We start from the raw sequence: 98,374 nt of genomic DNA, 5'->3' as shown, positions 1-98,374 counted from the left end.
CCGTTAGCCCGTGCTCGCGGCCCACCGCCCCCCCCCGCCCCCCCCCCGCGCCCCCCGGGGAGCTGTCCGATCAGAACGATCATGAGACCCTCACTCTCGGGTCGATGAAGCCGTAGGAGACATCCACGGCGAGGTTGATCAGCGCGTAGCCGATGGCGATGAAGATGATGAATCCCTGCAGGACGGCGTAGTCGCGCTCGAAGATGGCGTCGGCCATGAACTGCCCGATGCCCGGGTAGGCGAAGACCTTCTCGGTCAGCACCGCCCCCGAGATCAGCAGACCGGTCTGCAGGCCCACCGTGGTGACGACCGGGAGCATCGCGTTGCGCAGGATGAAGCGGTTGCGGATGGTGCCCAGCGAGACGCCCTTGGCGCGGCCGGTGCGCACATAGTCGGCGTTCTGCACCTCCAGCACGGATGCGCGGGTGATGCGCACGATGATCGCCAGCGGGATGGTGCCGAGGGCGATCGCCGGCAGGATCAGGTGCAGGATGGCATCCCACGCGGCATCGAACTCACCGGTCAGCAGTCCGTCCAGCACGTAGAAGCCGGTGGGGTGGGTCGCATCGATCCGCGGGTCCTGTCGCCCGTCGGAGGGCAGCCAGCCGAGCTGGACCGCGAAGACGTACTTGAGGATGAACGCGAGGAAGAACACCGGGATCGTGATGCCGATGAGGCTCGAGGCGACGGCGACGTGGTCGGTGGCCTTGCCGTGACGGCGGGCGGCCCAGTATCCCAGCGGGATGCCGATGCCGACGGCGAAGATGAGCGCCGCGATGGACAGTTCCAGCGTCGCCGGGAAACGGCGGCCGAACTCCTCCAGCACGAGCCGGCTGGTCATGATCGAGGCGCCGAAATCGCCCTGCAGCAGCCTGCCGATCCAGACGAAGTACTGCTCGATGATGGGCCGGTTGAACCCGTACAGCTCGTTGATCCGCTCGATCGCCTCCGGCGTCGCCTTCTCTCCGAGCAGTGCCACGGCCGGCCCGCCGGGCAGGGACCGGACCCACAGGAACAGCAGGATCGACAGACCCAGGAGCGTGGGGATCAGGTACAGAAGACGTTTGCCGATGACGCGCAGCACTGAGGGGAACTCCGGAGGATCAGGGGGCGGGTGCAGGCGGTGCGACCAAGCCCGGCGAGAAGGGATGACGCGGATGCCGCGGGCAGGCTGTGTGGCCGGTCCGCGGCATCCGCTCGATCGTTGCTACTCGCTGAGCTCGATCGTGTTGAACACCTCGTCGTTGACCGGGCTGGCCGGGTACGACGTCACGCGCGGGTCGAACGCCAGCGAAGGCGCCGGGTGCGCGAGCGGGATGCCGGGGTTGAACTCGGCGATCATCTCGTTGATCTGCTTGTACAGCTCGGTCTGCTCGTCGATGTCCGCGATGCCGCGGGCCTCGGTGAGCGCGGTGAACAGCTCCTGGTTGTCGAAGCCCCATTCGTTGGAGGCCTGGCCGAAGAACACGCCCACGAAGTTGTCCGTGTCGTTGTAGTCACCGGTCCAGCCCAGCAGGTGCAGACCGTGATCCGCGCCACCCTGGATGCGGTCCAGGTACGCCGGGTTCCACTCGTTGCCCGTCGGGGTGACGGTGATCCCGACCGCCTCCAGCTGCGAGGCCAGGTTCGTGAAGATCTGCTCCGGGTTGGGCATGTACGGCCGCGACACGTTCGTCGGGTAGTTGAACATCAGCGTCAGGCCGTTCGGGTACCCCGCTTGGGCGAGCAGCTGCTTGGCCAGGTCGGGGTCGTAGTCGTACGTGGTGACATCCTCGTTCCAGCCGGTGACCACCGGCGGGATGAACTGCGAAGCCACCTCGGTGCCTTCGGGCAGCACCTGCGTGACCAGGGCCTCCTTGTCGATCGCGTGCGCGATCGCCTCGCGCACCAGCGGGTTCGCCAGCTCGGGGACGGCCTGGTTCATGCCGAGGTACAGGATCGTGAACGGGTCACGCTGCATCACGTTGTAACCGGCCTCTTCGAGGGCGGCGGTGTCGGCCGGAGCCACGAGGTCGTAGCCGTCGATGTCGCCGGCTTCGAGGGCCTGACGGCGGGCGGTCGGGTCGCCGATGGTGCGGAAGATGATCTCCTGCACCTGACCCTGCTCGCCCCAGTAGTCCGGGTAGGCCTCGAGGGTGACCTGCTCGCCGGGCTCCCACGAGTCGAACATGAACGGTCCGGTGCCGACCGGGTGGCCGTTCGCGTATTCGCTCAGGGTGGGAGCCTCTTCGGTGCCGCCGACGGCATCGGCGTCGAACTCGGCCAGAGCGGTCGGGCTCTGCATCGAGAAGGCCGGCAGCGACAGCGCCGCGATGAAGCCGGCGAACGGCTGGGTCAGCGTGACGGTCGCGTGCGCGTCGTCATCGACGGAGCACGAGTCGTAGACCGCGGTCTCGGGGGTGTCAGCGAAGCCCCTGAAAAGCGACCCGTAGTAGTACGAGAGGCTCTCCGACTGTGCCAGACCGGTCCAGTTGTACCAGCGGTCGAAGTTGGTGCACACGGCCTCGGCGTTGAAGTCGGTGCCGTCCTGGAACGTGACACCCTCCTTCAGCGTGAAGGTGTAGGACAGGCCGTCCTCGGACTGTTCCCAGCTCTCGGCGAGCAGGGGCGCGGGATCGGCTGTTCCGGGCTCCACCCCGACCAGACCCTCGAAGATCTGACGCGAGACGCGGAAGGTCTCGCCGTCGCTGGCGAATGCGGGGTCCAGGCCGGACGGGTCGTTGGACGCGGCGAAGACGAACGTGCTGTCGACGTCGGAGGAATCGTCCGCACTGCCGCCATCACGCTCGCTCGCGCACGCCGTGAGCACCAGCGCGCCCAGGGCGACGACCGCGGCGCCGGTCATCCAGCGCTTTCTCGAACTGTGGAGCATCTGTTGTGCACCTTCCATGAATCTGCGGGCGGCGGGAGCGCGGGATTTCGCGCGGCTTCGCCCGCAAGGGGTGTGATGCTACGACGCTACCCGGGCGGGACTCCGGCGGCCATTACGCCTGGGTCTCGATTGTGTTTCGGCTCGGCGGGGCCGGGTTCGCCCCGCGGACGGGCTTTTCCTGCGCACCGGGCCGTGCGCGGGATACCGTTGGGTCATGGCCCGCGCCCGGTTCGAGGAACCTCCCGCGTCCGTGCGGCTGTCGAACGGCACCCTCGCGCACGTGGTCCGCTCGGCGTACGCCGGCGGCTGGGAGCTGGCCGTCGACGGCACCCCGCAGTCCCACGTCGACCTGGACGACCCGACGCACCTGCACTTCGAGTACGTGGCGCGCATGGGGGCGGTCATCGACCAGCTCCGGATGCCGGGGCAGCCGCTCACGGCCGTGCACCTCGGCGCCGGTGCCATGACTCTGCCGCGGTATGTCGAGGCGACCCGGCCCGGATCGCGCCAGCAGGTTCTCGAGCTGGAGCCGGCGCTGGTGGAGCTGGTGCGCAGCGAACTGCCCCTGCCGCGCGGCGCGTCGATCCGGGTGCGGATCGGGGACGCTCGCGAGGGGCTCGCCCGCCTGCCCGCCGGTCTGCTGGGCAACGTCGACCTGCTCATCTCCGACGTGTTCGCCGGAGCGCAGACGCCCGCGCACCTGACGACGGTCGAGTTCTACACCGCCGCCGAGCGGCTGCTCGCCCCCGAGGGAGTGCTCCTGGTCAACGTCGCCGACGGCGCCGGACTGGCCTTCGCGCGTCGGCAGATCGCGACGGTGCGGGCGGTGTTCCCGCACGTGCTGGTCCTGGCCGAGGTGCAGGTGCTGAAGGGCCGGCGTTTCGGCAACCTGGTGATCGCGGCATCCCGCTCGCCCCTGCCGGACCAGTGGCTGCCGCGGCTGATGGCGGCCGGTCCGCACCCGGCGAAGGTCGCACAGGGCGCGGAGCTGGACGAGCTGGTGCGCAGCTCGCGCGTGGCGACGGATGCCGATTCCACGCCGTCACCGAAACCCGCGGACTCGGTCTTCCAGCGCTGATCGGCTCGGCCGCCGCCTGCGCGAGTCCGGAACGCGGCGTGTCGCGGTCATCAACGGCGTGCCCCCGGCGCGAGTCCGCGGACCCGGGGCACACTGGAGGAGCGAGCCTGGTCGCGCGGAGAGGAGTCGAAGTGAGCTACATCCACGGGTATGACCCCGACACCCTGCGTGAGCGGGTCGATCCGCGCGAATGCAAGGAGAGGCTGGACGAGATCGGCGAGCAGCGGAGCCTTCCCGCGCTGCTGGAACGGGTCTGGCTGCTGAAGGTCCTGGACCGCCTCGAAGACTCCCTCGTGCTCTCGGAGCAGTCGGTGCGCGTGGCGCGCATGGCCGGCACCCGCAAGGATCTGCTGCGCGCGCGCGTCCTGCACGCGTCGGTGCTGCACTTCCGTGGCGCGTATGCCGCGGCCGAGCAGGAGCTGACCTCCTGCGCCTACGAAGCCGAGGGCAAGGAGTGGAACGCGATCGCCGCGTTCGCCTACCAGCACCGCGGCAAGGTCCACTACGACGCCGGCGACTTCGCGGCCGCCCGCTCGGACTTCAAGCGCGCGCTGTTCCTGCGCCAGGAGTCCGGCGCCACCGACGACCAGCTCGAGTCGACCCTGCTCGCGATCGATGCCGCCGACCGCCGCCGTTCCAGCGCGTCCGTCGCGAGCTGAGCCCGCTTCCCCGCACGTGTCGTAAGCACGTTCTACTCTTCCCCCCATGTCGGAACTGTCCCGTGTGCGCGTCTGGGCCGACGCGCTGATCGTCCGCCACCTGGACCCCTCGTGGTCCTTCGGGTTCGACAACGCCAAGCGCCGGGCGGGTCTGTGCGACTTCACCCGTCAGCGCATCAGCGTGTCGCGCTACCTTGCCGCGCGGTACGACGACGACACCAATCACCAGACGCTGCTGCACGAGGTCGCGCATGCCCTCGCCGGCGCCGCGGCGGGGCACGGCCCGAAGTGGAAGGCCGTCGCGCGCGATCTCGGCTACGTCGGGGGCACCACCCACCACGGCGAGACGGCGGTCGAACTGGCGCCGTGGATCGGAGTCTGCCCCTCGGGGCACCTGGCCTATCGGCACCGCAGGGTGACGCGGCCGACGTCGTGCGCGAAATGCGCACCGCGCTTCGACGAGCGCTTCGTCTTCTCCTGGACGCGGCGCGAGATCAGCCCCGCCGCCCGCCTGGCTGCGATGACACCGCGCTCGTAGGGCGCATCCTGCGGCGTGCGACGCGCGGCCTGCGGCGTGCGTCGCGCGGCCTGCGCGTCGCCGGGCATTCGGCTGCCGAGCCCGCCTGACCCGCCGCGGGCATCGCGTCAGACCGCGCGGAACTCCCCCGCACGCAGGATCGGAACGACGGATGCCGCATCCACCGCGGCCGCGGCATCCACCTCGTCGCCGCGACCGCGCCCGGTCAGTTCACGGCCGGAACCGCTCGCGGTGAGCAGGTGCCGGGTCGCGCGCCGGAGCGCGTGGAACGCCTCGCCCGCGACCGCAGCCTCCGGCGACGAGTGGTCCAGGCCGAGGGCTGCGAGCGCGTCGATGACGGCGCCCGCACCGAGGTGATCCTCGACGGCGAACCGCACCGTCGACCCGGCCCCGCGTCCGGTCCGCTCGCCGGCTGCGAGGATGTTGACGCTCGTGCGTCCGCCGCGCCGCTGCTGGTCCGCGTACACGGCAGCGGCCACCGCGGAGGCGTTGCGCAGGGCGCCGAGCAGCACGACCGCGCCGCTGGGCGCGGCGGCCGCAGCGACCGCGGCGCCGTTGATCGAGGTCGCTGTGGTCGCGGCATCCAGCCGGAAGGCCGCCTCGGTCTCGAGGGTCCGGATGACCGTGGTCGAGAAGCGCAGCACGTCCACCACCACGACGATGTCGGCGGGCGCAAGGCGGGCAAGGCCCTCGAGGCCCCAGTCCAGGCGCACCTGGTACGTCGACTGGTCGAAAGGGGGCATCGGTCCAGCGTAGAGCGGCGGGTGCGAGACTGGGGCGATGCGCATCCTGCTGAAGATCGTGATCGACTGCGATGCGGATGCCGCGTGGCGCGCCGTGCACTCACCCCGCGCGGTGGCGGAGCTCTACGGCCCGCTGATGGAGCTCGATCCGGTCGTTCCGGCCGGGCTGCCGACGGTCTGGGAACCGGGCGGCGACGTGCCCGTCCAGTTGTCGTTCGGCGGCGTCGTGCCGCTGGGCCGGCAGCTCATCCAGGTCAGCGACCGGTACGTCGAGGACGCGAACGGGTCGGTGCGGATCTTCCGGGACAGCGGCATCCCGCTCAGCGGCCCGCTGGCGAGCCTGGACGTATGGGACCACCAGATGGCGATCGCGCCGGCGCCCGGAGACCCGACCAAGACGCTGTGGCGCGAGCGGCTGGTGATCGGCGGGCCGACCGCCCTGGCCCTGTGGCCGGTGCTGTGGACGACGTGGCAGTGGCGGGCCGCCCGCATCCGGGCGATGGCGCCGACCTGGGCGCACGACCCGGAGTCCCGCGACGCGGGCTGACTCCGAAGCCCGCGGCGCGGCTCGCCCCGCCCGCCACTCCCCCGAGAGTGCACGTCCCCGCCCCCGAGAGTGCACGTCCCCGCCCGCGAGAGTGCACCTCCCCGCGAGAGTGCACGTCGCGGACCGCGAGAGTGCACGTCCCCGCCCACGAGAGTGCACCCGCCGAGCAACACGCACTCTCGGCAGCCGCAACACGCACCCTCGGCAGCACCAACACGCACTCTCGACAGCACCAACACGCACTCTCGGCAGCACCAACACGCACTCCCGGCAGCCGGGCTACTCGGCGAGCGCCTCCACCGGCGCGACCCGCGTGGCCAGGCGGGTGGGGACCACTGCGGCGACGAGCGTCAGCACCGCCGTCGCGACCACGATGATCGCCACCGGCGCCCACGGGATCGCCGGGGCGACGAACGTCGGCGCCTGCCAGGCCGGGGGCATCGCGACCGATCCGAGCAGCGACTGCGCGCCCGCCCAGCCGTACGCGGTTCCCAGGACGAGACCGGTGGCGACGGCGGCGATGGTGATGTGTGCCGCCTCCAGGAGCACCATCAGGCGCACCTGGCCTGTGGAGACGCCGAGCGCGCGCAGCAGCCCCAGCTCGCGCCGCCGCTGCACGATGCCGATGGTCAGCAGATTCACCAGCCCCACCCCGGCGATCACCGCGGAGACCGCGACCAGCCCCATCATGACCGCAGAGAACGTGTCGATGATGGCGGCGAACTCCGGATCGAGCGCACCACCGGCGGATGCCGCGATGACCGCTTTCACGCTCTCCAGCGCGACCGCGAACATCGTCACCAGCGTGACTCCGATCACCACGCCGATCGCCATCCGGCTGGATCGCTCCGGATTCCGCAGCGCGTTCTCCGCCGCCAGCCGGGCGGTCGCCGAAGGACCGAACAGCCGGCCCACCAGCCGCAGCACCGGTGGCATGACCAGGGTGGCACCGAGGGCGAGGCCGGAGAAGGACAGGATGCCGCCGACGAAGGCGACGACCACCCCGAGCGGTGTGAGCAGTCCGAGCAGGATGCCGGCGGCCAGGAGTGCGCCACCGGCGACGAACAGGACGATCGCACCGGCGTTGCGGCGGGTGCGCGCCGCGATCTGGTCCCGCGATTCCTCCACCGACCCGCCCAGCGCCTGCAGCGGGGTGACCGTCAGCACGCCCCGCGAACCGACCCATGCCCCCGCCCACGTCGTCAGGGTCACGACCGCGGCGGGGATGAGCAGGGCGCCGTGCACCAGGTCGTAGCGCACACCGTCGGGCTCGAGCAGAGCCTGCGCGAGCGCGACGCCGCCGGCGGACAGTGCCGTCCCGCCCACGAGGCCGAGCAGCGCGCCGATGGCTCCGACGACCAGTCCCTGGCGTGCGACCTCCGTGCGCTGCGACCGGGCCGAGGCGCCGATGAGCCGCAGCAGCGCGATGCGGCGGGTGCGCCCCGCGATGACCGTGGCGAACGTGTTCGACGTCACGATCGCGGCGACGTACACCGCGACCCCGATCAGCAGGACGCTGAGGATCGAGATCACGATCGCGAGTGTCTCGCTCTCCTCGAGGAAGGCAGATGCGCGCAGCAGTTCCGCGATGTAGCCGGTGGCGGTGAGCAGCACCACCCCGAATGCGCTGGAGATGGCGGCGACCAGGATGCTGGCACCCATCCCCCGCTCGCGCAGCCAGTCGAGCGTGCCGGGGCCGGCAGGGGCCGGCATCCGCTCGCTCGCGGTTTTCGCCAGTACTGCGGTCATGATGCGACCGCCGCGCCGCCGAGCTCGGTGGCCAGCATGTAGGCGGAGATCTCCTCGGCGCTCTGGCGCGGCTTGTCCGCGACGACTCGGCCGTCGGCGAGGAAGATGACGCGGTCGGCGTGCGCCGCGGCGATCGGGTCGTGCGTGACCATGGCGATCGACTGCCCGTGCTCACGGCTGGCCGCGGCGAGCAGGCCGAGCACCTCACGGCCGCTGCGCGAGTCCAGGTTGCCCGTCGGCTCGTCGGCGAACACGAGATCCGGCGCCGTGGCCAGCGCCCGGGCGATCGCCACACGCTGCTGCTGACCGCCGCTCAGCTGGTGCGGCCGGTGCCGGAGCCGCGGACCGAGACCGAGCGTCTCGATCAGTCCGTCGATGCGCGCCTTCTCGGGCGCGCTCGGGCGCCGCCCGTCCAGATCGAACGGCAGAAGGATGTTGCTCACCGCATCGAGGGTGGGCACGAGGTTGAAGGCCTGGAAGATGAACCCGACCCGTCGCCGCCGCAGGATCGTGAGCTCCAGGTCGTTGAGGGCGGTGATGTCGGTGTCGCCGATCCAGGCGCGACCCGAGGTCGCCGCATCCAGTCCCGCCATGATGTGCATCAGCGTGGACTTGCCGGAGCCGGAGGGTCCCATGATCGCCGTGAATTCGCCCTGCCGGATGCCGACGCTGACGTCGTCGAGCGCGCGCACGGCGCTCTCCCCGTGTCCGAAGGTCTTGGTGAGGTTCTGCACCCGGGCGGCCAGCCCGAGATCTGTCGACGAGAGGTTCATGCCTCCACGCTACGAATCGACGGTCGGCACCGCGTCGGCCCGGAGGGGCATCCGCGTACATCGCTGGGATGACCCGTGCGGTCACCCTTGTTCGGGCGGCGGAACCTCCCGCGGGGCGTACACCCGCAGCGCTCGCGGAAGGATCCGGCAGGTCAGCGTGTAGCGACCATCGGGGCCGACGGCGGGGCGCCGTTCCAGCTCGCCGTCGTGCACGTAGAACGTCGCCGAACCGGCGCGCGCCTGCACCGAGACGGTGATCTCGGTGGCGGTGATGTGCTCGATGTCGGATGCCGGTGGCAGCAGGCGCAGCGCACGCAGCACGGCCCGCGTCCGCCGGCCGAACGAGAGCGCCGCGACGGCCTGCACGCGCGATCCGCGGGCGTGCAGCACCCGCACGTCCAGGACGTCGTCCGACAGCGTGCGCCGCTGCATCGTCGCGACCTGCCCGGGCGTGTTGCGTCCGATGCTGGCGAAGACCGACCAGACGCGGGCCCGTTTGCCGGCGATGACGATGTCGATCGCCTCGCCGCGCCGCAGTTCGCGCCAGATCGCGACGGCACCCGCGACCCACTTGCCCAGGCGCCGCCTGCGGCGGCTGCGCTCGGCGACGAAGTCCGGATAGATGCCGATGGATGCCGCGTTCAGAACGGTCGACGTGCGGCCACCGGCGGCCAGCTCGCCCACGGTCGCCGCCACGCCCTCACCGGCCTGCAGCGCATCGATGGCGATCTCGACGCTGTCGATTCCCGCTGCGCGGGCGAAGTGGTTGAAGGTCCCCCCGGGAAGCGCGAGGACCGGAAGGTCCCGCTCGAGCGCGACGTGCGCCGTCTGCGCGATGGTCCCGTCGCCGCCGTACGCGCCGATCACGCGCGGCGGATCCTGCCCCGCCATCGCCTCCGCCACGGCGTCGGCCACCGTCTCGCCCTGCTCGAGTTCGCGCACGACGGCTCGCGGCAGTCGCTCCGCGATCAGGGGCCGCGGGTCGGCGCGCACCACGGCGGTCCCGGCATCCTTGTTCATCACGATGAGCACACCGGCGCCATCTGGCGATGCCGGCAGTGCGATGCGCTCGACGACGTCTGGGACCTCTTGGTCGCCTTCCGTCGTGTCGGCGGAGAGCGGGTCGGTCGTCGGCATGGTGCCGAGGCTACTTCAGTACGGCGGCAGGCAACCGGAAGCGAGCGAACCCGAACCGAACGCGCCCCGGGGCGCCCGCCGAACCGAACTCGCCCCGGGGTCTTCCGCGTGTCGCCTCGGCGGGTCTATCGTCGCGACCGACACCGAGAGACAACCACAGAGACAGGAGGCGCGATGTCCGCGACCCCCCTGCCGCCCAGCGGCGACGTACCGGCTCCGAAGACGTGCGATGCGAGCGGGATGATCGACATCCATCGGATGTTCCGGCGCGGTTTCGGCGAGGGGCCCGCGCTGGTGCGGCTCGTCGCCGATGGCGACACCGGCCACGCCGCGGCTGTGGCCACGCAGCTGGAGACGCTGTCGCTGGGCCTGCATGCCCACCACGAAGGAGAGGACGCCAGGCTCTGGGACGCGCTCGATGAGCGCGCACCCTCGTGCGCCGTGCACGTGGAGCGGATGAAGGCACAGCACGCTGTGCTTCTGGAACACCTGAGGGCTCTGGACGGATCGCTGCCCGCGTGGCGGACATCGGCCGGGAGAGCGGATGCCGAGCCCGTGCTGGCCGCGCTCCAGGGGGTCAACGCCGCGATCGCCGTGCACCTTCCCGACGAGGAGGCGAACATCGTGCCGGTGATGGAGCACACGATCACCGAAGCGGAGGTGCAGTGGTTCTCCGACCACGGGCGCCGGTCGATCCCCAAGGGGCAGACCTGGCAGCAGCTCGGGGAGATCCTCGCATCGCAGCCCGACGGCGGCGACGAGTGGCTGCACACGCACATGCCGGCGCCGGCCCGGCTGGCGTGGCGGTGGATCGGCAGACGCAGGTACGCGCAGCACCGAGCACGGCTGGAGGGGCGCTGACTGCTACGCCAGCCCGTGCTCGAAGGCGAAGACGACCAGCTGCACGCGGTCGCGCAGCGCGAGCTTGGCGAGGATGCGGCTGATGTGCGTCTTGACGGTGGCCTCGGACAGGAACTCGCGGCCGGCGATCTCGGCGTTGGAGAGCCCGCGCGCGGCGAGGGCGAAGATCTCGCGCTCCCGGTCGGTCAGGGTGGCGTAGGCCTGCGGAACGGGCCGGGGCGCGGCGCTGGCGAAGTGGGCGAACAGCTCGCGGGTGGCGGATGCCGCGATCACGGCCGATCCGGAGTGCACCGTGCGGATCGCGGCGAGGAGGAACTCGGGGTCGGCATCCTTGAGCAGGAAGCCGCTGGCACCCTGACGGATCGCGCGCGCCGCGGCCTCATCCAGATCGAACGTGGTCAGCATCACCACTCGGGGCGCCGCGGCGCCGAACGAGTCGTCGCGCAGCAGCTCGGCAGTCGCCTCCAGACCGTCCATGACCGGCATCCGGATATCCATCAGCACGACATCCGGCCGGGTGGCGCGCACGACAGCGAGCGCCTCACGTCCGTTGGCCGCTTCGCCGACCACCTCCAGGTCCGGTTGCGAGTCCACCAGCATGCGGATGCCGGCGCGGAACAGCGCCTGATCATCCACCAGGACCACCGTGATCGGCGTCATCGCTCACCCCTCGCTCGGCATCGCCCCATCGACGCGGTCCTCATCGGGCCGCCCCGGCCCGGATCGGCAGGGTGGCCTCGACGACGAACCAGCCGTCCCGGTCGGCGGCGTTCAGCCGGCCTCCGACCAGACTCGCACGCTCGCCCATCCCGATCAGTCCGTGCCCGGACTCCTTCGGCCGCTCTCCCGTCTTGAGCCGGTTGCGCACCTCGAGGGCGACATGGTCGGGGTGCCATCCCAGCGTGACATCCACCGGGCTCCCGCCGCCGTGCCGCAGCCCGTTGGTCAGGGCTTCCTGCAGGATCCGATACACCGCCAGCTGCACCGCCGCGGACGGCTGCTCCACCGGTGCGGGATCGACCTCCACGCGCAGCGTGACGCCCGTCGCCCGGACCTGGGCATACAGTTCCTCGAGTTCGGCGAGGGTCGGCTGCGGCCCGCCGGTCTCGCTGTGCCGCAGCCGGGTCAGCAGCAGCCGCACATCCGCCAGCGCCGCGCGAGCGGTCGTCGATATGGTGCCCAGCGCTTGGGTGGCCGCCGCAGGATCCGCTGCCGCCGCGTAGCGCGCCCCGTCGGCCTGGGCGATCACCACGGCGAGCGAGTGCGCGACCACGTCGTGCATGTCGCGCGCGATCTGCAGCCGCTCCTGTTCGACGGCGGCCTCCGCCTCGGCCCGCTCCTGCGCGACGCGATTCTCGCGGGCACGGATCGCCATGCGCACCAGCGCGCCCACCGTCCAGGCCAGCAGCAGCGCGAAAGCGGCGGCGACCAGCACCGCGACCGCCGCCGAGATCGTGCGCACCGACAGGCCCTCTGTACTCAGGGCGGACGCGAACAGGTACACCGTGATGACCAGGGCACCCGACAGCGCCGACGCGAAACCGGCCCAGTACACCCGCTGCGTGCCGTATGCCGCGGTGGCGTACAGGACGCCGAAGATGGCCACATCCGCCACCGACGGCGGCCGTGCCAGGGACATCTGCACCACCGCGCCCGCCCACGCCAGCCCGAGGGCGAGGGCCGGCGACCAGCGACGGACGGCGAGGGCGGCGCTGAAGATCAGACTGATCGCCACGGCCCCGGACACGAGCACGGCCGCGTTCTCCGGCGCGGTGCCCGATCCGAGGGCCAGCACGATCTCCACCGGCAACGCGACGGACAGAAACGCCGCTGAGACGACGAGATCGACCACGACCTGATATGTCTTGAGCGGGCGGAACACGGTTTCACGCTACGGGAGACGCAGTGCCGCGGCATCCGCCTGCAGATGTATCCGCGAAACCCTTGCCGGGATCGTCCACAGGCTTTACTGTCCGGACACAGGCTGAAACCGACGGGAAATGTGCGGGCACCAAGATCGAACAGCGGGCAGATCCCACCGGCACCCGAACCGGACCCGAGGGCATCAGTGCGAAGTGAATCAGTCACGGACGGACGGAGACCGGCATGACGACGGTACGCGCGGCGATCACCCAGACCACCTGGACAGGCGACAAGGAGTCGATGCTCGACAAGCACGAGCAGTTCGCGCGGGAGGCCGCAGCCCAGGGGGCGCAGGTCATCTGCTTCCAGGAACTGTTCTACGGGCCCTACTTCGGGATCACCGAGGACAAGAAGTACTACCGCTACGCCGAGCCCGCGGACGGCCCGATCGTGCAGCGGTTCGCCGCCCTGGCCGCCGAGCTGAACATGGTCATGATCCTCCCGATCTACGAGGAGGACATCACCGGCGTGTACTACAACACCGCGGTCGTCGTCGATGCCGACGGCACGATCCTCGGCAAGTACCGCAAGCACCACCTGCCTCATCTGGACCGCTTCTGGGAGAAGTTCTACTTCCGTCCCGGCAATCTCGGGTATCCCGTGTTCGACACCGCGGTCGGCAAGGTCGGCGTCTACATCTGCTACGACCGCCACTTCCCCGAAGGCTGGCGCGAGCTCGGCCTGAACGGCGCGCACATGGTCTTCAACCCCAACGCCACCAAGCCGGGGCTGTCCAACCGGCTCTGGGAGGTGGAGGGACCGGCCGCGGCCGTCGCGAACGGCTACTTCGTCCTACAGCCCAACCGGGTGGGACGCGAGGACAACGAGTACGGCGAGCTCGCGGTCGACTTCTACGGCACCAGCCAGGCGATCGACCCGCGCGGCGATTTCATCGGCGAACGCGGCTCGGGAACCTCCGAAGAGGTCCTCATCCGCGACCTCGAACTGAACATGGTCCAGGAGATGCGCGACGACTGGCAGTTCTACCGGGACCGCCGGCCCGACTCGTACACGATGATCGCGAAGCCGTGACCGTGGGAACCACACTGATCACCGGCGGGACCGTGGTCTCGGCGACCGGGCGGTCCCAGGCCGACGTCCTCATCGACGGCGAGACGATCGTCGCCCTCCTGCGTCCCGGCTCCGAGCTGCTCGGGACGGATGTCGCGGCATCCGTGGATACCGTCCTGGACGCCACCGGCAAGTACGTGATCCCCGGCGGCATCGACGCGCACACGCACATGGAGCTGCCGTTCGGCGGCACCGCCGCGATCGACACGTTCGAGACCGGCACCCGGGCGGCCGCGTGGGGCGGGACCACGAGCATCATCGACTTCGCGGTGCAGCGCTACGGCGAGCGCATCCAGGACGGCCTGGCCGCGTGGCACGCGAAGGCCGCAGGCAACTGCGCCATCGACTACGGGTTCCACCAGATCATCGGCGGCGTGGACGAGGACGCCCTCGCCGCGATGCCGGGTCTGATCGACGAGGGCATCACCAGCTTCAAGCTGTTCATGGCCTACCCGGGCGTGTTCTATTCGGATGACGCGCAGGTGCTGCGCGCGATGCAGGTCTCGCGCGAGACCGGGCTGCTGACCATGATGCACGCCGAGAACGGACCGGTGATCGACGTGCTCGCCGCGCAGCTGGTCGCCGAGGGCAAGACCGACCCGTACTTCCACGGCATCGCCCGCGCGTGGCAGATGGAGGAGGAGGCCACGCACCGCTCGATCATGATCGCGAACCTCACCGGCGCACCGCTGTACGTGGTGCACGTGAGCGCCAAGCAGGCCGTCGCCCAGATCGCCACTGCGCGCGATCGCGGACAGAACGTGTTCGGCGAGACGTGCCCGCAGTACCTGTACCTCTCCCTCGAGGAGCAGCTGGGCGCGTCCAGCCCGGAGTGGGGGCGGTTCGAGGGCGCGAAGTGGGTGTGCTCGACGCCGCTGCGCTCCCGCGCCGAAGGCCACCAGGATCACATGTGGCAGGCCCTGCGCACGAACGACCTGCAGATGGTCTCCACCGACCACTGCCCGTTCTGCATGAAGGACCAGAAGGAGCTCGGGCGGAACGACTTCCGCGCGATCCCGAACGGCATCGGGTCCGTCGAGCACCGGATGGACCTGATGTACCAGGGCGTCGTGACCGGCCAGATCACCCTGGAACGGTGGGTGGAGCTGACCTCGACCACGCCGGCGCGCATGTTCGGCCTGTACGGCCGCAAGGGTGTGCTCCAACCCGGCGCCGACGCCGACATCGTGATCTACGACCCGAACGGGCACACCTCGATCGGGGTGGACAAGACCCACCACATGAACATGGACCACTCCGCGTGGGAGGGGTTCGAGATCGACGGCCACGTCGACACCGTCCTGTCCCGGGGCAAGGTCGTCGTGGACGGCAACGATTACATCGGAGCCAAGGGAGACGGGCGATTCCTCAAGCGGGGTCTCAGCCAGTACCTGACCTGATCCGCACCCCTTTCATGTCCCACTTCTGGTCGGCTGAGACCTCCTCAGGCAACACCAAGTGGGACACGCTCTGATCAACTGACAGGAACCACTGACATGGACTTCGGCGTCGTTCTGCAGACCAACCCGCCCGCGGCCCGCACCATCCAGCTCGCCAAGCTGGCCGAGGCGCACGGGTTCAGCCACGTGTGGACCTTCGACTCGCACCTGCTGTGGGAGGAGCCGTACGTCATCCACTCGGCGATCCTCGCCGAGACCAACCGGGTCACCGTCGGACCGTTCGTGACCAATCCCGCCACGCGCGACTGGACGGTCACGGCATCCGTCTTCGCCACCCTGAACGAGATGTACGGCAACCGCACCATCTGCGGCATCGGGCGCGGCGACTCGGCGGTGCGCGTCACCAACGGCAAGCCGGTGTCGATGCGCGAGCTGCGCGAATCGATCCACGTGATCCGTGAGCTCGGCAACTCGCGGGCGGTCGAGTACAACGGCTCGACGCTGCGGTTCCCGTGGAGCCACGGCTCCACGCTGGACGTGTGGGTCGCGGCGTACGGCCCGCTCGCCCTCACACTGACCGGCGAGGTCGGCGACGGCTTCATCCTGCAGCTCGCCGACCTGGATGTCGCGGCATGGATGATCAAGACGGTCCGGGATGCCGCGGCCAATGTCGGCCGCGACCCCGACTCGATCGCGTTCTGCGTCGCCGCCCCGATGTACATCGGCCAGGACCGACCGTACATGCGCGATCAGTGCCGGTGGTTCGGCGGGATGGTCGGCAACCACGTCGCCGACATCGTCGCCAAGTACGGTCACCACGCCGACGAGAGCGGCGTGCCGGCCGAGCTGATCGACTACATCGAGGGACGCGTCGGCTACGACTACAACACCCACGGCAAGGCGGACAACGACCACGTCGACTTCGTGCCGGACGAGATCATCGACCGCTTCTGCATCCTCGGCACGGCCGAGGAGCACATCGCCAAGCTCGAGGCGCTGCGAGCGATCGGAGTGACGCAGTTCGCGGGCTACCTGCAGCACGACAACAAGGAGGAGACGCTCCGCGTCTACGGTGAGACCGTCATCCCGGCTCTGTCCGAGCACCTGATCGCCAAGCAGTGACATGACCACGACCCTCGAGCCCCTCCGCGAACAGCCGGTGCCGCCGACGCCGGCGCGTGCGGCGCGCACCGGTCGAGCGCGCGCGCTGTCCGCGTGGGGCTGGGGCGCCGTCGGGATCCTGTTCGTCGCCGTCGTCTGGGAGCTCTACAAGCTGCTGGGGCCGGCGGATGGCGTGGTGCTGTTCGGCATGCGGGTGCTCCCCCGCACCACGGATCTGGCCATGCCGCACATCTGGGACATGATCGCGCGTCTGATCGCGCCGGTCACCCGCGCGGAGGGCTCGCCGCCGCTGTGGGGCGTCATCGCGATCGCCGCGCTGACCACCCTGGGAATCGCGGCGGTCGGCTGGGTCGTCGGGGTCGTCGTGGGCATCGGTCTGGCTCTGGTCATGCAGCGCTGGCGCCTGGTGGAGTGGGGCCTGCTGCCGTGGATCATCCTCAGCCAGACCGTGCCGCTGATCGCGTTCGCGCCGATCGTGAAGAGCTGGGGCTCGCGGGTGCAGATCGGCCCGATCGAATGGCAGGACTGGATGTCCGTCGCGCTGATCGCGTCATACCTGGCCTTCTTCCCGGTCGCGGTCGGCGCGCTGCGCGGACTGCAGTCACCCGACCGCATCCACACCGAGCTGATGCGCACCTACGCCGCCGGCTACTGGCAGACGCTGCTGCGACTGCGGCTGCCGGCATCCGTCCCCTACCTGCTGCCCGCCCTCCGCCTGGGCGCCGCCAACGCCGTGATCGGCGCGGTCGTCGCGGAGGTCTCCACCGGCCTGCAGGGCGGGATCGGGCGGCTGCTGATCCAGTTCGCCGGGCAGGCCTCCGGGGACCCGTCCAAGGCGTGGGGGCCGATCTTCGGTTCCATCGCCCTCGGGCTGGTCGCGGCCGGTGCGGTGGCGATGCTCGGACTGCTGTTGAAGGACTACCGACGAGGAGAAGCGACCTGATGGCCGTTGGACACGCGCAGCACGGCTCGAACGACGCCCCCGGCAGCGACTCCGTCGTCGTCCGCGACGTCGCCAAGACGTTCGCCACCAAGACCGGCGACGTCAGCGCGCTGCAGGGCATCGACCTGACCGTCGCGGACGGCGAGTTCGTGGCGCTGATCGGCCCCTCCGGATGCGGCAAGTCCACACTGCTGCGCCTGATCGCCGACCTCGATCCGCCCACGGCCGGCACGATCGAGGTCTTCGGCAAGCCCGCGAACCGGGCACGCCGGGATCAGGACTACGGCATCGCGTTCCAGCAGGCCGGCCTGCTGCCCTGGCGGACGGTGGCGGCCAACATCTCGCTCCCGCTCGAGCTGCACGGCGTCGGCGCCGCGGAGCGCAAGGCCCGCGTGGCGGAGCTTGCCGAGCTGGTGGGGCTGACCGACTTCGCCGACCGGCATCCCGACCAGCTCTCCGGCGGCATGCAGCAGCGGGTGGCGATCGCGCGATCGCTCGCCGCGCGGCCGAAGCTGCTGCTGATGGACGAGCCGTTCGGGGCGCTGGATGAGATGACCCGCGAGCACATGCAGACCGAACTGTCGCGCATCGCCGCCGAGACCGGAGCGGCCGTCGTGTTCGTGACGCACTCCATCCCCGAGGCGGTCTTCCTCTCCGACCGTGTCGTGGTGATGTCCCCCCGTCCCGGCCGGATCACGCACATCATCGAGACCGGATTCGGCAAGGATGCCGCGCGCGACGAGTCGTTGCGCGAGTCGCCCGCGTTCTTCTCCCGGGTGACGGCGGTACGCGAAGCCCTGCACGGCACCTCGGTGCCCACCGGCGGCCGGGAGCAGCGATGACCACCGTGCGTCAGCCGCAGCCCACCCGGCAGAGCCCGGCGGGCTGGAGCCCGGCGACCGAGCGCCGCCTGCGGGTGATCGCCCCCATCACGGTCGGGCTGATCGGATTGGTCACCTGGCAGTTCCTGGTCAGCGTCGTCGGGGTCTCCGACTACCTGCTGCCCAGCCCGGCCGCGATCGCCCAGCAGTTCGCCGAGTTCGGCGGCGCCATCTGGCAGGCGGCGCTGATCACCGGGACGAACGCGCTGCTCGGCCTGGTGGTCGGGACGGTCCTGGCGATCCTGCTCGCCGCCCTCGCATCCCGCTGGCGGGCCGTCGACGGGATGTCCGCGCCGATCGTGGCATCCCTGGCGGTGGTGCCCATCGTGGCGCTCGCACCGGTGCTGAACTCGATGTTCGGTGCCGACAGCCAGTTCGGTCGGCAGGCCATCGCGGCTCTGGCATCGTTCGTCCCGGTCTTCTTGAACACCCTCCGCGGACTGCGCCAGACCCGGCCCGTGCACCGCGACCTGATGCGCAGCTACGCCGCCACCGGCGCGCAGGCGTTCCGCACCGTCACCCTCCCGACCGCGCTGCCGTACCTGCTCACCGGCGTCCGGATCGCCAGCTCGCTCGCGGTGATCTCCGCGCTGGTCGCGGAGTACTTCGGCGGCCCGCGCGGCGGGCTGGGCAGTGCGATCTCCACCTCGGCGGCCACCAGCGCGTACGCGCGGGCCTGGGCGTACGTGGTGGCGGCGATCGTGGTCGGTCTGATCTTCTACCTGGCAACCGCGCTCGCCGAGCGCATCGTGCTGCGCCGCATCCCCGTCGGAGGAGTCCGATGACGCACCGTCCGCAGGATGCCGCGCCCCGTCGTCCTCGCCCGGCGAGGTCGGTTCCGCACCACCGCAGCACCTCCCAAGAGAACCCGAAAGGAACGACATGAGACACAGCACACGTCGCGGCCTCACCAGGCGCGCAGCAACCGCGGGCGCGTTCGCGCTGTCGGCCGCACTCATCCTGACCGCGTGCTCGGGCGGGGGCGGCGCGTCGCCGACCTCCGACGACGGCGGAGAGCTCACCCAGGTCAAGCTTCAGCTCCAGTGGCTGCCGCAGGCTCAGTTCGCCGGCTACTTCGCCGCCGCCGACCAGGGCTTCTTCAAGGACGAGGGCCTCGAGGTGGAGATCATCCCCTCCGGCGGCGACATCGTCCCGCAGGACGCCCTCGCCAACGGCGACGTCGACTTCGCCATCGCGTGGGTGCCGAAGGTGCTCGGATCGATCGAGGCCGGCGCCAACCTCACCGATATCGCGCAGATCTTCCAGCGCTCCGGCACGCTCCAGGTGTCCTGGGCGGACTCGGGCATCGACTCGGTGGCCGACTTCGAGGGCAAGAAGATCGGATCGTGGGGCTTCGGCAACGAGTGGGAGATCTTCGCAGCCATGGCAGCGGAGGGACTGGACGCGAGCACCGTCGAGATCATCACGCAGGACTTCAACATGAACGCGTTCCTGCAGAACGACATCGACGCGGCGCAGGCGATGACCTACAACGAGTACGCGCAGCTGCTCGAGACGGAGGACCCGGAGACCGGCGAGCTGTACCAGCCGGATGACTTCAACGTCATCAGCTACCAGGACACCGTGGGCGCGATGCTGCAGGACGCCATCTGGGCCGACACCGAACGGCTCGAATCGGACCAGGAGTACGCCGACACGGCAGTGAAGTTCCTCAAGGCCGTGATCAAGGGCTGGGTGTACGCGCGCGACAACGCCGAAGAGGCCGCGGCGATCACGATCGCTTCGGGCTCGGCCTGGGGCCCGAGCCACGAGCTGTGGATGATGAACGAGACGAACAAACTCATCTGGCCGGCCGCCGAGGGCATCGGCATCATCGACGAGTCCGCGTGGACGCAGACCGTGGAGGGAGCCCTCGCCGCCGTCAACGAGACCGGCGCGCACCTGATCACCAAGGAGCCGCCTGCCAGCGCGTGGAGCAACGAGTACATCCAGAAGGCGCTGGATGAGCTCGAGGCCGAAGGCGGCATCGACTTGACCGGCGAAGGTTTCACGCCCATCGAGGTCGAGCTGCAGGCGGGCGGCAACTAGCCCGACCGAAGCCGGATGCCGGCCGCTGGGCGCGTGCACTGCGCCCGACGGCCGGCATCCGAGTTGCCATCCGCCCGCCGAGCGAGGAGCCTAGCGGCAGGCCGGCGCACCCCCGACCCGCAGACCGGAAGAGGACCCGCATCGCGGGAACCGGGAAGATCACCGGTAGAACGAAGGACACGACGATGACGACGACATCCGCCACCGACCTGGACGAGACGACCAAGCGTCTTGACCGCGAGCACGTCTTCCACTCCTGGTCGGCCCAGGCCGCCCTCGACCCGATGGTCATCGCCGGCGGCGAGGGAACTGTCGTGTGGGACCACGCCGGCAACCGGTACCTGGACTTCTCCAGCCAGCTGGTCAACGTCAACATAGGGCACCAGCATCCGGCGGTGGTCCGAGCCATCCAGGAGCAGGCGGCTGTCCTGACCACGATCGGGCCGGCCACCGCCAACCTCACCCGCGGCCAGGCCGCTCAGCGCATCCTGGCGCGCGCCGGTGCGCCCTTCTCGAAGGTCTTCTTCACCAACGGCGGTGCGGACGCGATCGAGAACGCGATCCGGATGGCCAGGCTGCACACCGGTCGCGACAAGGTGCTGTCCACCTACCGGTCCTACCACGGCAACACCGGGGCGGCGATCGTCTCGACCGGCGACTGGCGTCGCATCCCCAACGAGTACGCGCGCGGCCACGTCCACTTCTTCGGGCCATACCTGTACCGGAGCGAGTTCTGGTCCGACAGCCCCGAGCAGGAGAGCGTGCGCGCCCTGCACCACCTCGAGCGGGTGATCCAGTCCGAGGGCCCGGCCGGGATCGCCGCCATCCTGCTGGAATCCGTGCCCGGCACCGCGGGCATCCTGATCCCGCCGCCGGGTTACCTGGCCGGCGTGCGCGCCCTCGCCGACAAGTACGGGATCGTGCTGATCCTGGACGAGGTGATGGCCGGCTTCGGGCGCACCGGCCGGTGGTTCGCGTTCCAGGGCCACGACGTCGTGCCCGACCTGATCGCCTTCGCGAAGGGCGTCAACTCGGGGTATGTGCCGGTCGGCGGCGTCGCGATCTCGGCGGAGATCGCGGCGACCTTCGATGAACGGGTCTTCCCCGGGGGGCTGACTTACAGCGGGCACCCCCTCGCCGCGGCATCCATCATCGGAGCTCTCGACGCGATGGAGGACGAGGGCATCGTCGAGAACGCCCGGCGGGTGGGTGCGGACGCGATCGGGCCGGCCCTCGCGCAGCTGCAGGAGCGGCATCCGCTCATCGGCGAGGTCCGCGGCGAGGGCGTGTTCTGGGCGATCGAGCTGGTGGCCGACCGCACGACGCGCGAGCCGGTCGGGGCCGACGTGATCGGGCGGCTGAAGAAGGAGCTGGTGTCGCGGGGTCTGCTGCCGTTCTCGGCCGAGAACCGCATCCACGTCGTGCCGCCGTGCGTGGTGACCGACGACGAGGTCGGGCAGGCGATGTCCATCTACGATGAAGCGCTGACCGTCCTCGAGAGCGCCTGACCCGCGCCCGCGGAGCGGGCGAAACTACCGAGACCACCGACCGCGACCTACGCTGGTCGTGCACCCGTGGCCCATCGGGCCAGGAAGAGAAGGAAACACACCATGACCGACACCACGACGCTCGAGCAGACGACGCCGTCCGCCACCACGATCCTCGACCACTGGGTCGACGGAAAGACGTGGACGGGCGCCTCCAGCCGCACCGCACCGGTGTTCAACCCCGCGTTGGGCACGGTGCAGCGCGAGGTGCGCCTGGCCTCGACCGCGGACGTCGACCAGGCCGTCGCCTCGGCGGCCGCGGCATGGGAGCAGTGGCGCGACGCCTCGATCTCCAAGCGGCAGACTGTGCTGTTCGCGTTCCGCGAGCTGCTGAACGCACGCAAGCAGGAGCTCGCCGAGATCCTCACGTCCGAGCACGGCAAGGTGCTCTCGGACGCGCTCGGCGAGATCGCGCGCGGCATGGAGGTCGTGGAGTTCGCGTGCGGGCTGGGGCACCTCACCAAGGGCGCGTACTCCGAGAACGTCTCGACGGGCATCGACGTCTACACGCTGCGCCAGCCGATCGGGGTCGTCGGGATCATCAGCCCGTTCAACTTCCCGGCGATGGTGCCGCTGTGGTTCTTCTCCGTCGCCCTGGCCGCGGGCAACGCCGTGATCCTCAAGCCCTCGGAGAAGGACCCGAGCGCCGCGAACTGGATGGCCGCGCTGCTGAAGGAAGCAGGACTGCCCGACGGCGTCCTGAACGTCGTGCACGGCGACAAGGAGGCCGTCGACGCGCTGCTGGAGCACCCGGATGTGCGCGCGATCTCGTTCGTCGGCTCCACGCCGATCGCGAAGTACGTCTACGAGACCGCTACCGGGCACGGCAAGCGCGTGCAGGCGCTGGGCGGCGCGAAGAACCACATGCTCGTCCTGCCGGATGCCGACCTCGACCTGGCCGCGGACGCCGCCGTCAACGCGGGCTTCGGCTCGGCCGGTGAACGCTGCATGGCGATCTCGGTGGTTCTGGCCGTGGACACGATCGCCGACGAGTTCGTCGCGAAGGTCTCCGAGCGGATGGCCACGCTGCGCACCGGCGACGGCACTCGCGGATGCGACATGGGACCGCTGATCACGGGGGTGCACCGCGACAAGGTCGCCTCCTACATCGACGTCGCCACCACCGACGGCGCGTCGGTGGTCGTGGACGGGCGCGATGTCGAGCCCGACGGCGACCCGGACGGCTTCTGGCTCGGACCGACCCTGATCGACAACGTGCCGACCGACTCGTCGGTCTACCTGGACGAGATCTTCGGTCCGGTGCTGTCGGTCGTGCGCATCGACGGCTACGAAGAGGGCCTGGGCATCATCAACGGCAGCCAGTACGGCAACGGCACGGCGATCTTCACGAACGACGGCGGCGCCGCGCGCCGCTTCCAGCGCGAGGTGCACGTCGGCATGATCGGCATCAACGTCCCGATCCCCGTTCCGGTCGCCTACCACTCGTTCGGCGGCTGGAAGGCGTCGCTGTTCGGCGACGCGAAGGCGTACGGCCCGCACGGGTTCGACTTCTACACGCAGGAGAAGGCCGTGACGAGCCGGTGGCTGGACCCGTCGCACGGCGGCCTGAACCTCGGCTTCCCTCAGCACGACTGACCGCGCGCGCCGCGCTGCCCGCGAATCCGGATGGGCGTCACGAGACGGGGTCCGGCGACCTCCGTCTCGTGGCGCCCATCCTGTTCGCGGTTAGAGGGAGATCGGCCGGTTCTCGTAGAACGTCTGCAGGACCACGGTCGTGCGTGTGCTCACCGATGCCGCCAGGCGGATGTCGCGGATCAGGGTCTCCAGATCCCGGGGCGTCGCGACCCGGACGAACAGCAGGTACGCCGCGTCGCCCGCGATCGAATGGCACGCCTCGATCGCGGCCAGGTGCTCGAGCATCTCGGGCGCGTTGTCCGGCTGGGATGGATCCAGCGGGGTGATCTCGATGAAGGCCGACAGGGATTTGCCGACCGCCTCGGGGTTCAGGAGCGCCCGGTACCCGACGATGACACCGGTGCTCTCCAGGCGCCGCAGCCGCGCCTGCACCGCGGACACGCCCAGGCCGACGTGCTCGGACAACTGAGCGAGCGTCGCCCGCGGGTCCCGTGAGACCTCAGCGAGGATCAACAAGTCGACAGGATCGGTCATGGGATGAAAGAATATCGGCACATCCCGCGATCTGCCGGAATGTTTCCGCCTCTCCTCGGATCGGAGGTTTCCGTGTCCCTCAGCCAGACCCACCACACCGGTGTGATCCAGGCCGTCGTCGGCGAACCCGAGGTCCTCGAGGACGCGCCTTTCCGGCTGCCCGCCCACCGCGTCGCCGACGACCCCGACCTGGCCGGCGACGTGGAGGGCTCGGCCGCCTGGCTGAGCCTGAAGGCGTCGGCCACGGCGCTGCAATCCCTGCAGGCCCAGGACGGCTGTGTTCCGGATGCCGCGCACCACGCATCCGCCCGCGCCCACGTCGAGGCGATCATCGCCGCGATCGTCGACCTCACGCCGCGATTCCCGCACGACCACTCGTACCTGACGGCATCGGTGACGGATTTCCGGCGCTGGGCCGACGAGGGCTTCGGCGTTCCCGACTTCTACGATTCGCTCGTCGCGTTCCAGCCGCAGGAACACCGCGTGGACGGCATCCGTCACCTGGTCGTGTTCCCCATGTACACGCAGAACGGCTCGTCGCGGCGTCACGTCGAGGCGCTGATCGTCGAGGTGATCTGGCCCGAGTTCATCGCCCAGCTGGAGACCGAGTACAGCAACCGGCTGTTCGTCTCGCTGCGGCTGGTGGATTTCACGCCCGGATACGACACGAACTCGGCGGTGCTGTTCCCCGAGACCGTGGCGATGCGCGAGATTCCGACGTTCACGTGGGGCGGGATCTTCCAGGACCGCGAAGCGGCACGCTACCGTCGCGTCGTGCGCGCGGCATCCGGGATCACCAAGCTCGATCTGCCTGCCGAGGCGGAGCGGATGCTGGAGGATCAGGCGCTGACCGAGAAGACGTTCGTGATGTGGGACATCATCCACGACCGCACCCACATGCGCGGCGACCTGCCCTTCGACCCGTTCATGATCAAGCAGCGGATGCCGTTCTTCCTGTACTCGCTCGAGGAACTGCGCTGCGACCTCACCGCGTTCCGGGAGGTCGTCGCCATCCAGAAGCGCCTGAGCGACCGCGTCGGATCGGGTGCGGCGCTGTCGCCGGCGGAGTCCGAGATGCTCGAGCACGCGCGGCTGGTGCAGTACGCGGTGATCTTCGACCGGATCTTCCGATTCGCGATCACCGGAACGCGCGTGCGCAACTACGACGCCGTGGGCGGTCAGCTGCTGTTCGCCTGGCTGCACCAGCGCGGCGTCCTGCACTGGACCGACACCTCGCTCGCGTTCGAGTGGTCCGGAGTACCCGCCGCGGTCATGGCGCTCGGGGACGCGATCGACGAGCTGTACTGGCGTTCGATCGACCGGCCCAAGACCGCGCACTGGCTGGCCGCGTATGAGCTGGTGCGGGGCACGCTCACCCCCAGCCCCGCGTCGCGGTGGGCGCGCGGTCTGCCCGACGAGGTGCTGGCCGGGCCGGCGAAGGCGTACACGGACGCGGTGCTGGACGACGAGTTCCCGCTGTCGATGTTCTTCGAAGCGCTGGAGAAGAAGATGCGTCCGGTGATCGACTCCACGGCCGGAATCCGTGGCGGAGCCGATGACCCGAGGCTCCGCGCGCCGGGTAGCGGCGCCGGGGGAAGGTGGGGATGATGCCTGATGTCAGCGGACGCCTCGTGCTGATCGCGGGTGCGACCAGCACGAGCGGACTGGTCTGCGCCCGCGCCCTGGCATCGGCCGGCGCCCGGGTCGTCGCGGTGGGGCGGGATCCCGGAAAGCTCGAGGCGCTGGCCGTCGAGGTGCCCGGCATCGCGGTGCGCGCCTGCGACCTCACCGACGAGTCGGCGGTCCGAGCGCTGGCCGAAGGGGTGCACCGCACGGACGGGCGCGTGGACGGTGTCGTGCACCTGGTCGGGGGCTGGCGCGGCGGCGGCGGACTGGCCGGCCAGAGCGACGAGGACTACCGGTTCCTGGAACGCTCGTTCACGGCCCTGCGCCACGTGAGCCGCGCCTTCGACGCCGATCTGCGCGCATCCGCGGCCGGACGCCTCGCGATCGTGTCCTCGACCGCGGTGGCCCGGCCGCTGGCGGGCGGGGCGAACTACGCCGCCGTCAAGGCCGCCAGCGAGGCTTGGACCCGTGCCGTCGCACAGGGCTTCAGTAAGGGCGCGCGGGATGCCGGTGACGACCTGTCCGCTGCGGCGGTGATCTTCCGGGTGAAGGTGCTGGAGGGCCGGGAGGACGCGCTCGCCGCGCACGTGGTCGGCCTGTGGCGTGTCGAGGCGGCATCCGTCAACGACACCGTCGTCACGCTCGCCGACGAGAGCTGAGCGGATCGAGCGATCAGGACACCTGGTCGGCCTGGACCGGGTCCGGCGCCCGCTCGTACTCCTTGGACAGCGTGCGGTAGCTGCGGGTCGTGAACGCGAGCAGCGCGACGGCGACCATCACCAGGCCGCTGACCAGGAACACCAGCGCGATTCCGCGCGCCTCCCCGTCGCCGAGGAGCCACCCCCACGCCTGCAGACCGGCATCCGAGTTCATGTACGGGATGATCCAGAACTGCGCGATCGGCGCGATCAGGAACGCGGTGATCGGAGCGGCGGCGGACTCGAACGCCGCCGCGAAGCCGAAGACCCGTCCCTGCGTGCGGAACGGCACGACCTTCTGGATGACGGTCTGCTCGGATGCCTCGACCGCCGGCACCAGCGCCATGTACACCCAGATGCCCACGGCGTACAGCCACCACCACTCGCGGATCGTGAAGATCGCGCCCAGCACCCCCATCGCCAGGACGACGAGCAGCATCGTGCGGATGGGGTTGCGGCCGAGCCCCCGCGCGGAGATCACGATCCCGCCGATGATGAACCCCGTCGAGGCGACCCCGAGCACCACGCCCCACCACTCGACGGGGAACAGCGTCAGTCCGTACGGGTCCATCAGCGCCATGTAGACACCGCCGATGAGGTTGTTGAAGGTGGCGAAGATGATCAGGGCGAACAGGCCCGGTGCAGAGCGGATGGCGCGGATGCTGCCCCGCACGTCCATGACCGGCTGCCGCTCGCCCTCCCGAGCGGGCTTGTCCTCGGGGATCCGCAGGAAAGCGACGTGAAGCAGCGCGAGCAGGGTGAACGCGATCGCGATGACCAGTGTCCAGCCCATGCCGAGCAGGCCGATCGCCAACCCGCTGAACACGCTCGTGACCGTGAAGGCGATCCCCTGCACGGTGCCGACCATGCCGTTGGCGTTGGCGTGCCGCTCGACCGGGACCAGCAGCGTGACCGTGGTGGACAGCGCGATGTTGCGCATGTTCTCGATCACTCCGCCGAACAGGATGATGCCCGAGAACAGCCAGAACCACGGCCCGCCGATGTCCAGGAGCGCCGATTCCGGCTGGGCGAGGTAGAGCGCGCCGGCGATGAGGAACGATGCCAGCGTGACCAGGCTGGAGAGCACCATCACGACATGCTTGCGATACCGGTCGACGATCGTGCCGAACACCATGGAGAAGATCGCGACGAACAGCATGTACGCGCCGCCGATGATGCCCGTGGCCAGCACCGACTGCGTCTCGATGTAGACCCAGAACGTGAGGGCGAACCACAGGAAGCTGGTCGTGATGTTCGCGATCGCCGTGTTCACCAGCACCTGGATGAATGTGCGCATGCCCCCAGGCGGCGCCGTCGTGCCGCGGTGCTCCGCGGTGCCGCCCTGCTCCGCGGTGCCGCTCGCCGGGGCCGCCATCGCGCCCGAGTCGCCTGGGGAGGTCATTTCGCGAGGATACCGAGGGCCCCGGACATCCGGAACCCCGCTCGCGCGCCCCGCACCCGGGTGCGATCGCCCCCCACGAGTGCAGCCCTCTTGTCCAGGCACTGGACCAGTCCGCCGCGGGACATGAGGATGCCGCCGGCGCCGCCGTCAGCACCTTCCTGCGCGACGGGGCAGCACGTGACGGCGGCCGTAGGCTTGAGGATGTGACTCCGCTTCATGACACCGCCGTGCGCGGCTTCGCCTCGGACAACTACTCCGGCATCCACCCCGAGGTGCTCGCGGCCATCGCCGCTGCGAACGACGGCCACCAGATCGCCTACGGCGAGGACGAATACACCGCGCGGCTGCAACAGGTCTTCACCCACCACTTCGGCGACGGCGTCGAGGCCTTCCCCGTCTTCAACGGCACCGGCGCGAACGTCGTCGGCCTGCAGTCGATGCTGCCGCGATGGGGCGCGGTCATCGCGGCATCCACCGCGCACATCAACGTCGACGAGGGGGGTGCGCCGGAACGGGTCGCCGGCATCAAGCTCCTCACCGTCCCCACGGACGACGGCAAGCTCACTCCCGAGCTGATCGACCGTGAGGCGTGGGGATGGGGCGACGAGCACCGCACGCAGCCGCTGGTGGTCTCGGTCACCCAGTCCACCGAGCTGGGCACGGTGTACTCCGTCGACGAGCTGCGGGCGATCGCCGATCACACCCACGCGCTGGGGATGCGACTGCACATGGACGGCGCACGCGTCTCGAACGCGGCAGCCTCGCTGGGCCTGCCGTTGCGCGCCTTCACGCGGGACGTGGGCGTGGACGTCCTGAGCTTCGGCGGCACGAAGAACGGCGCGATGCTGGGCGAGGCGATCGTCGTCCTGGATCCCGAGGCCTCCGCCGGTCTGACCTTCCTGCGCAAACTGAACATGCAGCTCTCCTCGAAGATGCGGTTCGTCTCCGCTCAGCTGATCGCGCTGCTGGAGGGCGACCTCTGGCTGCGCAACGCCTCCCACGCGAATGCCATGGCGGCTCGCCTGCGCGCCGCCGTCGAGGCCGGGGTGGCCGACGGTTCCCTCCGCGGAGTGGCCTTCACCCAGCCGACTCAGGCCAACGGGGTGTTCGCGACCCTCCCCGCCGGCGTGGCCGACCGGCTGCGCGAGGCGTTCCGCTTCTACGACTGGGATGCGGCCACGCGCGAAGTGCGCTGGATGTGCTCGTTCGACACCGACGAAGCCGACGTCGACGCGTTCGTCGCCGAGCTGGCCCGCCTGGCCGGATAGTCGCCTCTCGGCCCACGACACCGCCCGCGCGGCAGGCCGGGGAACCGTCAGGACAGCACGTCCCGGGTGACGAACCGTGCGATCGCGGCCGCACCGAAGACCAGCACGTAACCGGCCTGCAGCAGAGCATTCGCCGCGAACGAGTCCCACACCACCGGCGCGCGCAGCAGATCGGCGAAGTCCAGCCAGCGGTCGGTGAACAGCAGCGGATGCAGCGCCTCCAGCTGCGGGATCGCCCCGACGATCTGCGCGGTGACCGCGAGGATCGCCGTGGCCGCCATCGCCCCGACCGGGACGGTGGTCAGCGCGGAGAAGAACAGACCGATCGCGGACAGCCCGAGCAGCGACACGGACGCATACCCGGCGATCGCGAGCAGCCGGATCAGGCCCTCCACGACCGAGACCTGCACGCCGGACAGCAGCGTCACCGGTCCCACCGGGAACAGCAGCCAGCCGGCGAGCGTGCCGACGACGACGAGCGTGAGCGTGCCGGCGACGCAGAACGCCGCCGCGAACAGATACTTCACGACCAGCAGCCGCACCCGCCCGGCCGGCGCGACCAGGAGGTAGCGCAGCGTTCCGTGAGCGGCCTCACCGGCGATCGCGTCGCCGGCGGCGACGCTGACGGTGAGCGGCAGAAACAGCGGGATGGCCACCGTCAGCGCAGCAAGTCCGACGAACAGGCCGTTGCCGGCGATCTGATCGAGGAACGCCGGCCCGCGTCCCGGTCGGGAGCCGCCCACCAGACGGATGGCGACCGCGACGAGAACGGGGATCAGCGCGAGCGCACCGAGCATCGCCCACGTGCGCCGGCGGCCGAACTGGGTGGCCATCTCGTTCCCGAGCAGCTGCAGGGTGCCCCCCACCGGGCGCCGGGCAGCGACCCCGCCCGCGCGCACGCCCGCGTCGGCCCGCTCAGGGGAGGACATCGAATCCCTCGCCGGTCAGTTCCACGAAACGCTGCTCGAGGCTCGCACCGGCGACCTCGAAGCCCCGCACGCGCACGCCCGCCGTGACGAGGGCGCGGACGACCTCCTCCGGCTCCACGCCGTCGGGGATCGTGCCGGAGACACGCTCGCGGTCGGATGCCGATCCGGCCGGGTCGGTCTGCACCCCGAGGCCGGCGAGCACGCCGCGCGCCCGCTCCAGGTCGGGCGTGCGGACGTGCACGCGGCCGGGCCCGCCGGAGCGGCGGAAATCCTCCAGCGTGCCCTGCGCGATCAGGCGCCCGGCGCTCATGACGCCGACGTGCGTGCACAGCTGCTCGACCTCGGCGAGGAGGTGGCTGGAGACGAAGACGGTGGTGCCTTCCGCGGCGAACGAGCGGATCAGCGCCCGCACCTCGCGGGTTCCCTGCGGGTCCAGGCCGTTGGTGGGCTCGTCCAGCACGAGCAGCTCCCGCGGCATGAGCAGGGCGTTGGCCAGTCCCAGCCGCTGTTTCATGCCGAGGGAATAGGCGTGGGCCTTCTTCCGCGCGGCGTGCGAGAGCCCCACCCGATCCAGTGCGGCGGCCACCCGGGCCGGCCGGGTGCGCGGCGACGAGTGCCGGTCGGCCGCATCGAAGCGCCGCAGATTCTGCTCACCGGTCAGGAACGGCGAGAACGCGGGTCCCTCCACAAGCGCGCCCACGCGCGGGAGCACGTCATCCAGCGCCCGTGGCATCGACGATCCCAGCACACGCGCGTTGCCGCTGGTGGCCCGCAGCAGACCGAGCAGCATGCGGATCGTGGTGGTCTTGCCCGAGCCGTTCGGCCCGAGGAAGCCGAAGACGGCGCCGCGCGGCACGATCAGATCGACCGCGTCGACGGCTGTCTGCGCTCCGAACCGCTTGGTCAGGCCGGACGTCTCGATCGCCGGCTGGGCGGCGGGGTTCGCGCTCGCCACTGGGTCAACGGCCGGTCTGGGCGGCTTCGACCAGACGCGATGCGGGAACAGCCCCGGCCAGCATCCGGCCGTCGTCGGTGATGAGCACGCTGATCAGCGATGTCTGCAGCACCCGTCCGCCCTCCACTGCAGTGGTGACGGCCTCCAGCTGCGCGCGCTGCCCGGAGCTGAGCCCACCCCCCGCTGCCGTCTCCGGCAGCTGGACCACGGCCGACCAGCCCCGGCCGTACACCGTCGGCGCGTCCGGGTCGCCCCTGCCGTGCCGCGCAGCCCAGTCCTCAGGCGAGGGCAGCGCGAGCACCTCATCCACGACGGCGATGCCATCGGCCGGGGTGAAGGCGAGCGCCGCAGGATCCGGCGCCTCGAAGCCGACGCGCGTGAAGGCGATCTGGAACGCGGGCTCGTCCGAGCCCCGAGCGGTGATCGAGGCTGCCAGCGCGGCGCCGTTCTGGCCGTCGATGGCGAAGCGGATGTCCCCGATGAGCGTGTCCTCGGCGCGCGGGGTGAGGATCAGCTCGTACACGTCGCGGCCGGCAACGCGGGCGTCCGTTCCGACGGTGACCTCGGTGCTCTCGTCGAGTCGCGCCAGAGCCTCTTCCAGCAGCCGCTGCGGAGTCGGCACCGCAGCGTCCTCCGGCGGGCCCGGCAGCCGGCTGCGCCACTGCTCGAGGTCGGAATCGGACGGCAGAGTCAGGCGCGTGGCGGTCTGGGACTCGCTGTCGACGTACCAGGCGATGTCGGCGTCACCGTCGACGTACACGTTGCGTTCGGCAAGCCGATCCAGAACCTGCAGACGCGCGCGTTCCCCGTCGAGGTAGACGTTCGCCGTATGGGTTCCGGCGATCAGCCCGAGGACGTCGTCGAGACCGGCCGCGGCAGCTGCGGAGTCGTCCGCGCCGGACGCGCCGGTCAGTGCGTCCAGGTCGGGAAGCCCGAGCTCGGATGCCTGCTCGATCGTGCCGGTGAGGGTGTCGACCTCGCTCGCACCGGCGAACTCGATCAGTTCCTGGACGCTCTTGTCCGGCAGGTCGACCGCGCCGCTGGCCGCGATCGGCACCAGGATGCCGGCACCCACCAGGATCGGGACGGCCAGCGCACCGGTCCACGCGAGGGCTCGGCGGTCCCGGATCCGGCCTGCGGAGCTCATGCGCCCCAGGCTACGCCGGTCGCGGCATCCCGTCCCCGGTCACAGTGAACACTCAGGATGCCGGGTCAGCGCAGCGCGCCGACGCTGGCCAGACCGAGCCGGATGAGGGTGCCCCGGCCGCCCTCCATCTCGGCGGCCAGGCTGTCCGAGGCCGCCTCGCTGGGCGGCATCCAGGTCACCTCGAGCGCATCCTGGCGCGGCTCGCAGGTGCCCGTGACCGGAACGACGAACGCCAGCGACACCGCGTGCTGCCGGTCGTCGTGGAATGCGGAGATGCCGGGCATCGGGAAGTACTCCGCAACGGTGAACGGCACCGGCTGCAGCGGCAGGAGCGGAAACGCCATCGGCCCCAGATCGTTCTCCAGGTGCCGGAACAGCGCGTCCCGCACGGTCTCGCCGTAGCGGACGCGCCCGCTGACGATCGTCCGGGTCATCTCTCCCAGTGGCGTGGCGCGCAGCAGGATCCCGACCTCGGTGACCGCGCCGAGACCGTCGGTGCGCACCGGGATCGCCTCGACGTAGAGGATCGGAAGTCGACGCCGCGCCTCGGCGAGCTCGATCTCGGACAGCCAGCCCGGGTTGGCGGCGCTGCTCGGAGTCGGCGATCCGAACGACCCGTTGCCGAGCGAGCGGGGATCGCCGCCGAACCCCTGGCCGCGGAGCGGGTCGTCCGCGCCGCCCGCGTCGTCGCGGTCGTCCGGGTCGGGATCGGGAGTTCGCACTGCCATGTCTCCTGTATACCCCAGCAGTCCCGTGCGTGCCGCACGGCGGCGCCGACTGGAATGATAGGCGCATGGCCGTGCCCCCCGCCCTCGACGATTCCGCCGCCCTGTGGTCCGCCCAGACTGCGGAGCGAGCCGGTCGACCGCTGCTGGTCCTGCTGCACGGGTACGGCGCCGATGAACGCGACCTGTTCGGGTTGGTCCCGCACCTTCCGCCGCAGTTCGTCGTTGCGGCCCTGCGTGCGCCGCTCGCACCGCCCTTCCCCGCGCCGGGCTATTCCTGGTATCCCATCGAGGGCATGGAGGGACGCGATGCCCGGCACGTGACCGGTGCCGCGTCCCTGGTGGTCGACTGGGTGGACGCGGTCACCGCCGACGCCCCCGTCGGACTGCTCGGCTTCTCTCAGGGCGCCGCCGTCGCCCTGCAGGCGCTGCGACTGCAGCCGGAGCGATTCGCGTTCGCGGTGAACCTCAGCGGCTACGCCACGCCGGGCGAGCTGCCGGGAGATGCGGCGCTCGCCGAGCGACGCCCGCCCGTCTTCTGGGGACGGGGAACGCACGACGACGTGATCCCGCAGTTCCTGGTCGAGCACACGGTGACCTGGCTGCCTGAGCACGCCGACCTCAGCGGTCGCGTCTACCAGGGGCTGACCCACAGCGTCTCGGAGCCGGAATTGGACGACGTTCGGGTCTTCCTGCACAAACAGCTCGAGATCCTCGAGCCGGATCCGCAATCCTGAACGCCGACCGGATGCCGCGCCTGCGGCATCCGGGTATCATGATCGTTCCTGCCCCCGACGTGAGGAACCTCCGGTGAGACTGATCGACGCCTCCGCGCCCGCATCCGCGCGCTGACCCGTCGACGCTCACCGTCTGGGGCTTCCTCCAGCGAGCATCGCCCCTTCGATCCGATCGAGGCCGGGCGACCGGTGTCAGCGCATCCCTGAGAGATCAGGCCTGACAACCCGGGAGGCTTCATGCCCATGCACTCCCCCACCGCCTCCGTTCGGCACAGCATCGTCCTGGACCACGTGTCGTTCCGCTGGCCGGACGGCACGCCGGCGCTTCGCGACGTCTCCGGCGCGTTCGGAACCGGCCGCACCGGACTGGTCGGCCGCAACGGCTCCGGCAAGTCCACGCTGCTGCGCCTGATCGCGGGCGAGCTCACCCCCTCGGCCGGGCACGTCTGGACGACGGCGGACGCCGCGTACCTGCCGCAGCGACTCACCCTGGATGTCGGACGGACCGTCGCCGAGCTTCTGGGTGTGGCCCCGACGCTGACCGCGCTGCGGGCGATCGAGTCCGGCGACGTCGACCAGCGTCACTTCGACGTGGTCGGCGACGACTGGGACATCGAATCACGCGCGCACGCCGCCCTGGCCGATGCCGGCCTCCAGCCGGACATGCTCGACCGCAGCGTCGGGGAACTCTCCGGTGGGGAGTCGGTGCTCGCCGCGATCGCGGGCATCCGGCTCGGCACGCCGTCGATCACGCTGCTGGACGAGCCGACGAACAACCTCGACCGCGACGCCCGCGCACGCCTGGCGGCCATGGTCCGCGGCTGGCCGGGCGCGCTGATCGTGGTCAGCCACGACCTGTCATTGCTGGAGCTCATGGACGACACCGCGGAGCTGTACGACAGTGCGCTGTCGACTTTCGGCGGGCCGTACTCGCAGTGGCGTGCCTGGCTGGATGCCGAACAGGACGCCGCCCGGCAGGCGGAGCGAGCGGCTGTGCAGGTCGTGCGCCGAGAGAAGCGGGAGCGGATCGAGGCGGAGACGACGATCGCGCGGCGTGAGCGGACCGGTCGCAAGGCCTCCGCGGAGAAGCGGCTGCCGAAGATCGTCATGAACGCGCGCAAGCGGGAGGCGCAGGTCTCGGCCGGCAGGCTGCGCGGCGAGAAGGCGGAGCGGGAGGCGACGGCGCGCGCTGCGTTGGAGACCGCTGAGCGCCGTGTCCGCGACGACGATGCCGTCCGCATCGATCTGCCCGATCCCGGGGTTCCGGCCGGCAGGCGCATCACGACCATCGGCGACGGCGAACGCTCCTGGTACATCCGGGGACCGGAGCGGGTCGCGCTGGTCGGCGCGAACGGCGTGGGCAAGACGACCCTTCTCGAGTGTCTGGTCGGCGGCGGGTGCGAGCGCGCCGCCGCGCAGACAGACCGCATCGGCTACCTGCCGCAGCGTGTCGACACGCTCGACGAGGCGGCGTCCGTCCTGGCGAACGTGCGCTCCGCGGCACCGGCGGTGCCGGATCGCGAACTGCGCAACCGGCTCGCGCGCTTCCTGTTGCGCGGCGACGCGGTCGAACGGCAGGTGGGCACCCTGTCCGGCGGTGAGCGCTTCCGGGTGGCCCTCGCCCGTTTGCTGCTGGCCGATCCTCCCCCGCAGCTGCTCGTGCTGGACGAGCCGACGAACAACCTCGACCAGGACACCGTGGACCAGTTCGTCCAGGCGCTCACGGTGTATCGCGGTGCGGTGCTGGTCGTCAGTCACGACGACGCGTTCCTGGACCGGCTCGGCATCGATCTGACCCTCGAACTGAGCACCGACGGTCGGATCACGCAGCAGCGGTGACGGTACCGACGTGCACCGGCGGGGGGCTCAGAGCCCGTTCGCGACCAGCGACCCCAGTGCGCCGAGGACCTCCGCGCTGCTCCACGGTGCGTCGCGGGCGACTTCGGCCGAGAGCACGTTCACGCCATCGGTGAGTTCGAACATCGTGCCGGCGATGTATCCGCCGCCCGGCCGCGTATAGGCCTCCACGGCGTGCGCGCCGGTGTCCACCGGCGCCCCTTCACCCGCCCACGGAACGTCCCACCCCAGTCCCGCCGTCGAGGACAGGATGAGACGGTTGGCCGCCGTCGCGGCATCGTCCAGCAGGCACATCCGATACGCTACGGCGGTGTCGGCGAGCGCTGTCCCGGCGGAAGGCGTGTCATGGTGGCCCAGCCACGTTCCGGTCAATTCGGCACCGAGGAGCGTGCCGACCGATGCTGCCAGCTGCGCACAGTCCGGCGCGCTCCACCACCGGCTCCGGTCCTGTTGCCACGTCGGCTGCCCGTACACGTCCGCGCGCGCGGCGATCTTGCTTCCCAGCAGATCGCCCAGGGAGTCCACTCGCTCTCGGGTCATGGCGGGCAGGCCTTGGAACGACCCGACGATCCGCAACCCCTCCGTCTCCCACTGCCACGCGCAGACCCAGTCGGGATTGCACTCCTGGAAGTACAGCTCATCCTGGTCGGGCGTGAACTCCGCGCTTCCCAATCCGGCCCTGGGCAGGATCTCGAAGCCGCCCCTGACCGCTTCGCCCTCCCACTCGCAGCTGAGCCCGCCCACTCCGTTGAGGGATCGCGTCCAGCGCTCGTCGCGACGGAAGACCCGCGTGACGGGTTCGCCGATGGTGTGCGACAGCTCTTCGGGGGTGAGGGCCGCCACGCAGTCGCCGTCCATCACGGTCGGAGGCCGCTCACCGGGAGCGACCACGAGCGCCTGCGGTGCGGGTGACGACGGGGTTACCGGCGCCGGCGTCGAGGTCGGTGTCGGCGGCGGGACGGGCGTCGCCGCGCAGCCCGCGAGCAGGGCGAGCACCAGCAGCGGGACGACGGTGAGGGGGCGGCGCATCGTCTGTCCAATCCGTGGGCTTACGTGACAGTAGCGCGCCGAACCTTCTGCCCGGCGCGGACCGATCCGTCTCTCGCGGCTCCTGGCACGCGCGACGGCGACACGGCCCGAATGTCGCCTCCACCAGGGAGGATGGGAAGGTGCCCAACGTGCTCGAGCGGTTCGGTCCTGCCACGCAGGACTGGTTCCGCGGCGCGTTCGCGGCACCCACTCCCGCGCAGCTCGGTGCCTGGGATGCGATCTCGCACGGCAAGCACGCGCTCGTGGTCGCGCCCACGGGATCGGGCAAGACGCTGTCGGCGTTCTTGTGGGCCATCGACCGGATCTTCCACGAGAAGGATGCCGCTCCGGTCGCGCCCGCCAGACGCCGGGGTCGCGCGGCACCGCCTCCGGCATCCCCCACCCGCGTTCTCTACATCTCGCCGCTGAAGGCTCTCGGGGTCGACGTGGAGCGCAACCTCCGCTCGCCGCTTGTCGGAATCGGCCAGTCGGCGCGGCGCCTCGGAATCACCGTTCCGGCAGTGACGGTGGGGGTGCGCTCGGGCGATACCACCTCATCGGACCGTCGCAAACTCGTCACCGCACCCCCGGACATCCTCATCACGACACCGGAGTCGCTGTACCTGATGCTGACCAGCCAGGCCGGCGAGACCCTGCGCGGCGTGCACACCGTGATCATCGACGAGGTGCACGCGGTGGCAGCCACCAAGCGCGGCGCCCACCTCGCGGTCAGTCTGGAGCGCCTCGACGACCTGCGACGGGCCGACGATCCGGCCGCGGCGCCCGCCCAGCGCATCGGCCTGTCCGCGACCGTCCGCCCCATCGACGAGGTCGCCCGCTTCCTGGGCGGCTCGGCGCCGGTCGAGATCGTCGCGCCGCGGGCGACGAAGACGTTCGACCTGACGGTCGTGGTCCCCGTGGACGACATGCTCAACCCGCCTCCCCCGCCGGGGGCGGAGACACCGGATGCCGCGCCCGACGGTTCGGCCGACCAGGACTGGTTCTCGGACGGATCGGGCACGCGCCCCGAATCGACCGAGATGACCGGTTCGCTGTGGCCCCACGTCGAGGAGGCGATCGTCGACCGCATCCTGCAGCACCGCTCCACCATCGTGTTCTCCAACTCGCGCCGGCTCGCGGAACGGCTGACCGGGCGACTGAACGAGATCTACACGGAGCGGCTCGGCCTGGAGCTTCCGGATGCCGCGATCCCGGCCGCGATGATGGCTCAGGCCGGCATCAGCTCAGGGGCGGACCCGGTGCTGGCCAAAGCGCACCACGGGTCGGTGTCCAAGGAGCAGCGCGCGCAGGTGGAGGAGGAGCTGAAGGCCGGCATCCTGCGCTGCGTCGTGGCGACCAGCAGCCTGGAGCTGGGCATCGACATGGGCGCCGTCGATCTCGTCATCCAGGTGGAGGCCCCGCCCAGCGCGGCGTCGGGTCTGCAGCGCATCGGGCGCGCCGGTCACCAGGTCGGCGAGGTGAGCCGGGCCGCACTCTTCCCGAAGCATCGCGGTGACGTGCTGCACACCGCGATCGTGACCGAGCGGATGCTGGCCGGGCAGATCGAGGCGATCTCGATCCCGCAGAATCCCCTGGACATCCTCGCGCAGCAGACGGTGGCGGCATCCGCCCTCGGCCCGATCGATGTGGAGGGCTGGTTCGAGACGGTCAAGCGCAGCGCCCCGTTCCGCACACTTCCGCGGTCGGCGTACGAGGCGACGCTGGATCTGCTGGCCGGCCGGTTCCCGTCCGACGAGTTCGCCGAGCTGCGGCCCCGGCTGGTGTGGGACCGCGACCAGGGCACGCTGACCGGCCGGCCCGGGGCACAGCGCATCGCGGTCACCAGCGGCGGCACCATCCCCGACCGCGGACTGTTCGGCGTCTTCGTAGCGGGTGAGTCGCAGAACGCGCGGGTCGGCGAACTGGACGAGGAGATGGTCTACGAGTCGCGCGTGAACGACGTGTTCACGCTGGGCACCACGAGCTGGCGGATCGTGGAGATCACGCACGACCGGGTCAACGTGCTGCCGGCCTATGGGCAACCCGGAAAGCTCCCGTTCTGGCACGGGGACGGCCTGGGACGACCGGCTGAGCTCGGGGAGGCGCTCGGAAAGTTCTCGCGCGAGGTGTCCGCGGCCACTCCCGCCAAGGCGCGCGATCGCCTCACCGAGGCCGGTCTCGACCAGAACGCGTCCACGAACCTGCTCGCCTACCTCGCCGAGCAGCGCGAAGCCACCGGCACCCTCCCGACCGACAAGTCGCTCACCGTCGAGCGCGGACGCGACGAGGTGGGCGACTGGCGGATCATCCTGCATTCCCCGTACGGCATGAAGGTGCACGGGCCGTGGGCGCTCGCGGTGAACGCCCGGATCCGCGAACGCCTCGGGGTGGAAGGATCGGCGGTGGCCAGCGACGACGGCATCATCGCCCGGGTTCCGGATGCCGCGGCCGAACCGCCCGGTGCGGAGCTGTTCGTGTTCGAACCCGATGAGCTCGAGCAGATCGTGATCGACGAGGTCGGCGGCTCTGCGCTGTTCGCGTCCCGGTTCCGGGAATGCGCGGCGCGCGCTCTGCTGATGCCGCGGATGAACCCCAACCGCCGCTCTCCGCTGTGGCAGCAGCGCCAGCGCTCGGCGCAACTGCTCGAGGTGGCACGCCGCTACCCCACGTTCCCGATCATCCTGGAGACGCTGCGCGAGGTGCTGCAGGACGTCTACGACGTTCCCGCGCTGCTGCGGATCGCCCGCCGGATCGGCGATCGCAGCATCCGGCTGGTCGAGACGACGACGACCCAGCCCTCGCCGTTCGCCCGCGACCTGCTCTTCGGGTATGTCGGCGCGTTCATGTACGAGGGCGACTCGCCGCTGGCGGAACGCCGGGCCGCAGCGCTGTCGGTCGATCCTGCGCTGCTGAGCGAACTGCTCGGCAAGGTCGAGATGCGCGAGCTGCTCGATCCCGAGATCATGGCGCAGTTCGAACGCGAGGCGCAGCGGCTCGCTCCGGACCGCCATGCCCGGGGCCTGGAAGGCGTGGCTGACCTCCTGCGGATGCTGGGCCCGCTGGATGCCGCGGAGGTGGCGGCACGACTGGAGGGCGCCGAGCCGGGAACCGATGCGGTGACCGCGGCATCCGCTCATCTGGACGAGCTGATCCTCACCCGCCGGGCGATTCCGGTGACGATCGCGGGGGTGCCCCGGGTGGCGGCCATCGAGGACGCGGGGCGCCTGCGCGATGCCCTCGGCGCCGCCCTGCCCGTCGGCATCCCGAACGCATTCCTGGAACCGGTCGCCGATCCGCTCGGCGACCTGGTCGCCCGCTTCGCGCGCACGCACGGGCCCTTCCCCACGAGCGCCGTGGCCACCCGACTCGGGGTCGGCGTCGCGGTCGCGCGGCTCACCCTGCAGCGGCTGGAGAGCCAGGGTCGCATCGCGAGCGGGTTCTTCCTGCCGCAGACGGACGCGACCGGAGACGAGAACGAGTGGTGCGACGCGGAGGTGCTGCGACGGCTGCGGATGCGCTCGCTCGCCGCGATCCGGGGAACCGTCGAACCGGTCTCGCCCGAGGCCTTCGCGCGATTCCTGCCGGTCTGGCAGCACATAGCGCGTCCGCTGGAGGGGATCGATGGGGTCGCCGCGGTCATCGAGCAGCTGGCCGGCGTTCCCATCCCGGCCAGCGCATGGGAGTCCCTGGTGCTGCCGTCCCGGGTGGCCGACTACGCCCCGGCGATGCTGGACGAGCTCACCGCCACGGGTGAGGTGATCTGGTCCGGACATGGCGCGCTGCCCGGCCGGGACGGGTGGATCGCCCTGCATCCGGCCGACACCGCTGCGCTGACCCTGCCGTCCCCGGAGGACGAGCTGGTCGCCGGGTCGCTGGAGGAGCGGCTCGTGGACGCGCTCGCCTCGGGCGGCGCCTACTTCGCCGCCCAGCTGCGGCAGCTCGCCGGCGCCGAGAACGAGCAGTCGGTCGTCGAGGCGCTGTGGAACCTGACGTGGTCCGGCCGGGTCACCAACGACACCTTCGCCCCCATCCGGATGCTCATCGGCGGGGGGTCGCAGGCGCACCGCACCGCGCGCAAGGCACCTCGCGCTCGGCTGTATCGGGGCGCGACGATCCCGCGGACCAGCACGCCGCCGCGGCCTCCCGCGATCGGCGGTCGCTGGTCGCTCCTGCCCGGGCCGGAGCCGGAGCCGACGCTGCGCGCGACGGCGGCAGCGAGCCTCCTGCTGGATCGCTACGGGGTGGTCACCCGCGGCTCCGTGCAGGCCGAAGGGCTGCCCGGCGGCTTCGCGCAGGCGTACCGCGTGCTCGCCGGGTTCGAGCAGGCCGGGCACTGCCGCCGCGGCTACGTCATCGAGAAGCTGGGCGCCGCGCAGTTCGCCGCCTCGGCCACGGTAGATCGTCTCCGCGAGTTCGCGGGTCTGCAGGACCCGCCGCCGCTGCGGGCGGTCACCCTGGCCGCCACCGACCCGGCCAACCCCTACGGCGCGGCGCTGGCCTGGCCCGCGCTGGAAGGGATCTCGCACCGCCCGGGCCGCAAGGCGGGCGGGCTGGTCGCGATCGTGGACGGCGCGCTGGTGCTGTACCTGGAACGTGGAGGCAAGACGGCGCTCGCGTTCACCGATGATGAGGCCGTGCTCGCAGCCGCGACCCGCGATCTGGCCGCCACCGCGCGCGGCCGGCGCCTGGCGACACTGACCATCGAGCAGGTCAACGGCGCGTTCGTCTACGGCACCCCGGTCGGACGCGCTCTGCGCGATGCCGGCTTCGTCGAGTCTCCGCGCGGCCTCACGCTGCGCCGCGCGACGGCCGGTGACGCGCTGCGCGAGGCCGCGCGTGCCTGAGGGCGACACCGTCCACCGGGCGGCGCAGCGGCTCCACGACGCGCTGGCCGGCAACGACGTCACCCGATTCGACCTGCGGGTGCCACAGCTGGCCACGGCCGACCTGCGGGGCATGCCCGTGCACGCCGTCGTGGCCCGCGGCAAGCACCTGCTGCACCAGATCGGCGAATGGACACTGCACTCGCACCTGAAGATGGAGGGCGAGTGGCGCGTGTACCGCCCTGGTGAGCCGTGGCGCAAGCCCGCATTCCAGGCGCGCGCGATCGTCGGCACCCAGCAGTGGGACACCGTGGGGTTCGATCTCGCCGAGATCGACCTGGTTCCCACCGACGCCGAGGGCAGCCTCGTCGACTATCTGGGTCCCGATCCCCTGGGCCCGGACTGGGACGCGGCGGAGGCGACCCGCAGACTGGCCGCCGACACCCGGGCGGTCCACGTCGCGGTGCTCGACCAGCGCAACGTCGCAGGATTCGGCAACGTGTACGCCAACGAGATGCTGTTCCTGCGCGGCATCCTGCCGACCACGCCGGCCACCGAGGTGGATGCCGCGGCCCTGCTGGATCTGGGCACCCGGATGATCCGCGCCAACGTGCATCGCGCGGCGCGCACCTTCACCGGCGAGGACCGCCCGGGGCGGCGGTTCTGGGTCTACGGCCGCGCCGGCAAGCCCTGTCGCCGCTGCGGCACCGTGATCCGGGAGGCGAGTCTCGGGGCGAGACCGACCAGCGAGCGGAACGTGTTCTGGTGCCCGCGGTGCCAGATCTGAGGGCGGACCGGCTCGCACCCGCCCTCGATCGCAGCGGCCCGACCCGACAGGATGGAATCACCGAGGGATGAGGAGGTGATGGCCGTGGGCACGACCGTCTTCGAGCGACGGCGGCCGGCCGCATCCGTCCTCGACCGCAGCCTGGCCGCCACTCGCCGGAGCATCTTCTGGCTCGACGATCTGCCGGACCGGCCGGCCCGTCCGCCGCTCACGGGCGACCGGGTCGCGGACCTCGTGATCGTCGGCGGTGGATACACCGGCCTGTGGACGGCGTTGCTGGCCCGACGCCGTGATCCGGATGCGCGCATCGCGATCGTGGAGGCGCGCACGGTGGGATGGGCGGCATCCGGCCGCAACGGCGGCTTCTGCGAGGCCAGCCTGACCCACGGTCGGGACAACGGCGTGGCCCGGTGGCCGGAGGAGATCGACACCCTCGACCGACTCGGGATGCGGAACCTGGACGCGATGGGGGCGGATCTGGCCGAGTGGGGGATCGACGCGGAGTGGGAGAGGGTGGGCGCGCTCTCGGTGGCGACCGAGCCGCACCAGCTCGCCTGGCTGGACGAATGGGCTCAGGATGCCGCGGCGCGTGGCGAGGGCGGCGTCCTGCGGCTGGACGCCGCCCAGGTCCAGGCATCCGTGGCGTCGCCGACCTATCTGGGCGCCGTGTTCGAGACGCGTTCGAACGCCCTCGTGCATCCGGGCAAGCTGGCAGCCGGTCTCGCCCGGGCGGCGGAGGAGCGGAGCGTCGAGATCTTCGAGCGCTCCCCCGTGCGGCGCCTCGAGACGACCGCCCGCGGTGTCGATGTGATCACCGAGACCGGCCGCATCTCCGCCGGCCGGGCGGTGCTGGCCACGAACGTCTTCCCGTCGCTGCTGAAGCGGAATGCGCTGATGACCGTGCCGGTCTACGACTACGTGCTCATGACCGAGCCGCTGACGGCCGCGCAGCGCTCCGCGATCGGCTGGCACGAGCGGCAGGGCCTCAGCGACGTGGCGAACCAGTTCCACTACTTCCGTCAGAGCGCCGACGGGAGGATCTTGTTCGGCGGCTACGACGCGGTGTACCACTACGGCGGCAGGGTGCGGGCGGCGTACGAGGAGCGTGCGGAGTCCTTCCGCACGCTCGCGAGCCACTTCTTCACGATGTTCCCCCAGCTGGAGGGGCTGCAGTTCACGCACCGGTGGGCGGGCGCGATCGACACCTGCTCGCGGTTCTGCGCGTTCTTCGGCACCGCGCGTGCGGGCAGAGTCGCGTACGCCGCCGGCTTCACCGGTCTGGGGGTCGCCGCCACCCGATTCGCCGGCGAGGTCATGCTCGACCTGCTCGACGGCGTCCCGACCGAGCGGACGTCGCTGCGGATGGTGCGCGAGCGCCCACTGCCGTTTCCCCCGGAACCGGCAGCGGCCATCGGCATCAACGCGACGCGGTGGTCTCTGGACCGCGCAGACCACCAGGAGGGGCGCCGGAATGTGCTGCTGCGAACCCTGGACGCGCTGGGTCTGGGCTTCGAGTCCTAGCGCCCTGCACGCGGGGCACGGCCCGCATGGAAGCACGCCGCGCACGTGGGCGCACGGGGGAATCCGATCCCCGCTCGAGACCGAATAACCCCTGCCGACGGGTGGGTGCGGACAAGCCGATGCGAGGGAATGAAATCGCGGCGGGTCAGGTTATCCCTGTACTCGGCAGGAATGCGCCGTTGGAGGGGACCGTGGGTAAGAATTACGTCGACATCGAGAACGACCGTGGTGAGATGCTGCGCTACCGCAAGCACTCGAACGGGCGGGGCCTGATCGCGCACGGCGCGAAGGTGCACCCGAGCGCGATCGTGGAGATCGGCGCCTACGTCGAACCGGGGGTTCACATCGCTGCCGGCGCACACGTGGGCCGGGGAGTCTGGGTGGAGCAGGATGCGGTCATCGGCCCGGAGGCGGACATCGCGCCGCACGCGCACATCGGCTCCGGCGCCGCGATCGGAGCGGGAGCGAAGATCGGCGTGCGCACCCATGTCGGCACCGGCGCCCGTGTCGCCGTCGGCTCCCTCATCGGCGACGATGAGACGATCCAAGACGGCGAGCGCGTCGCGACCGACCGCCGCGGACTGCGCCTGGCGGCCTGATCCCACGCGCGGCCGAGCCCGGACGGGTCAGGCGAACAGGAACAGCACGACGCCGATCAGCGGTAGCGTGCCCTGGGTCACGGCCGGCCGCAGGTAGGCGCGCCCGCTGGTCAGCAGGACCAGCGAGGCGGCCAGCATCGACCCGAGGCTGAACAGCACCAGGGTCAGTCCCGCCACCCGCAGGGCAGAACCGTCGCCGCCCGTCCAGAACAGCACGAGCCCCAGAATCGCCCCGATCGCCAGGAACAGGTTGTAGAAGCCCTGGTTGTAGGCCATCGGCTTGCTCGTCTCGGCAGCTGCCTGGTCCGCGACCCGGAAGCGGCGCCACACCCGCGGCTGCGTCCACTGCACGCTCTCCATCACGAAGATGTACACGTGCAGGAGCGCGGCGAGAGCGGCGACGACCGTCGCGATGATCGCGATCATGGCAGGACCCTACCGCCGGACTACGCTTGCCGCATGGCCAAGAGCGGTGGTGGTGCGCGCGGCCGTTCGGGTCGACGGACGGGATCCGCGCGTCCGGCGCGCCTCAATCGCACTGCCGCGCCTCGCACGACCGCGAAGGGAAAGACCGCCAAGCCCAGCGCTGCCGCCCCCGCTGCACCGGCGCCGCCGCCCGCGACCCGGTTCGTGCTCGGAGTGATTCCCGGGGCGACCGCCGGCGGGTGGGTCGACGCCTGGCGCGAGCGGATGCCGCGGACCGAGCTGCAGCTGCTGCCCCTCGACGTCGCGAGCCAGCGCACCGCGCTGCTGGAACGCGGGCTGGATGCCGCGCTGGTGCGTCTGCCGATCGCGCCCGACGGGCTGTCCGTGATCGCGCTCTACGAGGAGACCGCGGTCGTTGTCACGTCGGCCGACTCCCACCTGACCGCGGTCGACGAGCTGGAGCTCGCCGACCTTGCCGGCGAGATCCTGATCGTGCCGCGCGACGATGTGCTCGGCACGGTGGTGCCCGGGGCCGTGCCGGCCGCATTCGCCGCGCCGGAGGACACCGAACAGGCCATCGCGACCGTCGCCGCGGGGGTGGGCATCGTCATCGTGCCCATGTCGCTGGCGCGTCTGCACCGTCGCAAGGATGCCGCCTACCGGCCGCTGCGGGACGGGCCGACCTCCACCGTCGCGCTGGCCTGGCCCACCGACCGCACCAGCCCCGAGGTCGAGGCCTTCATCGGCATCGTCCGCGGACGCACGCCGAACTCGTCACGCGGCTGAGGACGGGACGCCGCACACCGGCACGCCGAGTCGGGGGATGTCGCCGACCTGGGTCTCTGCGACATCCCCCGCAGAACGGCCGACCAAGACCGACGCGTCCCGATCGCGCCCCACTGGTCTTCGTGCCCCCAGCAGGCCATGCCCCCCGACATCGCCCTGCGTGTGCCGTTCTACCCATCAAGAGCCGGCATCCTCCGCCCTGATACATCGGAGTGGCCTGATGCATCGGAGTGGCCTGATGCATCGGAGTGGAAGGTCGCGCCGCAGATTCAGAAACCCGACCCGTGGGCCTGAAACGGCGCGATGATCCCGGTGCGCTCGGATGCCGCGGCCAGCGCCGCACTCGGCGGCTCACCGGCCGCGAGGCCCTCGTGCATCGCCCCGAGAAGCTCGCACGCGACGTCATCCGCGACGATGACCGGCGCGGCGATCACGCAGCGGGTTCCCGCGTGCAGCCAGACGCGGGTCATCCCGATCGCCTCTTCACCCCACAGCACCGAGGATCGGCCTACCTCGCACGCCGAGAGCACCACAGTGGCGGGCAGCTCCGGCACGAGGTCGATGTCGTAGCCGAACAGCGTTCCGTCCGCCAGTTCCAGACCGGAGAACAGCGGGTTGTCGGCGGTGTGCCGGCCGTGCGCGGCGATGTGCAGCACGTCCACGCGGGATGCCAGGTCGACGACCTCCGCCACCACCGCCCGCTCCCCGCGCAGCAGCCGCGGATCCGACCAGGCGGATGCGGCCGCCGTGACCTCCTCCTCCCCCCGAGCCACCCGCGGGCCGGCTGCGAAACCCGCGGACGAGGGCACGTGCCACCCACGAGAGCGGTCCCGCACCCACCGGGATGCCGACGGGGCGATCGTCAGGACGCGGGAGCGCAGGCCCGGCAGCATCATCCACGGCACTCCGGCCAGAACGCCCGGCGCGGTCAGCACGATGCGGCTGTCGCCACGCGGCATCGACACGACCGGGTCGACCAGGAGTGCCGACAGGCTGGACAGGCGCGCTTCCAGGCCGGCGCGGACCACCGCGGCCATCGGCCCGGCCGTGACGGTGGCCGACACGTCCAGGTCGGCGCGCAGGCCGCTGAGGGCAGAGCGCACACCTGGCCAGTCCAGCGCGACGAACCGCACGCGCGCGCGCGAGGCGACGAGCACCCCCAGTCGCACGCCGTCGAACACATACGACAGGAGCACATCCTCGGCGAGGCTCTCGCGCACCTCCGCCAGCGATGCGCGGGTGCGTGCTTCACCGGCGCCGGTGCGCGACCACTGCCGTTCCCGCGCACGGTCCCGAAGCAGCGCCGCACGCGGGCCTGCCGGCCACTCGCCGTCCGGCGAGGCGCTGCGCAGGATGCGCAGCTCCGCAAGGTCCGCCGCGACTCCCGGATCCGGCGGCGGGCGCACCGGGATGATCGGGTGACTCAGGAGGCGCGCGCGCTCCGCCCAGTCGAAGATCACATCGTGCCGCCCGGAGCGGAGCGCGGAGGACAGCCCGGTCGTGATCAGCCCAGCACCGCGCATCGCCGCCGAGACCTGAAGATCGAGGCTGCCGACAGCCTGCTGGGTTCGATCGAGCAGGTCCAGACCGCGCGCGGCGTGGCGGCGCGCGTCCGACTCCTGCCGGGCGGCCGCCGCGCGCGCCGCACGCACCTCGTATGCCAGCAGCGCCGCCTCCAGCGGGGTCCTCCGGTCGATGCGCACGCCGGGAAGCGGCGCAGTCTGATCGCGTCGGATGCGAGCAAGCGCATCCGTGAGACGCAACGCCTCCGCCTCGGAGTGGAAGCCCTGCGCGCGGAGCTCGCCGACGACCTCGGCCACGACCGTGGGGGTGGGCAGGCGGCGGGGCACCCGCACCGGGGTGCCGGCACGGTCGATGCGCCCGACGGCGAGTCGGGCGCGCAGCAGGAGCGCCTCCGCCCGCACCGCCCAGCCCGTGCTGCCCAGCGCGGCGAAACGGCGCGCCGCCGCCGATGCGGCCACGGCCGCCCGCTCCGGATCGTGGCTGAGCAGCGATCGGGCCAGATGGTATTCGGCGGTGGCGCGCTCACGAGGAGCACGATGGCGTCCGAAGGCCTGAGACACGCTCTCCAGGCTGCGCTCGGCCTCGGTCACCAGGCCCGCCTCGCGCAGGACCTCGGCGCGATCGAGTTCGTTGATGGCCGCCCACAGCTCGGATTCCCCGTCGAGCGGTTCCCGCACCGACTGCATGGTCTGCAGCGCGGCGACCAGGTCGCCGGCCAGCATCAGCGCATATCCGCGATTGTGGATGGTGAGATTGACCTCGTCGCGCAACCCGGCGTCGCGGTACGCGGTCTCGGCCAGTTCGAGGTCGGCCATGACCGGGCCGAGGCGGCCCCGCTGCATGTCCACGAGGGTACGGTTGAGCCGCATGTTGGCCTGACGCACCGGGGAATCGGCCAGTCCGCGAATGCTCTTGCCCAGCCAGTCGGCGGCGTCATCCAGCCGTCCGCGCTCGAGGGAGAGGGCCCCCAGCTGTCCATGGAGCTGGGCGACGGTCGACGGGGACAGTCCGCCGCGCGCGAGGATGTCCAGACACAGCTTCTCGCCGGCGTCCACGTCGCCCAGTCGAGCCAGAACGTACGCCGACGTGCCGGCGATCCGTGCCTCCAGCTCGACATCGCCCGCGGCGGTCGCCTTCTGCGCGGCGCCGGCGAGCGTGCGACGTGCAAGCGCATAGCGACCCCTGTTCGCCTGCAGCACGCCACGCTCGTACAGATCCCCCGCCGTCGGGCCCACTCAGCCATGATGGCGTGCCGCGCGCGTGCGCGCGACCGGGCCGGTGATCGGGATGCGCTCGCGGGCTACCCGGTCTTGCGCGACTTGTCGATCGCGTCGACCTCGATCAGCGCCTTCTGGACGGGCGACGCGGCGCCCGTGCCCAGCTTGCCGCCGGCCATCAGCGATTCCCCCAGCTCCCTGGCGATCGTGGCGGCGACGAACGGGGACGCGAACGAGGTCCCGCTCCAGATCGCGAAGCCGCCGGTGTAGTCATCCGGGTCCAGGCTCTGCCTGCGCCGCTGCAGGCGGTCGTTCTTCGAACCGGACTGCACGCCCCCCTCCAGGTGGGGGAACACGCTGACCACCGAGGTTCCCGGCGCATACGTGGTGACCCACTCGCCGATGTTGCTGTACAGCGCCACGGACGTGTTCTGCGGGTTCAGCGCGCCCACCGCGAGGTGGCGTGCCAGCCCGCCGGCTTCGCGGAGGTTGAGCTCGGCGTCGCTTCCCGCCCACAGCGCGGCCGGAAAGGTGGGCCGGTCGGTCGCGTCGTTGCCTGCCGAGCACACCACGACGCACCCCCGGGCGCGCAGCCGGCAGAGTGCTTCGTGCAGGCGCACACTGAATCGGCCGTCCTCAGGTGTCTCGTGGTAATACCCCAGCGACAGGTTCAGCACGTCGATGTGGTGCGGGTCGGACTTCGTTCCCGCCGCGGCCCATTCCGCGAGATCCTCGATGGCATCGATCAACTCGCTCTCGATCACGGTGCCGTTGCTGTCGGCGACTCGGATCGAGATGAGGTTCGCTTCCGGTGCCACCTGGCGGAGGATGCCCGCCACGAAGGTGCCGTGCCCCGCAGCCGGATCCAGGAACCCGTCCAGCGGGCCGGACTGGTCGCCGTACACCTCCGGGTCGGTGTCCGGATCGTCGATGCCGATCACCCCGCCTTTGCTGTCCGGCCACTTCAGCGCGCGGCGCACGATGTCATCCGGGGTCTCTGCGCCGGCCGGAAGCCAGCCGGCGATCGTGCCGCAGCCGGTGTCGACGAACGCGATGACAGGCCGTCGCCCGTTCTTCGCGACCGGCTGCAGGCGGGCGGGCTGGGGGCCCAGATAGGTGACGACTTCGAGCCCGCCCGTGCCCGGATAGGCGTATCCGTCGATGCCGGCCGGGTTCGTCTGCCCGTGGGGGTTGGTCCGACCGTGCGGATTCGTCCGACCGTGCGGGTTGGTCCTGCCGTGCGGGTTGACCCCGATCGGGTCGATGGTCAGCACGTGATCCAACCCCACCCCACGCAGCCGGGGGTCATCCCCCCCGTCCACCTCGCCGCGGGCGGCGATCTCGCGGCGCCTCTCCAGATCCCTGGAGGCATCCGAGGAGATCTCCTTCTTGATCCGAGCGCGCTCCTCCGACGGTGGCCGTTCGCCCGATTCCCGCGACCGCCCTCGCGACGGGGGCCGCTTGGTCCCGCCCTCCGCCGCGCGCTGCTGCTCGATCGCCTTGCGACGCGCCTGCTGCAGCAGACGCCAGGCATCGACCGGAGGGACCGGCTCGTCGTCGCGCACGACCTTGGGCGCCTGCACGATGCGAGCGCGCGTCAACCGGCCGCCGGCCTGATCTTGACGGCGGATCGGCTCGGACTCGATCTCCCAGCCCAGCTCCGCTCCCGCCTCGGCCAGCAGCTCTCCCGCCTCCTGCGCATCACCCGAGATCAGCAGGTGACCGGGCACGTAGGCGGTGGCGAAGGCCTGCAGCCCGGGAACCGGCTCGCGTTTCGGGTCCAGGACGAGCCCCCGCGGCTCGCCGGCGGCCTCCCGCTCTCGCCATGGTCGGATCCGGGGCTCATCAGCCATACGTCACGCCTTTCACAGAAGGGATGCCGGGGCGCCCGGCCTCGGCATCCGCTGGGTCACACTTCGAACTGGGGGGTTTGGAATTCCCGGAGCTCGTCATCCGCGGCGCGGACGACGAGCCGCAGCCGGCAGACGCCCGGCGGCACGTTCTCGAACGCGAACCGGCCGTGCTCACCGGCCTCGGTGCTCCACTCGCGCTCACCCTGTCGCAGACGGATCGCCAGGGCCGCGGCATCCACCCAGCCGTCGATGCGCCGTGAGCCGTCCTCGGCCACGGTGACGTGCACGAGGACACTGGTGGTGCCGTCGCTGAACTGCAGTGTCGCGGTGTCCGCCTCGCCCCGCACCGCCGCCAGCTGGGATGCCTCCACGAGCGTCAGCAGAGCGTACTCGCGCGACAGGTCCTCGACCGCCACAGTCGCGACCATGCGATCGACCAGGTCGGCCGGAACCGGATCGACGTCCTGCCACATCGCGCGCATGCGCGCGAACAGTGCGGCATCCGCGGCGAAGTCCTCAGTCTGCATCGGAATCCTCCTCCCATCCGGCGCTGTGCAGAACGGCGCGAAGCTTCGCGAGGCACCGCTGCCGTGTCGGCCCGATCGAGCCGATCGGCATCGCCAGGTCCTGCGCGATGCGCGCGTAGTCGGGGCGCTCCTCGAAGGCCACGATGCGCAGCAGGCGCTGGCACCGTTCGTTCAGCCGGCCCACGCTCAGCCACAGGCGACGGGACTCGTCGTCGGTGGCGGCGGTCTGCTCGGCGGACTCGCGCGCGGGCAGGTGCGGCTCCAGGCTCTCCATCTCGGTCGGGTCCGCTCGGCGATGAAGCTTGCCGACCCGCCACGCCTCACGACGGGCGACCATGGTCAGCCATCCCGAAACGGCCTGGGGCTCGGTGATGGATGCGTGCCGGCGCACCAAGGTGAGCCACGTCGTCTGCACCACGTCCTCGGCCAGCGCGCGGTCCAGCCCATAGGCGCGGACCACGTGCCACAGCATCGGGGTCATCAGCCGGACCAGCTCGTCCATCGCACGCGTGTCACCGCTGCGCCATCTCAGAAACAGCGCGGCAGCGCGCTCCCACCGCGTCGGCTCGGCGGAATCGACCGAGGCTTCGGCGCTCTCGTGCGTCATAGCGCCCATTGTGTCCACTCCGGGGGGAGCGCGAAAGGAGCATTCCTGATACATCGCGCCGCCGTGCGCTCCGGATTGCGTACCGCGACGGCGCTTTTGCCGCATCGGCCCGACCCGCGTCTAGACTCACGCCATGACGACGGCGCCGCTTCTGTACGTGTGCGTGCGTCCGCAGCAGGGGGCGGCGGCGGCGGAGTATGAGTCCTTCCGCGTGGGTGCGCGGCTCGACGCATCGCAGCTGGTCCCGCTCGACCTGGTCCGGGACCCGCTCCCGGCCGACACGTTCGAGCGGTACAGCGGGTTCTTCGTCGGCGGCAGTCCGTTCAACGTGACGGATCCGGAGTCCTCGAAGACGGACGTGCAGCGCCGGCTCGAAGCCGATCTGGAGCGCATCGCAGCCGCGACCATGGATTCCTCAGGTCCGGCAGCCCTGTTCACGTGCTACGGCATCGGCATCGTGACGCGGTTGCTGGGCGGCGAGGTCACCCGCGCCTACCGCGAGGACACCGGACCGGTCCTCGTCGACCTCACCGTCGAGGGGGAGAGGGATCCGCTGCTGGGATCGCTCGCCCGCCGGTTCACCGCCCTGGCCGCACACAAGGAGGGGTCGGGGCAGGTCCCGCCCGGCGCCACGCTGCTGGCCACGAACAAGGCGTCCCCGGTTCAGGCGTACCGGGTCGGCGACCGCCTCTACGCGACCCAGTTCCACCCGGAGCCCACCACCCGGGCGTTCACCGAGCGCATGGCCGTCTATCGCGACGACGGCTACTTCCCGGCCAACGACTATGAGACCGTCGCCGGCCGTGTGCTGGCGGCATCCGTCACCGAACCGACACGGCTGCTGCGCGCCTTCGCCGGCGCGTTCGGCCCGGCCTGACCTACGCGCCCCCCGGCGGGTGCAGCAGCAGGTCGACCCGCTCGTCGAGGTATGCAGCCAGCGGCATGAAACCGCCCGCGGCGCTCCAGCGCACACTCGGCGTGCCGTCGCGCAGCTGGAGCGGACCGGATGCCTCGCCCCGATCGACCGCGTCGGCATCGAGCAGCTGCCACCCGATGTGCACGGTCTCCCCCTCCGCGATGCCGCCGAGCGCGGCCGCCGCGGCCAGTTCGGCACGGCGGCGCTGCGATTCGGCGGTGAAGCCGCGCCGCACCTCCCGCCGTGCGCGCAGAATGTCACCGGTGGCCAGCACCGCGTCGTCCGTGACCAGCAGCACCCCGAGGTGCCAGGCGGCGCCACGGCGGACGATGCGCGCCGACCTGCCCACCCCGAACAGCCGCCGGGGCGAGATGAGCTCACCGAGGGCTTCCTGCGGCGCACCGGCCAGACGGGACCGTGCGTCCTGGATGAGCGCGCCCGTACTCACACGCGGTCGTCCTCCAGCTCGGCAGCTGCGGGGACGGCCCGCTCGCCGCGCAGGCTCATCGCGATGAGCGGGAACAGCAGCACCGACAGCATCCCGGCACCGACCAGCACGGCCGCCGCGGCGCTGGGCAGGATGCCCTCGTCCACACCGATTCCGGTGACCGCGACGATGATGGGCAGCCCGGTCGCGCCGAGGAACGCGACGGCGAAGCGGTCGCGCCGCGTCGAGCCGGCCGGTGCGGCGAGCATCGACGGAAGCCCGCGCACCAGGAACAGCGCGACGACCACGAGCGGCACGGCCGCCAGCAGCACGGGGGTTTCCATGAGCGAGGCCAGATCGAAGGTGACGCCCGTGTAGATGAAGAAGACGGGCACCAGGAACCCGAAGGCGACCGCCTCGACCTTGCTCTCGACGGCCCTGCGGTCGCTTTCCTTCGCGTCGCGCATCAGCAGGCGCCACACGATGCCTGCGGCGAACGCGCCCAGCAGCAGATCCAGATCCAGCACCACGCTCAGCGCGACCAGGGCGGAGAGGATCAGGAACACGACGCGGATCGCGAACTGACCGGACGTGTGCAGCGTCGCGTTGACGGCGCGGTGCATCGCGCCTGTCGGCATCCGGAACGCCATCCAGATCGCCAGACCCGCCACCAGGCCGAAGACCAGCAGGACGACCGACTCGATCCCCGGATCGCGGCTGCCCAGGAACAGCGAGATCGCGATCAGCGGCCCGAATTCGCCCACTGCACCGATCGCGCCGATCGCGCGACCGAACGGGGTGCGCAGCTCACCGGCGTCGCGCAGGATGGGGAGGATGGTCCCCAGTGCCGTGGAGGCCAGCGCGATGCCGATGACGATGGCGATCTCACCGGGGAAGAGGATCCAGGTCAGTGCCACGCCGGCGGCGAGGCTGATCAGCCAGCCTCCCGCCGCGGCGCGCCCGCTGCGGCCCCGGAAGGCCGCGAATTCGATCTCGGATCCGGCGACGAAGAACAGCATCGCCAACCCGAATTCGGACAGCGCTGCCACGAAGTCCGACGGCACGGCCCAGCCCAGCAGAGACGGACCCACCAGGATGCCGAGGACGAGCTCGAACACGACGATCGGGATCCGCACCCATCTGCTCAGGCTGCGCGCGAACAGCGGCGCCAGCACGGCGAGCAGCGGGATGACGAGAAGGGTCGGCTCGAGCTGGTCCACGCTTCACCGTACCGACTCGGCGGTGCCACCGTCAGCGCGGCGGGGGGTCGTGCCTCGACCGCGACGAGCGCGGTCGAGACCGGTGCGCGCCGTCGCCTCCGGGTTTTTATCGGCGCTCGTCGCACGCGCGCTCATTCCAGCGACTCACGTGCCCGGTCGGCCTGCCGAGCCGCCGCGCGCGCTGTGGACGCGGCGTCGGAGCGCTTCTGATCCAAGCGCGCCGCCTCGTCGTCGGCTTTGTCCGCATCCGTCTCGAGCCGAGCCAGCTCGGTGCGCAGATCCTGGATCCGCTCCCGTAGCAGGTCGCCGCGCTCGCGGACCTTCGCGAGCTTGGCCTCCACCCGCGCGAGCTCACGCTCGGCCTCCCCCGATGCACGCTCGGCCTCGCGCAGGGCGCGCTCGGCGGCCTTGCGCGCCCGGCGCTCGGCGAGGTCGTCTCGGGTGGGAGCGGGAGCATCCGGGACGCCGGGCAGGCTCCCCCCGACGGCGTCGGATACGTCGACGGCCTCGAAGCCGCCGGCCTCCAGCGGACGGACGAGGCGCCCCGTCATGACGGCCGCGGCGGCCGCGGCATCCATCACCGCCGCGTTGAGAGTCTTCTCCACGTCCGTGCGGGCCGACGCGCTGACCGCGACGCCCCGATCGCGCGCCAGTTCGACCGCGCGCGTGGCCAGCGCCGTCACCAGCGCGCGACGCTGGCGGCTCAGTCGCCCGAGCTCGGCAGCGTCCAGGTCGTCCTGCGCCTCGCGCAGCGCACCGGCCAGCTCCAGTGCCTCGCCGAGCTGCCCGTCGCGCGCCAGCAGATCGACGGCCCACGCCGACGCGGTCGGCTTGCGCAGCGCCTTCACCCGGGCGGCGAGGGCCCGATCGGATGCCGCGGCGCGCGCGTTCCGCGCCGCGGTGAACTCCTCGGGGGGCAGGGTGTACAGCTCCGCGGCGATCGCGTCCAGCTGCGCCTGGTCGGCGGCAGGGTCGTCGGCGGAGGGGGACACGGGACCATTCTGTCGGGCAGCCCCGCCGAGCGCGAGAATCCCTGCTCCCCCCGCCCCGTCGCCGTCCCCGGACGCCCCGCTCCCCCACTGCTCCCCTGTCACAACACGCCGGTGCGCCCTGCACTTTGCGACAGGCGAGCCGGCAGGACCCTCCGCGCAGGGCCACTCGCCTGTCACAACACGCCGGCGCGCCCCGCACGCTGCGACAGGCGAGCCGACAGGACCCTCCGCGCAGGGCCACTCGCCGGCAGGAGCTGGCCGGGCTGCGGACGCCGGCTCAGCCCCGGACGACGAGCGCCGCCTGGCGCGCGGCGCCCAGGGCGACGTACTCGCCCGGTGCGGGGACGTCGACGGGGATGCCGAACACCTGCGGAGCGATCGTCCGCACCGCCTCCGACTGGGCGCCGCCCCCGACCAGCAGCGCACGCTTCAGCGGGACGCCCAGCCCGCGCAGCGCGGACAGGCCCGCCGCGAGGCCGGCCAGCATCCCCTCGACCGCGGCCCGGGCGAGGTTCTCGCGGGTGGTCGACGCGAGGGTCATGCCGGTGAGGGATGCCGTGGCATCCGGAAGATTCGGCGTGCGCTCCCCCTCGAAATACGGGACCAGGCGCAGCCCGTGCGCGCCCGGTTCGGCGGCCAAGGCGAGGCGGCTGAGTTCGGCGTGGTCGACGGCCAGGAGGCCGGCGACCACGTCGAGCACCCGCGCGGCGTTCAGCGTCGCGACCAGCGGCAGGAACCGGCCTGTGCAGTCCGCGAATCCGGCGACCGTGCCGCTCGGGTCGACGGTGCGCTGGTCGCTGACGGCGAAGACCGTCCCGCTCGTGCCGATCGAGACCACCACGTCGCCGGGCCCGGCGCCGAGGCCGAGCGCGGCACCGGCGTTGTCGCCGGCGCCAGGGCCGACCCTGCGGCCGGCGTCATCGAGCACCCATTCCGCGGGGCCGAGCACGCGCGGCAGGATCGCGTCATGTCCGAGTGCCGCGATGAGCAGCTCACGGTCGTAGCCGCCGGTCGCCGGGTTCCAGTAGCCCGTGCCAGAGGCATCCGAGCGATCGGTGACCAGCTCGTCGAGCACCGGCCCGAGCGGGGACTCCCCCGCGGGGCCGAACCCGCGCAGCCGCCAGGTCAACCAGTCGTGCGGCAGCGCGACGGCGGCCACGCGTGCGGCGTTCTCGGGCTCCGAATCGCGCAGCCAGCGCAGCTTGGTGATCGTGAAGGACGCGACCGGCACCAGTCCGGTGCGCTCCGCGAGCGCCTCGGCTCCGAATTGCGCGATCAGATCCGAGGCCGCCGCCGCCGAGCGGGTGTCGTTCCACAGCAGCGCCGGGCGGATCACGCGGCCCGCGGCATCCAGGGCCACCATGCCGTGCTGCTGTCCGCCGATCGCCCACGCCGCGACATCGGCGAGTCCGCCGGCGGCGCCGATGGCCGACTCCAGAGCGCTCCACCAGGCGGCCGGGTCCACCTCGGTGCCGTTCGGGTGCATGCCGCGGCCTGCGCGCACCACGGCGCCGGTCTCGGCATCCGTGACCACGACCTTGCAGGACTGCGTCGACGAGTCGACCCCCATGACCAGCGTCATCGCTCACCCTCCCCTTCGACGGTGTCCCACTTCTGCATGCGACACGCCGTGCCGGGCATGCAGGAGTGGGACACCGACCCTGTCACGCGGGTGAACCGCCCTCAGCCGCGCGCGCCGAGCAGATGCTCGGTGGCCAGCTGCTGCAGACGGACGAAGCCGAAGCCCTTGCCGCCCAGGTACGCCGACGGATCGAAGTCCTCGTACGCGGAGCGGTCGGCGAGGAAGTCCTGGTAGGTCTCGCCCTCGTTCAGCGTCGGGATCGACAGCTCGGCGACCTTCGAGGCCTCGAGCGCCTCCTGCACCTCCGGGTCGGCGCGGAATGCCGCGGCGCGCTCCTTCAGCAGCAGGTAGGTGCGCATGTTGGCGGATGCCGAATCCCATACCCCCTGCTCGTCCTCGGTCCGGCTGGGCTTGTAGTCGAAGTGACGCGGCCCGTCGTAGGCGGGCACGCCGCCGGGACCGCCGTTTTCGAGCAGGTCGACCAGCGCGAACGCATTGTGCAGGTCGCCGTGACCGAACACGAGGTCCTGGTCGTACTTGATGCCGCGCTGACCGTTCAGGTCGATGTGGAAGAGCTTGCCGTGGTAGAGCGCCTGCGCGATGCCGGCGGCGAAGTTCAGACCCGCCATCTGCTCGTGCCCGACCTCGGGGTTCAGCCCCACCAGTTCCGGGCGCTCGAGCGAGTCGATGAACGCGATCGCGTGACCCAGCGTGGGCAGCAGGATGTCGCCGCGGGGCTCGTTCGGCTTCGGCTCGATGGCGAAGCGGATGTCGTAGCCCTTGTCGGTGACGTAGTCCCCGAGCAGATTGACGGCCTCGCGGTAGCGCTCCAGCGCCTGGCGGATGTCCTTGGCGGCGTCGTACTCGGCGCCCTCGCGGCCGCCCCACATCACGAAGGTCTTCGCCCCGAGCTCGGCGCCGAGATCGAGCTGGCGGAAGACCTTGCGCAGCGCGAAGCGCCGCACGTCGCGGTCGTTGGAGGTGAATCCGCCGTCCTTGAACACGGGGGCGCTGAAGAGGTTGGTGGTCACCATCGGCACGATCATGCCGGTGTCGGCCAGTGCAGCCTTGAGGCGGTCGATCTGCTTCTGGCGTTCGGCCTCGGTCGAGCCGAAGGCGAACAGGTCGTCGTCGTGGAAGGTGAGGCCGTAGGCGCCCAGCTCGGTGAGCTTCTCCACGGCGTGGACGACATCGAGGGCGGGCCGGGTCGGGCCACCGAACGGGTCGGTGCCGTTGTAACCGACTGTCCAGAGTCCGAACGAGAATTTGTCGGCGGGTGTGGGGGTGGGCATGACGCTCCTTCGCGGAAATTGTTGCGTACGACAACCTATCGCAGATCGGATGCCGCGTCCACCGACATCGGCGGTGAATCGACGGAATCTTGCGTGGACGACTTCGAAACTCTCGGCCCGCGGAACGTAGGATCGAGATATGAAAGCTCCGACGCGCGTCACGCTCGCCGAGATCGCGGCGGAAGCGGGCGTGTCCCTGGCCACGATGTCGAAAGTCCTCAACGGCCGCGCCGACGTCGCGGCGGGCACGCGCGCCCGTCTGGAGGAGCACCTCGCCCGCCACGGCTACACGCGGCGCCGGGTGAGCCAGCGCACCGACATCCTCGAACTGGTCTTCCACGAGCTGGAGAGCAGCTGGTCGATGGAGGTCATCGAGGGCGTCGAAGAGGTCGCCCATGCCGCCGGGCTGTCGGTGGTGCTGACCGTGAGCGGAGATCGGCACTCGCCGGCGCCGGAGTGGATCGACGGCGTCCTGCGACGCCGCCCGACCGGCGTGGTGCTGGTGTTCTCGGACATCGCGGCCCCGCACCGCGACAAGCTGCGCTCCCGCGGCATCCCGTTCGTGATCGTCGATCCCGCCGGCGACCCCTCACCGGAGGTCCCCTCGGTCGGCTCGGCGAACTGGTCGGGAGGCCTGATGGCCACGCGACACCTGATCGAGCTCGGCCATCGCCGCATCGCGGCGATCACCGGGCCGGAGGACATGATGTGCTCGCTGGCCCGCGTCGACGGCTACCGGTCGGCGATGAACGCGGCCGGGTTGCCGATCGATCCGACCTGGATCCGCTTCGGCGACTTCCATCCGGGCGGCGGCGAAGCCCATGGGCGGGACCTGCTGGCCCTGCCCGACCCCCCGACGGCGATCTTCGCCGGCAGCGACCTGCAGGCGCTGGGCGTCATCGCCGCGGGGACCGCGGCCGGGCTCAGCGTGCCAAGCGACCTGTCGGTGGTGGGTTACGACGACATCGCGCTGGCCCGCTGGATGAGCCCGCAGCTGACCACCGTGCATCAGCCTCTGAAGCGCATGGGCGAAGAGGCCACGCGCCTCGTCCTCCGCCTGGCCGACGGCGCCGAGGTGGAGACGCTGCGCATGGATCTGGCCACCCACCTGGTGGTGCGCGGCAGCACCGCCCGCCACCTGGGCTGATCGGACGGCCCCGGCGTCAGAGCTCCTCGACCACGACGTCGGCGTGCAGCGCCCGGGTGTGATCGACCGGGCGGACAGGTCCGCTGAGCCGCACCGACAGCTCCTGGACGATGTCACCGCTCGAGCGGCCGAACCCGAGGACGATCTCGCCCGGCTCGACGATGCGCACCCCGTCCACTCCGGTGAAGCTCGCCAGGTCGGCGGGCACGGTGAAGCGTACCCGGGCGGCCGCGCCCGCGGCGAGGTCCAGCCGCGCGAAGGCGATCAGCCGCTGCACGGGACGCACGACGCTGGCCACAGGGTCGCGCAGGTACAGCTGCACGACCTCGGTGCCGTCGCGGTCGCCGGCGTTGCCGACCCGGAGCGAGACCGTGACACGGCCGTCGGTTCCGACGGCGTCGGCGGATGCCGCGGCATCCGACCAGACGAACGACGAGTAGCCGATGCCGTGGCCGAACGGGAACGCCGGGCTGGGGTCGATGTTCGACACCCCGCTGCGGCGGGCCAAGGGGGCCGCAAGGTACGTGGACGGCTGTGCGCCGGGGGTGGCCGGAACGCTGACGGGCAGCCGCCCGGACGGATTGACCCGCCCGCTGAGCACGCCCGCGATCGCACCGGTGCCCTCCTCTCCCGGAAAGAAGGTCTGGATGATCGCGGCGGCGGACTCCACACCGGTGCCGAGCGCGTAGGGCCGGCCGGCCAGCAGCGTCACGACGGTCGGCGTTCCGGCGGCGAGGATCGCCTCCAGCAGAGCACCCTGCGCGCCCGGCAGCGCCAGACTCTCCGCATCGCATCCCTCGCCGCTGGTGCCGCGCCCGAACAGGCCGGCACGGTCGCCGAGCGCGAGGACGACGATGTCGGCGACGGATGCCGCGGCCACCGCCGCGTCGAACCCGTCGGTCTCGCCGCCGTCCACGGTGGTGCCCGGCTCGTACGTCACATCGGCGTCGGGGAACTCCGCCGCGATCGCCTCGCGCAGGGTGGACAGCTCGATGCCGATCGGCACCTCAGGGTGATGCACGCCCACGTGCGACGGGAACGAGTAGCAGCCGAGGACCGCGTACGGGTCCTCGGCGGTGGGTCCGACGACGGCGATCCGACGCGACGGCGCGAGCGGAAGCGTGCCGTCGTTGCTGAGCAGCACGACCGCGCTCTCGGCGACCCGCCGCGCGAGCGCCCGATTGTCGGCGGAGTCCAGGTCCACGCGTCCGCGCAGGGCGGCGGGCGAGTCGGACTCGACCCCGAGGAGCGCGTCGGGCACCGCGCTCCACTCGGGGTCGAGCATCCCGAATTCGGCCTTCTGCCGAAGCACTCGACGCGACGCCCGGTCCACGAGCGCGCCGTCGACGCGGCCCTCCTGCACCGCGGCGACGAACGGCTCGGACAGAGCCTTGACCGTCGGCAGCTCCACGTCGATGCCGGCGGTCAGGGCGAGCCGCCCGGCGTCCACCCAGTCCTCGGCCACGCCGTGCAGCTGGGTGAGGAATCCGATCGCGAAGTAGTCGGCGACCACGGTCCCGTCGAAGCCCCACGTGTCGCGGAGGAGCCGGGTCAGCAGCGCCGGGTCGGCCGCAGTGGCGACCCCGTCGATGTCCGTGTAGGCGTTCATCACCGAGCGCACGCCGCTTTCGCGCACGGCCATCTCGAACGGGGGCAGCAGCACGTCCGCGAGTTCTCGCGGACCGACTGAGACGGGCGCGAGGTTGCGGCCCGCCCGGGAGGCGGAGTAGCCCACGAAGTGCTTGAGCGTGGCCACGACATCGGCGGACTCGAGTCCGCGGATGTACGCCGTGGCGACCGTCCCGACCAGGTACGGGTCCTCGCCGATGGTCTCCTCGACGCGACCCCACCGCGCATCGCGCACGACGTCCAGGACGGGGGCGAGTCCCTGGTGCACCCCCAGCGCGCGCATATCGGCGCCGATCCGCGCGCCGACCTCCTGGATCAGGGCGGGGTCGAAGGTCGCACCCCAGCTGAGCGGCACCGGGTACGCGGTCGCTCCCCAAGTCGCGAAGCCGGCGAGGCACTCCTCGTGCGCGATCGCGGGGATGCCGAAGCGGTTCGCCGCGGCGATCCGCTGCTGTGCGCGCATCAGCGACAGCGCGCCCAGCGCCGGATCCACCGGTGCGGTGCCGAAGGGGCGCGTGAGCTGGCCGAGGCCGGACGGCAGCAGCGCGTCCAGGTCGATGGGCTCGCTCATTTCGTGCTGGTGCGGCGCGACATCTTCGCCGTCGGCCGATGCGCCGACCCAGACCCCGTACAGCTGCGCGACCTTCTCGCGGACCGTCATCTCGGCCATCAGCGCGTCGACGCGGTCTTCGATCGAACGCGTCACGTCACGCCAGGGCGGCATCACCGCGTCCGAGCCCCGCATCGCCTGGGAGCCGGTCTGGTCTGAAAGGGTCATCCCTTCACCGCCCCGGTCAGTCCGCCGACGATGCGCTTCTCGGCGAGCAGGAAGAACACCAGTGCCGGGATCATCGCCAGCGAGGTGTAGGCCAGCACCGCGCCGGTGTTCTGCGAGTACTGGCTGGAGAACTGGGTGACCCCCAGGGGAAGCGGCCACCACTCCTGCGGCAGCGACCCGGTGCTGATCACCAGCAGCGGCAGCAGATACCCGTTCCAGCTCGCCACGAAGGCGAGGACCCCGACGGTGACCAGGCCGGGTTTGGACAGCGGCAGGAGGATGCGCCAGAAGAAGACCAGCCGCGAGGCGCCGTCGATCACGGCCGCCTCCTCCAGCTCTTCGGGGATCGCACGCAGGAAGGGCACGAGGATGATGATGGTCGTCGGCAGCGCGAACGCGATGCCGGGGATGATGACGCCCAGGTAGGTCCCGTGCAGTCCGAGCGTGCGCAGCAGCAGCGTCAGCGGCAGCGCCGCGACGGTCAGCGGGAACATCAGTCCGGCGGCGAAGAGCGTGTACAGTCCCTGCCGGCCGCGGAAGTTGTAGCGGGCGATGACGAACGCCGCCATGAGCCCCGCCACCACCGCACCGGCGGTGGTGGCGGTGGCCAGGATGACGCTCGCGGCGACGTTGCCCCAGAAGCGGGGGGCGCTCAGCACGGCGGCCCAGTTCTCGAAGACCCACGGATCCGGCAGTCCGGCGGGGTTCGCATTGATGTCGACGGTGGTGCGGAAGCCGCCGATGAAGACGTACAGGACGGGACCGACGGCAACGGCGGCGACCACGAGCGCCACGAGATAGACGAACGGCTGTCCCCGGTCGAACACACGCGGCGAGCGGGGCGGCGTCGGCTGCTCCCCGGACTCGGTCTCGGCCGGCGCGGTGGTGGTGGCGGACATCTAGTGAACCCCCCGAGTGATGGATCCGGCGAGGTCTCGGCGGAGCGCGAAGCGCTGGTAGACCAGCGCGACGACGAGTGAGATGACGAAGAGGATGACGGCGATGGCGCTGCCGTAGCCGGGCTGGCCGGCGAACTGGCCCTGCTGGACCATGTAGGTGGCCATGCTCTCGGTGGCGATGCGGCGCACGGCCGGAGCGACGGTGACCCAGATCATGTCGAACACCTGAAGCGAGCCGATGATGGACAGGAACGCCCAGATGCGGATCGTGGGGGCCAGCAGCGGAAGGGTGATGTAGCGCTGCGTCTGCCACCACGTGGCGCCGTCGATCTGCGCCGCCTCGGCCAGCTCCTCGGGGACGCCCTGGAGCCCGGCCAGCATCAGCAAGATGGCGAAGCCGATGTACTTCCAGGTCAGGATGAAAAAGATGGTCCACAGCGCGATGGCAGGATCGGCCAGCCAGTTCTGGCGGAGGAATCCCAGTCCGAGGCCTTCCAGCATGGCGTTCACGCCCCCACCGGGCTGCAGCAGAAGCCGCCAGGAAAGGCCTGCGATGACCTCTGCCAGCACGTACGGCACGAAGATGAGCAGGCGGAAGACGCCGCGTCCCTTCATCCGCCGGTTCAGCATCAGCGCGACGGCGATCGCGACCGGACCCTGCACCAGCAGTGACATGAACAGGATGAAGAAGGTGTTGGCGATCGCGCGCTGGAACTCCGGGGTATTCAGCGCCCGGGTGTAGTTGGCCAGGCCGACGAACCGGTCCGGGTCGGCCAGGTGGTCCCAGCGGAACGCCGGCGGCAGGTTGAACAGGCTGTACACCGCGGCCAGCACCACGGGCAGGATGACGAACCCCAGGAACAGCACCAGCGCGGGGGTCAGGAAGAGGGTGATCTCGACGCGCTTGCGCACCGCCCCCGAACGGGGACGCGTGCGCGATGCGCGGCCCGGGCCCGCGGAGACCGCGGACCCGGGCGTGCTGACGGCGGTCATTACAGTGTTGCCGCCGCATCCTGCATGCGCGTGACGATGTCCTGCGGGGTGCCGTTGCCGGCGAAGAGGTTGACGATCCCCTCGTTCATCGCGTTCCCGACGGTCGTGCCGAGCGCCGTGTCGAGCCAGATCTGCACGAGCGACGAGTCCGCCAGGCCCTCGGCGACCAGGCTGAGGTTCGGGTCCTCCACCGCAGAGATCGCGCCGGGCACGGTCGGGATGCCGGAACCGCTTTCGGCGAAGCGCTTCTGCACGTCCTCGCTCATGATGTAGGCCAGCAGATCGGCGCACTCCGGCGGAGCGGTCGCAGAACAGCCGAAGCCGTCACCGCCGCCCAGCGCGGCCGACGGGTCGCCCGCCGCACCCTCGATCGCCGGGAACGGGAACCAGCCCAGGAACTCCGGAACCTCTTCGTTGGGGGCGAGGCCGCCGATGGTGCCGACGTTCCAGTGGCCCATCAGCTCCATGGCCGCCTGGCCGTTGGCGATCATGCCCGCCGAACTGCCGGCACCCTCCTGCGGAACGGTGCCGAGGTAGCCCTCCTGGAACGGCTCGATGCCGATGAACTCCTGGAGCTGCTCGCCCGCTTCGACCCAGCACGCGTCGCTGAAGTCGAACTCGCTCACCGCGGCCTCCAGGGTCTCCGGCGAGCAGGACTTCATGGCGAACTGGTACCACCAGTGCGCCGCCGGCCAGCCCGCTCCGGCGCCGACCGCGATGGGGGTGAACCCGGCCTCGCGGAGGGTGCCGACGGCGGTGACGAGGTCATCGAAGGTCTCGGGCACCTCCACACCTGCCTCCTCGAACTGGTCCTTGTTGTACCAGAAGCCCTCGATGCCGAACGTGAACGGGACGGCGTAGGTGACCCCATCCACCTGCCACGGGTAGGCCGTCGCGCCGACGCTCTCGATGGTCTCCGGGATGAGGTCATCCAGCGGCATGAGGTACTCGTTGTCGACCTGGTCGCGCAGCTCGCCGCCCGGCCACACCTGGAACAGGTCCGGCGGGTCGCCCGCGGCCAATGCGTTGGGGATGAGGGTGCGCTGCAGCTCCTCGTTCTGATAGCCGGTCTGCTCCACCGTGACGCCGGGGTTGGCCTCCTCGAACTCGGTGGCCACCGCCTCCCACACGTCCGGAAGCGGCCCGTTGGTGGCGTTGTGCCACCACGTGAGCGTGATCTGCTCGCCGTCGCCGCCCCCGCCCTCGTCTCCGCCGCCCCCGGCGGAACACCCGGCCAGCGTGCCGACGGCCAGGCCGACGGCGGCCAGGCCCGCGGCAAGCCGCGTCTTGCTGCGTACGTTCATCCTTGAACCTTCCGAAAGTTTCGACGTCGTGGTCGAAAGTGATCTGATTCGCTCAATATATGGCGTGACGTATTCGTGGTCAAGGCCAACAAATGTGGAGATGATCACGATTCGATCTCCTACAGTGGGACGAGTGAGCGAACAGACGGCGGACGGCGTGCGCCAACGCAACCTCGCGCGCATCCTTCGGCTGGTGCACCTGGAAGGCCCCCTCTCCCGCGCGGTGCTGACCGAGACGACCGGGCTGAACCGCTCGACCATCGCCGACCTGGTATCGCAGCTCGCGCAGCAGGGGCTGGTCCAGGAGCACGCACCGGACAGGTCCCGGCGCGTCGGGCGCCCCTCCCCCGTCGTCGCGGTCGATCCCCGCGTGCTGACGATCGCGGTCAACCCCGAGGTCGACGCGCTCACGATCGCCGCGGTCGGGCTGGACCGAGGCATCCCGATCCGTGAGCGCATCGATCTGGACCACCTGATCGGTCCCGAAGAGACCGCTGCGCTCGTCGCCGAGCGCATCTCGGCCTGGCGCGCGGCGGAACTGGCCGACGCGCGCATCGTGGCGGTGGCCCTGGCCGTTCCCGGGCTGGTCCGCGCCGCCGACGGGCTCGTGCGCAACGCGCCGCACCTGGGGTGGACCGACGCCCCGATCCGCGACCTGGTCGCGGAGGCGACCGGCCTGCCCACCGTCGTGGGCAACGACGCGAGCCTCGGTGCCATCGCCGAGCACCTGTACGGCGCGGCACGCGGCATCGACAACGTCGTCTACCTCAACGGCGGTGCCAGCGGCATCGGTGGCGGGCTGATCGTGCACGGGATGCCGGTGGCCGGCGCCGGCGGCTACGCCGGTGAGTTCGGCCAGAACAGACCCGGGATCGCGTCCGACCGCGACCGGCGCGCTCGCGACGGCGCCCTCGAGGACGAAGTGAGCCGCGCACGCCTGCTCGCCGTCGTCGGCCGCCCGTCCGCCGACGAGCCCACCCTGGCCGCGCTGCTGGAAGCCACCACGCTGCCGGACGCGATCGCCGAACTCGCGCGTCAACGCGGCATCCTGGCCACAGCCCTGGCCAACGCCGTCAACGTCCTGAACCCGTCGGTGGTGGTGCTCGGCGGATTCCTCGCCACCATCGCCGAGCGCGACCTGGACGGGCTCACCGCCGCGGTGGGAGCACATGCGATGCCGGCGAGCATGGAGGGCCTCGCGATCCGCGTCGCGGTCCTCGCCGAGAACCGCCTGCTGATCGGCGCGGCCGAGGCCGCGTTCGCCGACCTGCTCGCCGATCCCGGTGTCCTCGGCGCAGCAGCGGGATGACCGCGCGGGAATGAACCCGATCGTGCGGCGTTGCTCTCCGCATGACACGTGTGGGCATCATCGGCGCAGGACACATCGGCTCGACGCTGGCTCGGGGTCTCATCGACCGCGGCTATGACGTGGTGATCAGCAACTCCCGGGGGCCCGAATCGCTGGCCCCCTTGGTTGCCGAACTGGGCGATCATGCCACCGCCGGCACGGCGACGGATGCCGCCACCCAGGGCGAGTTCGTCATCGTCGCCGTCCCGTTCATGGCGTACCGGGACCTTCCGGTCGCCCCACTCGCGGGAAAGATCGTGGTGGACACGAACAACTACTACTGGGAGCGCGATGGCCGTATCGCCGCCCTCGACGAGAAGAAGGCGACCTCCAGCGGCCTGCTGCAGGAGCATCTGGCCGAATCGAAGGTCGTGAAGGCGTTCAACCACATCACCGCGGGCGACATCCGCACGACCGGTTCACCTGCCGGCACGCCCGGCCGCCGCGCGCTGGCCACGGCCAGCGACTTTCCGGATGCGGCCGCCCTCGTCGCCGAGCTGTACGGAGAATTCGGGTTCGACGCAGTGAACATCGGCCCGCTCGCGGAAAGCTGGCGCGTCGAGCGCGACCAGCCCGCGTATGGGGCGGTCCAGACGCGCGAGGAGATGGTGCAGAACCTGGCGCGGGCGACGCGCTGACGCCGAATCGCGCTGTTCCGAAAGGGAGATTCGCCACAGGATCGCCCTGTGGAGTTCGCGGCGCGCTCCGTAGGGCTTAGGGTATCTCGGTGGGCACCATTTACTACGGCGGATCGGCCACCCCGATTCACATCGAGGATCGCGCGCTGGCGCACCTCAAGGTCGTCATCGCCACCAAGCTCCGGCGCAGCGAGAGCTTCACCGTGACGTGGCGGCATCCCGACGGCCAGCCGCGCGGTCGCAGCACCATCTGGCTGCACCCGTCGATCCCGATGCGCTTCGTGTTCGACGACCCCGAGCCCGCGACTCTCAGTCGGGAATGGATCGAAGAGCTCGCGAGCTCGGCGAACTCATCGGGCGGCATCACGCTGATCGCCGAGCACTTCGACACCGGGCCGGTCGAGGTCATCGAGCCGAGCGATCCCGCGCTGGCGGTGGCCAAGGTCGAGGTCGAGGAGCTGTCGATCGACAAGCTCACGGTCGGCGGCAACGAGGTCGGCGGGTCGAGTCTGACCACTGGCCACGACGTGCTGCAGACCTCCGAGCTCGCGGCACCCGAGAAGAGCTGACCGCTCCCACGCGCGCGAGCGCGCTCACTCCTCGGGGAGTGATTCCTCCGACGGCTCCGGCGTGATCGTCAGCCCGTTCGGTCCGCTCGCGACCTGCATCAGGTCCTCGATCCAGGCGCGGTTGATGCGCGGATTGCGGCTACCGAAGAAGTGGAACTGAATCGGGACCGACGGGTGCATCCAGAAGCTGCGCCGGCCGCTGCCGTCGCCCACCTCGACATCGAACATGAAAGCCTCGGTGCGGCGCAGCTTGTTCATCACCACGATGCGAAGATGCGCAAGCGTCCGATCATCGATGTCGACCGAGTTTGCCATCGTGTCGTAAATGAACCTGCCCATGACCACGAGCCTAGTCGGGCGTGCGCGGTTCCGCGTGCCCATGCCCGCTGTCCGCGCCGGGTGTCGCCTGTCGGTCACAGGGCTTCGACGATCTCCGACTCCCCGGGGATGCCGTGCCCGACGACCTCGCCTGAGGTCAGGCTGCGGTAGCCCCGGAACACGATGGGCAGGCCGCGCGCTCGGTTCCAGTCCATTGAATCGGTGACCTGCACGTGTACGCACGGCTGAGTGCTGTTGCCGGAGTTGCCGCATTCCGCGAGCGAGTCGCCGACCGCGACGACGTCGCCGACCTCCACCTGCGGGCTGCCCAGCCTCAGGTGGACGAGGGTCACGAACGGTCCGGCCGGGCCGAGCGCGATGACCACGTGGTTGCCGGCGATCGCCCCGATCCCCGCCCGGACCCGCGCGGCCTGCCCGAGCAGGTACGGCAGCAGCGTCAGCGGCGATCGCCTCCCGACGTGGTCGGGTTCTCCGTCGTGGACGGACACGACCGTCCCCGCCGCGGGGGCGAGGACCGGTTGCCCGAAGCCGCGGAAGGTCGCCGGCTCCTCGGAGCCCAGCACCGCCCGCCACCCGGGCGGCGCGGACCTGCCGCGCGCATCCACGGCGACGAAGTCGATCGCGTAGGTGACGCCGAACAGGTGCGTTCCGTGACTGGGCACCCTGCGGGCCGGGCTCATCTCGGCCCGCCACGTGCCGCGGAAGGGAAGCTCCAGGACCACGGGCCTCATCGGCCCATCCTCTTCCCGCCCGGACCCTGAAGTCCAGCCGGTGAGCGACCGGACACCTGGCGCGGGGACCGCCGGTGGGGTTGGCTGGAGTGGCCGCGACGTGTGTGGCGCGGGCGCCACCTGACCGATCGGAGGACTCACATGCCGGAATTCTCAGACGAAGCCGTGACCGAGATGACCGAAGACGAGTGCTGGCACCTGCTCGAGCATGCGCAGGTGGGCAGGCTGGCGCTGTGTGTCGGCGAGGAGGTCGACATCTTCCCGCTGAACTTCGTGGTGTCCGAGGGCGCCCTCTATTTCCGGACCTCGCCGGGGTCGAAGCTCGCCGCGTTGACCGCGAACCCGCGCGTTGCGCTGGAGGCGGACCGCTACGACGACGCTGCAGCGGCAAGCGTGGTCGTGAAGGGAGTGGCCGAGCGCCTCGAGCTGCAACGGGACATCGATGCCGCCGACCAGCTGCCGCTGCAACCGTGGATCCCGACCCTCAAGTACCGCTGGGTGCGCGTCGTCCCGACGCGGGTCAGCGGACGCCTCTTCGCCCGTTCGCCGGAGCCGGACCGCTACGACGTGGTCGACGGCGGGCCGGCGAGCTGAGCAGGAGCCCGCAGGCCGGCGGGCTGAGCAGGAGCCCGCAGGTCGGGCACCTGCGCGCCGGATGCGCGAGCGGACGGGCCGGGCGCCGTGCGACGCCCGGCCCGTGCGCGTGTTACGGGGTGATCTGCACGACGCCGAAGTCGTTCTCGGCGGCGGTGCGGTAGAGCAGCAACAGCCCGGTCTGCGTGGAAGGCGCCGTGGAACCGGTCGCCTGGACGGCGACGGTGGCCCGCCCCTTCGCCGGGACGGTGACGGTTCCGGTCGGGGTGTACTTCGCCTCGCCCCACGTGTACGTCTGATCCTCGATGGCGTCCGTCTGTGCGCCGCTGAAGTAGTTGTCGTACGCGTAGACGCTGTATCCGAACGTCTGTCCGGGTGCGATGCCGAGCGCCTCCAGCGGCGCAGTGAAGATCTGCGTCGACGAGTCGAACCCGCCATCCACGTAGAAGTACGCGGATGACGCACCGGTGTTCAGGTCCGCGACGTAGACGGCCGTCTGCCCCGTGACACCGAACCCGCCGACCTCTGCGTTGTACAGGACGTAGTCGTCGGCCCCATCGTTGTCCGCATCCACATAGATGTCGAACTCCGCCGGGTACGGCAGGACGGTGCGGCGATCGTAGGTCGCGACGGCGAACTGAACGGTCCCGCCACCGCCGTCGCGCACACCGACCGCGGCCAGGTCGATGACGGCGGCGTTGCTGCCGGGGGAACCGGGCTCCCCCGGAGCGGGGTCGGGGTACTCCGGGCTGGTGCCGGTCAGGGCGAACAGCTCCACGTCGCCGGCCGCGACCAGCGAGCTGTTCTTCAGCTTGAGCGAACCGTCGCCGGACTTCTTGAGCTTGACCGTCGAATCCGCGCTCACCTCGGCGGCCTTCTTCGGCAGCACGGTCCAGCCGACCTTCACGCTGTCCACGTCGGAGGTGGCGGTGATCCAGCCGTCGAACTCCGGGCCGTTCAGCAGCGAGCCGTCCCCGCCGGTCGCACCGACGCTGTCGAACGGCCAGTCCGGCAGTTTCGAGCCGTCGATGCTGACCAGCACCTTGACCGTCTGCGTCTTGCCCTTCGGAACGATCACGTTCTCCGGAGCGGTGCGGATGGTGACCGCGCCGGTGGCCCGATCCGCCTCGTCGCGGTAGCTGACCGCGAACGTGTACCTGAGATTCTCGTCCGAGGTGTTGGTGAGCGTGAGCTCGACGTCGGTCTTGTACACCTTCGTCACGGACGGGATGCCCAGCCCGACGTTGCCGCCGGTTCCGGCGGTGGCCAGCACGCCGACCGCGTCGGCGGAGGGCGCAACGCGGACCTCGCCGGCGCCGACCCGCGAGATCGGAGTGGTGATGAAGCCGTCTGCGGTGGGAGTGCGGTTCGTGTTGTCCGCACCGTTGAGCAGACGTGCCTTGATGACCGCGGGGGTCGCACCCTCGAACTTGTCGAGCAGCAGTGCAGCCGCACCGGACACGACCGGTGCCGCGCCGGAGGTGCCGCCGAAGTTGGTCTCCTCAGTGGCGGTGCCCGTCTCGGCCGACAGCCACGCGCCTGGCGCCCCGATGTCGGGCTTCGCGCGCTGACCGTCGATCGTGGTGCCACGGCTGGAGGTGCCGACGATCGTGTTGGTCAGAGCGACCGCGTCCGCCGGGTCGATGGTCACGCTCGCGGCGCCGTCCTGGATGAGCCGCAGGCCGGCCGCCTGCGAGATGCTGAAGGTCGGAACGACGACCGGGACGGCGCTGCCGAAGCTGAAGCTGGGCGGGTCGCCGGGGGCGTTGTTGTAGATGATGACCGCGCTGGCGCCGGCATCCTGAGCGAACACCGCCTTGTCCGACACGTTGCACCCTCCGCGCTGGACCAGCGCGACAGCCCCGTCGGGGAAGGACGCGAACGCCTCGGCCGAGCAGCCGACGCCGCCCTCATCGGTCGGCCGGGCCAGCGGCCCGGTGACCACGGACGTCGGCGCCGGCGACCAGGTCTGCAGGACCGCGTTGGTGATCGCCGGACCGGCGTCCGGCTTGATCACCCACTGCCGATCATCCGGAAGAGCAGTCTGCGCGACACTGATCACGCCGGCTGCCGAAGACGGTGACCCGACGATGAACGGCCGGTCCGCGGAGTTGCCGGCCGAGACCACGACCACCACGCCGGCGTTCACCAGGTTGTCGGCGGTCGTCGTGGAATCATCCTGCTCCTGCCCGTACGAGGAGCCCAGCGACATGTTGACCACGTCGACGGCGTCCGAGATGTCGCCGTCGCCATTGGGATCCAGCGACCAGTCCATCCCGAGCAGCATCGCCACGCCGTCACACGAGGTGGACACGGATGAGCAGACCTTGACGGCGTAGAGATCCGTGCCCGGCGCGATGCCCAGGTGGCTCCCGTCGGCACTGCGGCCGCCGATGATGTCGGCGACGTGCGTTCCGTGGCCGGCGTCCGAACCCGCGTCGATCGGGTTCGGGTCGGTGACCGCGGGGCCGTTCGGCCACTCCCCGCCGACGAAGTCGATTCCACCCTTGACCTTCGGCGCGTCCGGTCCGAACAGCGTCGCGCATACGCCGACCGGGGCGGCCGCCGCGCCTGCGAAGCACTCGTCGGTGATCGCCTGATCACCCGGGCCGCCGAGGTTCGCGTGCGTGTAGTCGATGCCGGAGTCCAGCACGGCGACCTTCACGCCGGTTCCGTCGAAACCGGCCTCATGCAGCGGCCGCGCCTGCACGTAGTCGATCGCCTGGGCGAGGCTGCCGGACTCGACATCCTCCGCCGGGGTGGCGTGGGTCTCATAGGTGCGGATCGGCCTGACCGACAGCACGTTGGGCAGCGCCGCGATGTCCGCGAGCGCGGCCGCGTCCACCGACAGCACCACCAGGTTGGCCGCCAAGTCGGTGCGGCCCAGTTCGGTGACGCCGAGGCCGCTCGCTTCGGCGAGGAACTGGTCCTGCTGGGCGGCGACCTTGTCTTTCTGGGCGAGCTGATCGGCCTGGCCCGGCACATTGCCCTCCGCGAGGGCGCCCTCAGGGAGCGACTCGGCGATCGCGGGCTCCGCGAGCCGCACGCTGACCTGGACCGTTCCGCTGGCCCTGCGCAGCGAGTCCGCGAGCCCGCGCGGACCTGGGGAGGTCGATCCGTCGTCGGTGACCGCGTCCGGCAGAGTGGGTGGCGATATCGGGTCGTCTGCCCACGCCGCGGAGGAGCCGAAGACGAGGGCGGGGACGGCGACCGCGGCGACGAGACCGGTGACGAGCGTGCGGAGGCGACGGTTCATGACACTCCCGGGGGTTGAGGTCGTGACGACCCGAATCGAACGGCCTCGTCCGAGTCGCGGCTGCCAGGCAGCGGCACGAGTCTATGTGCGCCTCCGGCGACAAGGCAATGCGTTTTCGGCTCCGGTCCACGGCGTCCGGCAGCGCGCCGCATGCGCCCTGGGCGCACCACGACGACGGCAGGGCCGGAGCATCGGATGCTCCGGCCCTGCCTTGCACACTGCGACTAGACGGTCGTGGCCGCGTCGCGCTTGGGCAGCACCCAACCGGGCCGCACGAAGTGGCACGTGTAGCCGTGCGGGATCCGCTGCAGGTAGTCCTGGTGCTCGGGCTCGGCCTCCCAGAACGGGCCGGCCGGCTCGATGGTGGTGACAGCCTTGGCGGGCCAGAGCCCGGACGCGTCCACGTCGGCGATCGTCTCGCGGGCGATCTCCTCCTGCTCGGGTGTGAGCGGGAAGATGGCCGAGCGATAGCTGGATCCGATGTCATTGCCCTGCCGGTTCAATGTCGACGGGTCGTGGATCTGGAAGAAGAACGCCAGGATGTCGCGGTACGAGGTCTGGCTGGGGTCGAAGACGATCTCCACCGCCTCGGCGTGACCGGGATGGTTGCGGTACGTCGCGTGGTCGTTGCTGCCGCCGGTGTAGCCCACGCGCGTGTCCAGCACGCCGGGCTGCTTGCGGATGAGGTCCTCGACGCCCCAGAAACAGCCGCCGGCGAGTACGGCCGTCTCGGTGCCGGGGGTCCGGGTGATGGTGCCTGAATCGGTCATGATGCGTTCTCCTGATTGGTGGTGTCCTCGAAGAGCCTCCGGTAGTCACCGTAGCCCTGCTCGTCCAGGTCTGCGACGGGCACGAACCGCAGCGCCGCGGAGTTCATGCAGTAGCGCATGCCCCCGGCATCCCTCGGTCCGTCGTCGAAGAGGTGACCGAGGTGGCTGTCGGCGCCGGCTGAACGCACCTCGGTGCGCTTCATCCACAGCGTCCGGTCGACCTTCTCGGTGACGGCGTGCGCGTCGATCGGACGCGTGAAGCTGGGCCATCCGGTGCCGCTGTCGTACTTGTCCGTCGATGAGAACAGCGGCTGACCCGAGACGACGTCCACGTAGATGCCCGCCTCGTGGTTATTCCAGTACTCGTTGCGGAACGGCGGCTCGGTGCCGTCGTCCTGGGTGACCCGGTACTGAGCGGGTGTGAGGCGACTGAGAGCATCCGCAGTCGCACGGTAGTCCTGTGACACGTTTCCTCCTCGTGTGACGCGGCTGGCTGCAGCGTCGTAGAGAAGAACAGACGTCGGGGCGGTTTTGGTCCCGCAAAGCTGGGAGCGGGCCGTGAGTTGCCACGGACCCGAGGGCGGGAATTCGGATCACCGAATTCGACTTGTCGCAGTAGTGGCAGCCGAGGAGAATGCACACAAATGTCCGACGTGACCCGCACCCAGTCGACTCCGAATCCCGAACCCGCCGAGCAGCGCTCGCGCACTCGGCGCTCGATCGCGGAGAAGGTCGGGGCGCTGGGGCAGACCCGCATCGGAGCGCTGCTGCTCCTGATCGCGACGGTGGCCGCGGTGGTCTGGGCCAACGTCGCCTCGGGCTCGTACGAGACGCTCTGGGAGACGCACCTGACCGTCGGAGTGGCTGACCTGCAACTCGATTTCACGCTGCATGCGATGGTGAACGACGCCCTCATGGCCATCTTCTTCTTCACGGTGGGACTCGAGGTGCGGCGGGAGTTCGCGATCGGCGAGCTGACCAGCTGGTCCCGGGCTCTGGTGCCGGTCATCGCCGCCGTCGCCGGCCTCGTGGTGCCCGCGCTGCTGTTCCTGTTCATCGCGGCCGGATCCGGCTACGAGAGCGCCTGGGGCATCGTCATCTCGACCGACACGGCGTTCCTCGTCGGCGCTCTCGCGCTGATCGGACCGCGCGTTCCCGGCAGGCTGAGGGTATTCCTGCTGACCCTCGCCGTGGTGGATGACATCGGCGCCCTGAGCATCATCGCCCTCGTCTACACCGAGAACTTCAACCCGGTGCCGCTGCTGATCGCCGCGGCCGGACTGACCGGGGTCTACTTCACGCGGTACCTGCGTGGCGGGCGCGGGCCGGTCTACGCGACCCTGGCCGTCATCGTGTGGCTGGCCTTCCTGGCATCCGGCGTGCACCCCACCCTGGCCGGTGTCGCCATCGCCCTTCTGGTGCCGGTCTACCGCCCCGACCGCCGCGACGTGGAGCATGCGCTGGATCTGGCGCGCACCTTCCGCCAGTCGCCCAACACCCAGTACGCGCGTGCGGCGGCGAACAGCCTGCGCGAGTCGATCTCCATCAATGAGCGGCTGCAGTCCGCGTACGCTCCGTACGTCGCGTACGTCATCCTCCCCCTGTTCGCCCTGGCGAACGCGGGGGTCCTGCTCAGCCCCGAGATCCTCGCCGGCGCGATGAGCTCCCCGCTGACGTGGGGCATCGTCATCGGCCTGGTGGCGGGCAAGTTCCTGGGCGTGTTCGGCTCCACCGCCATCCTGCGCCTGCTCCGCCTGGGCGAATTCGGCCCGGGCCTGACCCTCGACCGCATCGCGGGCGGAGCGGCACTGTGCGGCATCGGGTTCACCATCTCGCTGTTCATCGTCGACCTGGCCATCGACGACGACGCAGCGCAGAACGAGGCGCGCGTGGGCGTGCTGGCGGCATCCGTGCTCGCCTTCATCATCGCGACCCTCATCTTCCGCCTCTCCGACGCCATCCACCCCGACACTCAGTCGGGCCAGACCCTGCTGCGACCCGTCGACCCGCAGCGCGACCACGTGTTCGGCGTCGCGGATGCGCCGTACACGATCGTGGAGTACGGCGATTTCCAGTGCGGCTTCTGCCTCAAGGCCTCAGGTTCCATCCAGGAGGTGCACGGCCAGCTCGGCGACCGGCTTCGTTACGTCTGGCGCCACGCTCCGCTCACGTCCGTGCATCCGAACGCCCTGGCCGGGGCGGAGGCGGCTGAAGCGGCATCCCTGCAGGGCAAGTTCTTCGATTTCGAGCGGGGGCTGTTCGCCGACCAGGAGAACCAGCGCCCGTCCGACATCATCCGCCTCGCGCGGCGACTCGGGCTGGACATGCCGAAGTTCGAGCGCGACCTCACCTCCCCCGAAGTCACGGGCCGCGTGCGCGACGACATGCTGGATGCCGAGGCGATGGGCATCAGCTCGGTCCCCACTCTGTTCATCAACGGTCGCCGCCACAACGGTCCCTACGACGCCCAGTCCCTCATCCGCGCTCTCGAGCAGTCCGAGCAGGAAGCACAGCCCACCACCCCTTCCCGCTAGCACGGGTACGGCCGAGACATTCTGGTGACCATGGAAGACGACGACAGCCCGGATCCGCTCCAGCGCCCCGAACTCACCGACGCCCAGTGGAACCGACTGCTGGATTTCGGGACACCCCAGGATGCCGGCGCCGGCGAGTACCTCTTCCGCTCGGGCGACCGCGGATACGACATGATCCTGGTCGAATCCGGCCGGATGGAGGTCGTGCGCGACTCGCTGTGGTGGCTCGAGGAAGCCGTGGTGGCCACGCCCGGCCCGCGCTCGTTCGTCGGCGAACTGGGCCTGCTCAACGGTCAGGGAGCGTTCCTCTCGGCGCGGATGACGGAGCCGGGACGCGTCCGGAGAGTCACCCGGACGGACCTGCGCAGGCTCATGAACGAGGACGACGAGCTGTGCGACCTGATCCTGCACGCTCTCTGGGCGCGTCGCGAGTCGCTGCGCAAGGGGCCGGCGGCACTGACCCTCAAGCTGGTCGGCCCGACGTCCTCGCGCGACTTCCTCGCGCTGCGCAGGTTCGCGGAGCGGCTCGATCTGGTGCACTCCGCGATCGAGCTGCAGCCGGGTGAGCTGGGATCGCTCGCCGGCCACAGCATGACCGCCGACGACCTTCCGGTCGCGTTCATCCAGGGCGAGCCGATCACGCGCGCGACACCCGGGATGGTCGCCGAGCGCCTGGGGCTGAGCTACCAGGCCGACGGTGACGAGATCGTGGACCTCGTGGTGGTCGGCGGCGGTCCTGCCGGGCTGGCCGCCGCCATCTACGGCGCCTCGGAGGGGCTCAGCACAGTCCTGCTGGATGCTGTCGCCCCCGGCGGTCAGGCCGCGGCGACATCCCGCATCGAGAACTTCCTGGGCTTCCCCTTCGGCGTCAGCGGCCGTGACCTGATCGGTCAGGCCTCGCTGCAGGCCCTCAAGTTCGGCGTCCGCGTCTACGCGCCGTGCGAGGCCGTCAAGCTGGAACCCGCGGGCGACCTGCTCGATGTCACCCTCACCGACGGCCGTATCATCCGCACCCGCACCGCGATCGTGACATCCGGTGCCGCCTACCGGCGCCTGGAGCTGGATCGCTGGTCGGATTTCGAGCGGGCCGGGATCTACTACGCGGCGACGCAGCTGGAACTGCGCCAGGTCATCGAAGCACCGGTCGTGGTGGTCGGCGGGGCCAACTCCGCGGGCCAGGCCGCCCTGTACCTTGCAGCCAACGGCTGTCCGGTGCGGCTGGTCGTGCGCGGTCGGGATCTCGGCGCCCGGATGTCGTCCTACCTGGTCGAACGCCTCATGGAGGACCCCCGGGTGGAGATCCACACCGGATCCCGGGTGGTCGCACTGGACGGGCTGGAGGCCCTCGAGCGGGTCACCATCGACACCGTCGGCGATGTCGATGCCCGCGGACTGTTCTGCTTCATCGGCGCGGAGCCGGCGACCTCATGGCTGACGACGCTGGACCGCGATCAGGACGGGTTCATCCGCACCGGCACCGACGTCGCCGCCCAGACGCTGCAACAGTGGCAGCACCTGGGCCGGGAACCCCTGCCGTTCGAGACCTCCACGCCGCGGGTGTTCGCCGCCGGAGACGTGCGTCGCGGGTCCATGAAACGCGTGGCGGCGGCCGTCGGCGAAGGCTCCAGTGCGGTGGCATCGGTGCACCGCGCGCTCGCGAGCTGAGCCGCGGCATCCGGTCGGCGTGCACGCAGCCGCGGGACGGATTCCCGTCGCGGACCCCGGCCGCAGCGGCTACTGTGTACACGTGCTGACCTGTCGTTGTTGTCGCTGAGCGCTCCGCGCTCACCTCGACGACCCCCGACGATCCCCCGCGCCTCTGACGCGCGGCCTCTCCCTCAGGACACCACCGTGCGATACGCCAAGAGCGTGACCGACCTGGTCGGCAACACCCCCCTCGTCCGCCTCAACCACGTGACCGGCGGCATCCGCGCCACTGTCCTGGCCAAGGTCGAGTACTTCAACCCGGGCGGCTCGTCCAAGGACCGGATCGCCGCTGACATCGTCGACGCCGCCGAACGCGACGGCCTGCTGCGCCCCGGCGGGACGATCGTGGAGCCCACCAGCGGCAACACCGGGGTGGGCCTGGCGCTGGTCGCGCAACAGCGCGGATACCGGTGCGTCTTCGTCGTTCCGGACAAGGTCGCCGAAGACAAGCGGGCGGTCCTGCGGGCGTACGGCGCCGAGGTCGTGGTCGCCCCGACCGCGGTCGAGCCGGACGATCCGCGGTCCTACTACAGGGTCTCTGCGCGCCTGGTCGCCGACACCGCGGGCGCGTACATGCCCAACCAGTACGCCAACCCCAACGGTCCGCGCAGCCACTTCGCCTCGACCGGCCCGGAGATCTGGCGCGATACCGATGGCCGGGTCACCCACTTCGTCGCCGGGATCGGCACCGGCGGGACGATCACCGGCGCAGGACGCTACCTGACGGAGGCATCGGGCGGCGCCGTGCGAATCGTCGGCGCCGACCCGGTGGGGTCCATCTACTCCGGCGGACCTGTGCACACCTACGACGTCGAGGGCGTGGGCGAGGACTTCTGGCCGGCCGCGTACGACCCGGGCGTCGTCGATGAGATCCACCGCGTCAGCGACGCCGAATCCTTCGCGATGACCCGGCGTCTGGCGCGCGAGGAGGGCCTGCTCGTCGGCGGTTCGAGCGGGATGGCCGTCGTCGCGGCCCTCCGCACCGCCAAGGACCTGCCCGAGGATGCGGTCGTGGTCGTGCTGCTGCCGGATCACGGTCGCGGATACCTCAGCAAGCTCTTCGACGACGACTGGATGCACGCCCACGGCTATCCGACGACGGACGATTCCACCCCCACCATCAGGAGCAACCCATGACCGATCAGACCGACAGCTCGACCCGCGGTTTCGACAGCCTTGCCGTGCACGCCGGTCAGGCGTTCGATCCGACCACAGGTGCTGTCATCCCGCCCGTGCACTTCTCCACCACCTACGCGCAGGACGGGATCGGCGGCCTGCGTCAGGGGTACGAGTACGGGCGCAGCGGCAACCCCACCCGAACCGCGCTGCAGACCCAGCTCGCCGCGATCGAGGGAGGCCGACACGGCCTGTCGTTCTCGTCCGGGCTCGCCGCCGAGGACGCCCTGCTGCGCGCCGTGCTCAAGCCCGGCGACGAGGTTCTGCTCGGCAATGACGTCTACGGCGGGACCTATCGCCTCATCGCCCGCATCCTCGGCCCCTGGGGGATCGGTCTGCGGATCGTCGACATGAGCGATCTGGATGCCGTCGCCGCGGCCCTCGAGGAGCGACCGGCACGTGTTCTGTGGGTGGAGACCCCCAGCAACCCGCTGCTGCGAATCACCGACATCGCCGGACTCGCGCGGCTGGGTCACGACGCCGGCGCGCTGGTCGTGGTCGACAACACCTTCGCGTCGCCGGCCCTGCAGCAGCCCCTGCGGCTGGGCGCGGACGTCGTGGTGCACTCGGCGACGAAGTATCTCGGCGGCCACTCGGACGTCGTCGGCGGTGCGGTCGTGATCGACGACGACGCCGTCGCCGAAAGCGTGCGCTTCCTCCAGTTCGCGGCCGGCGCAGTGTCGGGGCCTCTGGACGCGTGGCTGACCACGCGCGGCATCAAGACGCTCAGCCTCCGCATGCACAAGCACAGTGAGAACGCCGCGGCAGTGGCCGACTTCCTGGACGGGCACGATCGGGTCGCCCGGGTCTACTACCCGGGCCTGCCCGCGCACCCCGGGCACGAACTGGCCGCACGGCAGATGTCCCGCTTCGGCGGCATCGTCTCCCTCGCGCTGGGTGATGCCGCCTCGGCCCGGCGGTTCGCGGAGTCCACCCGCCTGTTCCAGCTCGCGGAGTCGCTCGGCGGGGTCGAGTCGCTCGTGAACTATCCGGACGAGATGACCCATGCGTCGGTGCGCGGCACGGAACTGGCGGTACCCGAGGACGTCGTCCGACTCTCGGTGGGGATCGAGAGCGTCCAGGACCTGGTCGAGGACCTTGCGAACGCGCTGGCCGCCCTGTAGGCGAGGCGGCTCACGCCCACGCACGGACCTGTCAGCGGGCCCGGGGGTCCGTAGGCTGGCGTCATGACCGAACGCGCCACCGTGTCCCTGGGGATCGCCGCATCCGTCGGACCTGAACTGGCCGGACGGCTGGCACCGGCGGTCGAGGAGGCCGGCTTCTCCGGGCTGTGGGTCAACGACACACCCGCGGGCGATGCCTTCCCGGTTCTGCAGGCAGCCGCACGCGCCACCTCGCGGCTGATCCTGGCCACCGGGATCCTCCCGATCGACCGGCGCCCCGCCGGCACCATCGTCGCCGAGACGGAGGCGCGGAAGCTGCCGCAGGAGCGACTCGTGCTCGGGATCGGCTCAGGCCAGATCACGCGCGGCGCGCTGACCCGAGTGGGAGCGGCCGCCTCCGAGCTGCGCGACGCCGTCTCCGCGCGCGTCGTGGTCGGTGCCCTGGGCCCGAAGATGCGGCGGCTCGCGGTGGAGGCTTCGGACGGCGTCCTGCTGAGCTGGCTCACCCCCGCCACCGCGCGTGCCCAAGCCGCGGAGGCGCGCTCCCTCGCCCCCCTGACCCACGTGGCGCTGTATGTGCGGACCGCCCTGGATCCCGACGCGCGCGGTCGGCTCCATGTCGAGACAGAGCGCTACGCGGCCGTCCCGGCATACGCCGCCAATTTCGCGCGTCAGGGGGTCGATCCGGCTCGCACAGTGTGGGATGCCGGCAGCGAACCGGACCGCGGCCGCCTCGATGATTACCGGACCGGTGCGGACCAGGTCATCCTGCGCGCCATCACCGCGGAAGACACGCTGAGCGCCTACCTCCGGTTCGTCGAGCAGGCCCGCGCACTGCTCTGATCGGCGCGGCGGCCGACGCCGGCGCTGCTAGCCGTCCCGCCGCGGACGGTCAACCCCCGGTTCCGGCGCCGTCGCGCGGTCTAGGTTCTCCTCGGGCGGGCGACCGCGCAGACGGCTCTGCCGGTTCCCGCTCGCTCTCACCCGCAGCCGAGTGAAAGTGGAGCTCATGACAGACGAACGTGTCGATCCCCGATCGAAGTATTCCACCGAAGGCTTCCCCGAGCAGGAACAGCAGCAGCCCGGCCTCATCGACCAGATGCGCCCCGCGCCGGATCACGGCGAGCAATCCTACGTCGGCTCCGGCCGTCTGACCGATCGTCGCGCGCTGATCACCGGCGGGGACTCCGGCATCGGACGCGCCGTCGCGATCGCGTTCGCCCGGGAGGGCGCGGATGTCGCCATCGCGCATCTTCCGGTGGAGGAACAGGATGCTGCGGACACGGCATCCCTGGTCGAAGCGGAGGGACGGCGGAGCCTGGCGCTGGCGGGTGACGTGCGCGAGGAGAGCTTCGCGTCATCCATCGTCGATGACACCGTCGCCGCCTTCGGCGGCCTGGACGTCCTGATCCTCAACGCCGCGTACCAGAAGGACCGCGCAGGCCTGGAGGAGCTGTCCACCGAGGAACTCGATCGGGTGTTCCGGACGAACCTCTACGGGCTGATGTTCACCGCGCGCGCCGCCATCCCGCATCTGCGGCCGGGCGCGTCCATCATCGTGACATCGTCCATCCAGGCCTTCAACCCGTCACCCGGGCTCATCGATTACGCCATGACGAAGGCCGCTCAGGTGGCATTCGTCAAGGCGCTCGCCGAGCAGCTGGGGCCGCAGGGGGTCCGCGTGAACGCCGTCGCCCCCGGCCCGATCTGGACGCCCCTCATTCCCGCAACGGGCTGGTCCGCCGAGCGGCTGGCCGAGTTCGGCGCGGACACGCCGCTGGGTCGCGCCGGCCAGCCGGCAGAACTCGCCGGCGCCTACGTCTACCTGGCGTCCGAGGACGCCTCCTACGTGTCCGGCGCCGTGCTGCCGGTCACCGGCGGCAAGGGCCTGTAGCAGCCGGGGTCCACGGTCCGGAAAAGAGGAAGAGACCCCCGGTCCGGGGGGTTACCGGGGGTCTCTCTTCGGTGGAGCGGGCGATCCCTGCGGGGCACCCGATCTCATGACGCCCGTCGAGCGGGCGGTCCTGCTGTATCAACCCTAAGAAGACCACACGTCACTGTCTGTCCTCACTTCGGTGGACACGGACGGATTCCCTCGACGGATCCGCGACGTGCACGGGATCGCCTCGCGGGAGTTCCGGCGACGCCCCGCCGCCGCCGCGGATCAGCGATGCTCGTACCGTGCCGCCGTCTCGTCGGCGATTCCGGAGGCCGCATCCCGCGCCGCCCGCATGCGCTCCACCGCGGCCTCGAGCTCGGCCTGCGCGTCGCCCGCGCCACCGTGCGCCCCCGCGAGCTGGAGGTTCGCACGGAGGTTGATCGACGCGCCCGCGATGCCCGCGGTCAGCGCCTCGCCCGCGACGGCGAGATCCGCGGCGAGGTGCGGGTTGCCGATCTCGCGGAGCAGTCGAAGCTCGTCGACCATGTCCACGCCGACGGCGCCGAGCGCGCCGGATGACTGCGCGGCACGGATGGCGGCATCCCGAACCCGATCGTCGCGCGCGGGGTCCTCGCCGGGTACGCGCAGGGCCGCTCCCAGCTCCGCAGAGCTGACGCCGTCCGCCTCCGCGGCATCCAGTGCGGTGAGACGACGGTCCACGAGCCGTGCCGCGCACGCGGTGGCGCGGTCATCGTCGGGGGTGTACTCGGCCACCATGCGCAGCAGTGCGGCGGAGAGAGCAAGCATGACGCCGCACGCGGCGCCGCCGCCGGGCGCACCGTCGGGCTGGGCGAGCTTGTCGAGCCAGGCGGACAGGGAGGTGGATGCCGGGATCCGGGCGGAGTCGTCCATACCCGACACCATAGTTTCCGCACCGCGGGCGGCATCGGGACCGCGCCGTATGGGGCGTTGCTTAAGGCGACGACGAGCGTAGCGTTGCCCTATGACCACTCATGGACCCGACGCTTCCGCTGCCGGCGAAGACGACGCCCCGCTCGGCGGTGACGAGACGACCGAGGAGCATCTGGACGCGGACAACGCGGTCGAAGAAGACATGCTCAAGACCCTCGACCCGGAGGCGCCTCCGGCCTGATCGCCTCCGGCGAGCGCCGTGGCGCCTCAGATCACCGCGTCCCGGTCCATCGGATCCATGGTCGCGACAACGCGAGCGGGGATCCGCTGTGCACGCGGGCCTTCGAGCGCGCGCGTCTTTGCCGGGGGTGGCCAGGATCGTGTCGGGCTCGACCAGGTCCTCCTCGATCCGGTCATCGAAGGTGACCGCGAGACCGATCCGCCGGCCGACGCTGAATCGGACGCGGTGGATCGTGCCGTTCCCTGCCACGAACGCATCGCAGGCGCTTCCTGCCCGGGCCGACAGGGTCTGCTAGAGCTCAATCCGTCGTTCCACGATCTGCGCCGCCACGAGACCGAGCCTCAGCTGATGCGCGCGGGCATACTGCCGCATGAACGTGAATGCTTCGTCGATGGGCACACCCCGGGTGTGCGCCACCACGCCTTTGGCCTGCTCGATCACGACGCGGCTGTTCAGCGCCGCCTGAAGCTGCTCGCTCAATATCGAGCTCTCGCGGATCGCCCGCTCGTGCAGGATGCCGATCGTCGCCACGTCGGCGAAGGCCTGGGCTGCGACGATGTCCTCGGCCGGCGCATCGCCGGCCGAGGAGCGCAGCAGGCTGAGCGTACCGACGCTGGTGTCCCGCAGCCGCAGCGGCAACGAGTCCAGCGCGCGGAACCCCTGCCGGCGGGCGCTCGCCCGGAACTGCACCCACGCCGGCGACGACGCCGCCAGATCCGGGACGGCGACGTGGCGACCGGTGCGATAGCACTCCAGGCACGGACCGTCGTCCGAGCCCAGCTGCATCATCTCGGCGAAGCTCCGCGTCTCGCTCGTGGAGGCGACGAGGTCCAGTTCACCCTGCGGACCCGCCAGGAGGATGCCGGCGGCGGTCATCTCGAGCACATCGCGGCAGGTGTCCACCAGCACCTGCAGCAGCTCCACCACGTCGTAGTCATCGACGAGGGTGTCGGCGAGCCGCGCGAAGGTCTGCAGGAGGCGCCCGTCGCGCGTCAACCGCATCATTCGACGACCTCGATCCGTGTTCCTTCACGCGCGAACCGCAGGCGCCCGTCGATGACGTCCTGAGCGACATCCATCATGGCCCGCGAGGCGGCGAAGGCCTGGCCCTGGATCACCAGTCGCGCATCATCCGCGGACAGACCGGTCTGCGCCAGCACGACACCCGACGCCTGGTGGATGAGCCGGCGCGAATACGCGTTCCCCGGTCCTTCCGGTGCCTCGCCGATCGAGGTCAGGGCGCGTCGCAGCAGGTGTCGACCGACCATCTCCGCCATCGCGCCGGCCTGCTTGGTCTGGTCGCCGTCCAGCGCAACGGGCACGCGCGAGTACAGGTCGATCGCACCGAAACGAAGCGGTCCCACCAGGAGCGGAAAGGCGAACAGCGAGCTGATGTCCTCGGGTCGGAGCGCTGCGGTGAAGGCCGGCCACAGGCTCGGGCCGGTCGCGGTGATGTCCGGCTGCAGCACGGCGGTCCCCGTCCGGACGGCGTCCCAGCACGGACCCTCGCCGAGATCGAACTGGACCTCGTCGATGCGCGCAGCGCAGCGGTCGCTCGCGGCCACGGTCTCGCTGCCCAGAAGGTCGCCCATGGTCGACACGGCGGCGCCGGTGACCGGAAAGGCCTGGACGAACGCCGCACAGAAGCCCTCGGGCTGGTCCTGCGCGCGGTCGATCGCCTCCAACGCCGCGGCGAACGAATCACTCACGCGGAACCTCCCCGTTCCTTCGGACAACGGTACCGCGCATCACAGCATCCGTCACGGCGCGAGGGCGCGGCCGGGTCCAGCCGGTCACGATGCCTCGCGCCGCGTGTGCGGCGACGTCTGCACGCGGCGGAGCAGCCGGTCCTGGTCGCGCAGATGGCCCGCGTACCCGCCCGGGGTGCGCCCGAACAAGCGCCCGGATGTGACGACCTCGGCGGCGTCCGTGGCGCGCACCACTGCGCCGTTCTCGCGGCACGCATCGACCAGCCGGACGTCCTCGTGCTCGTCCACCTCGGCGAAACCTCCCGCCCGCAGATAGGTGCTGGCGCGCAGCCCCAGGTTCGCGCCATGGGTATGACCGTTCGGAGCCCCGGGGATGTGCGTGTCCAGCCAGAGCCGGCGATGGCTGAGGGTCAGATCGTCGAAGTCGGGTCGCACGGTTCCCACGACCACGTCCGCACCGAACTCGGCCAGCTCCAGCTGCGCCACCAGCCAGTTCGCGGGCACGCGGGAATCGGCATCCGTGTTCGCGATCCAGATGCGTGGGGTCGGCACCTCGGACAGCGCGGACAGCGCCGCGTCGATGCCCCGGACGCGCGCCGCGCCGACCGCGTTGGCATCGGCATGGATGACCGGGAAGGGATGCCGCGCCGCGATCCCCGCTGAGCCGTCCGAGCAGGCATCAAGGACGACCCGCACCTCGCAGCGCACGCCTGCCGCCGCGACCGCGGTGCCCAGAGAAGTCAGACAGGCTTCGAGCAGCGCTGCCTCATCGTGCACGGGAACGACGACCACGATCGCCGCGATGGATCCCCCGGTCACCGCAGCCCCTCCCGGTGCGCGACCGACACCGCCGTGCCGCGGCAGAAGAGCTCGAGCAGGAAGTCCTCTTCTTCGTGGAAGACCAGCCGCTGCCACGAGGTCACCGATCTCAAGGCGTGATGCACCTGGTCCCCGGAGAGCGGGTACTCGGCCACCGGGTGCCGCCAATGGCAGGCGATCAGGCATCCGTCCTCGGCCAGTGCGGCCTCGATGAGCGCGATCGTGCTCGCCAGGTCCGTCTCGGAGAGGTAGTAGCCGACTTCGGACAGGACGATGGTGTCGAAGGCACCGGCCGGCCAGTCTCCCGGCACGCTGCCCTGGACGATCGTCACGGTGGGGTCAGCCCCGACCCGTGCGCGCGCGGACTGCACGGCGACACGCGACGGATCGATCGCGACCAGGCTGTCGGCTCGGGCCGCGAGCGCGCGCGTGATCAGGCCGGTGGAGCAGCCGACCTCCAGGGCTCGCCCGATGGACCGTGCGGGCAGGCTGGCCAGCAGCAGAGCGCGTTTGCGCTCCTCGTACCATCGCGTCTCGAACCCCCACGGGTCCTCGTGGCGGGCGTAGAAGTCCGCGAACCACTCGGGCGGAAGGGACTGCGTGTCCGCGGCGTCCTCGGCGAGGTAGAACTCGGTGTCACGCGCGAAATGCGCTTGCATCGCCTCGTGCACGACCGCCTCGTCGCCGGGGGCCTCGGACAGCGGCCGGATCTGGGAGACGTGCAGGCGCACCGCCCGCGCCTTGAGGGAGTGCTCGTCGGGCGTGAGCGCCAGCGCGGCCGCGCGGTGCCACGGCACGTCCTCCGGCCCTCCCCAGTGCCACAGCCAGATCGGGTACCCGAGATGCCGGATGCGGCGCGGCGCGGCGACCCGGGCAGCGGCGGCGGAGGCGACCCGATGGTCCCGGTGCCGGTCGCCTGACCACGGTGCGACGATCAGGCAGCTATCGGCGGGGTATCCCGCCGCGTCCACGGCCTCCGCCACCCGCGCCTCGAGCTCGTCGGCGTTCTCGCGGAGCGCCCCGTCCGGCAGACCCAGGAACAGGACGTTCGCGCCGGGGGCGAGTGCGTCCAGCGCACTGACCACCTCGTCCCGGCGGATCGCGCGCAGGTCGGCGCGGGAGTGCGTACTGGAGAGCGGGTGGGACGCTTCACCGTCCGTCGCGACGAGTACGGTGACCCGCCCCCCGCGTTCGTGCACCCGGCGGATCAGCGCGCCGGCGCCCAGAGTCTCGTCATCGGGGTGCGCGGCCACCACGAAGAGTTGGTCCACGTCGTCATCCAGGGTGCGGACCGCGCCGAAGCGCTTCTCTGCCCGCCACACGTGTTCCGGTGTTCCCGCGTCGAGATGACTGAATGCCGCCGTCATCCAGCCGCCGCCTCGAGAATGAGGCGGCCGGCCCGAGCGGTGTCGCGAAGACCGTGATGCTGACGGAGGTAGAGGTGCAGATCCGCCACCCGCCGGGCGTGGCGTTCGTCGGCGACCAGTGGTGCCGGGCCCAGGGCGGCGTCGGCCTCGGCCAGCGTCAGGGTCGCGGCGTCGACGACGACGCCGCGGACGCGTTCGGCGAGCAGACGGTCCCCGATCCGGTCCGACTCGCCCGCGTCGATGAGATCGGCTGCTTCAGCCAGAACGCTGCGTGCGGCCCAGAGCGCGGCATCCACCCGTCCCAGGTGCACCAGCGCGAGCTGATCGGCGCGGTCGGCCCCGGCGGCCGTGCGGAGCGTCTCGGCCAGGCCGACGGCCGCACCCCACCACGCGGCCGCCACCGACATGCCACCCCACGCGAATCCCGGCCGGGAAAGGTACCAGTCCGCAGGACCGATCTGCACAGCGGCGACGTCGTCGAAATCCACCGGGGCGCTGACCACATCGGCCAGTCCGCGCGCGAACCACGGGCCGCCGTGCGGGCGGACCCCGCGTGAATCCAGCTCGACGGCGAACAGGCCGCGACGGCTGTCGTCGACCGATGCGGTGACCAACGCGTGGCTCAGCTGCCCCGCCAGCGAGCACCACGGTTTCCGCCCGCTGAGCCGCCACGCTCCCGCCCCCTCGGACGCCGTCAGCGTCATGTCCCGCGCCTCGGCGGCGAAGACGCCCCACGTCGATGCCTCGTCGGCGTGCACGGGATCCAGCAGGGTGTCCGCCCGGTCGGGGGCCGCATCGCCCCACTGCCGGAGGATGCCCAGTGCGTCCAGATGCGGCTCCAGCATGCGCGCCGCCGAGACGTCGCGGGCGGCGGTGGCGGCCAACAGCTCCCAGAGCTGCCGCGTGCTCCCCCCGCCGAGCCGTGGAGCGCGTCCAGCGATGTCGACGCACCAGCCGAGTGTGGCAACGGGATCCGTCCCGAACCCCGGCACGGTGTCGGCGCGCGCCATCGCCTCGACGATCAACGGACCGGGGGCGGTGCCGGGGGCGAGGGATGTCGCGGGTGCGGTCTCGGGGATGGGCACCTCCTGTCTCGAGGCTAGGGCGCCGGGGTCGGATGCGCACGCGCTTGACATCCCCCCGCGGCCACGGCTAGAGGCGCCCCTGTCAACCCCTCCCCTCGATCGGCCGGGGTGCGGCTGAATGGGTGGGACCCATCCGATCCATCAGTAAGGAGCACCCGCATGGTGCAGATCATCGAAACCATCGACGTCGACGTTCCGGTCCGCACGGCCTACAACCAGTGGACCCAGTTCGAGAGCTTTCCGGAGTTCCTCGACGAGGTGGAATCGATCACGCAGGTCGATGAGACCCACACGCACTGGAAGGTGCGCGTGGGCGGCGTGGAGCGGGAGTTCGACGCCGAGATCACCGAGCAGCACCCCGATGAGCGTGTCGCGTGGAACAGCACCGGAGGCGAGACGCACCACGCGGGTGTCGTCACGTTCCACAAGCTCACGGACACCTCCACCCGTGTCACCGTCCAGCTCGATTGGGAGCCGGAGGGCCTTCTGGAGAAGGTCGGCTCGCTGGTCGGGGCAGGATCGCACGCGGTGAAGAAGGATCTGAAGAACTTCAAGAAGTTCATCGAGAGCCGCGGGGCCGAAAGCGGCGCCTGGCGCGGCGAGGTCCAGGCGTAGGAGGTTCGACCGCTCGATGAACCCGGGAGCGGGAGAGCACCGCGGGCAGGCGCACGGTGTTCTGGACGTGGAGGGTGATCATCATCCCGGGACTCGCGGTGATGATCACCATCCCGCTCTCGGGCGACCTCCGGGGAGTCCGACGAGGGGGTCCGTGGGCCCGCGCGCCGCGAGGACGCAGACTGTCCGCATGAGTCAGGACCGTCGCCGGTGGGTGCTGCACGTCGATCTCGACCAGTTCATCGCTGCCGTCGAGGTGTTGCGGCATCCCGAGCTCGCCGGCAGACCGCTGATCGTCGGCGGTCGGGGCGACCCGACCGAGCGCGCGGTGGTGTCCACCGCGTCATACGAAGCCCGCGAATTCGGAGTCGGCTCGGGGATGCCGCTGCGCCTTGCCGCGCGGAAGGCACCCGAGGCGGTGATCCTCCCGGTGGATGCCGAGACCTACACCGCGGCATCCGAGCAGGTGATGGCGACCCTCCGCGCTCAGCCCGGCGCGGTGGTGCAGGTGCTGGGGTGGGACGAAGCGTTCATCGGGATCGAGACCGACGATCCCGAGCAGTACGCGCGCCGGGTGCAGCGCGCGGTCCTGGAGAGCACTGCGCTGCACTGCAGCGTGGGCGTCGGGGACACTCTGGTCAGAGCGAAGGTGGCGACCGGCTTCGGCAAGCCGCGCGGGGTGTTCCGCCTCACCGCGGACAATTGGCTCGACGTGATGGGACACAGGCCGACGATCGACCTGTGGGGAGTCGGCAGCAGGATCTCCAAGCGCTTGGCGGGTCTCGGAATCCTCACGGTGGCCGATTTGGCGGCCGCCGATCCCGCGAGCCTGATGCCCGAGTTCGGCCCGCGCATGGGCCCCTGGTACGCGCAGCTGGGCCGCGGAGAGGGCGCATCCGTCGTGGACGACACGCCCTGGGTGCCCCGCGGGCACGGACGCGAGACGACGTTCCAGCAGAACCTCAGCGATCGCGCCGAAATCGAGCGGGCGGCGCGCGAACTGCTCACCCAGGTGCTGGACGACGTGGCGGCGGAGGGACGGCCTGTCGTCGGCCTCGGCCTGAAAGTGCGTTACGCGCCGTTCCTGACCAAGACGTTCACCAAGAAGATCGCGTCGACCTTCGATCGTGACACCGTGCTGACCAAGGCGATGGAGCTGGTGGAGAAGATCGAGCGGGATCGGCCGATCCGACTGCTCGGAGTGCGTGCCGAGATGGCGATGCCGGATGATGCCCGCGAGGGCCACTCTCCGACGCGCAGCGGCTGGTGATCGGCCGGCTCTCAGCCGGCGTGCAGGATCTCGCAGTCGCCTCCGGGCGCGAGGATCGTCTCGTGGCCGTCGTCGTACCGGACCACCAGCAGCGGATTCTCCTGGCTGCCGCGGATCTCGATGACTTCACCCACGCGCTCGGCCGCGCCGACCGTGCGCCCGTGGATACGGACGCGATCTCCCACAGTTGCGTGCATCGTCGAATACCTCCAGCGTCAGGATAACGCGGGTCTCCGCACCAGACGAGGGGCCCGCTCGCGGTGGTTGCGAGTGCGCAGAACCTCCGCCGCTGCGTCGGTCGCCGTCAGGGGTGCTGCTCCGCAGCGCCCGCCTCCGGTGCGGGGGTCACGGCCTGGACGCGGTCGACCGGCCCGGCCGCGAACTGCGTCCCCTCGTCATCGAACACCCCGAGCGCGACGTCGACGGAGTCGAACGCCGGTTCGATCCTGTAGGTGGCCATGGTTCCTCCCGGACATGTCATACCAGTGGAGCCGACCGGGGTCCGGGGGCGACTGCGACCAGAGTACGACCGCGACCCCAGCGGCGGCAGGGCATTTCGACCTAGGCCCCCGCACTCCGGGCTCCCCTGTCACAACACGCCGATGCGGGGCGCGCTTTGCGACAGGCGAGCAGCGGGCTCCCGCGGATCAGAGGCTCCGCAGTCGCTCCAGCAGCGGCCGCGCGGCCTCATCGAGGAACCGTGCCTGCGCCTCGTCGCCCACCTGAACCAGCGCGACATCGGTGAACCCCGCCTCCAGGTACTCCTGGACGCCTTCGGCGATCTTGTCCAGGTCGGGTCCGCAGGGCATCGCCTCGGCGATGTCGTCCAATCGCACGAACTGGCTGGCACCCTCGAAGCCCGCCGGCGTGGGAAGGTCGGCATTCACGGTCCAGCCGCCGCCGAACCAGCGGAACTGGTCGTGCGCGCGTTCGATGGCGGTCTTCTCGTCCGGGTCCCAGCTGATCGGCATCTGGCCGATCTTCCGGGATCCCGCGCCGTGCGTCTGCTCCCAGCCCGTGATCAGATCGCCCGCGGGCTGGACGGCGATAAGGTGGTCGGCCAGGTCGCCGAACTTGTCGATGGAGCTGTCGCCCGAGACCGCGACCGCGATCGGCACGCCCTGCTCGGGTACGTCCCAGATCCGCGCGGAATCCACCCGGAAGTAGTCGCCCTCCCAGGTGATGAGCTCACCGGTGTGGAGTTGGCGGATGATGTGGATCGCCTCCTGCAGCATCAGCTGCCGTACCTGGACCGAGGGCCACCCCTCGCCGATCACATGCTCGTTCAAGTTCTCGCCCGAGCCCAGTCCGAGGGTGAACCGTCCGTCGGAGAGGAGCTGCAGCGTCGCCGACATCTGCGCCACGATCGCAGGGTGGTAGCGCATCGTCGGGCAGGTGACGTAGGTCATCAGCTCGACCGTGGATGTCGCGTTGGCGGCGGCTCCGAGCATCGTCCACGCGTGCGGGGAATGGCCCTGGCTGGTCAGCCAAGGGGTGAAGTGGTCGCTGGAGACCTCGAAATCGAAGCCCGCGGCCTCGGCCTCCACCGCATACCGCACCAGCTCGCGTGGTCCGCTCTGCTCCGTCATCAATGTGTACCCGAACCGTGCGGTCATCCCTGCTCCTCTGCTCCTGTCACCCCGACCGGCACCCCTCCGGCGCCCTGCAACCCCTCGAGGTCACCTCACGCGGTCTGATCCTCGTGCGGACCCTCGGCGATCTCCTCGATCACCTTCTCGTTGAAGGCCGGAAGATCATCGGGAGTCCGGCTGCTGACCAGACCGGCGTCGACGACGACCTCCTCGTCCACCCACGTCGCTCCGGCGTTGCGCAGGTCGGTCATCAGGCTCGGGTAGCTGGTCAGGGTGCGTCCGTCGACGACTCCGGCTTCGATCAGCGTCCAGGCCGCGTGGCAGATCGCTCCCACCGGCTTGTGCTGGTCGAAGAATTCCTTCGCGAAGGCGACCGAGGCGGCATCCATCCGCAGGTGGTCTGCGTTGACGACCCCGCCGGGCAGCACCAGGGCGTCGAAGTCGGCGGCCTCCGCGTCGGCGGAGACCACATCGACCTGCTGCGCGTGTCCGTTCTTGCCTTCGATGGATCCGGCGTCGGGTGCCACCATGATCGCGATCGCACCGGCATCCGTCACTGCCTGCCAGGGCGAGGTCAGTTCGCTGTCCTCGTACCCGTCCGTCGCGAGGAAGGCGATGCGTTTTCCGTTGAGCTGCGTCATATCTCCACGCTATGAGCCGGTGCCCGCCGGTTCGAGGGGCTTGACAGCCGTCCGGCCACGTTGAGCGTCGGCGCGCTCCGGGCGGGTCGGCCTGCGGCGAGGGTTCCTCAGCCGGCGGTACCGCCGGAACGCCCGGTGGCCTGAAGGATGAGGTCGGCGATCTGCTGCGGATGCGTCACGAGGGAGAGGTGCCCGCTGTCGAGTTCGATCGTCGTGGCGTTCATCCGTGCAGCGAGGAAGCGTTCGAGTGCGGTGGTGGTGGTCCGGTCCTGACGCGAGACCGCGTACCAGCACGGCTTGTCCTGCCAGGCGGCCGCGGTGGTCCGCGAAGAGAACAGCGAGTCCGAGATCCTGCCCTGGACGGCGTACAGCACCTGGGCGCGCTCAGGGTCGACGCCGTTGGCGAAGTCCTCCAGGAACGCCTGTTCGCTCAACTGCGCGAATCCGTCGGTGTGTACGAGGCCGGCGCTGGCCGGGGGCGGCGGGTACTGCGCGGCGAGCGCTCCGTAATCCTCACCCGCCCGGGGCGCACGCGCCGCGACGAAGACCAGAGCGACGACGTTCGGGTGGCCGCCGGTCTCGCTGATCACGGTGCCCGCCCAGGAGTGTCCGACCAGGACGGTCGGGCCGTTCTGCAGGTCGAGGACCCGGCGCGTCGCGGCCGCGTCGTCCGCGAGCGAGGTCAACGGGTTCTGCACCGAGGTGACGTTGCACCCGGCGGCCTGCAGCAGCGGGATCACGTCGGCCCACGAGGAGCCGTCCGCATACGCGCCGTGCACCATGACGACGTTATCGGCCACGGGCGCGCCGGTGGCAGCCGCCGGGGCCGTGGATTCGGACGTGTCGGACATGCTTCCCCCATTCAGCTGTTGACGGACCCAGTTATACCGGCCCCACCCTGACGAGCGATAGGCCCGGGCAGCATGAGCAGCCCGCGTTCGGGAATCCGGATCTGCTCGCGACGTTCCCCGCCAGACGCAGGGCATCGTCCCCCTGGCTGAGGCGCGACCGGTCCCGCGCCCTGCGCCCTCAACCCGGGCCGGCACGGCGACGCCGCGGGCACCCGCGCGGCGCGACGATATGCAATATATAGAGCGATAGGATGAACGGATGCCGATCCCTTCCGCCAGCACCATGCACGCTCGCTCGCTCCTGCGCGATGACGTGTATCGATCACTGCGGGATGCGATCGTGGACGGGACCTTCGAGCCGGGCGAGCGGCTCCGGGACCAGGAGCTCGAGGCGTGGCTGGGCGTGAGCCGCACGCCGATCCGGGAGGCGCTGCTGCGTCTCGCGCAGGCGGGTCTGGTCGTCGCCCAGCCCGGCCGCGCGACCACGGTCGCTCCGGTCGACCCGAAGAACATCGGCAACGCGCAGAGCATCGCCGCCGCGATGCACGAACTCGCGGCGCGATCGGCGGTCCCGGCACTGACCGACAGCGACCTGACCACCATGGCCGCCGCGAATGACCGTCTCGCGACGGCGCTCGAAGTGCTCGACGTTGACGCGGCCATGAACTCGGATGACGAGTTCCACGACGTGCTCGTCCGGGCCAGCGGAAACGCGATGATCGCCGAGGTGCTCGAGCAGGTGACGCCGCTGATCCGGCGTGCCGAACGGCAGCGATTCGCCTCGATGGCCGGGCGCGACTCCGTGCGCCAGCATCGCGCGATCATCGAGCGCTGCGCGGTGGCAGACGCGGAAGGCGCCGCTGAGCTCAGTCGCGTCAACTGGATGACCCTCAAGCCGGAGCTGACCGCCCGCGAAGAGTGACCGCACCGCTTCCCGCGCCGCGCCGCGCCCCGGTTCGAAACCGCATGCGCGGCAGGACCTGACCTTGTGTTCCGCGTCTGCGGACCTACACTGGGGGAATGTCCCGGATTCGGATCAAGGATGCCGCGGTCTACCTGGGCGTCAGTGACGACACCGTCCGCCGCTGGATCGAGAACGGGATTCTCTCCCGCACGCGCGAACCGTCCGGGCGGACGACGGTGGACGGGCTGGAGCTCGCCCGGTTGGCCCGCAAGAACGCCGTCCTGCCGGCCGATCCCGCCGAGATCGGCCGATCGGCGCGCAACCGATTCGTCGGACTCGTCACCGAGGTGATCTCGGACACGGTGATGTCCCAGGTCGAGCTGCAGTGCGGTCCGCACCGGGTCGTCTCGCTCATGAGCACGGAAGCCGTCCGCGAGCTCGGCCTGGAACCCGGCTCCGTCGCGGTCGCGGTGGTGAAGGCCACCACCGTGCTGGTGGAAACACCCCAGGCCGGGGCCCCATCCTGATGAGAGCCCGCCGGACCGGATGCACCGGCATCCTCATCGCCGCTGCGCTGGCGGCGGGACTGGCGGGCTGCGCAGCCGGCACGGCCGATCGGTCGGCTGCGCCCGAGTCCGACACGGGGATCGAAGGCTCGATCACCGTGTTCGCGGCCGCTTCGCTGAACGCGACGTTCACCGAGCTGGCCGCCACGTTCGAGCGGGATCACCCCGGGACGACCGTGCGCGTGAGCTTCGCGGGGTCGAGCGATCTGGCGACGCAGATTCTCGAGGGCGCGCCTGCGGACGTCTTCGCGTCAGCGGACGAGAGCACGATGGCGAAGATCGCGGACGCGGACCTGGTGGCCGGTGAGCCGGTCGCCTTCGCGACCAACGTCGTGCAGATCGCGGTGCCGGCCCCCAATCCTGCCGGGATCGCGACGTTCGCAGACCTGGCGGCGCCGGGGGTGAAGCTGGTGGTCTGCGCTCCCGAAGTGCCGTGCGGCGCCGCGGCAGCCCGGGTCGCCGCGATCGCCGGTGTGCCCCTGACACCGGTCAGCGAGGAGTCCTCCGTCACGGACGTGCTCGGGAAGGTGGCTTCCGGCGAAGCCGACGCCGGCCTGGTCTACGCGACCGACGTCCGGGCCGCCGGCGCTGCGGTCGAGGGAATCGAGATCGATCGGGCGCAGCAGGCGGCCAACACCTATCCGATCGCCGCATTGACGGATGCCGGCACCCCCGCCGTCGCGAAGGCGTTCGTCGACTTCATCCTGAGCGAGTCCGCACGCAGCGCCCTGGCCGCCGCCGGCTTCGGTCTGCCGTAGCGAGTGGACATGGCCGAGCACACCTCTTTCGCGAGCGTCCCGCGCTGGGTCGTCGGCGTCGCCGCGATCGGCGCGCTCTTCGTCCTGCTGCCGCTGGTGGCCATGCTGGTGCGGGTAAACTGGGCGGAGTTCCTCCCCCTCGTCACATCCGAGTCCGCGCTGGCCGCACTGTGGCTGAGCCTGCGCACCTCGATCGCGGCCACCGCACTGTGCGTCGCGTTCGGCGTCCCGATGGCGCTCGTGCTCGCGCGGTCCCGCTTCCCGGGGCAGCGGGTACTGCGCTCGCTCGTGCTGCTGCCGCTCGTGCTGCCACCGGTCGTGGGCGGTATCGCGCTGCTGTCCACCTTCGGGCGACGCGGACTGCTGGGTGCGACATTCCAGTTCCTCGGCATCGACATCGCCTTCTCCACCACAGCGGTGGTGCTGGCCCAGACCTTCGTTGCGCTGCCCTTTCTGGTGCTGAGCCTGGAGGGTGCGCTGCGCACCGTCGGCACCCGGTACGAGGCGATCGGCGCGACGCTCGGTGCGCATCCGACCACAGTGCTGCGCCGCATCACCGTCCCGCTGGTCCTGCCCGCGCTGATCTCCGGCGCCGTGCTGTCCTTCGCGCGAGCGCTGGGCGAGTTCGGTGCGACGCTCACCTTCGCCGGCAGTCTGCAGGGCACCACGCGCACACTGCCGTTGGAGATCTACCTGCAGCGCGAAGTCGACCCGGATGCGGCGGTCGCCCTCTCGCTCGTGCTGATCGTGGTCGCGGTGATCGTCGTCGGGCTCGCACACCAGGCGGGCAGCGCGGCACCGCTGCGACGGGCGGCCCGCGCATGACGCTCGCCTTCACCGCCGCCATCGCCGCACGCGGGTTCGACCTCCGGCTTCACGCGGAGCCCGGCGAGACGATCGCCGTTCTCGGACCCAACGGCGCCGGAAAGTCGACCCTGGTCAACATCCTCGCCGGCCTGCTGCGGCCCGACAGCGGACGAGCCGAGCTCGACGGACGATCCCTCTTCGATCTGGGAGCCGGCCGAAAGCACTGGACGGCGCCGCACGCGCGTGGCGTCTCGACCCTCTCCCAGGACGCGGACCTGTTCCCGCACCTGAGCGTGCTGGAGAACGTGGCCTTCAGCGCCCGCAGCAAGGGACTGCGCCGGGCGAAGGCCCACGCGCTTGCGCTGCACTGGCTGGCCGAAGTGGATGCCGTCGAGTTCGCATCCCGCCGGCCGGCCGACCTGTCCGGCGGACAGGCGCAACGCGTCGCGATCGCCCGCGCACTCGCGTCGGATCCGCATCTGCTGCTCCTGGACGAGCCGCTCGCTGCGCTGGATATCGCCGTCGCACCGGCCATCCGCCGCACGCTGCTGCGGGTGCTGCGGGATCGCACCGCCATCATCGTCACTCACGACATCCTCGATGCGCTCACCCTCGCCGACCGGGTTATCGTCCTGGGTCGGGGGCGGATCATCGAGGAGGGACCCACGCGCGACACTCTGGATCGACCGCGGACCGCGTTCACCGCCGGCCTGGCCGCCCTCAATCTCCTGACCGGGACCCGCACCCGCGAGGGCATGGTGACCGACACCGGCGCGCCGATCTTCAGCAGCGTCCCGACGGATGCTCCGCTGGGTTCCCGCGTGGCGGCCACCATCCGCCCCACGGCCGTGCGCGTCGCACTCGATCAGCCGGATGCGCCCGGCCCTAACCGGCTCACCGGCGGCATCCTCGATCTCGAGCCGCGAGGCGACATCATCCGGGTCAGATCCGACACGATCGCCGCGGACCTGACCCCCGCCGCGGTCGCGGATGCGCAGCTCATGATCGGCACCGAGGTCCGCTTCACGTTCGACCCCGCGGGGGTCACCATCTACTCCGCTGAACGCAGGGATCCGCCGGGTTAGACGTCCCCGCCCGGCCGCACCGGTGCGGACCGCGGCCAGCCCGGGACACGGCCGCGGCCGCCGGTCACCCCGCAGGTGCCGTGGTCGGGTCGGTGGTCGCGAACCGGATCAGCTTGTGGGTGCCGTCGCACCAGGGTTTGATGGCCGACGCGCCGCATCGGCACAGCGCGACGGTGCGGCGGGAGTGCTCGACCACCTGTCCGTCGTCGCCCACGATCTGCACCGCACCACGCACCAGCAGCGGACCGTCCTTGCAGGCGGTGATCTGCGGGATCGGGTCATCAGCCATCCGAAGCGCTCCTCATTCCGGCGATCCGGCGGCGCAGGATCGGCAGCGGGGTGCCGGCGGAGGGGATGCGCGCGCCGGCGTAGACGATTCCGCCGCGCAGACGGGCGATCAGTGCGAGCCAGACGGATACCGCGCGCTCCAGGATCCACAGCGGCGTCCACAGAGTCGTGCCGACGGGGATCCGGCGTGCGCCACCGTCCCTGCGGCGGCCGACCTCTGCGACGCCCACGACCGCGGCGGCGAGCGCGGCAAGCAGCGGCCACTTCCGATGTGCCACGCCTGCGGTCACAAGCGGCAGGATGGCGAGCTCGGTGAGGAGACGGCGGGGCTGGGCGAAGTCGTCGTACGCCTGCCGCACGCGCTGTCCGAGGAAGTGCCGCGCCGTCGGCGGGCGGCGCAGGACGTACACATCCCGCGCCACGTCCACCTTTCCGCCGACGCAGCGGACGGTGCGCTCGAGCTCCAGATTCTCGAAGAGCACGTCGGCGCTGTAGCCCCCGGCAGCCTGGAGCGTCGAGCGTCGCACTCCGAGCGTCCCGCCGTAGTCGCCGCCGAAGGCTCGCGCCACCAGCATCCGGGCGGTGTCCCAACGTGCGTGCCAGGGATACGAGCTGTAGAGGTTCTGCGGCCGGACCAGGTCCGCATCGCCCAGGCGGTCGGCCACTGCCGCCAGCGCGGTCTCGTCGTAGCGGATGTCGTCGTCGGCCAGCACGATCAACTCGTGTCGGGCGGCCTCCACACCGGTGAGCACGCCCCGGGCCTTGCCGTTCAGACCCGGATGCCGCGGTGCGAGGTGGCGGACCTCGGCCGGCAGGACGCGCGCAAGGCCGGCGAACAGGTCCGAGGCTGACCCGTCCACGACGGTCACCTCGACGTGGCCGCTGAGCCACTCCAGATATCGGACGAGCTCAGCTTCCCCGATCGTGTCGTGGCGGCGCAGGGGAAGCACGTATTCGATGTCGCGCTCACTCATGGACGCGCGCCGGAAGCTCTGCGCCCGGCCTCAGCGAACTGCGTCCCCCCTCGAAGGCGGCGCGCATGCCGTCCGCCACTCGATCGTCCAGGGCGAGGCAGGCGGCTGCCCCGAAGAAGATGTCGGCGATCAGGTCTGGCCTGTCCTCACCGAGGCCTCCGGCGAGGTCGCGCGCGGCGATCTGCTCGTGCACCGCGTCGGCTTCGACATGCTCGTCGAAGTACTCCGTGACGTCGGCACCGAAGCCGAGCCGGCGGAATCCGTCCCCGTACATGCGGTTCGGAAGCGACGACGTCATCTCGAACGCCGCCAGGTGGCCGACGATCGCACCCAGCAGCCGACGATTGATCCCGAACATGGACATCGCATTCTGCGAGGCGAGGGTCACCGCCGGAACGAGGTGGACGTAGCGGCCGTAGGTGGGGTCCAGGCCGGCTCCGCGCATGGTGCGGGCGAAGATCTCGGCGTGCATGCGTTCCGGACGCCCCCCGCCGTACTCGTCGGACTGGATCTCCACGAGCGCGGCCTTGGGCCGCCCGGTGAGCCGTGGGATGGCCCACGAATGCGGATCCGCCTCCCGCAGCGTGTAGACGCTGCGCTGGACGAGGAACTCGCGGGCCTGGGCGAGGGTTGCCCGCTTGGCCAGGAATCGCGACAGCGAAGGACCCGGTGTCGGGGCGGTGAGGGCGAAGAGCGCGGCAGCGATGGCCTCGGCATCGGCGACCGGCGGTTCCGGCATCGCAACGCTCCGCCGCAGCTCCGACTCGAAGGCCGACTCGATCGCCCGCCGAGCATCCAGCAGGCCGGTGTGCCACTCCCAGTCCGGGTCGATCCAGTCCAGTGACCCGTAGGCGCATGCGTAGAGCAGGAACAGGGAGAACTGCAGGTCATCGTCGGCGGCGATGTCAGGGGATGCGGCGAGCGCCGTCCGGGTCGCTTCGAGCAGAGAGTCACCGATCGGGCCAGCGGGGTCGGCATGG

General features: G+C 70.8%; 90 protein-coding genes and 2 pseudogenes (1 of these 92 only partly in view). 44 read left to right on the top strand and 48 right to left on the bottom strand.

The window, feature by feature from the left end:
* Positions 1 to 79: 79 nt before the first annotated feature.
* Together NQ152_RS06745 and NQ152_RS06740 are read right to left on the bottom strand one after the other, a co-directional pair.
* On the bottom strand, positions 80 to 1,084 hold the full coding sequence (locus NQ152_RS06745; protein WP_257501448.1) for an ABC transporter permease: 1,005 nt from the start codon (positions 1,082 to 1,084) through the stop codon (positions 80 to 82).
* A 123-nt stretch (positions 1,085 to 1,207) separates the two neighbouring features.
* Complete coding sequence (locus tag NQ152_RS06740; RefSeq protein ID WP_257523453.1) at positions 1,208 to 2,845, bottom strand: ABC transporter substrate-binding protein; 1,638 nt, start codon at positions 2,843 to 2,845, stop codon at positions 1,208 to 1,210.
* A 241-nt stretch (positions 2,846 to 3,086) separates the two neighbouring features.
* Here NQ152_RS06740 and NQ152_RS06735 point away from each other — a divergent pair, with 241 nt between their 5' ends.
* The 3 genes from NQ152_RS06735 to NQ152_RS06725 all read left to right on the top strand — a co-directional run bounded on the left by NQ152_RS06735 (position 3,087) and on the right by NQ152_RS06725 (position 5,147).
* Positions 3,087 to 3,950: a spermidine synthase gene (locus NQ152_RS06735; RefSeq protein WP_257523452.1), complete on the top strand. Its 864-nt coding sequence runs from the start codon at positions 3,087 to 3,089 to the stop codon at positions 3,948 to 3,950.
* A gap of 131 nt (positions 3,951 to 4,081) precedes the next feature.
* A complete protein-coding gene (locus NQ152_RS06730) occupies positions 4,082 to 4,609 on the top strand; it encodes a hypothetical protein (protein ID WP_257501445.1) in 528 nt (175 codons plus the stop codon).
* A gap of 46 nt (positions 4,610 to 4,655) precedes the next feature.
* The gene (locus tag NQ152_RS06725; protein ID WP_257501444.1) at positions 4,656 to 5,147 is read left to right on the top strand and encodes a SprT-like domain-containing protein; all 492 of its coding nucleotides are present in this window, start codon (positions 4,656 to 4,658) and stop codon (positions 5,145 to 5,147) included.
* 107 nt (positions 5,148 to 5,254) lie between these two features.
* On the opposite strand, the gene NQ152_RS06720 is transcribed toward NQ152_RS06725, so the two are convergent.
* Complete coding sequence (locus NQ152_RS06720) at positions 5,255 to 5,890, bottom strand: 2-phosphosulfolactate phosphatase (RefSeq protein ID WP_257501443.1); 636 nt, start codon at positions 5,888 to 5,890, stop codon at positions 5,255 to 5,257.
* Between the two features lie 37 nt (positions 5,891 to 5,927).
* On the opposite strand from NQ152_RS06720, the gene NQ152_RS06715 reads away from it, so the two are divergent.
* Entirely contained in the window at positions 5,928 to 6,437 is a 510-nt protein-coding gene (locus tag NQ152_RS06715; protein ID WP_257523451.1) for a hypothetical protein, read from the top strand.
* 279 nt (positions 6,438 to 6,716) lie between these two features.
* Here NQ152_RS06715 and NQ152_RS06710 read toward each other — a convergent pair whose 3' ends face one another.
* The 3 genes from NQ152_RS06710 to NQ152_RS06700 all read right to left on the bottom strand — a co-directional run bounded on the left by NQ152_RS06710 (position 6,717) and on the right by NQ152_RS06700 (position 10,096).
* Positions 6,717 to 8,186, bottom strand: a complete 1,470-nt coding sequence (locus tag NQ152_RS06710) for an FtsX-like permease family protein (protein ID WP_374113570.1) — start codon at positions 8,184 to 8,186, stop codon at positions 6,717 to 6,719.
* Entirely contained in the window at positions 8,183 to 8,959 is a 777-nt protein-coding gene (locus tag NQ152_RS06705; RefSeq protein WP_257523450.1) for an ABC transporter ATP-binding protein, read from the bottom strand. Before NQ152_RS06705 ends, NQ152_RS06710 begins: the two co-directional genes overlap by 4 nt.
* 81 nt (positions 8,960 to 9,040) lie before the next feature.
* Positions 9,041 to 10,096, bottom strand: coding sequence for a diacylglycerol kinase family protein (locus NQ152_RS06700; RefSeq protein WP_257523449.1), 1,056 nt, complete (start codon positions 10,094 to 10,096; stop codon positions 9,041 to 9,043).
* Between the two features lie 174 nt (positions 10,097 to 10,270).
* Here NQ152_RS06700 and NQ152_RS06695 point away from each other — a divergent pair, with 174 nt between their 5' ends.
* Positions 10,271 to 10,957, top strand: coding sequence for a hemerythrin domain-containing protein (locus NQ152_RS06695; RefSeq protein ID WP_257523448.1), 687 nt, complete (start codon positions 10,271 to 10,273; stop codon positions 10,955 to 10,957).
* A gap of 3 nt (positions 10,958 to 10,960) precedes the next feature.
* Here the strand turns inward: NQ152_RS06695 and NQ152_RS06690 are convergent, their stop codons facing one another.
* A complete protein-coding gene (locus NQ152_RS06690) occupies positions 10,961 to 11,617 on the bottom strand; it encodes a response regulator transcription factor (RefSeq protein WP_257501438.1) in 657 nt (218 codons plus the stop codon).
* 40 nt (positions 11,618 to 11,657) lie between these two features.
* Positions 11,658 to 12,839: a histidine kinase gene (locus NQ152_RS06685; RefSeq protein WP_257523447.1), complete on the bottom strand. Its 1,182-nt coding sequence runs from the start codon at positions 12,837 to 12,839 to the stop codon at positions 11,658 to 11,660.
* A gap of 224 nt (positions 12,840 to 13,063) precedes the next feature.
* Here NQ152_RS06685 and NQ152_RS06680 point away from each other — a divergent pair, with 224 nt between their 5' ends.
* From NQ152_RS06680 to NQ152_RS06640, 9 genes are all read left to right on the top strand, one after another.
* Positions 13,064 to 13,912 carry a nitrilase-related carbon-nitrogen hydrolase gene (locus tag NQ152_RS06680; RefSeq protein ID WP_257501436.1) on the top strand — a complete coding sequence of 283 codons (849 nt, stop codon included), beginning with the start codon at positions 13,064 to 13,066 and terminating at the stop codon, positions 13,910 to 13,912.
* A 2-nt stretch (positions 13,913 to 13,914) separates the two neighbouring features.
* Complete coding sequence (gene hydA / locus NQ152_RS06675; protein WP_257523460.1) at positions 13,915 to 15,351, top strand: dihydropyrimidinase; 1,437 nt, start codon at positions 13,915 to 13,917, stop codon at positions 15,349 to 15,351.
* A 96-nt stretch (positions 15,352 to 15,447) separates the two neighbouring features.
* Positions 15,448 to 16,473 (top strand): TIGR03842 family LLM class F420-dependent oxidoreductase, encoded by a 1,026-nt coding sequence (locus NQ152_RS06670; RefSeq protein WP_257523446.1) that lies wholly within the window; start codon positions 15,448 to 15,450, stop codon positions 16,471 to 16,473.
* A gap of 1 nt (position 16,474) precedes the next feature.
* Positions 16,475 to 17,416: an ABC transporter permease gene (locus NQ152_RS06665; protein ID WP_257501434.1), complete on the top strand. Its 942-nt coding sequence runs from the start codon at positions 16,475 to 16,477 to the stop codon at positions 17,414 to 17,416.
* Positions 17,416 to 18,258, top strand: coding sequence for an ABC transporter ATP-binding protein (locus NQ152_RS06660; protein ID WP_257501433.1), 843 nt, complete (start codon positions 17,416 to 17,418; stop codon positions 18,256 to 18,258). Before NQ152_RS06665 ends, NQ152_RS06660 begins: the two co-directional genes overlap by 1 nt.
* On the top strand, positions 18,255 to 19,082 hold the full coding sequence (locus NQ152_RS06655) for an ABC transporter permease (protein WP_257523445.1): 828 nt from the start codon (positions 18,255 to 18,257) through the stop codon (positions 19,080 to 19,082). Before NQ152_RS06660 ends, NQ152_RS06655 begins: the two co-directional genes overlap by 4 nt.
* Positions 19,083 to 19,179: 97 nt before the next feature.
* Positions 19,180 to 20,346: an ABC transporter substrate-binding protein gene (locus tag NQ152_RS06650; protein ID WP_257523444.1), complete on the top strand. Its 1,167-nt coding sequence runs from the start codon at positions 19,180 to 19,182 to the stop codon at positions 20,344 to 20,346.
* Between the two features lie 185 nt (positions 20,347 to 20,531).
* Complete coding sequence (locus NQ152_RS06645; protein ID WP_257523443.1) at positions 20,532 to 21,854, top strand: aspartate aminotransferase family protein; 1,323 nt, start codon at positions 20,532 to 20,534, stop codon at positions 21,852 to 21,854.
* Between the two features lie 102 nt (positions 21,855 to 21,956).
* A complete protein-coding gene (locus NQ152_RS06640) occupies positions 21,957 to 23,489 on the top strand; it encodes a CoA-acylating methylmalonate-semialdehyde dehydrogenase (RefSeq protein WP_257523442.1) in 1,533 nt (510 codons plus the stop codon).
* A gap of 90 nt (positions 23,490 to 23,579) precedes the next feature.
* Here NQ152_RS06640 and NQ152_RS06635 read toward each other — a convergent pair whose 3' ends face one another.
* Positions 23,580 to 24,023, bottom strand: a complete 444-nt coding sequence (locus tag NQ152_RS06635; RefSeq protein WP_257501428.1) for an Lrp/AsnC family transcriptional regulator — start codon at positions 24,021 to 24,023, stop codon at positions 23,580 to 23,582.
* Positions 24,024 to 24,095: 72 nt separating this feature from the next.
* Between NQ152_RS06635 and NQ152_RS06630 the strand changes: the two genes are divergently transcribed.
* Positions 24,096 to 25,631, top strand: coding sequence for a DUF6421 family protein (locus NQ152_RS06630; protein WP_374113569.1), 1,536 nt, complete (start codon positions 24,096 to 24,098; stop codon positions 25,629 to 25,631).
* Positions 25,631 to 26,308: an SDR family oxidoreductase gene (locus NQ152_RS06625; RefSeq protein ID WP_257523441.1), complete on the top strand. Its 678-nt coding sequence runs from the start codon at positions 25,631 to 25,633 to the stop codon at positions 26,306 to 26,308. Before NQ152_RS06630 ends, NQ152_RS06625 begins: the two co-directional genes overlap by 1 nt.
* Before the next feature lie 13 nt (positions 26,309 to 26,321).
* Here the strand turns inward: NQ152_RS06625 and NQ152_RS06620 are convergent, their stop codons facing one another.
* Entirely contained in the window at positions 26,322 to 27,644 is a 1,323-nt protein-coding gene (locus NQ152_RS06620; protein WP_257501477.1) for an MFS transporter, read from the bottom strand.
* A gap of 308 nt (positions 27,645 to 27,952) precedes the next feature.
* On the opposite strand from NQ152_RS06620, the gene NQ152_RS06615 reads away from it, so the two are divergent.
* The gene (locus NQ152_RS06615) at positions 27,953 to 29,017 is read left to right on the top strand and encodes a low specificity L-threonine aldolase (protein WP_257523440.1); all 1,065 of its coding nucleotides are present in this window, start codon (positions 27,953 to 27,955) and stop codon (positions 29,015 to 29,017) included.
* 47 nt (positions 29,018 to 29,064) lie between these two features.
* Here NQ152_RS06615 and NQ152_RS06610 read toward each other — a convergent pair whose 3' ends face one another.
* The 4 genes from NQ152_RS06610 to NQ152_RS06595 all read right to left on the bottom strand — a co-directional run bounded on the left by NQ152_RS06610 (position 29,065) and on the right by NQ152_RS06595 (position 32,776).
* Positions 29,065 to 29,946, bottom strand: a complete 882-nt coding sequence (locus NQ152_RS06610) for an ABC transporter permease (RefSeq protein WP_257523439.1) — start codon at positions 29,944 to 29,946, stop codon at positions 29,065 to 29,067.
* Entirely contained in the window at positions 29,933 to 30,901 is a 969-nt protein-coding gene (locus tag NQ152_RS06605) for an ABC transporter ATP-binding protein (protein WP_257501424.1), read from the bottom strand. Before NQ152_RS06605 ends, NQ152_RS06610 begins: the two co-directional genes overlap by 14 nt.
* 4 nt (positions 30,902 to 30,905) lie before the next feature.
* Positions 30,906 to 32,048, bottom strand: coding sequence for a DUF2092 domain-containing protein (locus tag NQ152_RS06600; protein ID WP_257523438.1), 1,143 nt, complete (start codon positions 32,046 to 32,048; stop codon positions 30,906 to 30,908).
* Between the two features lie 65 nt (positions 32,049 to 32,113).
* Positions 32,114 to 32,776, bottom strand: coding sequence for an NUDIX hydrolase family protein (locus tag NQ152_RS06595; RefSeq protein ID WP_257501422.1), 663 nt, complete (start codon positions 32,774 to 32,776; stop codon positions 32,114 to 32,116).
* Positions 32,777 to 32,841: 65 nt separating this feature from the next.
* Here NQ152_RS06595 and NQ152_RS06590 point away from each other — a divergent pair, with 65 nt between their 5' ends.
* Together NQ152_RS06590 and NQ152_RS06585 are read left to right on the top strand one after the other, a co-directional pair.
* A complete protein-coding gene (locus tag NQ152_RS06590) occupies positions 32,842 to 33,510 on the top strand; it encodes an alpha/beta hydrolase (protein ID WP_257523437.1) in 669 nt (222 codons plus the stop codon).
* 237 nt (positions 33,511 to 33,747) lie between these two features.
* On the top strand, positions 33,748 to 35,349 hold the full coding sequence (locus NQ152_RS06585; protein WP_374113568.1) for an ABC-F family ATP-binding cassette domain-containing protein: 1,602 nt from the start codon (positions 33,748 to 33,750) through the stop codon (positions 35,347 to 35,349).
* Positions 35,350 to 35,376: 27 nt separating this feature from the next.
* On the opposite strand, the gene NQ152_RS06580 is transcribed toward NQ152_RS06585, so the two are convergent.
* On the bottom strand, positions 35,377 to 36,396 hold the full coding sequence (locus NQ152_RS06580) for a hypothetical protein (RefSeq protein ID WP_257523435.1): 1,020 nt from the start codon (positions 36,394 to 36,396) through the stop codon (positions 35,377 to 35,379).
* 140 nt (positions 36,397 to 36,536) lie between these two features.
* On the opposite strand from NQ152_RS06580, the gene NQ152_RS06575 reads away from it, so the two are divergent.
* The 4 genes from NQ152_RS06575 (at position 36,537) to NQ152_RS06560 (ending at position 44,126) form a co-directional block, all read left to right on the top strand.
* The gene (locus NQ152_RS06575; protein WP_257523434.1) at positions 36,537 to 41,240 is read left to right on the top strand and encodes an ATP-dependent helicase; all 4,704 of its coding nucleotides are present in this window, start codon (positions 36,537 to 36,539) and stop codon (positions 41,238 to 41,240) included.
* Positions 41,233 to 42,006 (top strand): DNA-formamidopyrimidine glycosylase family protein, encoded by a 774-nt coding sequence (locus tag NQ152_RS06570; protein WP_257523433.1) that lies wholly within the window; start codon positions 41,233 to 41,235, stop codon positions 42,004 to 42,006. Before NQ152_RS06575 ends, NQ152_RS06570 begins: the two co-directional genes overlap by 8 nt.
* 84 nt (positions 42,007 to 42,090) lie before the next feature.
* Positions 42,091 to 43,527 (top strand): FAD-dependent oxidoreductase, encoded by a 1,437-nt coding sequence (locus NQ152_RS06565; protein WP_257523458.1) that lies wholly within the window; start codon positions 42,091 to 42,093, stop codon positions 43,525 to 43,527.
* A 191-nt stretch (positions 43,528 to 43,718) separates the two neighbouring features.
* Entirely contained in the window at positions 43,719 to 44,126 is a 408-nt protein-coding gene (locus NQ152_RS06560) for a transferase (RefSeq protein WP_257501416.1), read from the top strand.
* Between the two features lie 27 nt (positions 44,127 to 44,153).
* Here the strand turns inward: NQ152_RS06560 and NQ152_RS06555 are convergent, their stop codons facing one another.
* Entirely contained in the window at positions 44,154 to 44,552 is a 399-nt protein-coding gene (locus NQ152_RS06555) for a DUF1304 domain-containing protein (protein WP_257523432.1), read from the bottom strand.
* A 33-nt stretch (positions 44,553 to 44,585) separates the two neighbouring features.
* On the opposite strand from NQ152_RS06555, the gene NQ152_RS06550 reads away from it, so the two are divergent.
* Positions 44,586 to 45,338 (top strand): LysR family substrate-binding domain-containing protein, encoded by a 753-nt coding sequence (locus NQ152_RS06550; RefSeq protein ID WP_257501414.1) that lies wholly within the window; start codon positions 44,586 to 44,588, stop codon positions 45,336 to 45,338.
* Positions 45,339 to 45,607: 269 nt separating this feature from the next.
* Here the strand turns inward: NQ152_RS06550 and NQ152_RS06545 are convergent, their stop codons facing one another.
* From NQ152_RS06545 to NQ152_RS06530, 4 genes are all read right to left on the bottom strand, one after another.
* On the bottom strand, positions 45,608 to 48,097 hold the full coding sequence (locus NQ152_RS06545; protein WP_257523431.1) for a CHAT domain-containing protein: 2,490 nt from the start codon (positions 48,095 to 48,097) through the stop codon (positions 45,608 to 45,610).
* 65 nt (positions 48,098 to 48,162) lie between these two features.
* Positions 48,163 to 49,932 (bottom strand): S8/S53 family peptidase, encoded by a 1,770-nt coding sequence (locus NQ152_RS06540; RefSeq protein ID WP_257523430.1) that lies wholly within the window; start codon positions 49,930 to 49,932, stop codon positions 48,163 to 48,165.
* Positions 49,933 to 49,988: 56 nt separating this feature from the next.
* Positions 49,989 to 50,459 carry a hypothetical protein gene (locus NQ152_RS06535; protein ID WP_257523429.1) on the bottom strand — a complete coding sequence of 157 codons (471 nt, stop codon included), beginning with the start codon at positions 50,457 to 50,459 and terminating at the stop codon, positions 49,989 to 49,991.
* Positions 50,449 to 51,066, bottom strand: coding sequence for an RNA polymerase sigma factor (locus tag NQ152_RS06530; RefSeq protein ID WP_257523428.1), 618 nt, complete (start codon positions 51,064 to 51,066; stop codon positions 50,449 to 50,451). Before NQ152_RS06530 ends, NQ152_RS06535 begins: the two co-directional genes overlap by 11 nt.
* A 133-nt stretch (positions 51,067 to 51,199) precedes the next feature.
* Between NQ152_RS06530 and NQ152_RS06525 the strand changes: the two genes are divergently transcribed.
* Complete coding sequence (locus NQ152_RS06525; protein WP_257523427.1) at positions 51,200 to 51,943, top strand: GMP synthase; 744 nt, start codon at positions 51,200 to 51,202, stop codon at positions 51,941 to 51,943.
* Between the two features lies 1 nt (position 51,944).
* On the opposite strand, the gene NQ152_RS06520 is transcribed toward NQ152_RS06525, so the two are convergent.
* The 5 genes from NQ152_RS06520 to xylA form a co-directional block, all read right to left on the bottom strand.
* On the bottom strand, positions 51,945 to 52,430 hold the full coding sequence (locus NQ152_RS06520) for a glutaminase (protein ID WP_257501408.1): 486 nt from the start codon (positions 52,428 to 52,430) through the stop codon (positions 51,945 to 51,947).
* Entirely contained in the window at positions 52,427 to 53,629 is a 1,203-nt protein-coding gene (locus NQ152_RS06515; RefSeq protein WP_257523426.1) for a cation:proton antiporter, read from the bottom strand. Before NQ152_RS06515 ends, NQ152_RS06520 begins: the two co-directional genes overlap by 4 nt.
* Before the next feature lie 131 nt (positions 53,630 to 53,760).
* A complete protein-coding gene (locus tag NQ152_RS06510) occupies positions 53,761 to 54,621 on the bottom strand; it encodes a transposase (protein ID WP_257523425.1) in 861 nt (286 codons plus the stop codon).
* 277 nt (positions 54,622 to 54,898) lie between these two features.
* On the bottom strand, positions 54,899 to 56,203 hold the full coding sequence (gene xylB / locus NQ152_RS06505) for a xylulokinase (RefSeq protein ID WP_257523424.1): 1,305 nt from the start codon (positions 56,201 to 56,203) through the stop codon (positions 54,899 to 54,901).
* Positions 56,204 to 56,304: 101 nt separating this feature from the next.
* A complete protein-coding gene (xylA, locus tag NQ152_RS06500) occupies positions 56,305 to 57,495 on the bottom strand; it encodes a xylose isomerase (protein WP_257501404.1) in 1,191 nt (396 codons plus the stop codon).
* A gap of 139 nt (positions 57,496 to 57,634) precedes the next feature.
* Here xylA and NQ152_RS06495 point away from each other — a divergent pair, with 139 nt between their 5' ends.
* Positions 57,635 to 58,642 (top strand): LacI family DNA-binding transcriptional regulator, encoded by a 1,008-nt coding sequence (locus NQ152_RS06495; RefSeq protein ID WP_257523423.1) that lies wholly within the window; start codon positions 57,635 to 57,637, stop codon positions 58,640 to 58,642.
* 16 nt (positions 58,643 to 58,658) lie between these two features.
* On the opposite strand, the gene NQ152_RS06490 is transcribed toward NQ152_RS06495, so the two are convergent.
* Genes NQ152_RS06490 through NQ152_RS06475 form a run of 4 tightly spaced genes read right to left on the bottom strand, consistent with a single transcriptional unit; the run spans position 58,659 to position 64,245 of the window.
* A complete protein-coding gene (locus tag NQ152_RS06490; RefSeq protein ID WP_257523422.1) occupies positions 58,659 to 61,049 on the bottom strand; it encodes a beta-glucosidase in 2,391 nt (796 codons plus the stop codon).
* Positions 61,046 to 61,948: a carbohydrate ABC transporter permease gene (locus NQ152_RS06485; RefSeq protein ID WP_257501401.1), complete on the bottom strand. Its 903-nt coding sequence runs from the start codon at positions 61,946 to 61,948 to the stop codon at positions 61,046 to 61,048. The genes NQ152_RS06490 and NQ152_RS06485 overlap by 4 nt, the downstream gene beginning before the upstream one ends.
* Positions 61,949 to 62,941 carry a carbohydrate ABC transporter permease gene (locus NQ152_RS06480; protein WP_257501400.1) on the bottom strand — a complete coding sequence of 331 codons (993 nt, stop codon included), beginning with the start codon at positions 62,939 to 62,941 and terminating at the stop codon, positions 61,949 to 61,951. It lies immediately after the preceding gene.
* Complete coding sequence (locus NQ152_RS06475) at positions 62,941 to 64,245, bottom strand: ABC transporter substrate-binding protein (protein ID WP_257523421.1); 1,305 nt, start codon at positions 64,243 to 64,245, stop codon at positions 62,941 to 62,943. The genes NQ152_RS06480 and NQ152_RS06475 overlap by 1 nt, the downstream gene beginning before the upstream one ends.
* Before the next feature lie 100 nt (positions 64,246 to 64,345).
* Here NQ152_RS06475 and NQ152_RS06470 point away from each other — a divergent pair, with 100 nt between their 5' ends.
* From NQ152_RS06470 to NQ152_RS06460, 3 genes and pseudogenes are all read left to right on the top strand, one after another.
* Positions 64,346 to 65,554 carry an ROK family transcriptional regulator gene (locus NQ152_RS06470; RefSeq protein ID WP_306815712.1) on the top strand — a complete coding sequence of 403 codons (1,209 nt, stop codon included), beginning with the start codon at positions 64,346 to 64,348 and terminating at the stop codon, positions 65,552 to 65,554.
* 41 nt (positions 65,555 to 65,595) lie between these two features.
* Entirely contained in the window at positions 65,596 to 66,231 is a 636-nt protein-coding gene (locus NQ152_RS06465; RefSeq protein WP_257523420.1) for an NADPH-dependent F420 reductase, read from the top strand.
* Between the two features lie 89 nt (positions 66,232 to 66,320).
* A pseudogene (locus NQ152_RS06460) lies at positions 66,321 to 66,623 on the top strand (hypothetical protein); the annotation flags it as partial.
* Between the two features lie 201 nt (positions 66,624 to 66,824).
* On the opposite strand, the gene NQ152_RS06455 reads toward NQ152_RS06460, so the two are convergent.
* Both NQ152_RS06455 and NQ152_RS06450 read right to left on the bottom strand, forming a co-directional pair.
* Positions 66,825 to 67,139 (bottom strand): ATP-dependent DNA ligase, encoded by a 315-nt coding sequence (locus NQ152_RS06455; RefSeq protein WP_257501474.1) that lies wholly within the window; start codon positions 67,137 to 67,139, stop codon positions 66,825 to 66,827.
* A gap of 74 nt (positions 67,140 to 67,213) precedes the next feature.
* Entirely contained in the window at positions 67,214 to 67,870 is a 657-nt protein-coding gene (locus tag NQ152_RS06450) for a M23 family metallopeptidase (protein WP_257523419.1), read from the bottom strand.
* A gap of 141 nt (positions 67,871 to 68,011) precedes the next feature.
* Between NQ152_RS06450 and NQ152_RS06445 the strand changes: the two genes are divergently transcribed.
* Positions 68,012 to 68,464: a pyridoxamine 5'-phosphate oxidase family protein gene (locus NQ152_RS06445; protein WP_257501396.1), complete on the top strand. Its 453-nt coding sequence runs from the start codon at positions 68,012 to 68,014 to the stop codon at positions 68,462 to 68,464.
* A 112-nt stretch (positions 68,465 to 68,576) separates the two neighbouring features.
* Here NQ152_RS06445 and NQ152_RS06440 read toward each other — a convergent pair whose 3' ends face one another.
* The 3 genes from NQ152_RS06440 to msrB form a co-directional block, all read right to left on the bottom strand.
* Positions 68,577 to 71,720, bottom strand: a complete 3,144-nt coding sequence (locus NQ152_RS06440) for a S8 family serine peptidase (RefSeq protein ID WP_257523418.1) — start codon at positions 71,718 to 71,720, stop codon at positions 68,577 to 68,579.
* Between the two features lie 224 nt (positions 71,721 to 71,944).
* A complete protein-coding gene (msrA, locus tag NQ152_RS06435; protein ID WP_257501394.1) occupies positions 71,945 to 72,490 on the bottom strand; it encodes a peptide-methionine (S)-S-oxide reductase MsrA in 546 nt (181 codons plus the stop codon).
* Complete coding sequence (gene msrB, locus NQ152_RS06430; protein ID WP_257501393.1) at positions 72,487 to 72,957, bottom strand: peptide-methionine (R)-S-oxide reductase MsrB; 471 nt, start codon at positions 72,955 to 72,957, stop codon at positions 72,487 to 72,489. Before msrB ends, msrA begins: the two co-directional genes overlap by 4 nt.
* 177 nt (positions 72,958 to 73,134) lie before the next feature.
* Here msrB and nhaA point away from each other — a divergent pair, with 177 nt between their 5' ends.
* The 6 genes and pseudogenes from nhaA (at position 73,135) to NQ152_RS06400 (ending at position 80,925) form a co-directional block, all read left to right on the top strand.
* Positions 73,135 to 75,024: a Na+/H+ antiporter NhaA gene (gene nhaA / locus NQ152_RS06425; protein WP_257523417.1), complete on the top strand. Its 1,890-nt coding sequence runs from the start codon at positions 73,135 to 73,137 to the stop codon at positions 75,022 to 75,024.
* A 30-nt stretch (positions 75,025 to 75,054) separates the two neighbouring features.
* Positions 75,055 to 76,689: a cyclic nucleotide-binding domain-containing thioredoxin-disulfide reductase gene (locus NQ152_RS06420; RefSeq protein WP_257523416.1), complete on the top strand. Its 1,635-nt coding sequence runs from the start codon at positions 75,055 to 75,057 to the stop codon at positions 76,687 to 76,689.
* 186 nt (positions 76,690 to 76,875) lie between these two features.
* Positions 76,876 to 77,823: pseudogene (locus NQ152_RS06415) on the top strand (pyridoxal-phosphate dependent enzyme); the annotation flags it as partial.
* A 41-nt stretch (positions 77,824 to 77,864) separates the two neighbouring features.
* Complete coding sequence (locus NQ152_RS06410; RefSeq protein ID WP_257523414.1) at positions 77,865 to 79,031, top strand: cystathionine gamma-synthase; 1,167 nt, start codon at positions 77,865 to 77,867, stop codon at positions 79,029 to 79,031.
* 63 nt (positions 79,032 to 79,094) lie between these two features.
* On the top strand, positions 79,095 to 79,874 hold the full coding sequence (locus NQ152_RS06405; RefSeq protein ID WP_257523413.1) for an LLM class flavin-dependent oxidoreductase: 780 nt from the start codon (positions 79,095 to 79,097) through the stop codon (positions 79,872 to 79,874).
* Positions 79,875 to 80,040: 166 nt separating this feature from the next.
* Positions 80,041 to 80,925 carry an SDR family oxidoreductase gene (locus NQ152_RS06400; RefSeq protein ID WP_257523412.1) on the top strand — a complete coding sequence of 295 codons (885 nt, stop codon included), beginning with the start codon at positions 80,041 to 80,043 and terminating at the stop codon, positions 80,923 to 80,925.
* A 270-nt stretch (positions 80,926 to 81,195) separates the two neighbouring features.
* Here the strand turns inward: NQ152_RS06400 and NQ152_RS06395 are convergent, their stop codons facing one another.
* Positions 81,196 to 81,822: a cyclodeaminase/cyclohydrolase family protein gene (locus NQ152_RS06395; RefSeq protein WP_257523411.1), complete on the bottom strand. Its 627-nt coding sequence runs from the start codon at positions 81,820 to 81,822 to the stop codon at positions 81,196 to 81,198.
* Between the two features lie 91 nt (positions 81,823 to 81,913).
* On the opposite strand from NQ152_RS06395, the gene NQ152_RS06390 reads away from it, so the two are divergent.
* Positions 81,914 to 82,063: a hypothetical protein gene (locus NQ152_RS06390; protein ID WP_257523410.1), complete on the top strand. Its 150-nt coding sequence runs from the start codon at positions 81,914 to 81,916 to the stop codon at positions 82,061 to 82,063.
* 291 nt (positions 82,064 to 82,354) lie between these two features.
* On the opposite strand, the gene NQ152_RS06385 is transcribed toward NQ152_RS06390, so the two are convergent.
* The 5 genes from NQ152_RS06385 to NQ152_RS06365 form a co-directional block, all read right to left on the bottom strand.
* Positions 82,355 to 83,065, bottom strand: a complete 711-nt coding sequence (locus NQ152_RS06385; protein WP_257523456.1) for a GAF and ANTAR domain-containing protein — start codon at positions 83,063 to 83,065, stop codon at positions 82,355 to 82,357.
* A complete protein-coding gene (locus NQ152_RS06380) occupies positions 83,065 to 83,772 on the bottom strand; it encodes a GAF and ANTAR domain-containing protein (RefSeq protein ID WP_257501384.1) in 708 nt (235 codons plus the stop codon). Before NQ152_RS06380 ends, NQ152_RS06385 begins: the two co-directional genes overlap by 1 nt.
* Positions 83,773 to 83,856: 84 nt before the next feature.
* Positions 83,857 to 84,591, bottom strand: a complete 735-nt coding sequence (locus NQ152_RS06375; RefSeq protein ID WP_257523409.1) for a glycosyltransferase — start codon at positions 84,589 to 84,591, stop codon at positions 83,857 to 83,859.
* On the bottom strand, positions 84,588 to 85,958 hold the full coding sequence (locus tag NQ152_RS06370) for a bifunctional PIG-L family deacetylase/class I SAM-dependent methyltransferase (RefSeq protein ID WP_257523408.1): 1,371 nt from the start codon (positions 85,956 to 85,958) through the stop codon (positions 84,588 to 84,590). The genes NQ152_RS06375 and NQ152_RS06370 overlap by 4 nt, the downstream gene beginning before the upstream one ends.
* Entirely contained in the window at positions 85,955 to 87,043 is a 1,089-nt protein-coding gene (locus NQ152_RS06365) for an acyl-CoA dehydrogenase (protein WP_257523407.1), read from the bottom strand. Before NQ152_RS06365 ends, NQ152_RS06370 begins: the two co-directional genes overlap by 4 nt.
* 159 nt (positions 87,044 to 87,202) lie before the next feature.
* Here NQ152_RS06365 and NQ152_RS06360 point away from each other — a divergent pair, with 159 nt between their 5' ends.
* Together NQ152_RS06360 and NQ152_RS06355 are read left to right on the top strand one after the other, a co-directional pair.
* Positions 87,203 to 87,658, top strand: coding sequence for an SRPBCC family protein (locus NQ152_RS06360; RefSeq protein ID WP_257501380.1), 456 nt, complete (start codon positions 87,203 to 87,205; stop codon positions 87,656 to 87,658).
* Between the two features lie 190 nt (positions 87,659 to 87,848).
* A complete protein-coding gene (locus NQ152_RS06355; protein ID WP_257523406.1) occupies positions 87,849 to 88,928 on the top strand; it encodes a DNA polymerase IV in 1,080 nt (359 codons plus the stop codon).
* 11 nt (positions 88,929 to 88,939) lie between these two features.
* Here NQ152_RS06355 and NQ152_RS06350 read toward each other — a convergent pair whose 3' ends face one another.
* The 5 genes from NQ152_RS06350 to NQ152_RS06330 form a co-directional block, all read right to left on the bottom strand.
* Entirely contained in the window at positions 88,940 to 89,125 is a 186-nt protein-coding gene (locus tag NQ152_RS06350; RefSeq protein WP_257501378.1) for a DUF1918 domain-containing protein, read from the bottom strand.
* Between the two features lie 107 nt (positions 89,126 to 89,232).
* On the bottom strand, positions 89,233 to 89,388 hold the full coding sequence (locus tag NQ152_RS06345) for a hypothetical protein (RefSeq protein ID WP_257523405.1): 156 nt from the start codon (positions 89,386 to 89,388) through the stop codon (positions 89,233 to 89,235).
* Between the two features lie 187 nt (positions 89,389 to 89,575).
* Positions 89,576 to 90,544, bottom strand: a complete 969-nt coding sequence (locus tag NQ152_RS06340; protein WP_257523404.1) for an LLM class F420-dependent oxidoreductase — start codon at positions 90,542 to 90,544, stop codon at positions 89,576 to 89,578.
* A gap of 68 nt (positions 90,545 to 90,612) precedes the next feature.
* Positions 90,613 to 91,161, bottom strand: a complete 549-nt coding sequence (locus tag NQ152_RS06335; protein WP_257523403.1) for a type 1 glutamine amidotransferase domain-containing protein — start codon at positions 91,159 to 91,161, stop codon at positions 90,613 to 90,615.
* 107 nt (positions 91,162 to 91,268) lie between these two features.
* A complete protein-coding gene (locus NQ152_RS06330) occupies positions 91,269 to 92,012 on the bottom strand; it encodes an alpha/beta fold hydrolase (protein WP_257523402.1) in 744 nt (247 codons plus the stop codon).
* Positions 92,013 to 92,271: 259 nt separating this feature from the next.
* Between NQ152_RS06330 and NQ152_RS06325 the strand changes: the two genes are divergently transcribed.
* The 5 genes from NQ152_RS06325 (at position 92,272) to NQ152_RS06305 (ending at position 96,132) form a co-directional block, all read left to right on the top strand.
* Positions 92,272 to 92,934 (top strand): GntR family transcriptional regulator, encoded by a 663-nt coding sequence (locus NQ152_RS06325; RefSeq protein ID WP_257523401.1) that lies wholly within the window; start codon positions 92,272 to 92,274, stop codon positions 92,932 to 92,934.
* A 98-nt stretch (positions 92,935 to 93,032) separates the two neighbouring features.
* Positions 93,033 to 93,443: a molybdopterin-binding protein gene (locus NQ152_RS06320; RefSeq protein ID WP_257523400.1), complete on the top strand. Its 411-nt coding sequence runs from the start codon at positions 93,033 to 93,035 to the stop codon at positions 93,441 to 93,443.
* A complete protein-coding gene (modA, locus tag NQ152_RS06315) occupies positions 93,443 to 94,240 on the top strand; it encodes a molybdate ABC transporter substrate-binding protein (RefSeq protein ID WP_257523399.1) in 798 nt (265 codons plus the stop codon). Before NQ152_RS06320 ends, modA begins: the two co-directional genes overlap by 1 nt.
* 9 nt (positions 94,241 to 94,249) lie before the next feature.
* On the top strand, positions 94,250 to 95,065 hold the full coding sequence (locus tag NQ152_RS06310) for an ABC transporter permease (RefSeq protein ID WP_257523398.1): 816 nt from the start codon (positions 94,250 to 94,252) through the stop codon (positions 95,063 to 95,065).
* Positions 95,062 to 96,132: a sulfate/molybdate ABC transporter ATP-binding protein gene (locus NQ152_RS06305; RefSeq protein WP_257523397.1), complete on the top strand. Its 1,071-nt coding sequence runs from the start codon at positions 95,062 to 95,064 to the stop codon at positions 96,130 to 96,132. Before NQ152_RS06310 ends, NQ152_RS06305 begins: the two co-directional genes overlap by 4 nt.
* Before the next feature lie 64 nt (positions 96,133 to 96,196).
* Here the strand turns inward: NQ152_RS06305 and NQ152_RS06300 are convergent, their stop codons facing one another.
* The 3 genes in view from NQ152_RS06300 to NQ152_RS06290 are tightly spaced (each overlapping or abutting the next) and all read right to left on the bottom strand, a layout consistent with a single transcriptional unit that may run on beyond the window.
* Complete coding sequence (locus tag NQ152_RS06300) at positions 96,197 to 96,421, bottom strand: CDGSH iron-sulfur domain-containing protein (protein ID WP_257501368.1); 225 nt, start codon at positions 96,419 to 96,421, stop codon at positions 96,197 to 96,199.
* Positions 96,414 to 97,394 carry a glycosyltransferase family 2 protein gene (locus tag NQ152_RS06295; protein WP_257523396.1) on the bottom strand — a complete coding sequence of 327 codons (981 nt, stop codon included), beginning with the start codon at positions 97,392 to 97,394 and terminating at the stop codon, positions 96,414 to 96,416. Before NQ152_RS06295 ends, NQ152_RS06300 begins: the two co-directional genes overlap by 8 nt.
* Positions 97,387 to 98,374: the 3' portion of an iron-containing redox enzyme family protein gene (locus tag NQ152_RS06290; RefSeq protein WP_257523395.1), read on the bottom strand. 86 nt of this gene lie beyond the right edge of the window; 988 of the gene's 1,074 nt are visible here — the last part of the coding sequence; the start codon falls outside the window, past its right edge — the gene reads right to left on this strand; its stop codon occupies positions 97,387 to 97,389. Before NQ152_RS06290 ends, NQ152_RS06295 begins: the two co-directional genes overlap by 8 nt.

This window comes from Microbacterium sp. zg.B48, assembly GCF_024623505.1.
In the GTDB taxonomy this organism is placed as follows: Bacteria; Actinomycetota; Actinomycetes; order Actinomycetales; family Microbacteriaceae; genus Microbacterium.
Note: the sequence above shows the minus strand (reverse complement) of the source record. Positions and strands in the feature narration are given on the sequence as shown.

What these genes read in the sequence shown, in the direction of transcription:
- NQ152_RS06740 (WP_257523453.1), bottom strand. Translation starts at nt 2,845, where the DNA reads ATGACCGGCGCCGCGGTCGTCGCCCTGGGCGCGCTGGTGCTCACGGCG.
- NQ152_RS06735 (WP_257523452.1), top strand. Translation starts at nt 3,087, where the DNA reads ATGGCCCGCGCCCGGTTCGAGGAACCTCCCGCGTCCGTGCGGCTGTCG.
- NQ152_RS06725 (WP_257501444.1), top strand. Translation starts at nt 4,656, where the DNA reads ATGTCGGAACTGTCCCGTGTGCGCGTCTGGGCCGACGCGCTGATCGTC.
- NQ152_RS06720 (WP_257501443.1), bottom strand. Translation starts at nt 5,890, where the DNA reads ATGCCCCCTTTCGACCAGTCGACGTACCAGGTGCGCCTGGACTGGGGC.
- NQ152_RS06715 (WP_257523451.1), top strand. Translation starts at nt 5,928, where the DNA reads ATGCGCATCCTGCTGAAGATCGTGATCGACTGCGATGCGGATGCCGCG.
- NQ152_RS06710 (WP_374113570.1), bottom strand. Translation starts at nt 8,186, where the DNA reads ATGACCGCAGTACTGGCGAAAACCGCGAGCGAGCGGATGCCGGCCCCT.
- NQ152_RS06705 (WP_257523450.1), bottom strand. Translation starts at nt 8,959, where the DNA reads ATGAACCTCTCGTCGACAGATCTCGGGCTGGCCGCCCGGGTGCAGAAC.
- NQ152_RS06700 (WP_257523449.1), bottom strand. Translation starts at nt 10,096, where the DNA reads ATGCCGACGACCGACCCGCTCTCCGCCGACACGACGGAAGGCGACCAA.
- NQ152_RS06695 (WP_257523448.1), top strand. Translation starts at nt 10,271, where the DNA reads ATGTCCGCGACCCCCCTGCCGCCCAGCGGCGACGTACCGGCTCCGAAG.
- NQ152_RS06690 (WP_257501438.1), bottom strand. Translation starts at nt 11,617, where the DNA reads ATGACGCCGATCACGGTGGTCCTGGTGGATGATCAGGCGCTGTTCCGC.
- NQ152_RS06680 (WP_257501436.1), top strand. Translation starts at nt 13,064, where the DNA reads ATGACGACGGTACGCGCGGCGATCACCCAGACCACCTGGACAGGCGAC.
- NQ152_RS06670 (WP_257523446.1), top strand. Translation starts at nt 15,448, where the DNA reads ATGGACTTCGGCGTCGTTCTGCAGACCAACCCGCCCGCGGCCCGCACC.
- NQ152_RS06665 (WP_257501434.1), top strand. Translation starts at nt 16,475, where the DNA reads ATGACCACGACCCTCGAGCCCCTCCGCGAACAGCCGGTGCCGCCGACG.
- NQ152_RS06660 (WP_257501433.1), top strand. Translation starts at nt 17,416, where the DNA reads ATGGCCGTTGGACACGCGCAGCACGGCTCGAACGACGCCCCCGGCAGC.
- NQ152_RS06655 (WP_257523445.1), top strand. Translation starts at nt 18,255, where the DNA reads ATGACCACCGTGCGTCAGCCGCAGCCCACCCGGCAGAGCCCGGCGGGC.
- NQ152_RS06650 (WP_257523444.1), top strand. Translation starts at nt 19,180, where the DNA reads ATGAGACACAGCACACGTCGCGGCCTCACCAGGCGCGCAGCAACCGCG.
- NQ152_RS06645 (WP_257523443.1), top strand. Translation starts at nt 20,532, where the DNA reads ATGACGACGACATCCGCCACCGACCTGGACGAGACGACCAAGCGTCTT.
- NQ152_RS06640 (WP_257523442.1), top strand. Translation starts at nt 21,957, where the DNA reads ATGACCGACACCACGACGCTCGAGCAGACGACGCCGTCCGCCACCACG.
- NQ152_RS06635 (WP_257501428.1), bottom strand. Translation starts at nt 24,023, where the DNA reads ATGACCGATCCTGTCGACTTGTTGATCCTCGCTGAGGTCTCACGGGAC.
- NQ152_RS06625 (WP_257523441.1), top strand. Translation starts at nt 25,631, where the DNA reads ATGCCTGATGTCAGCGGACGCCTCGTGCTGATCGCGGGTGCGACCAGC.
- NQ152_RS06620 (WP_257501477.1), bottom strand. Translation starts at nt 27,644, where the DNA reads ATGCGCACATTCATCCAGGTGCTGGTGAACACGGCGATCGCGAACATC.
- NQ152_RS06610 (WP_257523439.1), bottom strand. Translation starts at nt 29,946, where the DNA reads ATGTCCTCCCCTGAGCGGGCCGACGCGGGCGTGCGCGCGGGCGGGGTC.
- NQ152_RS06600 (WP_257523438.1), bottom strand. Translation starts at nt 32,048, where the DNA reads ATGAGCTCCGCAGGCCGGATCCGGGACCGCCGAGCCCTCGCGTGGACC.
- NQ152_RS06595 (WP_257501422.1), bottom strand. Translation starts at nt 32,776, where the DNA reads ATGGCAGTGCGAACTCCCGATCCCGACCCGGACGACCGCGACGACGCG.
- NQ152_RS06590 (WP_257523437.1), top strand. Translation starts at nt 32,842, where the DNA reads ATGGCCGTGCCCCCCGCCCTCGACGATTCCGCCGCCCTGTGGTCCGCC.
- NQ152_RS06585 (WP_374113568.1), top strand. Translation starts at nt 33,748, where the DNA reads ATGCCCATGCACTCCCCCACCGCCTCCGTTCGGCACAGCATCGTCCTG.
- NQ152_RS06580 (WP_257523435.1), bottom strand. Translation starts at nt 36,396, where the DNA reads ATGCGCCGCCCCCTCACCGTCGTCCCGCTGCTGGTGCTCGCCCTGCTC.
- NQ152_RS06555 (WP_257523432.1), bottom strand. Translation starts at nt 44,552, where the DNA reads ATGATCGCGATCATCGCGACGGTCGTCGCCGCTCTCGCCGCGCTCCTG.
- NQ152_RS06550 (WP_257501414.1), top strand. Translation starts at nt 44,586, where the DNA reads ATGGCCAAGAGCGGTGGTGGTGCGCGCGGCCGTTCGGGTCGACGGACG.
- NQ152_RS06540 (WP_257523430.1), bottom strand. Translation starts at nt 49,932, where the DNA reads ATGGCTGATGAGCCCCGGATCCGACCATGGCGAGAGCGGGAGGCCGCC.
- NQ152_RS06535 (WP_257523429.1), bottom strand. Translation starts at nt 50,459, where the DNA reads ATGCAGACTGAGGACTTCGCCGCGGATGCCGCACTGTTCGCGCGCATG.
- NQ152_RS06530 (WP_257523428.1), bottom strand. Translation starts at nt 51,066, where the DNA reads ATGACGCACGAGAGCGCCGAAGCCTCGGTCGATTCCGCCGAGCCGACG.
- NQ152_RS06525 (WP_257523427.1), top strand. Translation starts at nt 51,200, where the DNA reads ATGACGACGGCGCCGCTTCTGTACGTGTGCGTGCGTCCGCAGCAGGGG.
- xylB (WP_257523424.1), bottom strand. Translation starts at nt 56,203, where the DNA reads ATGACGCTGGTCATGGGGGTCGACTCGTCGACGCAGTCCTGCAAGGTC.
- xylA (WP_257501404.1), bottom strand. Translation starts at nt 57,495, where the DNA reads ATGCCCACCCCCACACCCGCCGACAAATTCTCGTTCGGACTCTGGACA.
- NQ152_RS06495 (WP_257523423.1), top strand. Translation starts at nt 57,635, where the DNA reads ATGAAAGCTCCGACGCGCGTCACGCTCGCCGAGATCGCGGCGGAAGCG.
- NQ152_RS06490 (WP_257523422.1), bottom strand. Translation starts at nt 61,049, where the DNA reads ATGACCCTTTCAGACCAGACCGGCTCCCAGGCGATGCGGGGCTCGGAC.
- NQ152_RS06485 (WP_257501401.1), bottom strand. Translation starts at nt 61,948, where the DNA reads ATGTCCGCCACCACCACCGCGCCGGCCGAGACCGAGTCCGGGGAGCAG.
- NQ152_RS06480 (WP_257501400.1), bottom strand. Translation starts at nt 62,941, where the DNA reads ATGACCGCCGTCAGCACGCCCGGGTCCGCGGTCTCCGCGGGCCCGGGC.
- NQ152_RS06475 (WP_257523421.1), bottom strand. Translation starts at nt 64,245, where the DNA reads ATGAACGTACGCAGCAAGACGCGGCTTGCCGCGGGCCTGGCCGCCGTC.
- NQ152_RS06470 (WP_306815712.1), top strand. Translation starts at nt 64,346, where the DNA reads ATGATCACGATTCGATCTCCTACAGTGGGACGAGTGAGCGAACAGACG.
- NQ152_RS06465 (WP_257523420.1), top strand. Translation starts at nt 65,596, where the DNA reads ATGACACGTGTGGGCATCATCGGCGCAGGACACATCGGCTCGACGCTG.
- NQ152_RS06455 (WP_257501474.1), bottom strand. Translation starts at nt 67,139, where the DNA reads ATGGGCAGGTTCATTTACGACACGATGGCAAACTCGGTCGACATCGAT.
- NQ152_RS06450 (WP_257523419.1), bottom strand. Translation starts at nt 67,870, where the DNA reads ATGAGGCCCGTGGTCCTGGAGCTTCCCTTCCGCGGCACGTGGCGGGCC.
- NQ152_RS06445 (WP_257501396.1), top strand. Translation starts at nt 68,012, where the DNA reads ATGCCGGAATTCTCAGACGAAGCCGTGACCGAGATGACCGAAGACGAG.
- NQ152_RS06440 (WP_257523418.1), bottom strand. Translation starts at nt 71,720, where the DNA reads ATGAACCGTCGCCTCCGCACGCTCGTCACCGGTCTCGTCGCCGCGGTC.
- msrA (WP_257501394.1), bottom strand. Translation starts at nt 72,490, where the DNA reads ATGACCGATTCAGGCACCATCACCCGGACCCCCGGCACCGAGACGGCC.
- nhaA (WP_257523417.1), top strand. Translation starts at nt 73,135, where the DNA reads ATGTCCGACGTGACCCGCACCCAGTCGACTCCGAATCCCGAACCCGCC.
- NQ152_RS06420 (WP_257523416.1), top strand. Translation starts at nt 75,055, where the DNA reads ATGGAAGACGACGACAGCCCGGATCCGCTCCAGCGCCCCGAACTCACC.
- NQ152_RS06410 (WP_257523414.1), top strand. Translation starts at nt 77,865, where the DNA reads ATGACCGATCAGACCGACAGCTCGACCCGCGGTTTCGACAGCCTTGCC.
- NQ152_RS06405 (WP_257523413.1), top strand. Translation starts at nt 79,095, where the DNA reads ATGACCGAACGCGCCACCGTGTCCCTGGGGATCGCCGCATCCGTCGGA.
- NQ152_RS06400 (WP_257523412.1), top strand. Translation starts at nt 80,041, where the DNA reads ATGACAGACGAACGTGTCGATCCCCGATCGAAGTATTCCACCGAAGGC.
- NQ152_RS06395 (WP_257523411.1), bottom strand. Translation starts at nt 81,822, where the DNA reads ATGGACGACTCCGCCCGGATCCCGGCATCCACCTCCCTGTCCGCCTGG.
- NQ152_RS06390 (WP_257523410.1), top strand. Translation starts at nt 81,914, where the DNA reads ATGACCACTCATGGACCCGACGCTTCCGCTGCCGGCGAAGACGACGCC.
- NQ152_RS06385 (WP_257523456.1), bottom strand. Translation starts at nt 83,065, where the DNA reads ATGCGGTTGACGCGCGACGGGCGCCTCCTGCAGACCTTCGCGCGGCTC.
- NQ152_RS06370 (WP_257523408.1), bottom strand. Translation starts at nt 85,958, where the DNA reads ATGACGGCGGCATTCAGTCATCTCGACGCGGGAACACCGGAACACGTG.
- NQ152_RS06360 (WP_257501380.1), top strand. Translation starts at nt 87,203, where the DNA reads ATGGTGCAGATCATCGAAACCATCGACGTCGACGTTCCGGTCCGCACG.
- NQ152_RS06355 (WP_257523406.1), top strand. Translation starts at nt 87,849, where the DNA reads ATGAGTCAGGACCGTCGCCGGTGGGTGCTGCACGTCGATCTCGACCAG.
- NQ152_RS06350 (WP_257501378.1), bottom strand. Translation starts at nt 89,125, where the DNA reads ATGCACGCAACTGTGGGAGATCGCGTCCGTATCCACGGGCGCACGGTC.
- NQ152_RS06345 (WP_257523405.1), bottom strand. Translation starts at nt 89,388, where the DNA reads ATGGCCACCTACAGGATCGAACCGGCGTTCGACTCCGTCGACGTCGCG.
- NQ152_RS06340 (WP_257523404.1), bottom strand. Translation starts at nt 90,544, where the DNA reads ATGACCGCACGGTTCGGGTACACATTGATGACGGAGCAGAGCGGACCA.
- NQ152_RS06335 (WP_257523403.1), bottom strand. Translation starts at nt 91,161, where the DNA reads ATGACGCAGCTCAACGGAAAACGCATCGCCTTCCTCGCGACGGACGGG.
- NQ152_RS06330 (WP_257523402.1), bottom strand. Translation starts at nt 92,012, where the DNA reads ATGTCCGACACGTCCGAATCCACGGCCCCGGCGGCTGCCACCGGCGCG.
- NQ152_RS06325 (WP_257523401.1), top strand. Translation starts at nt 92,272, where the DNA reads ATGCCGATCCCTTCCGCCAGCACCATGCACGCTCGCTCGCTCCTGCGC.
- NQ152_RS06320 (WP_257523400.1), top strand. Translation starts at nt 93,033, where the DNA reads ATGTCCCGGATTCGGATCAAGGATGCCGCGGTCTACCTGGGCGTCAGT.
- modA (WP_257523399.1), top strand. Translation starts at nt 93,443, where the DNA reads ATGAGAGCCCGCCGGACCGGATGCACCGGCATCCTCATCGCCGCTGCG.
- NQ152_RS06310 (WP_257523398.1), top strand. Translation starts at nt 94,250, where the DNA reads ATGGCCGAGCACACCTCTTTCGCGAGCGTCCCGCGCTGGGTCGTCGGC.
- NQ152_RS06305 (WP_257523397.1), top strand. Translation starts at nt 95,062, where the DNA reads ATGACGCTCGCCTTCACCGCCGCCATCGCCGCACGCGGGTTCGACCTC.
- NQ152_RS06300 (WP_257501368.1), bottom strand. Translation starts at nt 96,421, where the DNA reads ATGGCTGATGACCCGATCCCGCAGATCACCGCCTGCAAGGACGGTCCG.
- NQ152_RS06295 (WP_257523396.1), bottom strand. Translation starts at nt 97,394, where the DNA reads ATGAGTGAGCGCGACATCGAATACGTGCTTCCCCTGCGCCGCCACGAC.